Annotated in this window: 88 protein-coding genes, 1 other RNA gene, 1 pseudogene and 1 other annotated feature (1 of these 91 only partly in view); of the genes and pseudogenes, 50 read left to right on the top strand and 40 right to left on the bottom strand. The window is 47.1% G+C overall.

Annotated features, from left to right (window positions below):
- A protein-coding gene (fbp, locus tag HH682_RS06875) for a class 1 fructose-bisphosphatase (protein ID WP_214236852.1) crosses the window boundary here: on the bottom strand, positions 1 to 805 show its 5' portion. The gene continues 188 nt to the left of window position 1, outside the view; 805 of the gene's 993 nt are visible here — the first part of the coding sequence; it begins with the start codon at positions 803 to 805; its stop codon lies off the left edge, out of view.
- 144 nt (positions 806 to 949) lie between these two features.
- Here fbp and mpl point away from each other — a divergent pair, with 144 nt between their 5' ends.
- The gene (mpl, locus tag HH682_RS06880) at positions 950 to 2,317 is read left to right on the top strand and encodes a UDP-N-acetylmuramate:L-alanyl-gamma-D-glutamyl-meso-diaminopimelate ligase (protein WP_214236853.1); all 1,368 of its coding nucleotides are present in this window, start codon (positions 950 to 952) and stop codon (positions 2,315 to 2,317) included.
- 44 nt (positions 2,318 to 2,361) lie between these two features.
- Here the strand turns inward: mpl and yjgA are convergent, their stop codons facing one another.
- Complete coding sequence (gene yjgA / locus HH682_RS06885; RefSeq protein WP_214236854.1) at positions 2,362 to 2,904, bottom strand: ribosome biogenesis factor YjgA; 543 nt, start codon at positions 2,902 to 2,904, stop codon at positions 2,362 to 2,364.
- A gap of 114 nt (positions 2,905 to 3,018) precedes the next feature.
- Here yjgA and pmbA point away from each other — a divergent pair, with 114 nt between their 5' ends.
- Positions 3,019 to 4,359 (top strand): metalloprotease PmbA, encoded by a 1,341-nt coding sequence (pmbA, locus tag HH682_RS06890; protein ID WP_214236855.1) that lies wholly within the window; start codon positions 3,019 to 3,021, stop codon positions 4,357 to 4,359.
- A 16-nt stretch (positions 4,360 to 4,375) separates the two neighbouring features.
- Complete coding sequence (locus HH682_RS06895) at positions 4,376 to 4,768, top strand: cytochrome b562 (protein ID WP_214236856.1); 393 nt, start codon at positions 4,376 to 4,378, stop codon at positions 4,766 to 4,768.
- Positions 4,769 to 4,781: 13 nt separating this feature from the next.
- Here the strand turns inward: HH682_RS06895 and HH682_RS06900 are convergent, their stop codons facing one another.
- Positions 4,782 to 5,084: a helix-turn-helix domain-containing protein gene (locus tag HH682_RS06900; RefSeq protein ID WP_214236857.1), complete on the bottom strand. Its 303-nt coding sequence runs from the start codon at positions 5,082 to 5,084 to the stop codon at positions 4,782 to 4,784.
- A gap of 174 nt (positions 5,085 to 5,258) precedes the next feature.
- On the opposite strand from HH682_RS06900, the gene HH682_RS06905 reads away from it, so the two are divergent.
- A complete protein-coding gene (locus HH682_RS06905; RefSeq protein WP_214236858.1) occupies positions 5,259 to 5,801 on the top strand; it encodes a type IV secretion protein Rhs in 543 nt (180 codons plus the stop codon).
- A gap of 2 nt (positions 5,802 to 5,803) precedes the next feature.
- Complete coding sequence (locus HH682_RS06910) at positions 5,804 to 6,163, top strand: putative T6SS immunity periplasmic lipoprotein (RefSeq protein ID WP_214236859.1); 360 nt, start codon at positions 5,804 to 5,806, stop codon at positions 6,161 to 6,163.
- Between the two features lie 914 nt (positions 6,164 to 7,077).
- Here HH682_RS06910 and rnpB read toward each other — a convergent pair.
- An RNA gene (gene rnpB / locus HH682_RS06915) (RNase P RNA component class A) lies at positions 7,078 to 7,450 on the bottom strand.
- 50 nt (positions 7,451 to 7,500) lie between these two features.
- Positions 7,501 to 8,367, bottom strand: coding sequence for a 16S rRNA (cytidine(1402)-2'-O)-methyltransferase (rsmI, locus tag HH682_RS06920; protein WP_214236860.1), 867 nt, complete (start codon positions 8,365 to 8,367; stop codon positions 7,501 to 7,503).
- A gap of 61 nt (positions 8,368 to 8,428) precedes the next feature.
- On the opposite strand from rsmI, the gene HH682_RS06925 reads away from it, so the two are divergent.
- From HH682_RS06925 to HH682_RS06945, 5 genes are read left to right on the top strand one after another with little or no spacing between them, the layout of a single operon-like run.
- Positions 8,429 to 10,459 (top strand): penicillin-binding protein activator, encoded by a 2,031-nt coding sequence (locus HH682_RS06925; RefSeq protein WP_214236861.1) that lies wholly within the window; start codon positions 8,429 to 8,431, stop codon positions 10,457 to 10,459.
- On the top strand, positions 10,417 to 10,803 hold the full coding sequence (locus HH682_RS06930) for a YraN family protein (protein WP_214236862.1): 387 nt from the start codon (positions 10,417 to 10,419) through the stop codon (positions 10,801 to 10,803). Before HH682_RS06925 ends, HH682_RS06930 begins: the two co-directional genes overlap by 43 nt.
- A gap of 23 nt (positions 10,804 to 10,826) precedes the next feature.
- A complete protein-coding gene (gene diaA / locus HH682_RS06935; protein WP_092671840.1) occupies positions 10,827 to 11,417 on the top strand; it encodes a DnaA initiator-associating protein DiaA in 591 nt (196 codons plus the stop codon).
- Positions 11,418 to 11,428: 11 nt separating this feature from the next.
- A complete protein-coding gene (gene dolP, locus HH682_RS06940) occupies positions 11,429 to 12,001 on the top strand; it encodes a division/outer membrane stress-associated lipid-binding lipoprotein (protein WP_214236863.1) in 573 nt (190 codons plus the stop codon).
- Positions 12,002 to 12,005: 4 nt separating this feature from the next.
- Positions 12,006 to 12,914 (top strand): LysR family transcriptional regulator, encoded by a 909-nt coding sequence (locus HH682_RS06945; protein WP_214236864.1) that lies wholly within the window; start codon positions 12,006 to 12,008, stop codon positions 12,912 to 12,914.
- A 19-nt stretch (positions 12,915 to 12,933) separates the two neighbouring features.
- Here HH682_RS06945 and HH682_RS06950 read toward each other — a convergent pair whose 3' ends face one another.
- The 7 genes from HH682_RS06950 to HH682_RS06980 all read right to left on the bottom strand — a co-directional run bounded on the left by HH682_RS06950 (position 12,934) and on the right by HH682_RS06980 (position 17,792).
- Complete coding sequence (locus HH682_RS06950) at positions 12,934 to 13,215, bottom strand: YqjK-like family protein (RefSeq protein WP_214236865.1); 282 nt, start codon at positions 13,213 to 13,215, stop codon at positions 12,934 to 12,936.
- A complete protein-coding gene (locus HH682_RS06955) occupies positions 13,212 to 13,610 on the bottom strand; it encodes a phage holin family protein (protein ID WP_214236866.1) in 399 nt (132 codons plus the stop codon). The genes HH682_RS06950 and HH682_RS06955 overlap by 4 nt, the downstream gene beginning before the upstream one ends.
- A 1-nt stretch (position 13,611) precedes the next feature.
- On the bottom strand, positions 13,612 to 13,917 hold the full coding sequence (locus HH682_RS06960) for an ElaB/YgaM/YqjD family protein (RefSeq protein WP_214236867.1): 306 nt from the start codon (positions 13,915 to 13,917) through the stop codon (positions 13,612 to 13,614).
- A 145-nt stretch (positions 13,918 to 14,062) separates the two neighbouring features.
- On the bottom strand, positions 14,063 to 14,386 hold the full coding sequence (gene mzrA, locus HH682_RS06965) for an EnvZ/OmpR regulon moderator MzrA (RefSeq protein WP_214236868.1): 324 nt from the start codon (positions 14,384 to 14,386) through the stop codon (positions 14,063 to 14,065).
- Positions 14,386 to 15,057, bottom strand: a complete 672-nt coding sequence (locus HH682_RS06970) for a DedA family protein (RefSeq protein WP_214236869.1) — start codon at positions 15,055 to 15,057, stop codon at positions 14,386 to 14,388. The genes mzrA and HH682_RS06970 overlap by 1 nt, the downstream gene beginning before the upstream one ends.
- A gap of 310 nt (positions 15,058 to 15,367) precedes the next feature.
- Positions 15,368 to 16,597, bottom strand: a complete 1,230-nt coding sequence (sstT, locus tag HH682_RS06975; protein ID WP_214236933.1) for a serine/threonine transporter SstT — start codon at positions 16,595 to 16,597, stop codon at positions 15,368 to 15,370.
- A gap of 241 nt (positions 16,598 to 16,838) precedes the next feature.
- Positions 16,839 to 17,792 (bottom strand): TerC family protein, encoded by a 954-nt coding sequence (locus HH682_RS06980; RefSeq protein ID WP_214236870.1) that lies wholly within the window; start codon positions 17,790 to 17,792, stop codon positions 16,839 to 16,841.
- A 331-nt stretch (positions 17,793 to 18,123) separates the two neighbouring features.
- On the opposite strand from HH682_RS06980, the gene HH682_RS06985 reads away from it, so the two are divergent.
- From HH682_RS06985 to HH682_RS06995, 3 genes are all read left to right on the top strand, one after another.
- Positions 18,124 to 19,812, top strand: a complete 1,689-nt coding sequence (locus HH682_RS06985; RefSeq protein ID WP_338049318.1) for a chloride channel protein — start codon at positions 18,124 to 18,126, stop codon at positions 19,810 to 19,812.
- Positions 19,813 to 19,902: 90 nt separating this feature from the next.
- Positions 19,903 to 21,018: a 23S rRNA (guanine(1835)-N(2))-methyltransferase RlmG gene (rlmG, locus tag HH682_RS06990; RefSeq protein WP_214236871.1), complete on the top strand. Its 1,116-nt coding sequence runs from the start codon at positions 19,903 to 19,905 to the stop codon at positions 21,016 to 21,018.
- Between the two features lie 28 nt (positions 21,019 to 21,046).
- On the top strand, positions 21,047 to 21,856 hold the full coding sequence (locus tag HH682_RS06995) for a 5'-nucleotidase, lipoprotein e(P4) family (protein ID WP_214236872.1): 810 nt from the start codon (positions 21,047 to 21,049) through the stop codon (positions 21,854 to 21,856).
- Between the two features lie 237 nt (positions 21,857 to 22,093).
- Here HH682_RS06995 and ddlA read toward each other — a convergent pair whose 3' ends face one another.
- From ddlA to betI, 6 genes are all read right to left on the bottom strand, one after another.
- Positions 22,094 to 23,185, bottom strand: a complete 1,092-nt coding sequence (gene ddlA, locus HH682_RS07000) for a D-alanine--D-alanine ligase (RefSeq protein WP_214236873.1) — start codon at positions 23,183 to 23,185, stop codon at positions 22,094 to 22,096.
- 102 nt (positions 23,186 to 23,287) lie between these two features.
- Positions 23,288 to 23,962: a Fe2+-dependent dioxygenase gene (locus HH682_RS07005; protein WP_214236874.1), complete on the bottom strand. Its 675-nt coding sequence runs from the start codon at positions 23,960 to 23,962 to the stop codon at positions 23,288 to 23,290.
- Between the two features lie 57 nt (positions 23,963 to 24,019).
- On the bottom strand, positions 24,020 to 26,344 hold the full coding sequence (locus tag HH682_RS07010) for a catecholate siderophore receptor Fiu (RefSeq protein WP_420826189.1): 2,325 nt from the start codon (positions 26,342 to 26,344) through the stop codon (positions 24,020 to 24,022).
- Positions 26,345 to 26,583: 239 nt separating this feature from the next.
- The gene (betA, locus tag HH682_RS07015; RefSeq protein WP_214236876.1) at positions 26,584 to 28,269 is read right to left on the bottom strand and encodes a choline dehydrogenase; all 1,686 of its coding nucleotides are present in this window, start codon (positions 28,267 to 28,269) and stop codon (positions 26,584 to 26,586) included.
- Between the two features lie 23 nt (positions 28,270 to 28,292).
- Positions 28,293 to 29,765 (bottom strand): betaine-aldehyde dehydrogenase, encoded by a 1,473-nt coding sequence (gene betB / locus HH682_RS07020; RefSeq protein ID WP_214236877.1) that lies wholly within the window; start codon positions 29,763 to 29,765, stop codon positions 28,293 to 28,295.
- 15 nt (positions 29,766 to 29,780) lie between these two features.
- Positions 29,781 to 30,374 carry a transcriptional regulator BetI gene (gene betI / locus HH682_RS07025; protein ID WP_214236935.1) on the bottom strand — a complete coding sequence of 198 codons (594 nt, stop codon included), beginning with the start codon at positions 30,372 to 30,374 and terminating at the stop codon, positions 29,781 to 29,783.
- Between the two features lie 199 nt (positions 30,375 to 30,573).
- Here betI and HH682_RS07030 point away from each other — a divergent pair, with 199 nt between their 5' ends.
- The 3 genes from HH682_RS07030 (at position 30,574) to HH682_RS07040 (ending at position 35,494) form a co-directional block, all read left to right on the top strand.
- Positions 30,574 to 32,604, top strand: coding sequence for a choline transporter (locus HH682_RS07030; protein ID WP_214236878.1), 2,031 nt, complete (start codon positions 30,574 to 30,576; stop codon positions 32,602 to 32,604).
- Positions 32,605 to 32,689: 85 nt separating this feature from the next.
- Positions 32,690 to 34,000, top strand: a complete 1,311-nt coding sequence (locus HH682_RS07035) for an MFS transporter (protein WP_214236879.1) — start codon at positions 32,690 to 32,692, stop codon at positions 33,998 to 34,000.
- A gap of 120 nt (positions 34,001 to 34,120) precedes the next feature.
- On the top strand, positions 34,121 to 35,494 hold the full coding sequence (locus HH682_RS07040) for an aldehyde dehydrogenase family protein (RefSeq protein WP_214236880.1): 1,374 nt from the start codon (positions 34,121 to 34,123) through the stop codon (positions 35,492 to 35,494).
- Between the two features lie 46 nt (positions 35,495 to 35,540).
- Here the strand turns inward: HH682_RS07040 and pdxR are convergent, their stop codons facing one another.
- The gene (gene pdxR / locus HH682_RS07045) at positions 35,541 to 37,028 is read right to left on the bottom strand and encodes a MocR-like pyridoxine biosynthesis transcription factor PdxR (protein ID WP_214236881.1); all 1,488 of its coding nucleotides are present in this window, start codon (positions 37,026 to 37,028) and stop codon (positions 35,541 to 35,543) included.
- Between the two features lie 99 nt (positions 37,029 to 37,127).
- Between pdxR and gabT the strand changes: the two genes are divergently transcribed.
- The 4 genes and pseudogenes from gabT to HH682_RS07065 all read left to right on the top strand — a co-directional run bounded on the left by gabT (position 37,128) and on the right by HH682_RS07065 (position 42,150).
- On the top strand, positions 37,128 to 38,384 hold the full coding sequence (gene gabT, locus HH682_RS07050) for a 4-aminobutyrate--2-oxoglutarate transaminase (protein ID WP_214236882.1): 1,257 nt from the start codon (positions 37,128 to 37,130) through the stop codon (positions 38,382 to 38,384).
- A gap of 86 nt (positions 38,385 to 38,470) precedes the next feature.
- A complete protein-coding gene (gabP, locus tag HH682_RS07055) occupies positions 38,471 to 39,871 on the top strand; it encodes a GABA permease (RefSeq protein WP_214236883.1) in 1,401 nt (466 codons plus the stop codon).
- Positions 39,872 to 40,316: 445 nt separating this feature from the next.
- Positions 40,317 to 40,538: pseudogene (locus HH682_RS16025) on the top strand (RcnB family protein); the annotation flags it as partial.
- A 391-nt stretch (positions 40,539 to 40,929) separates the two neighbouring features.
- Complete coding sequence (locus HH682_RS07065; protein ID WP_214236885.1) at positions 40,930 to 42,150, top strand: MFS transporter; 1,221 nt, start codon at positions 40,930 to 40,932, stop codon at positions 42,148 to 42,150.
- Positions 42,151 to 42,152: 2 nt separating this feature from the next.
- Here HH682_RS07065 and HH682_RS07070 read toward each other — a convergent pair whose 3' ends face one another.
- Positions 42,153 to 42,611, bottom strand: coding sequence for a YbaK/EbsC family protein (locus HH682_RS07070; RefSeq protein WP_214236886.1), 459 nt, complete (start codon positions 42,609 to 42,611; stop codon positions 42,153 to 42,155).
- 186 nt (positions 42,612 to 42,797) lie between these two features.
- Positions 42,798 to 43,823: a 16S rRNA (guanine(1207)-N(2))-methyltransferase RsmC gene (rsmC, locus tag HH682_RS07075; RefSeq protein ID WP_214236887.1), complete on the bottom strand. Its 1,026-nt coding sequence runs from the start codon at positions 43,821 to 43,823 to the stop codon at positions 42,798 to 42,800.
- A gap of 102 nt (positions 43,824 to 43,925) precedes the next feature.
- Here rsmC and HH682_RS07080 point away from each other — a divergent pair, with 102 nt between their 5' ends.
- From HH682_RS07080 to yjjG, 3 genes are read left to right on the top strand one after another with little or no spacing between them, the layout of a single operon-like run.
- Positions 43,926 to 44,324 carry a DNA polymerase III subunit psi gene (locus HH682_RS07080; protein WP_214236888.1) on the top strand — a complete coding sequence of 133 codons (399 nt, stop codon included), beginning with the start codon at positions 43,926 to 43,928 and terminating at the stop codon, positions 44,322 to 44,324.
- The gene (rimI, locus tag HH682_RS07085) at positions 44,308 to 44,748 is read left to right on the top strand and encodes a ribosomal protein S18-alanine N-acetyltransferase (protein ID WP_214236936.1); all 441 of its coding nucleotides are present in this window, start codon (positions 44,308 to 44,310) and stop codon (positions 44,746 to 44,748) included. Before HH682_RS07080 ends, rimI begins: the two co-directional genes overlap by 17 nt.
- Before the next feature lie 22 nt (positions 44,749 to 44,770).
- Positions 44,771 to 45,448, top strand: a complete 678-nt coding sequence (yjjG, locus tag HH682_RS07090; protein ID WP_214236937.1) for a pyrimidine 5'-nucleotidase — start codon at positions 44,771 to 44,773, stop codon at positions 45,446 to 45,448.
- 8 nt (positions 45,449 to 45,456) lie between these two features.
- On the opposite strand, the gene HH682_RS07095 is transcribed toward yjjG, so the two are convergent.
- Complete coding sequence (locus tag HH682_RS07095; protein WP_214236889.1) at positions 45,457 to 46,104, bottom strand: YtjB family periplasmic protein; 648 nt, start codon at positions 46,102 to 46,104, stop codon at positions 45,457 to 45,459.
- 118 nt (positions 46,105 to 46,222) lie between these two features.
- On the opposite strand from HH682_RS07095, the gene serB reads away from it, so the two are divergent.
- The 4 genes from serB to HH682_RS07115 all read left to right on the top strand — a co-directional run bounded on the left by serB (position 46,223) and on the right by HH682_RS07115 (position 50,270).
- Positions 46,223 to 47,200 carry a phosphoserine phosphatase gene (serB, locus tag HH682_RS07100; protein ID WP_214236890.1) on the top strand — a complete coding sequence of 326 codons (978 nt, stop codon included), beginning with the start codon at positions 46,223 to 46,225 and terminating at the stop codon, positions 47,198 to 47,200.
- A gap of 13 nt (positions 47,201 to 47,213) precedes the next feature.
- Entirely contained in the window at positions 47,214 to 48,599 is a 1,386-nt protein-coding gene (gene radA, locus HH682_RS07105; protein ID WP_214236891.1) for a DNA repair protein RadA, read from the top strand.
- A 43-nt stretch (positions 48,600 to 48,642) separates the two neighbouring features.
- Positions 48,643 to 49,908 carry a multifunctional transcriptional regulator/nicotinamide-nucleotide adenylyltransferase/ribosylnicotinamide kinase NadR gene (gene nadR, locus HH682_RS07110; RefSeq protein WP_214236892.1) on the top strand — a complete coding sequence of 422 codons (1,266 nt, stop codon included), beginning with the start codon at positions 48,643 to 48,645 and terminating at the stop codon, positions 49,906 to 49,908.
- Between the two features lie 77 nt (positions 49,909 to 49,985).
- Positions 49,986 to 50,270 (top strand): hypothetical protein, encoded by a 285-nt coding sequence (locus HH682_RS07115; RefSeq protein ID WP_214236893.1) that lies wholly within the window; start codon positions 49,986 to 49,988, stop codon positions 50,268 to 50,270.
- A gap of 41 nt (positions 50,271 to 50,311) precedes the next feature.
- Here the strand turns inward: HH682_RS07115 and ettA are convergent, their stop codons facing one another.
- The gene (gene ettA, locus HH682_RS07120) at positions 50,312 to 51,979 is read right to left on the bottom strand and encodes an energy-dependent translational throttle protein EttA (RefSeq protein WP_214236894.1); all 1,668 of its coding nucleotides are present in this window, start codon (positions 51,977 to 51,979) and stop codon (positions 50,312 to 50,314) included.
- A 189-nt stretch (positions 51,980 to 52,168) separates the two neighbouring features.
- Here ettA and sltY point away from each other — a divergent pair, with 189 nt between their 5' ends.
- Both sltY and trpR read left to right on the top strand, forming a co-directional pair.
- Entirely contained in the window at positions 52,169 to 54,088 is a 1,920-nt protein-coding gene (gene sltY / locus HH682_RS07125; protein ID WP_214236895.1) for a murein transglycosylase, read from the top strand.
- Positions 54,089 to 54,128: 40 nt separating this feature from the next.
- Positions 54,129 to 54,461 (top strand): trp operon repressor, encoded by a 333-nt coding sequence (gene trpR / locus HH682_RS07130; RefSeq protein ID WP_250318604.1) that lies wholly within the window; start codon positions 54,129 to 54,131, stop codon positions 54,459 to 54,461.
- On the opposite strand, the gene yjjX is transcribed toward trpR, so the two are convergent.
- A complete protein-coding gene (gene yjjX, locus HH682_RS07135; protein ID WP_214236896.1) occupies positions 54,418 to 54,945 on the bottom strand; it encodes an inosine/xanthosine triphosphatase in 528 nt (175 codons plus the stop codon). The two genes, trpR and yjjX, sit on opposite strands and share 44 nt — an antisense overlap.
- Positions 54,946 to 54,997: 52 nt before the next feature.
- Between yjjX and gpmB the strand changes: the two genes are divergently transcribed.
- The gene (gpmB, locus tag HH682_RS07140; protein ID WP_214236897.1) at positions 54,998 to 55,645 is read left to right on the top strand and encodes a 2,3-diphosphoglycerate-dependent phosphoglycerate mutase GpmB; all 648 of its coding nucleotides are present in this window, start codon (positions 54,998 to 55,000) and stop codon (positions 55,643 to 55,645) included.
- 33 nt (positions 55,646 to 55,678) lie between these two features.
- Here gpmB and robA read toward each other — a convergent pair whose 3' ends face one another.
- Positions 55,679 to 56,545 (bottom strand): MDR efflux pump AcrAB transcriptional activator RobA, encoded by an 867-nt coding sequence (gene robA, locus HH682_RS07145; RefSeq protein ID WP_214236898.1) that lies wholly within the window; start codon positions 56,543 to 56,545, stop codon positions 55,679 to 55,681.
- 205 nt (positions 56,546 to 56,750) lie between these two features.
- Here robA and creA point away from each other — a divergent pair, with 205 nt between their 5' ends.
- Entirely contained in the window at positions 56,751 to 57,248 is a 498-nt protein-coding gene (gene creA, locus HH682_RS07150; RefSeq protein WP_214236899.1) for a protein CreA, read from the top strand.
- A 42-nt stretch (positions 57,249 to 57,290) separates the two neighbouring features.
- Here the strand turns inward: creA and arcA are convergent, their stop codons facing one another.
- Positions 57,291 to 58,007, bottom strand: coding sequence for a two-component system response regulator ArcA (gene arcA, locus HH682_RS07155; protein ID WP_214236900.1), 717 nt, complete (start codon positions 58,005 to 58,007; stop codon positions 57,291 to 57,293).
- 553 nt (positions 58,008 to 58,560) lie between these two features.
- On the opposite strand from arcA, the gene HH682_RS07160 reads away from it, so the two are divergent.
- The 4 genes from HH682_RS07160 (at position 58,561) to thrC (ending at position 64,303) form a co-directional block, all read left to right on the top strand.
- Positions 58,561 to 59,247, top strand: coding sequence for a tRNA/rRNA methyltransferase (locus HH682_RS07160; protein WP_214236901.1), 687 nt, complete (start codon positions 58,561 to 58,563; stop codon positions 59,245 to 59,247).
- 211 nt (positions 59,248 to 59,458) lie between these two features.
- Positions 59,459 to 59,580: a sequence feature (Thr leader region), on the top strand.
- A gap of 26 nt (positions 59,581 to 59,606) precedes the next feature.
- Positions 59,607 to 62,069, top strand: a complete 2,463-nt coding sequence (gene thrA, locus HH682_RS07165) for a bifunctional aspartate kinase/homoserine dehydrogenase I (protein ID WP_214236902.1) — start codon at positions 59,607 to 59,609, stop codon at positions 62,067 to 62,069.
- A gap of 2 nt (positions 62,070 to 62,071) precedes the next feature.
- On the top strand, positions 62,072 to 63,001 hold the full coding sequence (thrB, locus tag HH682_RS07170) for a homoserine kinase (RefSeq protein WP_214236903.1): 930 nt from the start codon (positions 62,072 to 62,074) through the stop codon (positions 62,999 to 63,001).
- Between the two features lie 3 nt (positions 63,002 to 63,004).
- Positions 63,005 to 64,303, top strand: a complete 1,299-nt coding sequence (gene thrC / locus HH682_RS07175) for a threonine synthase (protein WP_214236939.1) — start codon at positions 63,005 to 63,007, stop codon at positions 64,301 to 64,303.
- A gap of 32 nt (positions 64,304 to 64,335) precedes the next feature.
- Here thrC and yaaA read toward each other — a convergent pair whose 3' ends face one another.
- Positions 64,336 to 65,109 carry a peroxide stress protein YaaA gene (gene yaaA, locus HH682_RS07180; protein ID WP_214236904.1) on the bottom strand — a complete coding sequence of 258 codons (774 nt, stop codon included), beginning with the start codon at positions 65,107 to 65,109 and terminating at the stop codon, positions 64,336 to 64,338.
- A gap of 263 nt (positions 65,110 to 65,372) precedes the next feature.
- Here yaaA and tal point away from each other — a divergent pair, with 263 nt between their 5' ends.
- The 5 genes from tal (at position 65,373) to dnaJ (ending at position 71,668) form a co-directional block, all read left to right on the top strand.
- Entirely contained in the window at positions 65,373 to 66,326 is a 954-nt protein-coding gene (gene tal / locus HH682_RS07185) for a transaldolase (RefSeq protein WP_214236905.1), read from the top strand.
- 54 nt (positions 66,327 to 66,380) lie between these two features.
- The gene (gene mog, locus HH682_RS07190; RefSeq protein ID WP_214236906.1) at positions 66,381 to 66,968 is read left to right on the top strand and encodes a molybdopterin adenylyltransferase; all 588 of its coding nucleotides are present in this window, start codon (positions 66,381 to 66,383) and stop codon (positions 66,966 to 66,968) included.
- Positions 66,969 to 67,056: 88 nt separating this feature from the next.
- Positions 67,057 to 68,349, top strand: a complete 1,293-nt coding sequence (locus tag HH682_RS07195; RefSeq protein WP_214236907.1) for an MFS transporter — start codon at positions 67,057 to 67,059, stop codon at positions 68,347 to 68,349.
- Between the two features lie 166 nt (positions 68,350 to 68,515).
- Positions 68,516 to 70,423, top strand: a complete 1,908-nt coding sequence (gene dnaK / locus HH682_RS07200) for a molecular chaperone DnaK (protein ID WP_214236908.1) — start codon at positions 68,516 to 68,518, stop codon at positions 70,421 to 70,423.
- A gap of 99 nt (positions 70,424 to 70,522) precedes the next feature.
- The gene (dnaJ, locus tag HH682_RS07205; RefSeq protein WP_214236909.1) at positions 70,523 to 71,668 is read left to right on the top strand and encodes a molecular chaperone DnaJ; all 1,146 of its coding nucleotides are present in this window, start codon (positions 70,523 to 70,525) and stop codon (positions 71,666 to 71,668) included.
- Positions 71,669 to 72,306: 638 nt separating this feature from the next.
- Here the strand turns inward: dnaJ and rpsT are convergent.
- Positions 72,307 to 72,570, bottom strand: a complete 264-nt coding sequence (gene rpsT / locus HH682_RS07210; protein ID WP_048911476.1) for a 30S ribosomal protein S20 — start codon at positions 72,568 to 72,570, stop codon at positions 72,307 to 72,309.
- 318 nt (positions 72,571 to 72,888) lie between these two features.
- Here rpsT and ribF point away from each other — a divergent pair, with 318 nt between their 5' ends.
- The 9 genes from ribF to folA all read left to right on the top strand — a co-directional run bounded on the left by ribF (position 72,889) and on the right by folA (position 84,989).
- Positions 72,889 to 73,827, top strand: a complete 939-nt coding sequence (ribF, locus tag HH682_RS07215) for a bifunctional riboflavin kinase/FAD synthetase (RefSeq protein WP_214236940.1) — start codon at positions 72,889 to 72,891, stop codon at positions 73,825 to 73,827.
- Positions 73,828 to 73,852: 25 nt separating this feature from the next.
- On the top strand, positions 73,853 to 76,669 hold the full coding sequence (gene ileS, locus HH682_RS07220) for an isoleucine--tRNA ligase (RefSeq protein WP_214236910.1): 2,817 nt from the start codon (positions 73,853 to 73,855) through the stop codon (positions 76,667 to 76,669).
- Positions 76,669 to 77,178 carry a signal peptidase II gene (lspA, locus tag HH682_RS07225; protein ID WP_214236911.1) on the top strand — a complete coding sequence of 170 codons (510 nt, stop codon included), beginning with the start codon at positions 76,669 to 76,671 and terminating at the stop codon, positions 77,176 to 77,178. Before ileS ends, lspA begins: the two co-directional genes overlap by 1 nt.
- The gene (fkpB, locus tag HH682_RS07230) at positions 77,175 to 77,648 is read left to right on the top strand and encodes an FKBP-type peptidyl-prolyl cis-trans isomerase (RefSeq protein ID WP_214236912.1); all 474 of its coding nucleotides are present in this window, start codon (positions 77,175 to 77,177) and stop codon (positions 77,646 to 77,648) included. The genes lspA and fkpB overlap by 4 nt, the downstream gene beginning before the upstream one ends.
- Complete coding sequence (gene ispH / locus HH682_RS07235) at positions 77,629 to 78,582, top strand: 4-hydroxy-3-methylbut-2-enyl diphosphate reductase (protein WP_214236913.1); 954 nt, start codon at positions 77,629 to 77,631, stop codon at positions 78,580 to 78,582. The genes fkpB and ispH overlap by 20 nt, the downstream gene beginning before the upstream one ends.
- 147 nt (positions 78,583 to 78,729) lie before the next feature.
- Complete coding sequence (gene dapB / locus HH682_RS07240) at positions 78,730 to 79,536, top strand: 4-hydroxy-tetrahydrodipicolinate reductase (protein ID WP_214236914.1); 807 nt, start codon at positions 78,730 to 78,732, stop codon at positions 79,534 to 79,536.
- A gap of 452 nt (positions 79,537 to 79,988) precedes the next feature.
- Positions 79,989 to 81,137 carry a glutamine-hydrolyzing carbamoyl-phosphate synthase small subunit gene (carA, locus tag HH682_RS07245; RefSeq protein WP_214236915.1) on the top strand — a complete coding sequence of 383 codons (1,149 nt, stop codon included), beginning with the start codon at positions 79,989 to 79,991 and terminating at the stop codon, positions 81,135 to 81,137.
- Positions 81,138 to 81,151: 14 nt separating this feature from the next.
- Complete coding sequence (carB, locus tag HH682_RS07250) at positions 81,152 to 84,376, top strand: carbamoyl-phosphate synthase large subunit (RefSeq protein WP_214236916.1); 3,225 nt, start codon at positions 81,152 to 81,154, stop codon at positions 84,374 to 84,376.
- Between the two features lie 127 nt (positions 84,377 to 84,503).
- Positions 84,504 to 84,989: a type 3 dihydrofolate reductase gene (gene folA, locus HH682_RS07255; protein WP_214236917.1), complete on the top strand. Its 486-nt coding sequence runs from the start codon at positions 84,504 to 84,506 to the stop codon at positions 84,987 to 84,989.
- 36 nt (positions 84,990 to 85,025) lie between these two features.
- On the opposite strand, the gene apaH is transcribed toward folA, so the two are convergent.
- The 6 genes from apaH to lptD are packed head-to-tail and all read right to left on the bottom strand — an operon-like array spanning position 85,026 to position 91,769.
- Positions 85,026 to 85,853 (bottom strand): bis(5'-nucleosyl)-tetraphosphatase (symmetrical) ApaH, encoded by an 828-nt coding sequence (gene apaH, locus HH682_RS07260; protein WP_214236918.1) that lies wholly within the window; start codon positions 85,851 to 85,853, stop codon positions 85,026 to 85,028.
- 26 nt (positions 85,854 to 85,879) lie between these two features.
- Positions 85,880 to 86,257 carry a Co2+/Mg2+ efflux protein ApaG gene (gene apaG, locus HH682_RS07265; RefSeq protein ID WP_214236919.1) on the bottom strand — a complete coding sequence of 126 codons (378 nt, stop codon included), beginning with the start codon at positions 86,255 to 86,257 and terminating at the stop codon, positions 85,880 to 85,882.
- Entirely contained in the window at positions 86,257 to 87,084 is an 828-nt protein-coding gene (rsmA, locus tag HH682_RS07270; RefSeq protein ID WP_214236920.1) for a 16S rRNA (adenine(1518)-N(6)/adenine(1519)-N(6))-dimethyltransferase RsmA, read from the bottom strand. The genes apaG and rsmA overlap by 1 nt, the downstream gene beginning before the upstream one ends.
- The gene (gene pdxA / locus HH682_RS07275) at positions 87,077 to 88,069 is read right to left on the bottom strand and encodes a 4-hydroxythreonine-4-phosphate dehydrogenase PdxA (RefSeq protein WP_214236921.1); all 993 of its coding nucleotides are present in this window, start codon (positions 88,067 to 88,069) and stop codon (positions 87,077 to 87,079) included. The genes rsmA and pdxA overlap by 8 nt, the downstream gene beginning before the upstream one ends.
- Complete coding sequence (gene surA, locus HH682_RS07280) at positions 88,062 to 89,357, bottom strand: peptidylprolyl isomerase SurA (protein ID WP_214236922.1); 1,296 nt, start codon at positions 89,355 to 89,357, stop codon at positions 88,062 to 88,064. The genes pdxA and surA overlap by 8 nt, the downstream gene beginning before the upstream one ends.
- Before the next feature lie 54 nt (positions 89,358 to 89,411).
- Entirely contained in the window at positions 89,412 to 91,769 is a 2,358-nt protein-coding gene (lptD, locus tag HH682_RS07285) for an LPS assembly protein LptD (protein WP_214236923.1), read from the bottom strand.
- 181 nt (positions 91,770 to 91,950) lie between these two features.
- Between lptD and djlA the strand changes: the two genes are divergently transcribed.
- Complete coding sequence (gene djlA / locus HH682_RS07290) at positions 91,951 to 92,763, top strand: co-chaperone DjlA (RefSeq protein ID WP_214236924.1); 813 nt, start codon at positions 91,951 to 91,953, stop codon at positions 92,761 to 92,763.
- Positions 92,764 to 92,790: 27 nt separating this feature from the next.
- On the opposite strand, the gene rluA is transcribed toward djlA, so the two are convergent.
- The 6 genes from rluA to HH682_RS07320 all read right to left on the bottom strand — a co-directional run bounded on the left by rluA (position 92,791) and on the right by HH682_RS07320 (position 100,587).
- Entirely contained in the window at positions 92,791 to 93,441 is a 651-nt protein-coding gene (gene rluA, locus HH682_RS07295; RefSeq protein WP_214236925.1) for a bifunctional tRNA pseudouridine(32) synthase/23S rRNA pseudouridine(746) synthase RluA, read from the bottom strand.
- A gap of 36 nt (positions 93,442 to 93,477) precedes the next feature.
- Positions 93,478 to 96,384, bottom strand: a complete 2,907-nt coding sequence (gene rapA, locus HH682_RS07300; RefSeq protein ID WP_214236926.1) for an RNA polymerase-associated protein RapA — start codon at positions 96,382 to 96,384, stop codon at positions 93,478 to 93,480.
- A 143-nt stretch (positions 96,385 to 96,527) separates the two neighbouring features.
- Positions 96,528 to 98,873: a DNA polymerase II gene (locus tag HH682_RS07305; RefSeq protein WP_214236927.1), complete on the bottom strand. Its 2,346-nt coding sequence runs from the start codon at positions 98,871 to 98,873 to the stop codon at positions 96,528 to 96,530.
- A gap of 139 nt (positions 98,874 to 99,012) precedes the next feature.
- A complete protein-coding gene (locus HH682_RS07310; RefSeq protein ID WP_214236928.1) occupies positions 99,013 to 99,444 on the bottom strand; it encodes a hypothetical protein in 432 nt (143 codons plus the stop codon).
- On the bottom strand, positions 99,438 to 99,626 hold the full coding sequence (locus tag HH682_RS07315) for a hypothetical protein (RefSeq protein WP_338049319.1): 189 nt from the start codon (positions 99,624 to 99,626) through the stop codon (positions 99,438 to 99,440). The genes HH682_RS07310 and HH682_RS07315 overlap by 7 nt, the downstream gene beginning before the upstream one ends.
- A 76-nt stretch (positions 99,627 to 99,702) precedes the next feature.
- Positions 99,703 to 100,587 (bottom strand): LysR family transcriptional regulator, encoded by an 885-nt coding sequence (locus tag HH682_RS07320; protein ID WP_338049320.1) that lies wholly within the window; start codon positions 100,585 to 100,587, stop codon positions 99,703 to 99,705.
- Between the last annotated feature and the right edge of the window lie 98 nt (positions 100,588 to 100,685).

Consider the following 100,685-nt stretch of genomic DNA (forward strand, 5'->3'; position numbering starts at 1 on the left):
TTCCTTTTGGATGGCTCGCGGTTTGTGGGTAGAGGTAAATTCCGCCTTTGAGCAGGTTACGGTGGAAGTCAGCCACTAAAGAACCGATATAGCGGGAGGTATAAGGGCGGTACGTGGCCTCATCTTCTTCCTGGCAGAATTTTATATACTTTTTCACGCCGATTGGGAAATGCACATAGTAGCCTTCGTTGATGGAGTACATCTTGCCCGTAGGTGGGTAGGTGAGACGTTCTTGGTTTAAGCAGAACACCCCTAATGAAGGATCATAGGTGAAAGCGTTAACACCATTACCCGTGGTATACACTAGCATGGTAGAAGAGCCATAGACGACGTACCCTGCCGCCACTTGTTGGCTACCTGGTTGCATAAAATCTTCTTCAGTAATCGGCGTGCCTACTGGTGTCACACGGTGATAAATAGAGAAAATAGTGCCTACCGAGACGTTAACATCGATGTTTGATGAACCGTCCAGCGGATCCATCAATACTACATAACGCCCATCCTCGAAGCCTTCAAAGATAACGAACTCATCCTCTTCTTCAGAGGCAATCCCGGCAACAATCCCACGGGCTTTTAAAGCAGATTTCAGTTTTTCATTAGCGTATAAGTCGAGCTTCATTTGTTGCTCGCCTTGCACATTTTCAACCCCGTTCGCGCCGAGGATATCTAATAAGCCAGCTTTATTGATATCACGATGAATGATTTTCGCGCCAAGTTTGATTGCTGAAAGAAGGGCGGTGAGCTCACCAGTGGCATGGGGGAAGTCTGCTTGTTTTTCAACAATAAATTCGCCTAAGGTCTTCATTGCGTATCCTGATTGTAAATTGGTTTACTTTTCATTAACAGTATAGTCAAGCTACACTGCGGACCGGATCAAATCAATCCTCTCAGTTGCTCCTAAATGCGATATAGGTAAACTGTACAAAAAACTTAGTGGTAGATCTCTATTATGCGAATTCATATTCTTGGTATCTGTGGAACATTTATGGGTGGCTTAGCCATTCTCGCGCGCGCTTTGGGACATGAGGTAACAGGGTCTGATGCGAATGTGTATCCACCGATGAGTACTTTATTGGAACAACAAGGGATTAGTCTGACCCAAGGCTACGACCCGCAGCAACTCGATCCTGCGCCAGATTTAGTGATTATCGGTAATGCGATGTCACGGGGTAACCCTTGCGTTGAAGCCGTGTTGGAAAATAATATTCCCTACGTTTCCGGTCCACAATGGCTACATGATTTCATTCTGCGTGATCGCTGGGTGATTGCCGTAGCCGGCACGCACGGTAAAACGACGACCTCCGGTATGGTCGCTTGGATCCTCGAATCCTGTGGTATGGCGCCGGGGTTTGTGATTGGCGGCGTACCAGGAAACTTTGATGTCTCCGCACGCTTAGGCGATAGCCCTTTCTTCGTGATAGAGGCGGATGAATATGACAGTGCTTTCTTCGATAAACGCTCGAAGTTCGTTCACTATTGTCCACGTACACTGGTACTCAATAACCTTGAATTTGACCATGCCGATATCTTTGATGATTTAAATGCCGTGAAAAAGCAGTTCCATCATTTGCTGCGCATTGTGCCGGGTAAAGGGAAGGTGATTTGGCCGGAGCAAGACCACAACCTGCGTCAGGTGGTGGGTATGGGCTGCTGGAGCGAACAAGAGACAACGGGTCCACAAGGGCAATGGCACGCACAAAAAATACGTCCAGATGCGTCCAGTTGGACGGTGAAGCTTAATAACCAAGTGGTCGCCGAAGTGGAGTGGGGCCTGGTGGGTGAACATAATATGCATAACGGTTTGATGGCGATAGCCGCTGCCCGTCATGTAGGTATTACCCCACCCGATGCGGCAAAAGCATTGAATGACTTCGTGAATGCCAGACGCCGTCTCGAACTACGCGGTACGGTGAATGGGATAGAGGTCTATGATGATTTTGCTCACCATCCTACAGCTATTCTCGCCACGCTCTCTGCCCTACGCAGTAAGGTCGGTGGTACGCGACGTATTCTTGCGGTACTGGAACCTCGCTCCAATACCATGAAGCTTGGTGTGAGCAAGAATGAGCTTGCCCCCTCATTAGCACGAGCAGATGAAGTTTTTCTCTTTCAGCCGAGTCATATTCCTTGGCAGGTTTCAGATGTGGCAGAAGCTTGTATTCAACCTGTTCAGTGGAGCGCCGATATCAATAATTTGGTCGCGATGATCACGAAATCAGTCAAACCGGGCGATGTGATTTTGGTGATGAGTAATGGCGGTTTTGAGGGAATCCATCAAAAACTGTTGGACAGTCTTAGCACGTTAAGCGCAATGTAATAAAGCAATGCCGCGCAGTGTTGGCGCTGGGCGGCAGTTGACAGTTAAGCTTCGGCGAGCTCACGCAAGTATTGGAAAATCTGGCGTGATGATTTCGGAGGCTTATTGGTGGCTTTCTCTTTTTGCGCATTGCGGATCAAGCTGCGAAGCTGTTGGCGATCAGCCGTAGGATACAGTCCAATGACTTCATCCATCGCGCTATCACCCTGTTCAATCAGACGGTCACGCAGGACTTCCAGTTTATGGAACAGCGCGACTTGCTGATTATGTCTGTTTTTCAGTTTGTCGAGTGCTAAGCGGATCGGCTGTTCATCACGCGAACGCAGCATCTTTCCAATTAACTGAATTTGGCGACGACGCCCTTCTTTTTTAATACGTTGAGCTAATTCAATGGCTTGACGTAATTCTTCATCCAGCGGGAGTCGATCGAGTTCGTTCTTGCTTAACTCCATCATCTCCATGCCGAGACGCTTGAGTTCTTCTGCATCACGTTTTATTTCGCTTTTACTGACCCAAATAATCTCTTCGTCTTCTTCATCTTGAGGGTCAGGCTGGTGGTCGAGCCACTCATCGGGCGGGTTAATCATGGTAGGGCTCCTAAATAAAGTGGCTTATGCTATCAGGTTACAGCCAGACTGCGAAATTGTTCGCTGACTCTGTTAAACTTATTCTACCTTCAGATAACAGCAGATGGCAGTGCAATGAGTGAATCTCTTCAAGTTTCAGAACAACAAAAGGTTCTTGAACAAGCAGTCGAACATGCCTTAACCTTCGCAAAAAGCCGCACAGATGGCGCAGAAGTCGCGGTAAATAAAACTACTGGACTGAGCGTAAGCACTCGCTATGGTGAAGTAGAAAACGTTGAATTTAATAGCGATGGTGCATTAGGCATTACCGTTTATTTGGGGCAGCGTAAGGGAAGTGCCTCGTCGACGGATTTAAGTCCTGCGGCGATCGAACGTGCGGTACAAGCGGCAACCGATATTGCTCGCTATACCTCAGAAGACCCTTTCTCGGCTGTTGCCGAGGCTTCTCTGCTCGCATGGGATGCGCCGGATTTAGATCTTTATCACCCTTTAGCCATTACACCCGATCAAGCGATTGATTATGCGGCGGCGGCTGAGCAAGCAGCATTAGAATGCGACACCCGTATCGTGAATAGCGAAGGGGGGAGTTTCAGTAGCCATGCTGGGATCCGTGTCTTCGGGAATAGTCACGGTTTCTTGAAAAGTTATTGTTCCACCCGTCACTCCATGTTCAGTTCAGTGATTGCCGAGCAAAAGGGTCAGATGGAACGGGATTACGCTTATACTTCTGGACGTGACTTTGCCGACCTGAAAAGCGCTGAGTGGGTAGGTCAAGAATGTGCACGGCGCACGCTAGCGCGGCTCTCTCCACAAAAACTTTCCACACGCAAAGCGCCAGTACTTTTTGCTCCCGAAATCGCGAGCGGGTTAATCGGGCATCTTGTCGGGGCGATCAGCGGGAGCAGCGTCTATCGTAAATCGACGTTTTTACTCGACAGCCTTGGAAAACAAATTTTCCCTGAGTGGTTATCGATTACCGAACAGCCACATCTTCTTAAGGGTACCGCGTCATCTCCTTTTGATAGCGAGGGCGTACGTACACAGCAACGTACCATTATCGACCAAGGCGTACTACAAACCTGGTTAATGACCAGCTATTCTGCCCGCAAACTGGGCTTACACAGCACCGGTCATGCAGGTGGGATCCATAATTGGCGTTTAGCCGGTCAAGGCCAAAGCTTTGAGCAGCTATTGAAAAGAATGGGCACCGGATTACTGGTCACAGAGTTAATGGGGCAGGGCGTTAGCGCAATGACCGGTGACTATTCCCGAGGGGCTGCAGGTTTTTGGGTGGAGAATGGTGAAATTCAATATCCAGTAAGCGAAATTACTATCGCGAGCAACCTGCAAGATATGTGGCGTACAATGGTGACAGTCGGCGACGATATCGATGAGCGTGGAAATATTCAGTGCGGTTCGATTCTTTTAGAACAAATGAGTATTGCAGGTCAATAACCCGAGGGAATGCGTTATGCGGCAAATAAATTTCGTCGTACTGAGTATCGCACTGTTTTGTTCATCATTAACCCTTCCCGTACGGGCAGCGGATTTAGAAGGGGATATGCTGAGCTTATCCGCAGGTCTGAGCACGGTATTAAGCAGTGATCAGGCCAGTGAAATGCAGCAAGCGTTGACTCAAATGCGTGATGCAGCGAAAGACGCGAAAACAGCGACTCCACCATCGTTGGCGGGGAGTTCGCCGCAAAGTCCTGCTATGCAGGGCTGGCGTGATGCGTTTGATCAGTTGATCGCTAAAGTTAACCAAGCCGAGCAACAAGTTAAGCTTGGTAAGCTGGCTGAGGCCAAGCAGACCGCGCAACAGATTGCAGCCTTACGTAATCAAAATCACCGTAAATACCGCTAACCTGGCAGTGACGCTAGGCATTGATACCTTGTCGATATTGGCCAGGGGTTATGCCTAGCGCTTTCTTAAACATGGTGATAAATGCGGTGACCGATTCATAGCCGAGCTCATGGGCGATAATCTCGACACGCTCACCCTCTACAAGTCGATTGATGGCGAGGATTAGCTGTAACTGCTGTCGCCATGGACGAAAACTCAATCCGGTCTCACTGACCATTAACCTCGCCAAACTTCGTTCACTTAACGCCAATTTCTTTGCCCAATAGGCGGCAGAGTGTTTCGCCTGACCGGGTTGTCGGATTTCCTCGACAAGCAATTAGATTTTAGGGTGGCTTGAGACGGGGAGTTGCAATTTTCCTGTAGGTTGCTTAACAATCTGTTTTAACCTACCGATCACGGCACTAAATGGCTTTTTTTGTACAAAATCTGTTAATTGCGCATTTTATGCTCTCTGGATAACCTGAGATAAACTATACAAGGAGGACAGTTTATGAGCGCACAGGCAGAGGAAGGAACATTACGCCGGATGACGTTAGGTGAGATTGCAATGGCCCGAAGGGTGTTCGGTGATTCGTTAGTGTATAGCCGTATCTGGATTCATTGCGACAGCTATTTACCCTTCGGACTACAGAAACAAAACTATGCTATGACTCCCAATGGGGAGCTATGGTACAGAAAACCGATGTACAGGGGAGACTTTTCCGCAAACTCTGTTTTCATCGAAGATAAATATGTATTCATCCATGAACTGGCGCATGTGTGGCAACATCAACACGGGCAATGGGTGAGAATGCGGGGAGCTTTTAGCTGGGCTGCTGAATATACCTATAGACTGGATAAAGATAAGCTCACTGATTATTCTCTTGAACAGCAGGCCTCTATTTTAGCTGATTACTGGTTAATACTGGTTTATGGGATGAGTAAATGGTCTTACTATCAGAGACCTGGGCGTATGGGGATGTACAGGGGCGTAGATATGTTGCAGGATGTCCCTTCGCTTTACCAGAAATTAGTAACAGGGAAGAAGCGTTAATCATGAAAAATAGAATGTTGCTGGCTGTCGTATTTCTTTTAACGGGATGCCCTGGGTCTAGTGATCGAATGGTAGAGCGAGAATCTACAGCGGTATTAATCAAAGATAATCAAGTTTGCGTGGTGTCACCGCTGGAGCCACAGGAACGGATCACTGCTATTCAAATCAACAGCGATAATAGCGACGACTCCCTTCACAAGATTTTTGATGACAAGCCTGTTTATATACCGAAGGGTGAGTGTCTTCCTGTATTCGGATTAAGGTTTAAATCTGGAAAGCGGTATAACTTCGCGTATGACGTTCAATCTGATAAATTAGAGTCACATTTAGTCACTGCTGAATTTTCTTATCCCAAAGAATAAGCGGGCAAACTGCCCCCTCTGCTTCAACGCCTGCGTGTAAATGCACACCGTAGCAGCACATCAGATAAAGCTGGTGATCGACCTTTCTTCCTTTTTCACTCTTCTAAATCCTCAGTGTTGAATGTTTTCGTATAGGGGGATTTCCCCTTAGTTACGTAAGTGAACAGGTAGATGCAGTTCTGATAGAGAACAGCCCTTGGCACAGTTTCAGATAACCCTTAGCAGTTTTCGTGGACACAAGGTCTCCTTTGGGAACTTCATCCAGATCTAAACACTCTCGAACCGTCACCTTGTTATATGGCTTCTTGTTCTGACGGGGTAGACCCTCTACCACTTAGAGCAAATGTTTGATATCGCGGCGAGCGATTTGGTTTATCTGAAATATCAGCACGCTGAACCAGAGACTCAAGAAAATAAGATTCAGTCGGAGATGCTTCGCTACTGAGCGAGTTGATCCTCATAGGACTCTTGAAAAAACTGTGCAAACGTCTGACCTAAATCAGCTGTTAACGGAGGCGTTACAGCTCCCCTAATTTTTCACTGACGAGTGTCGGCGGGGATATTCTTAACGTAGCCATCAATCTTTGCATGTTGTGCGACTACAAAGCATCAATCTCATTCTGGGAGAGTTTTTTCATCATTCGTATGCTCCTCTGTAACGGAGCGCGGTGGATAGTCCCAGATCGCAAAAGAGTGAAGAATGGCGTTAATTGGGAGATCAGAAACTGGTATCTGCGCAGACTATCCGTACCAGGCGAGCAACGGAAAAATGGATGATCCAACACTCTGCGGTAGGTGTAAAACACCGTTAAACTAAAGCGTATGAGGCAGGTAACAATCGTTGATGTATCCCATTCAGTATCTCATTTATGCTTTTAAGCACCTGAGATACACCAACGTATTGTTTTTTAAAAAGGTGAAGCTGACCGATAAGCCGGGTTCTGTCGTGGACAGTCATTCCTCTAGGCCAGCAATCGCTCACTGGCTCAAGCAGCCTACCCGGGTTCAGTACGGGCCGTACCATGTGAACCCCTATTTGGCCTTGCTCCGGGTGGAGTTTACCGTGCCACGGACTGTTGCCAGCCGCGCGGTGCGCTCTTACCGCACCCTTTCACCCTTACCTGATCCCTTACGGGCCATCGGCGGTTTGCTCTCTGTTGCACTGGTCGTGGGCTTGCGCCCCCCAGGCGTTACCTGGCACCCTGCCCTATGGAGCCCGGACTTTCCTCCCCTCCGCCCGTCTCCCTTTCGGGACGACGACGAAGCGGCGACTGTCTGGTCAGCTTCGGCGGCGGATGATAGGGGAAATTACTGCCATTGTCACGTTTTTCTATCGTTTAATTGGCTTGTTGCTGCGCTAATCCATGCTTATATAGCGCATTTTTCTTCACGCCGTGGATCTCGGCCGCTAACGCCGCTGCTTTTTTCAGAGGCAGTTCAGCCTGCAGAAGTGCTAGCGTGCGCAAGGCTTCGACCGGGAGATCATCCTGTTGTGAATGATAGCCAGCCACGATAAGCACCATTTCACCTTTTCGGCGATTCTCATCGGCCTGTACCCAAGCTAACAATTCGCCCACTGGCGCACCGTGGATTGATTCCCAAGTCTTAGTAATTTCCCGCGCGAGCACAACATGGCGATGTTCCCCTAATTCGCTAACCATATCGGCCAGACAATCAAGTAAACGATGGGTGGATTCATAGAATATTAAGGTACGAGGCTCTTCCACTAATGCTCGTAAGGTATCGCGACGGCCTTTACTTTTGGCAGGGAGAAATCCCTCGTAACAAAAACGATCGGAAGGGAGCCCCGAAGCACTTAACGCGGTGATTGCTGCGCACGCGCCGGGAAGGGGAACCACTTTGAGCCCCGCTTGGCGACAGCGGGTCACGAGGTGATAGCCTGGATCGTTAATCAGGGGGGTACCTGCATCAGAAACTAAGGCTATACTTTCACCTTGTTGTAATTTACTTATCAGTACATCGGCTTTTTGTTGTTCATTGTGATCATGTAATGAGAATAAGCGCGCATTGATGGCGAAATGTTGTAGGAGTAGACCGGTATGGCGTGTATCTTCTGCTGCAACCAGATCGACCTTTGCTAATACTGTCAGTGCGCGTTGGGTAATGTCGGCCAAGTTACCAATAGGGGTAGGAACAATATATAATATTCCTACAGAAATCTCTGACTGATCGTGTTGTTTCATTGTTTCATCCGAATTGCCGCTTTACTATAGGGCGTTCTGAGAAAAACATAATGGGTACTCTATGCTTTCTTCATTTGTGAATCGTCGTAACGCAGGGCGTTTTGTTCCTGTTGTGTTGGCCGGATTTATTTTGGCCGCCTGTGGTGTTAATCAAGAAAATCAGACGCCATCGGCTACTCTCCAACCCACTGCGAATCAAGGTTCTGCTTATTATCTGCAACAGATGCAGCGCAGCCAAGATGATAGCAGGAGTCACTGGCAATTACTCGCAATACGCGCATTACTCGATGAGGGTAAGGTGACACAAGCTGGACAGCAACTGCAACAATTGCCGAGTCAACTGGCCGCCGAACAACAGGTTGAGAGTCATTTATTAAAGGCACAGTACGCGATTAGCCAAAAACAATTTCGCGAGACGGCTCAGCAGCTTAGTGCACTGTCAGTGCAAGGGCTAAGTGATACGCAGCGTCAGCGTTATTATCACCTTATGATCGACAGCGCACCCGGGGAAGCCTCGGTGGACGTTTTACGTGCCTACATTGCTTTACAACCAAACTTAGCAGGCAGCGCGCAGCAAAAAAACCTTGATGCCACATGGCAGACGTTGGTCACTATCCCTCAGAACCAAGTCGGTAATATCACCATCAATGCTAATGAAAATATCTTGCAGGGCTGGTTAGACTTACTGGGTGTGTACTATCAAAACCGTGGTGATCAAGATAACCTAAAGCACGCGGTAAAAGATTGGCAGACACGTTATCCTGATAATCCTGCCTCGAAAACCTTACCTGCTGGTTTGGCACAGGTCATGAATCTCTCTGTCGCCTCTACTAATACGATAGCGCTGCTTCTCCCATTAACCGGTCCGGGTGCGGTCTTCTCTAAAGCGATTGAACAAGGCTTTGAAGATGCTCGTAATGGCCACTTAGCCGCTAGCGCGCCAGCGAGTGCTGAGGCTAATACCGTGATCCGTGCGCCACAAACCACGGCTAATGCTACAGGTGATGCGGCAGTAAGCACTTCAGCAGTGGCGAGCACAGCGTCGTCTGATAGCACCTCAACAACTCCTGAAACCGGTAATCAAGCGGCGAATATTCCAGGAACGGCTTCAGCGAACACTACTGCACAGATCAAAGTCTACGACACTAACGGTCACGCAATTGACCAGTTATTACAGCAAGCTCAGCAAGAGGGCGCCACATTAGTTGTCGGTCCCTTATTGAAAGATGATGTCACCAAAGCGGTCACTACCCAGACCTCGCTGAATATTCTGGCGTTGAACGAACCGTCTGATTTACAAAATCATCCCAACGTGTGTTATTTTGCGCTATCCCCTGAGAACGAAGCACGCGATGCCGCAGAGCATATGTGGGCGCAAGGGAAACGCTCTCCGGTGCTCTTATTGCCAAGTAATTCGTTAGGCGATCGTATGGCTACAGCCTTTACCCGTCAGTGGCAAACCTTAGGTGGGTCAACGGTTTTACGGCAACCCCTTGGTTCAGAAAGCGATTTAAGAAATAAAATTAATAGTAACGCAGGCATTGCCTTATCTGGCACACCGGTGACTGCTGCACCCAGCGTAGATAACGCTGCTGTGACGGTTGCCGGAATGACGTTTGATGCGCCGACAGCCCAGCCAGTGGCCTCAAGCGGGAATGTGGATTCTGTCTATATTGTCGCGAATCAAGCATCGTTAGACTTAATTAAGCCGTTGATCACCATGAAAATTGGTTCACAAAGCCATGTGGCATTTTATGCGAACTCACTGAGTTCTCAAGCGGGCGCAGGGCCGGATTTCCGGTTTGAAATGGAAGGATTACAGTTCAGTGATATTCCACTGTTATCGGGGGCAAACCCTAGTTTAAAACAGCAAGTGACCGCTCAATTTAATCAAGACTATACCTTGACACGGTTATACGCGATGGGCGTGGATGCGTGGACGTTAGCGAACCATTTTACTCCGCTTCGCCAGCAAGCAGGTTACCAACTTCAAGGGAATACTGGGCTACTGAAAGCAACACAAAATTGTGTGATTAACAGGACGTTATCATGGAATCAATATACCCACGGAGAGATTGTTCCAGTCAATTAACTCGACGGCAGCAAGGCGAGCAAATGGAAAGGATCGCTTGCCGTTATTTATGTCAAGCTGGGTTACGCTGGATCGCTAGCAATGTCTTATATCGACAAGGAGAGCTTGATCTGATCATGCTAGATGAGCAGACTTACGTCTTTATCGAAGTTCGCTATCGTAAAAATAGTGTATACGGTGAAGCGGCAGCGACGATAAATTGGCGGAAACAGCAGAAAATTAAGACAGCGGCGGCTTATTGGTTAGCTAGCCAAAATAAGTGTTTATCAACCGCAGATTGCCGGTTTGATGTGGTTGCGGTGACGGGGTCTCGCGTGAACTGGATCAAAAACGCTTTTTACTAAGATCAACAAAGTTAGGTGATGCAGTGCAGGATAGAATTAAAGCGTGTTTTACTGAAAGTATACAAACACAAATCGCCGCGGCTGAGGCGCTACCCGACGCTATTTCACGCGCAACCATGGTGATCGTTCAGTGTCTACTCAACGGCAATAAAGTGCTTAGTTGTGGTAACGGTGCATCAGCCGCGAATGCACAGCATTTTACCGCCACGATGATTAATCAATTTGAGAACGAACGACCGAGCCTTCCTGCATTTTGTTTAAGCGCGGATAACATTATGCTGACTGCAATTGGTAACGAACGCCAGCATGATGAAATTTATGCTAAGCAAGTACGGGCGCTGGGTCAGGCGGGTGATATCTTGTTGGCGATCTCGACACGAGGAAATAGCCCAGATATTGTGAAGGCCGTAGAGGCTGCCGTGACCCGTGATATGACAATCGTGGCATTAACTGGCTTTGATGGTGGGGTATTAGCGGGATTACTTGGGCCACAAGATGTTGAAATTAGGATACCGTCGCACCGCAATGCCCGTATTCAGGAAATGCATATGCTGACCGTTAATTGTTTAAGTGAGTTGATTGATAACTCGCTCTTTCCTCATCAGGAAGGTTAAGGAGAAATACAATGAGATACCCCTTTTTGGTCGTCTTAATCTGTAGCACATTCGCCCTGCAGGGCTGTGCCGCGGTACTGATTGGATCGGCAGGCGTTGCGACCAAGTCAGCCACTGATGCTCGTACCGTAGGGACACAGGTTGATGATGGTACGCTAGAACTCCGCGTGGCAAATGCCTTGGCAACAAACAAAGAGATCAAAACGACGACTCATATCAATGAGACTGCGTATCAAGGGAAAGTCCTGTTGACCGGACAAGCACCGAGCCAAGCCCTGGCAGATGCCGCGCGTGAAATAGCGGCTAAAACTGACGGCACAGTCGAAGTTTATAATGAAATCCGTATCGGTAATAATGCCAGCTTAGGAACCTCTTCATCGGATACCTGGATCACAACCAAAATTCGCTCGCAACTGCTGGCGAGCGATCAAGTGAAGTCTTCGAGTATCAAAGTTACCACCGAGAACGGCGAGGTCTTTTTAATGGGCCTAGTTACTGCAGCAGAAGGCCAAGCTGCGGCTGATCTCGCCAGCCGGGTGAATGGCGTAAAACACGTCACCACCGTTTATACCTTTTTAAAGTGATCTTATGCCTAAAGAGCGCGCATTAACTTTAGACGCTTTACGTGTAATGGATGCGATAGAACGCCGTGGCAGCTTTGCCGCGGCGGCCGAGGAGTTGGGTAAAGTCCCCTCGGCGCTAAGCTACACCATGCAGAAATTAGAAGACGAGCTTGATGTTGTGCTTTTTGATCGCTCAGGCCACCGTACAAAATTTACTAATGTGGGACGACTGCTTTTAGAACGAGGGCGCTTCCTACTTGATGCCGCGGATAAGCTAGCAGGGGATGCCGAAGCACTGGCTAGAGGCTGGGAGCCGCAACTCACCATAGTGTGTGAAGCCTTGGTGAGTTGTGAATATCTTTATCCGTTAGTGAATAAACTCGAGGAAAAGAGCCACACGCAGCTGAATCTGCTCACCGAAGTGCTGGCAGGGGCATGGGAAAGTCTGGAAGAGGGTCGTGCTGACATTGTGATTGCTCCGACGCTCCATTTTCGTACCTCAACTGAAATCAATAGCCGTAAGCTTTACAGTATGAAAAGCCTGTATGTGGCAAGTGCTGACCATCCTATCCTTAAAGAACCTGACCCTGATGCAGAGTCCGTGCGACTCAAATATCGTGGTATCGCGGTAGCCGACTCGGCTCGTAAGCGCCCGACAATCACCGTTCAAGTCCTTGATCGGCAGAGTCGACTTACGGTTAGTAATCTGGAAAATAAATATCGAGCCATTGTCGCGGGATTAGGGGTAGGGACCTTACCTTATCCGATGATTGAAGAGGACTTACGCCAAGGGCGTTTAAAAGTTATTTCTGATACCTATCAACGTGATATTGACGTCATTATGGCTTGGCGGCGAGATAGTATGGGAGAAGCGAAGTCATGGGCACTTCGTGAAATACCTAAAATTTTCTCGAAAAAATTCCCGCAAACTTAGCGGGAATCTCGAAAGGTGATCAGCGTGGAATCATCTTTTTAATCATCCGCCAACTGCTCCACAGTCCAAACCCTCTTTTGACAAGGCGGCCTAAGGTTTTGGGTTTTCTTGCTACCCATAACGCCAAGACCCCCCCGCCCATCGCGAAGTAGCGACGTGCAGCGTAGGCAGCAGACCACAGCTGGTCATAACGTGAAGTGGCGACGAGCCATTGTTGCTGACAAGAGATAAGATCCATACGCTGAGTCTGAATCGTGGTTAATAATTCTTGCTTGCGTGCTTCACGTTCACGACGACTCATGCCTGTTTCTCCTCAAGTTGTTTACGGTCTGTATCCAACTCCTTGCGAGTATGTTTTAGCAGGGTAGAACGGCGAGATTTCACCAGTGCCCATATGCCGAAAATAATCGCTAATGCGAAGAGAACCGCCGTAGTGATAACGATGGCATAAAGTCTCGCGCTAGGAGGTACTGCAAGAATGACAAGGATCATTAAGCTCATCAAACCGAATGCAGTGAATATCATCGTTAAACCAACCATTAACAGCATCTGTAGTAAGTTGGCTTTCTCTTCCTCTAGCTCGACAATCACTAAGCGAATACGTGTTTCAGCAATGCTTACTAAGCTGGTCAAAATACGTTGACCCACACCCAGAATGCCTTCTCCTGGCGCTGAACCAGGTCTTGAGCTACTCATCTTAGCGCCGTGAAATAAGAATGCCGACAACTAAGCCAATTGCTGCACCCAGTCCAACACCGTGCCAAGGCTTATCATGGACATAAGTATCGGCCTTCTGTGCCGCATCGCGAGTAGATTGTGCGATACGCTCACCGGAATCACCCAAGCGATCACGAGAATTTTGTAAAGCATCCTGTGCTTTCTGATGTAAGCGAGAAAGTTCGGTACGAGATTTGCTACTACCTTGATTTAACACTTCTTCGAGAGTGTCTGCTAATGAAGCTAATTCTGCGCGTAAATCATTGGATGCATTATTCTTCGACATCAGAGACTCCTTTTGGGGGGATTAAGTCCAGTTTGATTTAGTCATGAATGCCTAGTCTAAGTAGGTCATCGTTAAATAAGTACTTATTTAAGTATAGATGGGCTTTTTGAAAGTTCAAAGAGAGGGGCGTAATAAATTTTTAACATTATTCGATACGATAACCGCTATCGAGAATTTCCTTTAAAACCTTTTCAGCAGCATGGCTATCGTCAACGGAGTTGAAGCTAATGATGAGAGAATCGCTTCCAGAAGTAATACTTTTTACGGTTATTCCCTCGGCACTGAGATGCTGATAGAGGAAAAATCCATCGGGTAGCGACACGCCATGGTTGGTCACATTGATTTTCACAATCGCTTCGGGGGATTGCCAAGAATGTTGGTAAGCGAAAACACTGACGGCGATCGCAATCAGAAAGAGTATCGCCGCAATAATGATTTGTCGCGGATACTGAATGAATAATGAACGCATTAATGTTGAGGCCTTGATGCCGATTTACGCTTACGCCAAAGCAAGATTAATGACCCAATTAAACCGCCTACCAATAAGATTGCAGGAAGTAACATTAAGCAAAACATCAGTTTATCTTCGTACTTTTGAAATAGGGCAGTTTTACCTAGTGCATAGCCTGCACAGGTTAAAATCATCACCCACAAAAAGCCGCTTAACCAGTTGAAGATTTGAAAACGCGCACTGCGTAAGCCTGAAACGCCTGCTAAAGTGGGGAGTAAAGTACGCACAAAAGCAATAAAGCGCGCAATCAGGAGCGCGGCAAGGCCGTGTCGTTCGAACAGCGTATGGGTACGTTCGTGATATTTTTGTGGGATATGCGATAGCCACTTCTTTACCAGTGGCGTATTACCCAGCCACCGACCTTGAATGTAGCTAAACCAACAGCCCAAGCTGGCTGCTGTAGTAAGAATAAATAAGGTCAATGGGAAGCTCATGGTTCCCTTCGCAATCAGTACACCGACGAGGATCAATAAGCTATCACCAGGAAGAAATGCCGCAGGCAAAAGTCCATTTTCAAGACTGATGATGATAAACAGGATACCGTAAAGCATCCACACCAATGATGGGTTGGCGAGCGTGTTAAAATCCTGATGCCAAAGTGCGGTGAGCAGGGCCTGCAAAGTATCCATTTAACATTCCTAATGAATAAGGTAACTGGCACCAGTGCCAATGTCTGACACATTAATGCGGTCATTATGCTCTATGAAAACGATATGAGAAGTAAACGCTTTTCAACTTCCTTGCTAGCATAATCACGTTAAGTGTAACAAAATTTTAGGGTGATAAACATTATAATTGTCCCTAGAGCGGGAGTTTTACGCAGGTTAGCTAAGAATCCCAACCCTTTTTACACAGGCTGACATTTTTGTTTTTTTGTTGACTGTAGGGAGACCACAAGAAGGACGAGAGCCTCAGGAATACTGAGGCTCTGAAATGAGATTAAGATTGTTGTTCGCCAGGGTTAGATGCTTGGCAGACAGCGGCAGTGAATAAAAGATCGGTCGACGAGTTTAATGCTGTCTCCGCCGAGTCTTGTAGCACGCTAATCAGAAAACCAATTGCTACCACCTGCATTGCCACCTCGTTAGGAATACCAAACATATTACAGGCGACAGGTATGAGCAGTAAGGATCCACCTGCTACACCTGAAGCACCACAAGCACAGAGTGATGCTACGATGCTTAGCATAATTGCCGTTGGCAGATCGATACTAATATGTAGAGTATTGACGGCAGCAAGGGTTAAGACCGTGATAGTGATGGAGGCACCCGCCATGCTGATATTTGCCCCTAATGGAATCGATACTGAATAAGTATCTTCATCAAGTCCTAAGCGTTCAGCTATCGCCATATTGACGGGGATATTTGCAGCGGAACTTCGAGTGAAAAAGGCGGTTACACCACTTTCTTTCAAACAGAGGAACACTAAAGGGTAGGGGTTACGTCTAATTTTCCAGAATACCAGCAGTGGATTCACCACTAATGCCATAGTCAACATACAGGCGATGAGGAGAAAGAGCAGATTGATGTAGCTGGAAAGTGCGCTAAAACCATTAGTCCCTAATACGGAGGCGACTAAACCAAAAATACCGATAGGCGCACAACGAATAACTTTTCCGACTAGCCAGGTAATGGCTGAAGAGAAATCATTTAGCAAGTTACGCGTCGCGGTCGAGCTATGCCTAAAGGCCAGTCCTAGGGCGATCGCCCAAACTAAAATACCAATATAGTTAGCATGTATTAACGCGTCGACAGGGTTGACGACCATGCTGAGTAAAATACCCTGTGCAATGGCTAAGATACCTTTGGGGGCTTCACTACCCGAGTGGGCATCCGTCAAAATAAGTGTTTGCGGGAAATGGTAGCTGGCGACCACTGCGATAACGGCAGCAAAAAAAGTACTCAGTAGATAGAGCGTCACAATCGGACGAATATTAACTTTTTGCCCCTGTTGGTGATTAGCAATAGAGGCGGTTACTAAAAGTAGAACTAGAATCGGGGCAACGGCTTTGAGTGCATGAACAAAAAGCTCGCCGAGGAGAGAAACGCTTTGTGCTGCGGGTTTAGAGATTAGCGCCAGTACAATCCCTGCAATGAGCGCAATAATAATTTGAGTGATTAGGTTCCCCGAACGTATCCAGTTTACTAATCCAGTAGATTTTGAAGTCATCATTCTTTCTTGTTCATTGTTTTTATAAAAGGGCTTCGCGCGATAGCTCGTCGTTGAAGCGTGTTTGCAGCGGCAGTATAAGAAAACGAGATTTAAGATAAAGCGAATCTTACTGCGATGATGATTTTATCTCGAATTAAAATATTGCAATATGAACAAAAAATAGAGGGTATATCTGCCAGGTTACTGGATGATGGGTATACCGCAAGGTAATTGGTTTACCTTGCGGCATTTTATAGTGTTATGATTTTTTTCTGATATTTAACCAATGATTAAGGCCTAGCGTTACAATCAAGATTGTCGCGATAACGCTCAATGAGATAGCGGTAGGAATATGCCACACATCGATCAGCAACATTTTCACGCCAATAAACGTCAAGATAACGGCTAATCCATACTGCAGTAAGCTGAATTTTTCAGCCACACCCGCTAACAAGAAGTACATTGCACGCAGACCTAAAATTGCAAATAGATTCGACGTTAATACGATAAAGGGGTCGGTGGTGACGGCAAAAATAGCGGGGATGCTGTCTACCGCAAAAATAACATCGCTTAATTCTACCATGATCAGCACGAGAGGCAGGGGCGTCGCATAGCGTACACCTTGGCGGATCACGAAAAATTTTTCGCCTTCAAGCCGATCCGTAACGCGCATACGTTTTTTCAGCCATCGCAGCATGCGACTCTCTTCTTGATTTCCCTCATCAGATTTCGAAAGAAACATCTTTATACCGGTGATAATCAAAAACGCGCCGAAAATATAGAGGATCCAACTGAATTCGTTTACCAGCCAACTGCCCGCGAAAATCATCACGGTTCTCAGTACGATGGCACCTAATACGCCATAAACCAGAACACGTTGTTGAAGCGCGGGAGGAACAGCGAATGCACTGAATAGCATTAACCAGACAAAAACATTATCTACGGCCAAGGCTTTCTCTAGCAAATAGCCGGTTAGGAAGTTTAATGTTTGTTCCGATGCGACGGCATTTCCAGAAAGATGCTGTAAATAAAACCACAGACCTGCGGCAAATCCGAGAGAGAGGCCTACCCAAACCAGTGACCACAAGGCAGCGTGCTTAACACTCATACTGCCTGAACGGCCTGAGCTTTGTAGCCGTAAGTCGATGATGAGCATGATGGTGACGATAACCGAGAAGATTCCCCACATCAGTGGAGTGCCGACAGTCTGCATTAGACAATTCCTTATTAATGAAAAAACAAAAAGGGTGATGTCGGCAGTCAAAGCGGAACTATTGCAAACCTCACCCAGTGGCAAGGTCTCACTTACAATACTTATCGTACTGCCTGACGACCGGTGTTTTCACACGTAATGACGATCCGCCAGCGTTGAAGTTACTCCCCTTTGCTGTTATCAGCATAGGAAATTTAAGGGGTATAAACAATCATTGGTTGTAATATTTTTAAATACTTTACGTAAAGTAATGAAAGTGGGCTTACCCGTAATAACAATTGTTCAATGGGGCAACAGCCTTTACACTGCCCAAAGAGGCGGGGAGGGCTAGGTGAAAATACACAACAGTTCGCTGAGTTGGCACGGATTATTTTTGGCAATTCCTGTGGGGATTGTGGGGGCCTGCGTCACACTTCTTTTTCGAATGGTGATTACACTGTTTAACTTAGCGGTTTTTGGTCGAAGTGATGATATCACCCAAGCTATGCAAGTTTGGCCGTGGTATTGCTGGCCGTTAATTGTCGGCATCGGTGGTGGAATTGCCGGAGTGTTATTACATTTTGCAGTAAAACTCGAAAAACAAACCGCCATAAAATCTGATTATCTTGATGTAATTAATGCTCGTCTCAATGCGGTGCCAACGGGATCATCAGTGTTACGTGCTTGCTCTTCCATGATGAGTATCAGCAGTGGAGCATCGATTGGTAAAGAGGGGCCCATGGTACAGCTGGCCGCACTGTGCGGCAGCTTGTTGGCCCGTTTTGTTCCCAAGAAATTTGCCTTAGCGAATAGTGATATGGTGGCAATGGCGGCGGCGGCTGGTTTGGCCTCGGTATATCATGCGCCATTGGCCTCAACCCTCTTTGTGGCAGAAATCGCATTTGGTATCTCTGCGCTACAACGGACCATTCCCATTATGCTATCCGCAGTAACGGCGGTTCTCACTATGTGGGTATTAGGCTTCCGCTCGCCGTTATATCCCCTGATGAATGCACAGTTCATAATACAAACGGGACCGTTGATAATTACCCTTATCCTTGCAGTACTCAGTGGGCTAATCGGATTTGGATTTATCACCTTAACGCAAAAAAGCCGTCAAGTATTCAACCGCATCCCTTCATTACCTTTTCGCCTCGCATGCGGTGGAGTTGCCATGGGGGGGCTTGCTATAATTTCACCGGCGATATTGGGTAATGGCTATGAGGTGATTGTTAATCTCTTTGCTGGCCATTATCTTCTGCCGATGCTAGTCACGCTACTGGTCCTGAAAGTCATCGCAACAAGCTGTTCAGTCGGCTCAGGGGCTGTTGGAGGCATGTTTACGCCAGCATTAATGATCGGTGCGACTTTGGGCGGGATTTGCGGCGTCCTCAGCCAACAATTAGGCATTACGCTAGCCAGTCCTTGGCTCTTTGCGGCAATCGGTATGGCAGCCGTGTTGTCTGCGATTTCACAAGCACCGCTAATGGCGATTTTAATGGTGTTGGAGATGACACTTAACAGTAGCTTATTATTTCCATTAATGATTGCCTGTGGGGTGGCCACGATGGTGGCTTACCAATGTCACTCTCCTACCACTTATCCGTTGATTGGTACGCACTTGTCGCGAGCGAATGCGAAGTTTACTTTCGATCAAACGCGTATTAGCGAAGTGATTATCCCAGGCGCCTGTCTCTCACCTTTAGACTCGGTCCAGCAAGCTCTAAGCGTGAGTGGGCATAAACGCGAGCGCTATGTGTATATCATTGATGCAGAGCAACGGTTCCTTGGCGTCGTATCTATCCATAAAATTGTTGAGAAGGTGTTGGCCGAGGACATCACATTACATTCTCCAGTCGGAAAAGTGATGGAGACAGATTTTCCTTATGTCTTCCAAGATCAAACTTTAAAAGAGGGATGGGAAGCGTTTAGTCGAGTGACGCTCGAAAGGCTGCCTGTCTTAAATAATCCTCAGCAACGACAATTTGTGGGTGCCTTAACCAAAACAAGTTTGATTCAGCAGGCGGAAAGTTTCTTGTAGTACGAAGACCTGAGCATTGTTGGGTTTAGCACAGAAACTGCGTATACTTCGCCACGTTAATGATTATCCGAATTTACAGAGAAGAACTTGATGAATGAACTGCAAGTAAGTGGGCAATCGCTTACCCTTAATCGATTCCCGGCCAATGCGGCAGATCCGAGCTTACAAGCGTGGGATTCCGCAGACGAATATTTACTACAGCAGCCATTACCAGACGGCCCTGTTCTTGTATTGAATGATAATTTCGGGGCTTTAGCCTGTGGACTTCAACCTCGCGAAGTGTGGCAAGTTAGTGATTCGTGGATCAGTCAGCAAGCCACTCTGCATAATTTAACGACTAATGAGTTATCAGTGAGTAACGTTAGATTTCTGGATAGCTTAGCCGCGTTACCTGAGGGGATGGCGGCGGTCTTGATAAAAATCCCCAAAACTCTGGCGTTGCTCGAACACCAATTGCAAGCGTTACGTCAAGTTATCACTGCGGATACGCTAATCATCGCTGCAGCGAAAACCAAAGATATTCATCGTTCAACCCTAGAGATTTTTGAAAAATGGGTGGGGGAGACGCATACTTCGCTGGCGTGGAAAAAATCGCGTCTCGTATTTGCAAAACTTACCGCTGAACAACCTACTGCCAGCAGTGGTATTTTAAGTTGGCCGTTGGACGGTACGCCTTACACCTTGCATAATCACGCGAATGTTTTTGCGCGTCAGTCATTAGATATTGGGGCGCGCTTATTCTTACAACATTTACCGACTCAACTCGAAGGAACTATTGTCGATTTAGGCTGTGGGAATGGGGTGGTTGGACTGTTAGCATTAGAACAGAATCCGGAAGCAAAGGTTCATTTCGTTGATGAGTCGTGGATGGCGGTTGCCTCAAGCCAGCTCAACGTTGAGAAAAATTTGCCCACCGATATCTCGCGTTGTGAATTCACGGTCAATAATAGTTTAAGCGGTTTCACCGGCGGTAGTCTGCAAGCCGTACTATGTAACCCTCCTTTTCATCAGCAAAGCGCGATTACTGATCATATTGCTTGGCAAATGTTTAGAGATGCAAAAAGATGTTTAAGCTATGGCGGTGAATTGCGTGTTATCGGAAACCGTCATCTTGATTATCATCGAAAGCTAAAGAAATTATTCGGTAATTGCCAATTAATTGCTTCCGATGCGCGCTTTGTTGTTTTACGCTCTGTAAAACTCTAATAATCCTTATGCTACTTGGGTAACTGCTATGACAAATGCGATTAAATTCATGTTCTGCGTTACACTGTTCAGCTCTCTTTGTGCCTGTACCTCTAGGGAACAACAAGCCGATCAACGTCTAGCGGATCAATCCATTCTGGCAGTTAACTGGATGCAGCAATCAGCTGAATACCAAGCGATTGCGCTACAAACCTTTAAATTCGCGACTTCTGCTTTTCAGCAAGCGGCCTCAAAGGAGGGGCATTCACCGGCGGTGATTGTCGACCTTGATGAAACGATGATTGATAATAGTGCCTACCAAGCCTGGGCGGCACAGCAACAGCTCCCCTTTACTGATGCAACGTGGTCGCAGTGGACGCAGGCGAAACAAGCGTTAGCGATTCCCGGTGCAGTCGATTTTGCACGCTATGTCGAGAGTCACGGTGGGACGATTTTTTATGTCTCAAATCGTGCTGAACACGATCGTCAGGCCACTGCAGAAAATCTTCTTGCGCTTGGTTTCCCCGGAATTTCTGCACAAACCCTTCTACTGAATACTTCTAGCAGTAATAAACAAGCGCGATTCGATAGCATCCGTGCTAAGGGCTATCAGGTGGTGGTCTATGTTGGGGATAATTTGAATGATTTCGGCCAAGCAACGTGGCATAAAGATAATAGTCAGCGCCGTAATTTCGTTACGCAGAATAGTGAGAAATTCGGTACAGAATATTTCATATTGCCGAATCCTAGCTATGGCGATTGGGAGTCCGGATTACGTCGTGATTACTCCAAAATGACGCCATCAGCCAAGCTCCAAGCAAGAGAACAAGCACTACGCGTTTGGAAAAGAACACCCTAAATCCTTTTTATGAGGCATAGTTTGCTTTACCCATTTATCAAAACTAGGGGTAAATGGCCACCAGTCGGATTATTGTACATATATGGCCCGACGTTACCCGCTTAAAAAAGATATGCGTTCGGATTGACTCATCTGGAAAAGGTAAGCTAGTCAGTAAGGCCGCTAGGCGACTCTATCTCTCTAAAGCTGAAGGACGACATTTGACTACCCCCGATGACTCCGAGGGTAGCCAAGCGATTAGTGATCAAACGCAGACATGACTTTATTCTGTTGTTGATGACGCTCTACCGCCAGCTCAATCAGTTTGGTGATCAGGTCTTGATAGCCTAAGCCGCTTGCTTGCCACAGCTTTGGATACATACTGATATTGGTGAATCCAGGTAATGTATTGATTTCATTGATGATAACTTCATTACTCGGTGTGAGGAATACGTCAACCCGTGCTAGACCAAAACATTCGACCGCTTGGTAAGCCTTGAGCGCGATTTCCCGAATGGTGTTTTCGGTCGCTTCATCAATGTCAGCAGGGACTTTCACTTGAGCCCCTTGCTCGTTGATATATTTGGTTTCATAAGAATAGAATTGGTCAGAGAGGACGATCTCTCCACAGCGGCTCGCTTTTGGGTGTTCGTTACCCAATACCGCACATTCGACTTCTCGACCTACAATTGCCTTTTCAATTAATATTTTGCGATCAAAACGAAATGCTTCTTGGATCGCTGGACCTAGCTGAGCTTGCGTCTCGACCTTACTGACACCCACCGACGAACCTTGGTTGGCAGGCTTGACGAATAAAGGTAAACCCAGTTGTTTCACGACTTCATCCAGATTAGTGGACTCAGCATTGCTCGGGGTAAGAGTAATGAAGGGGGCGATATTCAAGCCTGCATCGCGCAATAGACGTTTGGTCACATCTTTATCCATACTGATCGCTGAACCGAGAACGTCAGACCCTACGAAGGGTAAATTTAGTATGCGTAACAATCCCTGCAACGTGCCATCTTCGCCCAGCGTGCCGTGAACGATAGGGAAAATGATATCAATCTGAGAAAGGTCGATCGCAGAAGAAGAGCTAATCGCTTGCTGTTGGCCGGGTTGCAGTTGTAGTGTCCCTTCGGCCTGAGCAAGTCCTATATGTTTAGGATCGGTCGGATTCTCAAGGAAATGATCAACATGATAGCTGCACCATTGTCCTTGCTTCGTTATCCCCAACAGAACAACATCAAATTTTGTTTTATCAATCGCTTCTAAAATATTCCGTGCTGATTGTAACGAAACCTGGTGTTCTGCTGATTTCCCGCCAAAAATGATACCGACCCGCTGTTTCATAAACTCTTTATCCGTAACTTAACTGTATGATGACAACATAACAGGTCGTGGTGAGAGTGACAATGCTCGGCATTAGCGATAAGAGGGGTTAATGTCTAACGCCTAAATTTCGCTCCATTCGCGTAACAGGTTGTGGTACAGGTTTAATAAATTCATTCGCGTTTCACTGGCACCCTCAAGCCCTGCCAGCTGTTGGATATCACTGTCGAGCTGCCCCAGCATCGCGCGCTTTTTCTCGTCACGCACCATCGATTGTATCCACATAAAAGAAGCAACACGCTGTCCGGCAACGACCGGCGTCACGCAGTGCAAGCTGCTGGATGGATAGATCACCATATCGCCAGCCGGAAGTTTCACCTTATGTTGTCCAAAAGTATCTTGGATGACCAGTTCGCCGCCTTGATAGCTCTCTGGATCATTTAGGAAAAGTGTGGCGGAGATATCAGTACGTAACCAGCGGTTTTCTTCACGACGTACTGCGCCATCAACGTGGAAGCCATAAGCCCCGCCGCCTTGGTAGCGATTAAATAAGGGAGACGAGATATTGACTGGCAGTGTGGTGCTAAAAAATTGTGGGTGTTGGTTAATGGCCTGCAGCACGAACTGCTGTAGTTCATCATATAGCGCAGAGTGAGTGTTCATTTGCTCGTTGCTTTTGACCGCCGCACCTTGTTGGCCGGTTGTCACTCTGCCGTCAACCCATTCCGCTTGTGCTAGGTATTGGGTGAGGGTGGATAGCTGCTCGGCATTTAGTACGTTTTTAATGTGATGCATCATAGTCTGCGGACTCAATAACAACATGCTGTGGCAAGATGCCACAGCATTAGCTGAAGATTAAAAGTGCACATTCGCCGTTAGCATCCAGCTACGTTCTGCGCCGGGGTGATAACGATAGCCACTTTTGTTGATAGATTGCACATAGTGCTTATCAAACAAATTATACACGTTTAGTTGAAGATCGAGGTTACGATTAACTTGGTAACCTGCCATCGCATCGGCGACCCAATAGTTATCGATAGTCTCCGGCGTTCCGACAGCACCATCTTTGCCGCGATGCATACTGCCGACATAGCGAGCACCCGCTCCAGCGACCAAGGCAGGCGTGATTTGATAGGTGGTCCACGCCGTAAAGGCATGACGAGGGGTATAACTGAGGTAAGTAGACCCGTCATTATTAACCGCTTTACCTTCGGAAACGGTAGCGTTCTGAAGAGTATAGCCCGCTAGCGCATGCCAGTTCTCGGTGATATCGCCACTGATCGTCAGCTCGTAACCTTCAACGCGCTTACGTCCAACTTGTGAATAGTCCTTAGTGCTAGCATCTTGCTCAACTTCATTTTTTATGTCGGTGCGGAACAGGGCAGCTGTCAGCAATAAGCGACTGTCCATTAAGTTCCACTTCGTTCCAATTTCGGCGGTTGCCGCTTTTTGTGGTTGGAAGTTAGTACTGTTGGCATTTTTCGAGGTGGTTGAGCTAGCCGTCAGTTGGAAGTTGTTCCCCCCTGGCGGTTGTTGCGAAACACCATAGTTCGCGTAAACGTTGCCTTCTTCTGTTAGATGGTACAGCGCGCCCGCTTTCCAGTTAAACAGGTTACCGCTTTTACTGGTATCAACGGTTCTCACCGGCGTACCTTTTGCTATGCCAGCGCTACAGGCCACTGCACCACGGCCCGAGCCACCGCAAGCGGTTGCTGACTTATAGTCGGTGTGATAGCTGTCTAATCGTGCTCCACCATTAATCTCGAATTTTTCAGTCAGTTGTAGCGTATCGAAAGCGTAAACACCGAAAGTATCTGTCGTGCCATGGGCATCTGCGCCATTACGTGACAGACTGCCGACTGAGATCGAACTGTCGGGATGGTAGATATTCACGGCTGGCGGGGAGATTGAATTCAGCCCACGGATCGTTTGGCTTTCATGGGTAAACTCTACTCCGGTACTCACGTCGTGCTTAACGCTGCCAGTATTAAACTTGGTGGTTAAGTTTGTTTGGTTGGTCAGGATTTTATTAACGGAATCACGAGTGTTGGCTAAACGACTCCAAGTCCAATCGTCGATATTGCTAGATTTATGGGTTTGAATATTTGATGCGCCACCCATGACTGCTGTCATCAGATATTTTTGGCTGGTTTGTGCCCAACGAGTGGTATTTCTCAGGGTCGTCACGTCAGAAAAATCATGCTCGAAACGCATTGTCGCGCTATCAGTGCTTGATTTATCGTAGTCCGAGTCCGTGCCATAAAAGTTATGTCGATTGACCTTTCCAGCGCTGTTGAGCGCTGAATAGCCGCTAGGTGCACTATAACCCGGTAGGCCGATAGTTGGGATACCCCCGTCTGGAGTATTGTTCTGGTGAACATGGACATAATCAAGATATAGGCGAGTATCCGTATCTAAACCAAAAGCGATCGAGGGAGCAAAGCCGTACTTTTCGTGGCTGACTTTATTGCGGGTTTTATCGTGACCGTTATCCCCCATCATATTAAGTCTAAAGGCAGTATTATCATTGATCAGTTGATTGTAATCGACGGTTGCACGGCGATTGGACGCACTGCCATAACTTAATGAACCATCGACGCTAGTCGTTAATTCAGGCTTCTTAGTGATCATATTGATCGAGCCTGATGGAGCGCTACGGCCGTAGTCTGAACCCGAAGGACCTTTTAGCACTTCTACGCTGCTAATATTAAAAGTATCACGGCTTACCGCAGCAATATCGCGAATACCATCGACATAGATGCTATTTGAGGTATCGACGCCACGCATGTAAATCGCATCACCGGTCGTTGAACTGCCATTTTCTCCAGCAAAGAACGCACCAGCGCCCGCAATGTTTTTCATTGCATCGGTTAAGGTGGTTGCGTGCTGTTCTTGAATCACTTTTTCAGGCACTACGGTTACGGTGCGTGTGGTGTCGGCGAGAGGACGCGTAAATTTAGGGTCCGATAATGATTTCGGGACGTACAGTGAAGGGAGAGTGGCCTTAATGATAATAGTGTCATCACTCTTTTTGCTATCACTAGACTTATTAGTTTGTTTAGAGGTGTTACTTGCTGTGTCAGCCATGGCCGGCGCACTTAAGCCGACACACAATCCTGCAAAGACGCCCAATTTGGTCAATTCTTTAAATGAAGGCGCAATATTTTTATTTTTTTTCACGGGGTTACCTTGTAAATACCAATGAGAATGGTTATCAGGAGCGTTCTCATTATTCACATTTTTAAATAAAAGGTAAAGAGTTGTCAGCATTACTTTATGATATTTTCAGATTTCCATAAGTAAATATTTCAAACTATGAATTTTCCCTAATTGCGTGAGGCGATAGGGAGGAAGAGGGGGATTTAGGCAAAAAAAAAGGGTGATACGCTAAGTATCACCCTTGAACTCTCGTCAGGAAGTTATGCTTCTTTTCTCATCGGTTCTTTACGAGCCGGCGCATCACCTGCCACATAGTAACTTGCCGTACTGCGTGGTAGAGCGGCTTTACCACGGATCATATCAGCGATTTTTTCACCAATCATGATGGTAGTTGCGTTCAAGTTACCCGTAATAATCTCAGGCATGATTGAGGCGTCAACCACCCGAAGCCCTTGCATTCCATGTACTCGACCTTCGTTATCTACCACAGCCATCGGGTCGGTACCCATTTTACACGTTCCGCATGGGTGGTAAGCGGTTTCGCCATGATCACGGACGAATTCATCCAGCTGCTCATCGGTTTGACAGTCAAGACCAGGACTGATTTCACGCCCACGATACTTATCCAATGCGGGTTGATTGATGATCTCGCGAGTCAGACGAATACAGTCACGGAATTCCTGCCAGTCCTGTTCGTGAGACATATAATTGAACAGGATTGCGGGATGTTCGTAAGGGTCGTTAGACTTAATACGGACATGGCCACGGCTTGGGGAACGCATCGATCCTACGTGACATTGGAAGCCATGTTCGTCGACAGCATTAGTCCCGTTATAATTGATGGCAACAGGTAAGAAGTGGTACTGAATATTTGGCCATTCAAATTCTTCACGGCTACGGATAAATCCACCCGCTTCAAACTGGTTGCTCGCGCCGATTCCTTTACCTTGGAATAGCCATTGCGCCCCAATTTTAGGCTGATTGTGCATTTGCAGCGCCGGATATAACGAGACAGGCTCTTTACACTCGTACTGTAAGTACAGCTCTAAGTGGTCCATAAGGTTCTCGCCAACACCCGGCAGGTCGTGTACCACCGGAATATTGAATTTATTCAATAATTCAGCAGAGCCAACACCTGAACGTTGCAATATCTGTGGTGAAGCAATTGCTCCTGCACAGAGTAATACTTCACGGCGAGCATCGGCGTGTTGTGTCGTTTTACTGCTGCCGGTGAGGTAATCGACACCGCTCGCACGTTTACCATTAAACACGATTTTATCGGTGGTAGCATGCGTGACAATCGTCAAGTTGCTACGGCTTTTCGCTTGATCAAGATAGCCTCTACCAGTACTCGCACGACGTCCATTTGGCGTGACGGTACGATCCATTGGACCAAAACCTTCTTGCTGATAACCGTTGAGATCATCAGTGCGTGGATAGCCTGCTTGGACACCCGCTTCAATCATGGCAGCAAACAGAGGGTTGTTACCCGTTTTTGGCGTCGCGACGCTAACCGGGCCTTCGCCACCGTGATAGTCATTAGCACCAATATCGCGAGTTTCTGCTTTACGATAGTAAGGTAGGCAGTCTAAGTAGCTCCAGTTCTCCAAGCCCGGACGTTTCGCCCAGCCATCGAGATCCATCGCGTTACCACGGATATAACACATCCCATTAATTAAGGACGAACCGCCTAAGCCTTTACCACGTCCACATTCCATGCGACGGTTATTCATATACGGTTCTGGCTCAGTTTCATATGCCCAGTTATAGCGGCGGCCTTGGAGGGGAAAGGCTAACGCTGCAGGCATTTGCGTACGGAAGTCCAAGCGATAATCTGGGCCTCCCGCTTCAAGCAGGAGAACTGTTGTATCTTTATCTTCAGTAAGGCGTGTAGCCAGTACGTTACCGGCAGAACCTGCACCAATAATGATATAATCGTATTCCATTATTTATCCCTTAATTCTGTGGATTAAAATACTGACTGGAAACGTTCCAGTTCAACTTGTACCGATTTGATCTGGGTGTAGTGTTCTAAGGTCACTAATCCATTCTCACGGCCAACGCCAGAGTGTTTATAGCCGCCGACAGGCATTTCTGCTGCCGATTCACCCCAAGTATTAATCCAGCAAATACCAGCTTCCAGTTGGTGAATAATACGGTGTGCACGATTCAGTTCTTGTGTAACGACACCTGCTGCGAGGCCGAAGTTAGTATCGTTTGCGCGACGAATAACTTCCGCTTCATCTTCATAGCTAAGAATGGACATTACCGGTCCAAAAATTTCTTCCTGTACGATTTCCATATCGTCACGGCAATCGGTAAACACAGTAGGTTCGACCCAAGCACCGTTATCGAAATCTTTACCCGTCATACGTTTGCCACCGGCCAGAAGAGTTGCTCCTCCTTTGATACCGGATTCAATGAAGCGCATCACGTTGTCGCGGTGGGCAAAGCTCACTAATGGCCCGAAGTTAGTCTCAGCATCGTTGACGTCACCGGCACGGATATTCTTAACACGTGCGAGGATTTTTTGTTCAAATTCAGCTTTATGTTGCGCTGGAATAAACACACGGGTGCCATTGGTACAAACTTGGCCTGAGCTGTAGAAATTCGCCATCATGGCGATATCGGCAGCGAGGTCGAGGTCGGCATCTTCACAGATGATTAACGGTGATTTGCCGCCAAGCTCCATGGTGACATCTTTCAGGGTTGATCCTGCTGCATTAGCCATCACTTTACGGCCACTGATCACACCGCCGGTAAAGGAAACTTTATCAATACCTGGGTGCTCGGTGAGTGCCTGCCCGGTTTCCGCACCTAAGCCAGGTAATACGTTAAAGACACCGTTTGGTACGCCTGCTTCGGTATAAATTTCAGCCAGTTTAAGGGCTGTCAGCGGGGTCACTTCGCTCGGTTTGAAAATCATCGCATTCCCTGCGGCTAAAGCAGGAGCGGATTTCCATAACGCGATTTGAATAGGGTAGTTCCACGCACCAATCCCAGCGACAACGCCTAAGGGTTCACGACGTGTGTAGACAAAAGAGGTATCACGCAGGGGAATTTGTTGACCCTCAATGGCAGGGATTAATCCAGCGTAGTATTCCAAGACATCGGCACCGGTCACGATATCCACGGCAGAGGTCTCACTGAAAGGTTTACCCGTATCGAGGGTCTCCAATGCGGCCAGTTCATCATTACGTTCGCGTAGAATATCGACGGCTTTGCGTAAAATGCGAGAGCGCTCCATCGCGGTTTTTGCGGCCCAAATTTTTTGACCTTTACGCGCGGCGGTTACCGCTTTATCCACATCGGCTTTACCCGCGGCGTGAACCTTGGCTAACACATTACCGTTTGCAGGGTTAACCGTCTCAAACGTGGAACCGCTCTGTGCTGGGACGTAGGCACCATCGATATACAGTAACTGTTCAGCGAATTGGGACATCGTTGTTCTCCGTCTTTAAGAGTGAGTATTCGCCAATTGTTGGCGAATAAATTGTCGAGTAATGGGTTTAATCATTTGCGGATCAAAGGGATCTCCGCTGAGCGCCGCACGTAACCATAGTCCGTCAATCAGTGCCGCTAACCCGTATCCCGCAACACGTGCGGGTTCTTTTTCTAATACTTTATGAAACTCAGCCGTAAGCGTTGAGAATAACCGACGGCTACTAATTTTTTGTAATCGGTGCAATCCAGGTTGGTGCAGGCTGCTAGCCCAAAAATCTAACCAAGCTTTAGCAACGGCGGGATGGACTTGCGTTTCGTCGAAGTTCGCATCAACGATGGCGCTTAGTCGCTCTTCAGCCGAGGCATGTGTTAATGTTTTTAACCTTCCCAAGATGGCTAGTTGAAGTTTAGACGTAATATCGCGCATCGTGGCTTCAAGCAGTCCATTTTTATCACCGAAGTAGTGACTAATGATGCCAGTTGAGACCCCAGCCCGTTTTGCAATCTGCGAAATCGTGGCGTAATGCAGCCCCACTTCATTAATTGTTGCAAGGGTGGCATCAATCAATTGCCGCTGCCGAATGGGTTGCATACCTACTTTAGGCATCACCGTTACTCCTGAATTATCAAATCCCCTTTATTAAAACTTTTTTTGATTGATTGTTCAATATAAAAAAATAAATTGTTATGCTGGGGAAGATAAAAAAGAAGTAGGCCTTTCAAAAATGCTAATCGATGCAATACTTACTCGGTTAAGCATCGGCCTAATGATTTTACTTACCCTGGAAAGAGGATTGAGGTAAAGAATGACAACACCACCTGCTACCGGAAATAATAAAATTAATCCGGTTGTTTTTTATACATCAGCCGGACTGATTTTATTATTTGCGTTGACCACTATTCTTTATAGTGACCTCTCTGCGGCCTGGATACTGAAAACAGTGAACTGGGTATCAGCGACTTTCGGCTGGTACTACATGCTGGCGGCAGTGCTGTATATGGTCTTCGTACTCTATATCGCAGCCTCCCGCTATGGTTCAATCAAATTGGGGCCCGAACAATCTAAACCTGAGTTTAGTCTCTCCAGTTGGGCGGCAATGCTCTTCGCCGCTGGTATCGGCATCGACTTAATGTTCTTCTCGGTTGCCGAGCCCGTGACACAATATATGCAGCCACCACAAGGCGCAGGCGAAACTATTGAAGCTGCGCGTCAGTCGATGGTCTGGACGCTCTTCCACTATGGTATTACTGGCTGGTCGATGTATGCCTTGATGGGGATAGCACTAGGTTACTTTAGCTATCGGTATAATCTGCCTCTCACCATCCGCTCTGCGTTATACCCGATTTTTGGTAAACGAGTGAACGGGGCGATTGGCCACACCGTCGACATTGCTGCGGTAATCGGGACAATTTTCGGTATTGCGACCACTCTCGGTATTGGCGTAGTACAGCTAAACTACGGATTAAGCGTTCTGTTCCATGTGCCAGATAGCTTAGCGGCTAAAGCGGCGCTGATTGTGCTCTCGGTTGTGATTGCGACCATCTCTGTAACCTCAGGAGTGGACAAAGGGATTCGACTGCTCTCTGAGCTAAATGTCTTGCTCGCGCTGGGATTGATTATTTTCGTCTTATGTGTCGGCGATACCAGCTTCCTGCTCAATGCTATCGTGCTGAACATCGGTGACTACGTTAACCGTTTTATGGGTATGGCGCTTGATACCTTTGCCTTTGATCGCCCGACTCAATGGATGAACAACTGGACGCTCTTTTTCTGGGCATGGTGGGTCGCTTGGTCACCGTTTGTTGGACTATTTTTGGCGCGTATTAGCCGTGGACGGACGATTCGTGAGTTCGTATTAGGTACTCTGATTATTCCATTTACCTTCACATTATTGTGGTTATCAGTATTTGGTAATGCCTCTCTTTATGAAATCATTCATGGTGATCATGCCTTTGCTCAAGAGGTGCTCGCTCACCCTGAACGCGGTTTCTATAGTCTATTAGCGCACTACCCCGGCTTTACCTTTAGTGCCTCAGTTGCCACCATTACCGGTTTACTGTTTTACGTGACCTCTGCGGACTCTGGCTCGTTAGTGTTAGGGAACTTTACCACTCGTTTGAAGGATATCAACTCCGATTCGCCTAACTGGGTGCGTATTTTCTGGTCAGTCACTATTGGTGTCTTAACCTTAGGGATGTTGATGACCAACGGTATTTCTGCCCTGCAAAATACGACGGTGATCATGGGACTGCCGTTTAGTTTCGTCATATTCTTTGTGATGGCAGGATTATTCAAATCATTACGCGTTGAAGACTTCCGCCGCGCCAGTGCAAATAGAGATACTGCCCCGTACTTGGCCAATGCTAATGATCGTCTTTCATGGAAGAAACGTCTGACGCGGTTAATGACCTATCCAGGAAGTCGTTATACTGAACAGATGATGGACACGGTATGTTATCCGGCTATGCAAGATGTCGCGAAAGAGCTGGAGGTGAGAGGGGCGAATGTCGAACTGCAACGTTTGCCACCAGAAGAAGAAGGGGGCTTGGGCCATCTTTCTCTCATGGTAAACCTCGGGGAGGAACAGAACTTCTTATACGAAATTTGGCCGCAGAAATATGCGATACCGGGCTTTACCTATCGTGCACGAAGCGGTAAATCGACCTACTATCGTTTAGAAACCTTCTTGGTCGAAGGTAGCCAAGGCAATGATTTAATCGGCTACAGTAAGGAGCAGGTGATTATCGACATGCTGGATCAGTATGAAAGACACCTGAACTTTATCCACCTTAATCGTGAAGCACCGGGGAATCATATTAACTTCCCTAATCTATAAAGTCGCAACAAGGGCTGGAGTTTCTCCAGCCTTTTTTGTCCTTAACCGTGTCAGCACCATCGTAATCACTCTTTGGACTACTGCTATGCACAAAATTATTAATACCTTTCTGCCTTTATATTTTGCAACGCTTCTTTTACTGCTCGGTTCAGGATTACTCACGACCTGGGTTTCCCTGCGCTTGAGTCTGCAACACGTTTCCGGCGCAATGATCGGCGCCATTACTGCCGCAAACTATATTGGCTTGGTCATTGGCGGCAAAGTTGGTCATAACTTAATTGCCCGTGTCGGACACATTCGTGCTTACGTCGCCTGTGCCGGAATCATCACCGCTTCGGTGATAGGTCATGGTATGACGGATTGGGTGCCAGTATGGATCGCCCTACGATTTATTATCGGCTTAGCCATGATGTGCCAATATATGGTGCTAGAGAGTTGGTTAAACGATCAGGCTGAACCTCAGCAACGCGGCGTGATTTTTGGTCTCTATATGGTGGCTACCTATTTAGGGCTCTCAGCAGGGCAAGTGATCTTAACGCTGCATTTCAGTAATCAACTTTTCCCCTTATTAATCGTGGGACTCTGTTTCTCGCTCTGTTTGGTACCGATCGCCTTAACGACGCGGCTCAAGGTTCAGCCGATGTCGCCAGCCCCTTTAGAGCTCGGTTACTTCTTTAAAAATATCCCGCGTTTATTGGCCATCACCTTAGTGACGGGGATGATTATTGGCGCCTTTTATGGGATGGCCCCCGTGTATGCCAGTACCTTGTCGTTCAATACTTCACAGGTTGGCCTATTTATGGCATTAACGATTTTTGCCGGATTGGTGACTCAGTTTCCCCTAAGTTGGCTCTCTGATCGTTATGAGCGACAAAGGCTATTGTTAGCCACCTCTTCACTGTATGTCTTAGCCTCAATACCTCTAGTTTTTTTGGTGCATATCTCTTTTGTAGTACTGATGTCGATCGCTTTTTTAGCAAGCATGGTGCAGTTTGCGCTTTATCCTTTGGCGGTCGCCATTGCCAATGATCGAATCACTCCTGAACGCCGTGTCTCCCTAACGGCTTGTCTACTGATGTCTTACGGGATTGGTGCCAGTATTGGCCCGTTATTCACCGGGGTACTGATGGAATCCTTTGGGGGAAATATGCTTTATCTCTTCTTTGTATTATGCGGTGGAACGATTTTCGCTTTGAGCTGGAAAACCTTGCCAGTGCCTAAGCGTTTGCAAGAAGAGTCTGTTGCGCACGTCCCTCTTACCGATGGTTTGGTCAGTTCCCCCTTAACGGCTGCGTTAAATCCGGTGATTGATGAAGTGGATATTATCAATACGATGGTCAACACTGGCGAAGACGAGGGCGTAATGAAGGGTGACAACGGGACCGAGGCACCGTAATCCAGCTATTACTAGTTATTCTCAAAAAGAGAATAACTTTGTTTTAATTATTCATTTTTATTGGTTTAAAAAAGTAATTAAGGTTGTCGTCAACATTAATTAATTTATTATGAGGTCGCTATGTCACAACCACATTCTCGTAATCCGGCCAATGGTCACATGATTAAAGATTATCCTTTTATCAGTCAAAGTGAGTGTGAGGCGATTGTCCGCCGCACTGCCGCTGCCCAAAAAAACTGGCGTGAAGTCTCGTTAGAAGACCGCCGTAACGTGCTATTACAGCTTGCGACGGCATTGCGTGAACGTAACGAAGAGTTAGCCGCGATGGCAACGCGCGAAATGGGTAAACCGATTAGCCAATCTCGTGCCGAAGTGAATAAATGTGCTCAAGTCTGTGAATGGTATGCCGAGCATGGCCCTGCAGTATTAGCACCACAGCCAACACAAGTTGAAGATAGCAAAGCGTGGCAGGAATTCAGACCTCTCGGAACAATTCTTGCGGTAATGCCGTGGAATTTCCCTTACTGGCAAATTCTACGTGGGGCAGCGGGTATGCTATTGGCTGGCAATACCTATCTGCTTAAGCATGCGCCGAATGTGATGGGCTGCGCCTATTTGATGAAGGATATCTTCGACAAGCTTGATGCGCCTGCAGGTCTTTTCGATGTGGTCAATATTGACAACGAAGGGGTATCTTCACTGATTGCCGATTCAAGAATTGCCGCCGTCGCTGTCACAGGTAGCGTGCGCGCAGGATCGGCCATTGCGGCCCAAGCTGGGGCAGCATTGAAGAAAACGGTACTTGAATTAGGCGGGTCGGATCCCTTTATTGTCTTAGCTGACGCGGATCTTGATGAGGCAGTCAAAGCAGCGGTGATTGGTCGCTACCAGAATACCGGGCAAGTGTGTATGGCGGCCAAGCGATTTATTATTGAAGAGAGTATTGCTCAAAAATTTGAGCAGAAATTTACGCAGGCAGTGGCTGAGCTCTCAATGGGCGATCCGACACTCGACAATACCTATCTGGGGCCCATGGCGCGCTACGATCTCCGTGATGAGCTGCACCAACAGGTAGAAAAAACCTTAGCTGAAGGGGCACGTCTGGTCTGTGGTGGCGAAAAAGTGGCGGGTGAAGGAAACTACTATGCCCCAACTATTTTAGCTGATGTCAGCGAAACGATGACCGCATTTCGTGAAGAGGTGTTTGGTCCCGTTGCTACGTTAAGTGTGGCACGCGATGCACAACATGCCCTTGAGCTAGCAAATAATAGCGACTTTGGCTTGGCCGCTACGGTATGGACGGCTAACACAGAAGTCGCCGATATGCTGACACGTCATCTGGAGACCGGTGCGGTGTTTGTGAATGGCTATGGTGCTTCTGACCCAAGGGTCACTATCGGTGGGGTGAAAAAGAGTGGTTATGGGCGTGAATTGAACCATTTTGGTCTACATGAGTTCTGTAATATCCAGACCGTGTGGCGGGATCGCCGCTAATTTTAAAGCCGGGCAGCGGGTACAAGGCTGCCCGGCTTTCATTCTGTTACTGCTCAATAATACCTTCCTGACATAAACAGTGTCGCAATGCGGTAAAGGCCGAAAAGAGTGCGGGCTCATCTACACAGGCATATCCCAGCAAAAGCCCTCTTTCCTGTTGTGGCGTCAAATAATATTGAGACAACGCACGGGCAATCACTCCCTGATGTAATGCACGGTTGGCGATAGCCACGTCGTCACAGCCGTCTGGTAGCGACAAAACCAGATGAAGGCCAGCATCATGGCTATATCGGGGCAAAAAATCGTTGCCCAAATATCGCGAGATCAATCCTAAAAGAAACTGTCGGCGTTGATGATAAAGCAGTCGCATTCGACGTATATGGGCGGCGAAATGCCCCTCTCGAATAAATTCAGCAATGGCGCGCTGTTTAATTAAGTGGCCACCACGATAGAGTTCTGCTGCGGCCGTACGCAGTGGATGACTTAAGCTCTTCGGCACTACCAAATAGCCCATTCTCAACGCGGGATAGAGCGTTTTACTAAAGGTCCCCATATAAATGACGGGGGCATTTTCCTCAAGTCCCTGTAACGCAGGATGTGGCGGGTTGGAGAAACGGAATTCGCTATCGTAATCATCCTCGATAATCCAAAATCGCTGGCGGCGCGCCATGTCGAGTAACTGTTGGCGTCGTACCAACGACATCAGTCCACCGAGTGGGTATTGGTGTGAAGGCGTTACGAAGACCATTTTCGGGATCGGTGCGCTATGGGTATTGGGGATTATGCCGTCAGCATCGACGGGGAGGGCATGAAGCTGCAGGCCATTACACCTAAGGATATTGCGAGTTCCCCAGTATCCAGGATCCTCCACCCAGACCGGATCGTTAACATCTGCGAGTACCCTAGAGATAAGGTCAACAGTTTGGTGAATACCTTCCGTGATAATAATTTGCTCTGCTTCGGCCTTTACGGAGCGAGTAACGCGTAAATATTCACTCAGTGCTTGTCGAAGCTGCGGGCAGCCTCCGCCATTACTGTAAATGAGTTGATCGATCTGCGGAGCCTTTTGCAGGCGATTCTCAATTTTACGTAATAGCTGATGAGGGAAGGCTGTGACATCTGGCGCACCAGGGACAAAGGCTCCCCATTGGTAGGGGGAAGCATTCGCATAGCCGAGTAGTTCAGAACCACGAGTGGAAAGGCTATGCGCAGGTAGCACCCGCTGATTTTCCAGCGATTGTGGTTGCACCGGTTCCGGTGAAAATTCCGGCAGCATTTTTGCCACCCAGGTACCACTCCCCGTACGGGCCGTGACATAGCCTTCAGATAACAGTGATTCGTAAGCATTGAGCACCGTATTTCGTGAAACATTCAGCTCTTTGGCGAGATCCCGGCTTGCAGGCAAACGTGTTTCCGGCGGAAAAATACCTTCCGTGATTGCTAGTTGCAATACCTGTAATAAACGGTGGTGCAATTTTCCATTAGGATATTTTTGTAACCTAGCCAGTAAGTGATCGGCATACAGGGATCGCAATTGGTACCTTCTTTTTAATAGTAAATGGCTCTCGCTATCGATCTGTATCAAGGATAAATAATTAAGTCTAATGATTTTAATGGTGAGTGGAAGAAACAGATGAGCGGAACTAACGAAAGTCTCAATCAACGTAAAGCACAGGCTTTGCCCCGTGGTAGTGCAGTAATGTGTGAGTGGTACGTCGATCGTGCAGAAAATGCCACAATTTGGAGCACAGATGGTCGAGAGTTCATCGACTTCGCCGGAGGGATAGCCGTATTAAATACTGGTCATCGACATCCTAAAATTACGGAGGCGGTCACGGAACAACTTCAGAAATTTACGCATACTGCGTTTCAGATCGTTCCTTACGAAAGTTATATCACTTTAGCCGAACGTATCAATCAACGTGTTCCTGTGCAGGGGCCGGCCAAGACGGCGTTCTTCTCGACGGGAGCGGAAGCATTAGAAAACGCAGTAAAAATTGCACGCAGTGCAACCGGTCGTCATGGGGTGATCACTTTTACCGGTTCCTTTCATGGCCGGACAATGATGACGATGGCGATGACCGGTAAGGTTGCACCTTACAAGCAGGACTTCGGTCCAATGGTTCCCTCTGTGTTCCATGCTCGTTTCCCTGATGGGAAAAAGGTCAGCAGTGAGCAAGCATTGGAAAGTTTGCACGATATTTTTAGCTGCGATATCGCCCCGCATAACGTTGCGGCGCTGGTCATTGAACCGATTCAGGGCGAGGGGGGATTCCGCGTTGTGCCGCAAGAGTTTATGCAAGCACTGCGTGATATTGCTGATCAATATGGCATTTTATTGATAGCAGATGAAGTGCAAAGTGGTTTCGCCAGAACTGGCAAGCTTTTTGCAATGGAACACTTCACTGCCAAGGCTGACATCATCACTATGGCAAAGAGTTTAGCAGGAGGGTATCCCTTGTCAGCAGTAAGCGGTCGCGCTGAAATCATGGATGCGCCGAATCCAGGTGGACTGGGGGGAACCTATGCGGGCAACCCCTTAGCGATTGCCGCGGCAAACACAGTACTTGAGATTATCGAAGAAGAAGATCTCTGTGCGAAAGCGAACAAGTTGGGCAATGAACTGGTCGAGACTCTGACGGAGTTATCCCAACATTGTTCGGCGATTGAGCAAGTCAGAGGGTTAGGCTCAATGATTGCGGTAGAACTTAAGGATGCACACATAGCCAAGGCTATTCAAGACACCGCGATGTCACAAGGCTTACTGCTGTTAACCTGTGGTCAGAAAGGTAATGTTATACGTTTTCTTTATCCGTTAACTATCCCAACTGACCAATTCCGCAAAGGCGTTAAGATTTTAAGCGGAGCGCTAACACAGCATGCCACTTAATTCACCGGGCTATCGACAGGGTAGCCTTGAACATTAGTCAGTAAGTGATGGGGTAGTTTATCGCTATCCCGTCTCGGGGAATAAGTATGAATGAATTACCAGCGAGTAGCGATACCCTCTCTCAAGGACTTAAGTCCCGTCATATTCGTATGCTATCAATCGGCGGTGTGATTGGTGCAGGATTATTTGTAGGATCTGGGCATGCCATTGCAGCTGCGGGTCCTGCGGTGCTGTTTGCTTATATTATTGCCGGCGCATTGGTCGTCTTTATTATGCGTATGCTGGCTGAGATGGCCGTCAATACGCCGGATTCTGGATCGTTTTCCACCTATGCATCACAAGCTTTAGGACGTTGGGCAGGGTTCACCATCGGTTGGCTTTATTGGTGGTTTTGGGTGTTAGTCATCCCGCTAGAAGCGAATGCTGCGGCCACCATTCTCAATGCATGGGTCCCAAGCGTCGCAATCTGGCAATTTACCTTATTTATTACCCTGATTTTGACCGTCACCAACTTATTCAGCGTTAAAAATTACGGCGAATTCGAATTCTGGTTAGCCCTAATTAAAGTCTGTGCGATTGTTGCTTTCCTCGCCTTGGGCGCAGCGGCGATCTTTGGTCTTCTACCAAGTAGCCAAGTCAGTGGTATTAGCCACCTTTACGACAGCGGTGGATTTATGCCTCGCGGAATTGGCGCAGTGCTTTCTGCCATATTAACTACCATGTTCTCCTTTATGGGCACAGAAATTGTCACCATTGCGGCGGCAGAATCACGTAATCCTGGCAAGGAGATCTCACGCGCAACCAACTCGGTCATTTGGCGAATTGCATTATTTTATTTATTGTCGATTTTCTTCATCGTCGCGTTAGTGCCTTGGAATTCTCCAGATTTGGCAGCAAATGGATCCTATCAAACTGTTCTTGAAATGATCGGGATACCTCACGCGCGCTTAATCGTCGATGTTATTGTGTTGACTGCGGTGTGTAGTTGCCTCAATTCGGCACTTTATACCTCATCACGGATGTTGTTCTCCTTAGCCAAGCGTAAAGATGCGCCAGCGGCCATTGCGAAAACCAACGCTAAAGGCACTCCTTATATGGCGGTGATCTTTTCAACGGCAGTGGCTTTCTTAGCGGTTATCGCTAATTATCTTGCCCCCGCGGCGGTGTTTGATTTCTTATTGGCCAGCTCCGGGGCAATAGCGCTACTGGTGTACTTAGTGATTGCGTTCTCACAATTAGTCATGCGTAAGCGGTGTGAGCAAAAAGGTAAAGTATTGGATTACAAAATGTGGCTCTTCCCCGGTCTGACGTATGCCATTATCGCAGTGATTATCGGTATTCTTGGTAGCATGCTATTTATTCCGGGACACCAGTCAGAGGTTATCTCAACCGGTATCTTGACGCTGTTAGTGGTCGCTGCGGGCTGTATCGTCCATCGTCGCCAAACGCGCAAGCTTTCATCATCGGTACTGGCGCGAAATAATTAGTCTCGACGCGGTTAAATGATAAGAGCGCGCAAGTCGCGCTCTTTTTTATGGGGCGAATAAGTCATCATTGGATTGTATAGCGCTGCCACAGACGCTATTTTTCTCCCCTTAATCTGGGCAGGATCTTTCAGCAATAACTGATCGTCAAATCCTTAACTAATGCTATGATGTAGCCCTTAGTCATCACGTCCGTTGTTGTACGGTTTTCAGGTCATCAGGAGTCAGTATGTTTAATTCATTATCTTCCACTGCTAAGGCGTTAGTGGTGGGGCTAACCGTTTCATTCCTAACCGTGAGTTGTGCTGATCATCATGATACGGATGACAGTGAAACCACCGTTAATCAGCCCACTACAGTACCTGATGTACAACAACCTGCGGTTGAGCAACCCGCTCCTGCAGCACCTAGCGAACCTGAGGCGAAAAAATTCAACGATCCTTTAGAATTGGCCAGCTTCACTGGTGACTTCAAACAATATCAAGCAGGCGACACGGTTCCTGCTATGTATCGCACCGCGCAGTACACCATCAGTAAATGGCAGTTGCGTAAACTCCCGGCACCGAGTGCGGGTAGCCACTGGACTTACTTTGGCGGCAGTTATGTGCTGATTACTGATGTAGAAGGTAAAATTTTACGGATGTTTTCAGGCGAGATCATTTACCGCTAATTATATTGAGGGGCGTCATCTATGATGCTCCTCAACAGATCCCCCTCTTCCTTGTCCATTCCTTAAACACTCCCTTATTTTTCACTTCGCTTGGCTTTTACCCACCAAATTTACTTCTGCTGTCTGGGAGGATTTCATCTTAATGATGAACGATGTCGCTAACCTACCCTTAGCTAACTATTTAATTATTCTAATGATGTTATTACCGATAGTGGCAAGTTCTAATGTGCTGAAAGCTGCTGGTTAATTGTTACATTTGATTTTTTGTGATGTAACGGCCGCTTTTTCTGCTAGTAAAAGATGCTATAAAGGTTAAACAAAATTATAAGGTTTTCCCGCCGTATCGCGTGTAGCGGTGGGGTATTTTTCTTTTACTGGCTAGGATAGAACTATGTTTGGTTGGACATCAACGCAGCGTAATGTTGCAACAGCAAGCTTTTTAAGTTGGATGCTTGATGCATTCGATTTTTTTATTTTAGTTTTTGTACTGAGTGATTTAGCGGATTATTTCAAGACGTCAGTGACAGATATCTCAGTTGCTATCATGTTAACGCTGGCCGTCCGCCCCATCGGTGCATTGATTTTTGGGCGTTTAGCAGAGAAATATGGTCGACGGCCCATCTTAATGTTTAACGTCGCGCTATTTTCAGTTTTTGAATTATTGTCAGCTTGGTCTCCCACTTTTACCGTGTTTTTGCTACTACGTGTGATCTACGGTGTGGCGATGGGTGGAATATGGGGCGTTGCCTCATCATTAGCCATGGAGACCATCCCTGATCGCTCTCGCGGACTTATGTCGGGGATCTTTCAAGCCGGTTATCCTTGTGGCTACCTGTTAGCATCCATTATTTTTGGTCTGTTTTATGGGTATGTGGGCTGGCGTGGGATGTTTTTACTTGGTGCATTCCCTGTCTTATTGCTGCCGTTTATCTACTTTAATGTACCGGAATCACCGGTTTGGCTCGCCTCAAAAGCCCGTAAAGAGAGCCACGCATTACTACCGATTATCAAAAATAATCTTCGGGTATGCGGCTACCTCGTGCTGTTAATGGCTTGCTTCAATTTTTTCAGTCACGGAACTCAAGATCTCTATCCAACCTTCTTAAAAGTTCAGCATCAATTTGATGCTCACACAGTGAGTATTATCGCGATTTGCTACAATATCGCTGCGATGTTGGGCGGTGTATTTTTTGGCGTGTTATCTGAAAAAATTGGTCGCAAAAAAGCGATCATGATAGCAACGTTTCTCGCGTTACCCGTTCTACCGCTATGGGCTTTCGCCAGTGGTTCGGTCATGATTGGCGTTGGCGCATTCCTAATGCAATTTATGGTCCAAGGCGCATGGGGCGTTATCCCAAGCTGGCTAACCGAGTTAGTTCCCGCCAATGCCCGTGCCGTACTCCCGGGGTTCGTTTACCAATTAGGTAATTTAATTGCTTCGGTTAACGCCACATTGCAGTCGAAGATTGCTGCGCTGAATAGCGGCAATTATGGCATAGGGATGGCCATTGTTGCCGGAACGGTTGCGGTACTGATTTTTATCTTGGCAGCGTTTGGACGTGAAACCCGAGGAATGGAAATTTCTGGCGCAAAAGGGGTAGAGCGCCAGTAGGGTTATTGGCAGACGTCAATCCATTTGGCGTCTGTTAACTCAGCCATACGCTGGGGAGAAAGACGGACAGCGCTATGAACAGCCCCTGCAGCCGGTAACACTTCATCGAAATCTTCCAAACTGCGATCACAATAAATTTGTAACGGATTTTCGAGTCCAAAAGGACAAACGCCGCCAACCGGATGGCCTGTAGCAATAATGACTTCGTCAACGGTTAACATGCGAGCTTTTGCGCCGAAAGTCTCTTTTAACTTTTTATTGTCTAGCCGCGCATCGCCGCGCATCACGATTAACACGATATTGTGTTTAATTTTAAGTGATAAGGTCTTAGCGATTTGTCCAGGTGCAACGCCATGCGCACGTGCGGCCATATCGACAGTCGCAGTGCTTTGATTCATCTCAATCACTTCAATATCGGGGGCATGCTCCGAAAAAAAATCTCGGACGGACTGCAGGCTCATCGTTTTTCTCCCTTGTCATGCAGATGCCTAACTTCACTATTAGGTGGCAAAGTATAAACGAATTTAACTAAATGTATTGAAGAAATAAAGCGGGGCTAAAGCAGGACAGGAGGTCTGATCTCAACCGGACGAGGAAATAAATTCTCTTCGCTTTCACGAAGAGAATGTAAGAAAAGCGTAAAGTGATTAACGCTTATTTCTTCCCCACACACTGCGGTACACCCGAAATTTACCGGTTTGTGCCAGAATTTCGTAATGGCCGAAAGTCTCTTCTAATACTTGTGGATAGGGTAAAAAGGCATTCGCCACAATCCGTAGTTCCCCGCCACTACTCAGGTGATTCGCTGCACCCCTGATTAACGCATGCGCCGCATCTAGGCTAGTTTGTAGTCCTTCATGAAACGGAGGGTTTGAAAGAATCATATCAAACCGTCCTTGGACATTAGAGAAGACATTACTGGCGAACACTTCACCTTCTATATCGTTAACAGCTAATGTCGCTTGGCTGGCGGCAATGGCAGCAGCGTTCACATCGGTTAACCATAAACGGACTTTAGGAGAGTGCTGCTTCAAACTTGCGGCCAGTACCCCCGCACCACAACCTAGGTCTAATACCTTTCCTTTGGTATGAGGAGTCAGTGTCGACAGTAAGAGCGCACTGCCATTATCCAGTCCATCACGACTGAAGACACCGGGAAGGGTTTTAATGGTGAGATGATCGAGCTGATAGGCATCATAGTAGTTATCGATATTGAATTCTGCTTGGTGATCAAGTCGTCCATGGTATAAGCCACAACGTCTAGCACTATCAATTTTCTCAAGCGTACTATATTGTTCGATTACGTTTTCCGCGCTACGCACGCCGCTGCGGTTTTCACCTACCACAAAAATATCGCTACCCACTGGTAATAGAGCCAGTAGATTGGCGAGTTGAAAAGCCGCTTCAGGTTTATTTTTAGGCCAGTAATAAATTAGGGTATCACAGCCTGCTAAGTGTTCAGCGGTAGCATAAAGCCCAAATTGCGCACGTTCTTCTAATTGCTGGCTTAACGCTTGCCAGTGGTGGAACTGCTGTGTAAAAACACGGGTAGAGGCCGTGGTTAATTGTGCAGGTAACATATCCTGCAGGTCACCGGCAAAAATAATATGGCGATGTTCGAACTCTTCCTCGTGGCGCAACAGCACTTCGCTGGCCGGCATATAAGCAGACATGGTAACTCCTCTTTCATAAGTGGGGCGATTATAGAGGTTTATTGGCGTGGGTTCGATGGTTTTGCTAGCATAGCAGCGTAAGCATTTGTTGAGTGGATAAAAATGACAGAGAGACGAGACTGGTTATTAGCGCAAATGGGGATAGACCAGTACCGTTTACGGCGCCCCGAAGTCTTACACGGCGAAGTGGCAATTGCCATCAGACCGACAACGAAACTCGTGATTGTCGGTTTACAGCGTGATGAGATTCACCACCCTTTCATTAATGATGTGCTTCGCAGTCTAGCGTTTGAATCGGCCTATGTGCTCTATCTCACGGTGGAGCAACTCCCTTTGCTCCCTCAGTCGTTATCCTGTTTACTCTGGTTTGTTGGCCACGATCCTCAACATCGTTATGCGGAGCAGCAACTCTACTCTCCGTCTTTTACTACCTTAGTCAATACCGCTGAGGCTAAACGTATCTTATGGCAGCAATTTTGTGACTATGATAACAATCTCTGAACTTCAGCCCGTGGAGTGGGAACACGCTTTCACTATTGAAACCCAGTGCCATTCACATCCTTGGAGTGCGGCTACCTTTCAAGCAAACCAAGGTGAGCGTTTTATTAACTTACGTGCTGATCAAGAGGGAGAACTGGCGGGTTTCGCGATTTGCCAAGTGGTACTTGATGAGGCCTCACTGTTTAATATTGCCGTCTCACCGGCCTTTCAACGTCGGGGGATCGCTCGTCAACTGATCATGGCATTAAGCGAACGATTAGTAGAGCGCGAGGTCATGATGCTATGGCTAGAAGTCCGCGCCTCAAACTTACCGGCCATTGGACTCTATGAGTCACTCGACTTCAATGAAGTGTCACGACGTCTTAATTATTATCCAAGCGCCACTGGGCGTGAGGATGCGCTGATCATGGCGTTAACACTCTAATCCATTTTTCCGAGGCACTATGCTGATAAAACAATTCGACTGCATTCTTTTTGATGCCGATGAGACACTGTTTGAATTCGATGCCTATAAAGGGCTGAACAAGATGTTCGCGCAGCACGGGGTGACGTTCAGCCAAGAAGATTACCAAGAGTACCAAGCGTTGAATCTGCCATTGTGGACAGCTTACCAACAGCATGAAATTGATGCGGAGCAACTGAAGACCCGACGCTTTGACCCTTGGGCGAAAGTACTTAATCTGCCTGCTAGCACGCTCAATCAACAATTTTTAGCGTCGATGGCTGAGATCTGTCAGCCTCTTCCCGGCGCTAAGGCTCTATTAGACGCGATTGCACCCCACGTCCGTCTTGGGATCATTACCAATGGTTTTACTGACTTACTGCATGCGCGTTTAGCCAGTACCGGACTGGGCCACTATTTCCAAGTCCTGACTATTTCAGAGCAGTTTGGTCTGGCTAAGCCTGCTCCTGAGATTTTCCAGCATACCTTGGAACAACTGGAAGGTTGCCAAGCCGGGCGTACGCTAATGGTCGGTGATACACCGGAGTCTGATATCGCGGGTGGAATTAACGCGGGAATGAAAACCTGTTGGTTAGATCATGGCGACAAAACACTTCCAGAGACCATTAGGCCTGACTGGCAAGTTCCCACTCTTAGCGCGTTACAGGCATTATTAGTGTAGTGCATCGGTTACTGACCGTGCTTATCTTTATCATGCCGTTGGGTGATCGGGCGATGTGCGGTAAGTAAATAGGGCGACTGTTGCCAATGCGTACGTTGGTCTCGTAATAGTGTCCTGGCCAAAATAATACCGATGGCGAGAGACAGTAATAACATCAAGCGGAGCAAGTTAGTGGTGTTATCCACATGACGCGCTTCGCTGGCTAATGTATGGGTATCCAAGGTGAGCCTTAAATACCCTTGAGGACCTTCACGGGTTTGTAGAGGGACCACAAGTTGGCGGGTGGAATAGCTTCCTGTCCGATCTCCCGTTAAGCCTAATCGATTCCGAACACTCATCGATTGGCCGCTGTGTGCCAGTCGAGAACCATCGATATCATAGAGAGACACATCGATAACCCGCGGTTGTTGCGCCAAGTGGTTGAGTATTCCGGTTAACGCAGGGAGGTCAACCTCATCCTGTGTGAAATAAGGCAGTAAACTGTAAGCCACTTGATTCGCTAATCCCTGAGAGAGCTCTGCAGCTTGTGACGTTTCGATTTTCTGGCGGCTAGAACTGAACCATGATGCGCCCTGCATCAATAGCACCATTAAGGCTAAACAGGCTAAAACAATAACTGTTCTATGAAGTTGAATTTTTATTTTTGGCCTTTGCATGTGAATAGCATCTCATTTTTTTTCATAAATCATCGGCTCAGATGTGGGTTTATGTTGCCATGGCTGGGCCGATCGGGGTAGCCTTTTGCCGGGTTTTAATGTTTGTTCAGGAGCACCAATGCCAAACCGATTAAGTTGGTCTGATTTACCTACGGATGTTACAGCATGGCCAGGATTGCCGCTTTCGTTAAATGGGGATGAAGTGATGCCCCTCGATTACCGTGCAGGCCGTAGCGGCTGGCTACTCTTTGGTCGCTCTCTGGATAAACAGTGTTTGACTGATTACCAGCAGCAGCTAGACGGTGCTTTAGTGTTAGTCAGTGCTTGGACCGTCGGCGATTATACGGTATTGAGGTTGGCCGGGTCACTCACCGCTGAAGCCCGTAAAGTAGCTTATCAGTTCCAACTTGACGTTGCGGCCCTAGGTCAACTCCCTGAATTACAACAACCTGGTTTGCTGGTGATGGATATGGATTCTACGGCAATTGAGATTGAGTGTATTGATGAAATTGCCATTTTAGCAGGTTGCGGGGAAAAAGTGGCAGAGGTCACTGAAAAGGCGATGCGCGGTGAGCTTGATTTTCAACAAAGCTTACGTGAACGTGTTGCACAGCTAGCAGGTGCTGATGAGGCGATTTTACAACAGGTTCTTGATCGCTTGCCACTGATGCCAGGCCTTGAATTACTGGTGAACACCTTACACTCGCGCGGGTGGCAAGTTGCCATTGCTTCCGGTGGTTTTACCTTCTTTGCTGACTATTTAAAACAAAAATTAAAACTCAGCGCAGTAGCTGCTAATCAGCTCGAGATCGTTAACGGAAAACTCACGGGTGAGGTACTAGGGGATATTGTCGACGCAAAATACAAAGCGACCTTCCTCGAAAAATTAGCGGCTCGCTATGAGCTCCCTCGGTCACAAACTGTCGCGATTGGCGACGGTGCGAATGATTTAGTGATGATTCAAGCTGCGGGATTAGGTATTGCTTATCATGCTAAGCCGAAAGTGAACGAGAAAAGTGAAGTTGCTATTCGTTTTGCTGATTTGACTGGGGTGTTGTGTATCCTCACCGGTAGCCTTAACCATGAATCACGCTAATTAAGGAGTCATTTTGGCTAAAGCAGCAAAACGTGCCTTTGTCTGTAACGAGTGTGGCGCAGACTATCCTCGTTGGCAGGGACAGTGTAGTGCCTGCCATGCGTGGAATACTATTACTGAAGTACGGCTGGCCGCTTCGCCGACTGTGGCAAGAAATGAGCGTTTATCTGGGTATGCGGGTAGCACGGGTAAGAGCAAGGTACAAAAACTCTCTGAGATAAGCCTTGAAGCGTTACCGCGTTTTTCCACCGGCTTCAAAGAGTTTGACCGCGTACTGGGCGGCGGTGTCGTGCCTGGCAGTGCCATTCTGATTGGTGGAAGCCCTGGTGCCGGTAAATCAACGTTATTGCTGCAGACGCTCTGTAAACTGTCCGAGCAGATGAAAACACTCTACGTGACCGGTGAAGAGTCATTGCAACAAGTTGCGATGCGTGCGCACCGTCTTGGCTTACCGACGACACACCTGAATATGCTTTCAGAAACTAGCATCGAAGAGATCTGCCAAATTGCCGAGACAGAAACGCCACAATTAATGGTTATCGACTCGATCCAAGTGATGCATATGGCGGATGTACAATCTTCTCCAGGAAGTGTTGCGCAAGTCCGCGAAACGGCTGCTTACTTAACTCGTTTTGCCAAGACCCGTAATGTCGCCATCGTGATGGTCGGCCACGTGACCAAAGATGGTTCGTTGGCCGGTCCCAAAGTGCTGGAACACTGTATCGACTGTTCTGTATTACTGGATGGAGATACGGACTCCCGTTTTCGTACCTTACGCAGTCACAAAAACCGTTTTGGTGCGGTGAACGAACTGGGTGTCTTCGCGATGACCGAGCAGGGGATGCGAGAAGTGAGTAACCCTTCAGCGATCTTCTTGTCACGGGGCGATGAGGTGACACCGGGAAGTTCTGTCATGGTGGTATGGGAAGGTACACGTCCTCTGCTGGTGGAAATTCAGGCATTAGTAGACCATTCGTTAATGGGGAATCCTCGTCGTGTTGCGGTGGGGCTCGAACAGAATCGATTAGCGATTCTGTTGGCAGTGCTGCATCGTCATGGTGGATTGCAGATGGCCGATCAAGATGTGTTTGTTAATGTGGTAGGCGGGGTAAAAGTCACTGAGACCAGCGCCGATTTGGCGTTACTGTTAGCAATGGTCTCCAGCTTACGTGACCGGGCTTTACCGCAAGATTTGGTCATATTTGGTGAAGTCGGGCTTGCAGGAGAAATCCGCCCTGTACCGAGTGGCCAAGAACGTATCTCCGAGGCGAGTAAACATGGCTTTACTCGGGCTATCGTGCCAGCAGCTAATGCACCTAAAAATCTACCCAGCGGTATGAAAGTTTATCCAGTCAAAAAATTAGCGGATGCGTTAGCGATATTTGATGAATTAACCTAACGTTTTACTTAGTCAGGGCATTAAGCACTCAGGAACTGGCGTGATGCAAAATTATGATTATCTGAAACTCGCGATACAGCAAAAAGGCATCACTCTGCAGCAGGTTGCCGAGGCTTGTGAAATGACTAAGGGCTACCTCAGTCAGTTATTAAATCAGAAAATAAAAAACCCGAGTGCCTCGAAACTGGAGGCGCTGCATCATTTTCTGGGGCTGGACTATCCTTACCGGCAAAAAGTTGTTGGGGTTGTTTTCGGTAAGTTTTACCCTTTACACACTGGGCATATTTACCTTATTCAGCGGGCGAGCAGTCAGGTTGATGAACTGCATATTATTATGGGACATGATGAACCTCGTGATCGGCAACTCTTTGAAGAGAGTGCTATGTCCGAACAACCGACGACGGCTGATCGGTTGCGTTGGTTACTCCAGACCTTTAAATACCAAAAAAATATTCGTATTCACTCCTTTAATGAGGAGGGCGTCGAACCCTACCCCCATGGTTGGGATATCTGGAGCCAAGAGATCAGCGCCTTTATGGCGGAAAAACAGATCCATGCCCAGCGTATTTACACCAGCGAACAAGATGATGCTGAGATGTTTGAACGCTACCTTAGGATTGAAACGATCGTTGTCGATGCGCAGCGATCGTTTATCAATATTAGCGGTCGTCAGATACGTCAAGATCCTTTCCGGTATTGGGACTATATCCCGACAGAAGTGAAGCCATTTTTTGTCCGTAAGGTGGCACTACTGGGTGGTGAATCGAGCGGTAAGTCAACGCTCGTGAATAAACTTGCGAATATCTTTAATACCACGAGTGCGTGGGAGTATGGACGTGACTATGTCTTCTCTCAGTTGGGTGGGGATGAGATGGCGCTTCAATATTCTGACTACGATAAAATTGCACTAGGGCAGGCGCAATACATCGATTTTGCAGTAAAATATGCCAATAAAGTCGCCTTTATTGATACCGACTTTGTGACGACTCAAGCGTTTTGTTTAAAGTATGAAGGAAAGGCTCACCCTTTTGTGCAGGCGCTCATTGCGGAATATCGGTTCGATCTGGTGATCCTGTTAGAAAATAATGTGCCTTGGGTGGCGGATGGGCTGCGAAGCCTAGGCAGTTCTGTCGATCGTAAAGAGTTTCAATTATTACTGAGTGACCTGCTAGAGCAGAACGGTATTCCCTTTGTACAGGTGAAAGAAAACGATTATGACAGTCGCTTTCTACGTTGTATTGAGCTTGTCGAGCAGGTGTTACTTAAATCGGCGTCTCCATTTCATCACGACCAGCTCAACCCGATATAATAAAGGCAATACTCGATTTAGATAGAATTTAATCACTCGGGGTTAAAGTAGGACTTTGACTCCATGGAGGAAAGTAGATGGGTTATCAACGGATTATTTTGGTGGTGTTAACGGTAGCCATAGTCAGTGGGTGTACACCTAAGATTACTCCGCTATCGGAAGATACTTACTTAGTTAAGTGTCAGCAAATGTTCGGGAAAATGGCGGACTGTGTGGCTTTAGCAAAAAAACAGTGTCCAATGGGATATGATGTGATCAGCGCCAAGGATGAAACGTCATTCGGGACCAGTTTGGATAAAAATAATAGTGTGCCCTACGTCGGGGGGGTAAAGCGTTCAATGTTAGTTAAATGTTGGCGGTGAATGGCAAAGAGAGCCGACCCGCGGCTCTCTTAATATGAACGTTATTTGCTCATTTTCTTGTATTTCATACGCTTTGGTTCAAGCGCTTCATGGCCTAATGTGCGTTTACGGTAGTCTTCGTACTCGCTAAAGTTTCCTTCAAAGAACGTCACATTACCTTCATCTTGATAATCAAGAATATGGGTCGCGATTCTGTCGAGGAACCAACGGTCGTGCGAGATAACCATGGCACAACCTGGGAACTCTAATAGGGCATTTTCCAAGGCGCGCAGGGTTTCAATATCCAAATCGTTGGTAGGCTCATCAAGTAGTAATAAGTTACCGCCAACTTGTAATAATTTAGCTAAATGTAAACGGCCTCGTTCGCCTCCGGAGAGCTCACCGACGCGTTTTCCTTGATCGGTCCCTTTAAAGTTAAAGCGTCCGACGTAAGCGCGGCTTGGCATCTCGAAGTTACCGATACGCATAATATCTTGGCCGCCAGAAACTTCTTCCCACACGGTTTTACTATTATCCATCGCATCACGGAACTGATCGACCGAAGCCAGTTTCACCGTTTCACCTAGCATGATCTCACCGGAGTCAGGTTGTTCTTGACCCGATAGCATACGGAATAGAGTTGATTTACCCGCACCATTGGCACCGATGATACCGACAATCGCCCCTTTCGGAATCGAAAAAGAGAGATTATCAATAAGAACGCGATCACCGTAAGATTTGGTTAGGTTATTCACCTCAACGACTTTATCGCCCAAACGCGCTCCAGGTGGGATAAAGAGTTCGCTGGTTTCATTACGTTTTTGGTACTCGACGCTATTGAGTTCGTCAAAGCGGGCAAGACGTGCTTTACCTTTTGATTGACGACCTTTAGTTCCTTGACGTACCCATTCCAGCTCTTTTTCAATCGATTTACGGCGTGCCGCTTCAGCGGAAGCTTCTTGTGCTAAGCGTTGATCTTTTTGCTCTAACCAAGAAGAGTAGTTGCCTTCCCATGGGATCCCTTCGCCACGGTCAAGTTCTAAGATCCAGCCTGCGACATTATCAAGGAAGTAACGGTCGTGCGTGATCGCCACAACGGTACCTTCAAAGTCGTGCAGGAAGCGTTCAAGCCAGGCAACAGATTCTGCATCAAGGTGGTTAGTTGGCTCATCAAGCAGCAACATATCCGGTTTTTCAAGCAGCAGTCGACAGAGTGCCACACGACGACGCTCACCCCCAGAAAGATTGGCGACTTTAGCGTCCCATTCTGGTAAACGTAGTGCATCGGCTGCACGCTCTAATTGCGTGTTAAGATTGTGACCATCATGGGTTTGAATGATTTCTTCCAAACGACCTTGTTCAGCGGCTAATTTATCGAAATCGGCCTCAGGTTCAGCGTAAAGTGCATAAACTTCATCAAGGCGTTTTAGCGCACCGACAACCTCAGAAAGTGCCTCTTCGATCGACTCTCGTACGGTATGCTCTGGGTTAAGTTGAGGCTCTTGAGGCAGGTAGCCGATTTTTATACCGGGTTGCGGTCTTGCTTCGCCCTCGATATCTTTATCGATGCCGGCCATAATGCGTAATAGCGTAGATTTTCCTGCGCCGTTAAGACCAAGTACGCCAATTTTTGCCCCTGGGAAGAAGCTAAGAGAAATATTTTTTAAAATATGTCGTTTGGGAGGAACAACTTTCCCCACACGGTGCATACTGTATACGAATTGCGCCACGAGATAGGCCTCTTAGTAGTCGTTAAACGTGTTATTTGCGGAGAAGTGTATCTGTTTTCACGGCATATTCACAGCAACAGCTAAGAGGAAAGGACTATAATCGAAAGGGCTAACAGGAAAGCTGAACGAAGTATTGGAAACATGTTAGCGTAATGAACTCTTCACTATGGCGACGATAAGGGGTAAAACGTGGCAGATTGGAAGCATTGGGTGGTAGGAGTATGTCTTACCACAGTGAGTTGCGTGGCATTTGCGGACTCATTACAGGAGCAGCGCCAGCGTTATAGCCAAATACGTCAAGCGTGGGATGCTAAGCAAATGGATGTGGTGGCACAGTTAATGCCAACGCTACAAGAGTACCCACTTTATCCCTATCTTGAATACCGCCAACTTTCCCAAGATCTTAGTCAAGATACGGCGCTGGGAATCAATAACTTTGTGAATCGTTATCCTACTCTACCTGCTGGTAAAAGCCTGAAAAATCAATTTGTCAGTGAGCTTGCACGCCGTGATGATTGGCAAGGCTTACTCAGTTTTAGTCCGCAAGAGCCCCCTACGACTCAAGCCAAATGTAACTGGTATTACGCGAATTATGCCACAGGACATCAGCGTCTTGCTTGGCAAGGGGCTAAATCCATCTGGATGACTGGACGCTCATTACCCGGTGGTTGTGATCGGCTCTTTACAGCATGGCAGAATAGCGGCGATTTTAGTGCCGACCAGATACTGACTCGTCTTTTGCTTTCATTTAAAGCAGGGAACGACCGCCTGACGAATCAACTTATTGCTCAGTTACCTTCTGACTACGATACGCTGAGTACCGCGCTAAGAGCCTTGCAGAATTCTTCGCAGGGGGTACTCACCTTTGCTCAAAGTGTTTCACCGACCGACTTTAGCCGTAAAATTACCGTCCTTGCCTTCAATCGTTTAGCGCGTGATAACACTGATCAAGCACAGTCGATGATCCCGCAGTTGGCCTCGGCACAAAAGATGGACGAATCAGACACGCAAGCGTTAAAAGAGGCTGTGGCTTGGCAATTAATGTCGACCGAGACGACTTCAACACAGCAAAACTGGCGTGATGAAGTAGTGATGGACAGTGAGTCCGAAACGTTACTCGAAAGACGTATCCGTCTAGCCTTGAGCCAAAGCGATCGTCGCGGCTTGAACACGTGGATCGCTCGCTTACCGGTTGAAGCAAAGCAGAAAGATGAATGGCAATATTGGCAGGCCGATCTACTGCTCGAAAGAGGGCGTAAATCGGAAGCTGATGAGATATTGCACCAACTTATGCGCCAGCGCGGTTTTTATGCCATGGTCGCTGCACAGCGCCTAGGCGAAGACTATTCATTGCAAGTGGATAAAGCCCCCGAGGCGGATAGCTCAGTGACTGAGGGGCCTGAAATAGCAAGGATCCGCGAGCTAATGTATTGGAATCTTGATAACTTAGCGCGTAGCGAGTGGGCGAGTTTAATTCGTAGCAAAAGTGTGAGCCAACAGCAGATGTTAGCGAGCTATGCCAACTCACAAGATTGGTGGGATCTAAGCGTACAGGCTACTATTACCGCGAAAATGTGGAATAGTCTTAAAGAGCGCTTCCCGATTGCTTGGCAGACTTATTTCAAGCGGTATGCTTCCGGCAAAGCGATTCCGACCACCTTCGCGATGGCAATTTCCCGACAAGAGAGTGCGTGGAATCCTAAAATTCAGTCGCCAGTGGGGGCCACAGGCTTAATGCAGATTATGCCGGGAACGGCTACCCATACGGTTAAAATGTATGAGATCTCGGACTATAGTAATAGTAGCCAACTGCTTGATCCTGAGATGAATATTCAGATTGGTATGCAATATTTGGATTATGTCTACCGTCAATTTGATAATAACCGGATTCTGGCGGCAGGCGCCTATAATGCTGGACCAGGCAGGATTAATCGCTGGTTATCTGCCAGTCAGGGACGATTGGACCCAGTAGCCTTTATCGAAACGATCCCTTTCTCTGAAACAAGAAATTACGTTAAAAATGTCCTCTCTTATGACGCTTATTATCGTTATTTAATGGGATCGCCCGATAAAATCTTCGCAGACAGTGAGTGGAATCGACGTTACTGAGTATGCTATGCTTCCGTACTCGTTAATGAGTACGGAAGCCATGCTGATGACTATTCACCAAGAAACCCCGCTTGCAGAGCTAGACTGGACTCGCTTTATCGAATTATTGGCGAAAGCCTTCTCTTCAGGTCAGGGCGAGGCGTTATTGAATCTGATGCTCACTTCAGATGAGCGCCAAGCTTATGCAACGCGTCTATGTATTATCGAAGAGCTACTTCGTAGTCAGTTGAGCCAACGGCAGCTCAAAGAGCAGTTAGGCGTCGGGATTGCGACAATCACTCGAGGATCGAACGGCTTAAAATCGGCCTCTCCCGAACTTCGCCACTGGCTTACTGAGCAGCTTCTGCATAAAAAGGATGGATCAGAGGGCTAAGTGCCAAAATAATCGCTTGTTGATAGACCGACGATCGCGTTAACAGGCCTGAAGTAATTGCCCCAATCGCTCCTCCTTTATGTTTGATATTCTCAATACCGGTCAGCGTCGACATGAGTGGGCCAAGTTCGGCGCCTTCTTGTAACGCAGTAACCAGGGAGTCGGGTAACATAAAGCTGGCGGAACGAGATTCGCTACGTTGATTTTTGGTTTCAGCAATGATCCAAGCAAAAGCCTGATTTTTATCGATACCCGCTTCAATTGCTATCCATAACGTTGCGTCAGGATAATATTTTCGAGCCGAAGATAAACGATGATTAGCACCTTGCCAGGTTTCGCTATCGGTAAGGGGTTGTGGGGAAACACCGCTCTCAACATCGACGCCTTCTACTTCAATATGTTTATCGTGAAAGACGGCTTTACACGCTTCGGTAACGGCTAAAATTTTAGCTGGGTTGCGGGTTGCCACAACAACATGATACATAATGGTAGCTCGAAGGTAATAGAATTGTTTTGATCATATAATGGAAAGGGTTATGCAACAAGTTTTGCTGGTTCGCCATGGAGAAACGTTGTGGAATACAGAGCAACGAATTCAAGGACAAAGTGACAGCGCGCTCACTGAACAGGGGATACTACAAGCGAGGCAAACGGGATTACGGCTACAACATTTGGGCATAACCCATATTATCTCAAGTGATCTGGGACGTACGCAACAAACTGCGGCAATTATTGCTGACTATTGCGATTGTCCTGTACTGACCGATTCGCGATTACGCGAAATCAATATGGGAACGTTGGAAGGAAGAGTCTTAACCAGCTTAAGTCAGGATGAAGAGCAATGGCGTAAATCGTTACTCAATGGCGATCCTGCTGGAAGAATTCCGCAAGGTGAAAGTATGGAAGAGCTCGCCCAACGACTGCGTGAAGCACTTGAAGCAACGCGTGCTCTTCCAGCTGGTAGTAAACCAGTGTTGATCAGCCACGGTATTGCGCTGGGATGTTTGCTTGGTACGCTACTGGGTTTACCTGCATGGGCAGAAAGGCGTCTACGACTGAGAAACTGTTCAGTTTCACGGGTCGACTACCAATCGAGTTCTTGGCTGGCAGAAGGCTGGATTGTGGAGAGTACTGGAGATATTGCGCATCTCTCAGTCCCAGCATTAGATGAACTTAAAGCGTAGAGCTTCTCCCGGTATTGGCCGGGAGAGTATCTATTAGGCGCTTTTTCTAATCGGGATCAGGTAATCACAGCGAATATCAGGAGTGGTTAAGCCCTGTGAGGTGTAAAAGCGTTCAATATCCTGCCCAGAACGACGAGTTAAATTTAAGGTTGGCATACAAGTGCTATAGAGTACTAGGATGAAATCCTGCAGTCCTTCTTTTAGCCCTTCGTAGCTAAACTGTACGTAGTCCCCGCCTTCAAATGTAATCTCCTCGACTGAATCGAGTGTTTTGGCGAAATGTCCATCGGCAATAGCAGTGGTGTAGAGAATTTCTTGTTCATCTTCTTTTTCTGTACTGCTACGCACTTGATGTAGCCCGTAGACCCTTTCAGGAAGAGTGTCTTTGGTGTTACGTAAAAACTGTTGCCAGAAATGTTTACGCATTTCTGCCCGAAAACTTGAGATCTGTTCGAGCGTGCAGGTATAACTTTGTGTATGACCGTACAGGGTCGTTTCCGGTACAGTGACCATCGTAGGTTGCGGCATAGAAAACGCGCCCATACGAATGGGAGGACGCAGTCCGAATGAGGACCAATCTAATGCTCTGCGATAGCTTGCAGGTGTCTGGTTAAATTGCTTTTTAAACGCGCGCGTAAAAGTCTGTTGGGAATCAAAACGATACTGCAAGGCAATATCCAATATAGGTCTACCCGTCAACCTTAATGCCACCGCGGCTTTTGAAAGACGGCGTGAACGAATATAAGCCCCGATTGCATGACCCGTAATATTTTTGAACATCCGCTGTAAGTGCCATTTTGAATAGCCAGCTTTGTGGGCAACATTATCAAGTGATAGAGGCTGGTCCAAATGACTTTCTAACCACACCAATAAATCTCTGATAATTCCAGCTTGGTCCATAATAAATCCCCTTATCCATTGGCAGGTTAAGCCTTTTAGGCAGACTATTATACGCTAGATTTCAATTTTCTGAATCTATTGCCACTGATTATTGGACCTATTAATATCGATATTTACATAGAATATTTTTAGCTTATAAAAATAACTTTAGGGTATTATCACTTCAAGTTACTTAATTTAACGCATCATGAGGGTTTTTAGTTTTATGAAAATTCAGTATTCCGCTTCTTTTTTTAAACGTCTTTTAGCATTTTCAATTCTATTCACCGCCGCTTTACCACAGCTAGCGCAGAGTGAGGAAATTGGCTCAGTTGATACAAAGTTTAAAATAATTGGGGCTAACCATAAAATCGTTATTGAAGCTTTCGACGATCCTGAAATCAGTAACGTCACTTGTTACTTAAGTCGTGCTAAAACTGGAGGGATTAAGGGAAGCCTCGGATTAGCGGAAGATACAGCAGATGCGGCTATTTCCTGCCATCAAGTAGGGCCAATTGAGGTTCCTGATAATATCAAAGCAGGCAAAACAGATGGCGAAACGGTCTTCAAACAAAGAACATCGCTAATTTTTAAGAAATTACAGGTTAATCGTTTTTACGATAAGAAAAGAAATGCGCTGGTGTACCTCGCTTATTCCGACAAAGTGGTCGAGGGGTCGCCTAAAAATGCATTAAGTGCAGTACCAATTATGCCTTGGCATTAAAGAAAAAAGCCCAGAAATTCTGGGCTACTTTATTGCAGGTATTTACTCTTCGATATCACCGCAAAAGCGATATCCTTCACCGTGAATAGTCGCGATGATTTCAGGCGTACCTGGGGTTGACTCGAAATGTTTACGAATACGACGAATCGTGACATCAACGGTACGGTCATGAGGCTTAAGATCACGTCCTGTCATCTTTTTCAGTAACTCAGCTCGTGGCTGAATTTTTCCAGGGTTTTCACAGAAATGGAGCATCGCTCTGAATTCACTGCGTGGCAATTTATATTGCTCGCCCTGTGGATTGATCAGAGAACGACTATTGATATCAAGTACCCAGCCATTGAAGCGATAGTTTTCAACGTGCTTTTGTTCTTCTTGGCTCGGGGCGAGATTCATTGTACGAGATAACAGGTTACGTGCACGGATAGTAAGTTCACGAGGGTTAAATGGCTTAGTGATGTAATCATCTGCACCGATTTCTAGCCCCAGAATTTTATCGACTTCGTTATCGCGCCCAGTCAGGAACATCAGTGCAACGCTTTGTTGTTCACGAAGTTCCCGAGCGAGAAGTAGACCATTTTTGCCCGGTAGGTTGATATCCATAATCACTAAGTTAACAGTGTGCTCGGTCAAAGCGTGATGCATTTCTGCACCATCTGTTGCTTCGTAAACGGTATAACCCTCTGCCTCAAAAATACTCTTGAGCGTGTTGCGGGTAACTAACTCATCTTCGACGATAAGAATTTGTGGGATCTGCATGTTTTGCTACCTAAAATTTGCCAACGAAATTGATACAAGGCCACAGCGCTGATGTTGCGTAGAGTAAGTTAAATCAATTAATGCTGGGCGATGACGTACTGGGTTCGATATTTTGATTTTTAGCACGGACGATTACATTAATAAGCTAATAACTGGGATTTTTGAGTTTATACCCAGTCAGTCAATAGGTTACAAACCTATCCTAACGCCTTTAACACTCAGCTAACAGCATGAATAACATTCAGGAAGCAAATAAATGTGCTTCGTTGACTTATATCAAAGCTAAGTGTAGCACGTTAACAGTTGTATGAAAAATGACTATTTGGTTTTATTTTACTATTAAAATCAGTCACTTCTGTTGAGAGTTATTAAAAAAATTCTCACATTTCTCGATATTGCTCATATGGTACCGATTCCTGCCGCTTTCGGTTAACGCGCACTGTTTGAGAAAAAAATTAACATTCTCCTCACTCTGTTTGAGACAACATCGTGGCTAGCCAAGATAAATACGGCAGTCTATGATAGCGGCTCGCTTAGAATCGAAGGTGTATGCATGTTTTTTCCGATTATTTTAGTGGCGCCTGCGCGTGCAGAGAACGTAGGTGCTGCGGCCCGCGCCATGAAAACCATGGGGTTCACGCAGTTGAGAATAGTGAATAGCCAAGTCCACCGTGAGGCAGCGGCTCACTGGACAGCTCATGGTGCTACCGAGATCTTGGATAACGTTGAAACGTTTACAACGCTGCAAGAAGCGTTAGAAGATATTGATTTTTCAATCGCAACTACCGCACGTAGTCGCGCTAAATTCCGCTACTACGCAACCCCGACTGAGGTATTAGAGCAGTTACGTGAAAAGCGTCAATGGATGAGCCGTTTTGCTTTAGTTTTTGGTTGTGAAGAGAATGGGCTGAGTAATGCAGATCTTGAGTGCGTCGATTTGCTTACAGGGATCCCTATGGCCGTCGATTATCCTTCTCTTAACTTGGGGCAAGCGGTAATGGTATTTTGCTACCAGCTTTCTGTGCTAAACCTGGACCCTCAAGTCGACGTACCAGAAGAGTCGTCGCAACAGCTAATAGCATTACGTGAAAGAGTGACTCAATTATTGGACAACATTGAGGTCAGCGATGACCAAAAATTAGTGAACTGGATTGAGCAACGCTTAGGGTTTGCACAATGGCGAGATACCGCCATGTTACACCGATTAGTTCAAGATATTGAAAAAAAGCTCGCAAAATAAAATCCTGTCTGTAGGTAAGATGGCAGGGACAGATCTTGTCATAACCCTCTGTTGCCATGTATCAGGTAAATCGTCTTCAATTTTGAAGGATCTCTGCTTAAACGTGGGGTGGTATCTTAAGAATAAATTCGTTGACTTGGGGGGCTGTTTGCTTTAATTCTGTTAGCGACAGATTTTAAAGACAGACAGATTAATAGAGAAAAAATGCGTACAACCAGCCTGAATATCACCATTATTACAATTACCACCATTACAACAGGTAATGGTGCGGGCTGACGCATAACAGGAAAGATAGAAAAGCCCGCACCCTATTCAGGTGTGGGCTTTTTTTTTGAACTATATTCAGGAGCTAGAGACCCATGCGTGTACTGAAATTTGGTGGAACCTCAGTTGCTAATGCTGAACGTTTTCTTCGTGTAGCTGAGATAATTGAGAGTAATGGACAACACGAGCAGGTTGCGACCGTCCTATCTGCCCCAGCAAAAATTACCAATCACTTAGTTGCCCTCATTGAAAAAACAATTGTTGGTCAAGAGACCCGTGAAAACCTAGCGGATGCACGCCGTATCTTTGATGAATTATTAAATGGACTCGTAGCAATCGAACCTTCTTTCGATTTAGCGGCAATGCAGTTTGTTGTGCAACAAGAGTTCGCACAACTTGAACAAATTTTGTTAGGTATTAGTTTACTACAACAGTGTCCAGACAGTATTAATGCTGGGGTCATTTGTCGTGGAGAGAAACTCTCTATCGCAATTATGCAGGCGCTACTGGTCGCGCGCGGTCACGCTGTCAGCGTTATCAATCCTGTTGAGAATCTTCTCGCGCAGGGACATTATTTAGAATCCACCGTTGATATCGCAGAATCCACTCGTCGTATTGCAGCACGTGAAATTCCTCATTCTCATTATATCCTGATGGCCGGGTTTACCGCAGGTAATGAAGCGGGTGAGCTCGTGGTGCTTGGTCGCAATGGCTCTGACTATTCGGCGGCAGTACTCGCGGCGTGTTTACGTGCTCATTGTTGCGAAATTTGGACTGATGTAGATGGTGTTTATACCTGTGATCCTCGCCAGGTCCCCGATGCTCGACTTTTAAAATCTATGTCTTATCAAGAGGCGATGGAGCTCAGCTATTTCGGTGCGAAAGTGTTACACCCACGTACCATTTCACCGATTGCACAATTTCAAATTCCTTGCGTTATCAAGAACACCGCTAATCCCCAAGCCCCTGGTACACGTATTTCAGCCCAAGGTGGCGAAGATAAAACCCCGGTTAAGGGGATTACCAACCTCAATAACATGGCGATGTTCAGTGTGTCTGGGCCGGGGATGAAAGGCATGGTAGGGATGGCGGCTCGCGTTTTTGCGGTGATGTCGCGTAAATTTATCTCTGTGGTATTAATCACTCAATCTTCCTCAGAATACAGTATCAGTTTTTGCGTGCCACAAGCTGAGATGTTGCATGCTCGTCGAGCATTAGAAGAAGAGTTTGTGCTGGAGCTCAAAGAAGGGCTACTTGACCCTATCGATGTCACCGAAAAATTAGCGATTATCTCGGTCGTTGGTGATGGCATGCGTACACTGCGCGGGATCTCTGCAAAATTCTTTTCAGCCCTCGCTCGAGCCAACATCAATATTGTCGCGATTGCGCAAGGCTCTTCTGAGCGCTCAATCTCCGCAGTGGTCAGTAATGATAGTGCGACCACTGGCGTGCGAGCTGTCCACCAAATGTTATTTGCTACCGACCAAGTACTCGAAGTATTTGTGATTGGCGTAGGTGGCGTGGGGACTGCGTTATTAGAACAATTAGAGCGTCAACAAAGTTGGTTGAAGAAAAAGCACATTGATCTACGGGTCTGTGGTATCGCTAATTCCAGCAAGATGTTAACCAAAGTGAACGGTATTGATCTCACCACTTGGCAAACAGACTTACCCGATGCCGAACATCGCTTTTCTCTAGAGTACCTTACACAGCTGGCTAAAGATTACTACTTACTTAACCCTGTGATTATTGACTGTACTTCAAGTCAGACGATGGCCGACCTTTATGCTGATTTCTTGAAACAAGGTTTCCATGTTGTGACGCCGAATAAAAAGGCGAATACTTCCAGCTGGCGTTATTATCAAGAATTACGGGCTGCTGCCGAGAAGTCACGTCGTAAATTTCTTTACGACACCAACGTCGGAGCGGGATTACCCGTTATTGAGAATTTACAAAATTTATTGAATGCTGGTGACGAACTGGTGGAGTTCAACGGTATTCTGTCCGGCTCGCTCTCCTTTATTTTTGGAAAACTGGATGAAGGCATGAGCCTCTCAGAAGCGACGGGGCTGGCACGTGAGTTAGGTTACACTGAACCCGATCCTCGCGATGATCTTTCTGGCATGGATGTGGCGCGTAAGCTACTTATCCTTGCCCGCGAAGCTGGATTGTCCTTAGAGCTAGCTGATATTGAGATCGACCCAGTATTACCGCAGCGTTTTCTGGATCTACCGGATGCAGAGAGTTTTATGCAACATTTACCGGAACTGGATGAGCACTTCAATACGCTATTTACGCAAGCGCAGGCTGGTGGCAGAGTCTTACGTTTTATCGGATCAATTGATGAATCAGGTAAATGTCGTGTCGCACTGAGCGAGGTTGATGCCAATGATCCGCTTTACAAGGTGAAAAATGGTGAAAATGCCTTAGCATTTTATACACGTTACTATCAGCCAATTCCATTAGTACTACGTGGATACGGCGCAGGAAACGATGTCACAGCAGCCGGTGTCTTTGCTGATTTATTGAGAACGCTATCATGGAAGTTGGGAGTATGAGCATGGTAAAAATCTATGCACCGGCCTCAATTGGCAATGTGAGTGTAGGCTTTGATGTGTTAGGGGCGGCAGTGTCACCGATTGATGGCTCTCTACTCGGCGATTGTGTCAGTGTCGAAGAAGCAGAGACCTTTTCTCTGACGACATTAGGACGCTTTGTTAGCAAGCTTCCCAGCGACCCTGAACAAAATATCGTTTACCAGTGTTGGGAATTATTCTGCGAAACCGTCGGGAGAACGATCCCGGTTGCGATGACGTTGGAAAAAAATATGCCTGTGGGTTCTGGTTTAGGTTCGAGTGCCTGTTCTGTCGTCGCCGCACTGGTAGCCATGAATGAATTTGCCGGGCATCCCCTTACCGAGCATCAATTACTGCTGCTAATGGGTGAGCTAGAAGGACGTATTTCCGGTAGTGTGCATTATGACAATGTTGCACCTTGTTACTTAGGTGGTCTACAACTCATGCTGGAAGAGCAGGGGATTATCTCGCAATCCGTGCCGGCATTTGACGAGTGGTACTGGGTCATGGCGTACCCTGGCATTAAAGTTTCTACCGCGGAAGCTCGAGCTATTCTTCCGGCACATTATGCGAAAGCCGATATTGTTCGTCACGGACGTTTGCTTGGTGGCTTCATTCATGCGTGTCACTCTCGACAAGCTAAATTGGCTATTGCCATGATGCAAGATATCGTTGCTGAACCTTACAGAACCCAATTGCTGCCCGGATTTGCGCAGGCACGAGAGCGTTCCTTAGCAGCCGGGGCATTGGCTTGTGGTATTTCAGGTTCTGGCCCAACACTTTTTGCTATCTGTGATACCTTATCTGCAGCCGAGCAAGTCAAAGAACAACTCGTTAACCATTATCTGCAAAATGATGAAGGTTTTGTCCATATTTGCCGACTGGATACTACTGGCGCACGTAAACTGGGATAAATGATGAAACTCTATAATCTAAAAGATCACAATGAGCAGGTTAGTTTCACTCAGGCAGTCAAACAGGGATTAGGATCGCAGCAGGGGCTCTTTTTTCCTCACGAATTACCTGAAATCGAATCAACTGTTATCGAAGAGTGGTTATCACTCGACTTCGTTACGCGTAGCAGTAAAATTTTATCCGCGTTAATCGGAGATGAAATCCCAGAAGAGGAACTGTTTCAACGTGTCCGCGACGCCTTTGCGTTTCCTGCACCGGTTAAAGCTGTTTCTGATAACGTAGCCAGCCTAGAATTGTTCCACGGTCCAACCTTAGCGTTTAAAGATTTCGGCGGTCGCTTTATGGCGCAAATCTTAGCACTGACTAAAAAGCCAGAGGAGAAAATTACCATTCTCACTGCGACTTCTGGTGATACCGGTGCTGCAGTCGCCCATGCTTTTTACGATATGGAAAATATCAATGTCGTTATTCTTTACCCGGAAGGTAAGATTAGTTCTCTGCAAGAGAAACTTTTTTGTACGCTAGGCGGTAATATTACTACTTTGGCAATTGCGGACGATTTCGATGCCTGTCAAAGTTTAGTGAAAAAAGCTTTTGATGATGTGGAGTTGAAAAACGCTATTGGCCTTAATTCGGCTAACTCAATCAATATAAGTCGTCTGCTTGCGCAAGTTTGCTATTACTTCGAAGCTGTCGCGCAGCTGCCACAAGAAAAACGTAACCAGTTAGTGATCTCTGTGCCGAGTGGTAACTTTGGTGATTTAACGGCGGGATTAATCGCCAAAGCGATGGGCTTGCCGATCAAACGTTTTATTGCCGCAACAAACGCTAATGACACGGTGCCACGTTTCTTAGCATCGGGACAGTGGACACCCAATAAAACGGTTGCCACCTTATCCAATGCGATGGATGTTAGCCAACCCAACAACTGGCCACGAGTTGAAGAGCTATTCCGCCGTAAAAATTGGCAGCTGAGTTCTCTCGGTTATGGTGCACTGAATGATGAGCAAACTCGTGCTGCCGTTCGTTCACTTGCCAGCCAAGGTTATGTCTCAGAACCCCACGCGGCTATCGCTTGGCAAGTGCTGACTGAACAACTTCAAGAGGGTGAATACGGTTTATTCCTCGGTACGGCCCATCCCGCGAAATTTAAAGAAAGCGTTGAAGATATTTTAGGAGAAACCTTGCCGCTGCCGGAACCCTTAGCAGAACGCGCAGATTTACCCCTATTGTCCACAACCATTGGGGCTGATTTCTCTGAGCTGAGACGCATTCTGCTAGATAGCGTCAGTAAAGCATAATTGGCTAAGGCGGACACGAGTCCGCCTTATTATTAGGTTTCGTGACGACAAAAGACTATTTCATTTTCAGTACTGCGTTGTGCGTCGTAAAAATATCCTTCCATATCAAATTCAGTTAATTTTTCTGGTTGGGTAATTTTATTATCGATAATAAATCGACACATCATGCCACGCGCTTTTTTTGCGTAAAAACTGATCACCTTAAACTTACCATTTTTCTCATCGAGAAAAACGGGCTTAATCAGTTTTCCTTTTAATTTCGCAGGGTTAACAGCTTTAAAATATTCATCTGAAGCTAAGTTGATCACCCACTTCTCATTTTGCTCTGCGATTGTTTGATTAAGCTGCTGAGTGATGGTTTCACCCCAAAATCCGTAAAGATCTTTACCCACTGGATTGGCTAATTTTATGCCCATTTCCAACCGGTAGGGTTGCATTAAATCTAATGGGCGTAAAACACCATAAAGGCCCGATAACATCCGTAGATGTTGCTGAGCAAATTGAATCGAGTCTAGTGAGAGCTGATCAGCTTGTAGACCAGTATAGACATCGCCTTTAAAAGCGAACAAGGCTTGGCGTGCATTATCGGGGGAAAAGGGGGTTGACCATTGATTGAATCGGTCGGCATTTAAATGCGAAAGTTTATCGCTGATTTTCATCAGTGACGCAATCTCTGCAGGGGAGAGTTTTTTCGCAATATTGATTAACTGCTGTGAATAGTGGAGCAGCTCTGGCTGAGTGTAGTCGGAGACCGGAACCGTTGATTCGTAGTCCAGGGTTTTCGCTGGAGAAATAAGCATTAGCATGTTGAGATCCTCAGTCTGTATCGGCGTCGCATGACAATATTCTGCAAGTGTAACAAATAAGTTGCACAAATCGACAAATGGCTCTGATACGAACAGGCTATGGTAAGGCCAATCAGCACTATTTTATCTCAGAAAAGTAGCATTATTGTTTATTCCTGCGGATAACCAGACATACTTTCTCCCCACGCTTGCGTGAATGAGCGCGCGTGATATTATCGAAACAGGCTTTTAACACTTACTGTCAAACAGAAGAGAAGCAAAATATGACCGACAAACTCACATCACTGCGTAAGTTGACAACCGTTGTAGCCGATACTGGCGATATTGAAGCGATGAAGCTTTACAAGCCTCAAGATGCAACGACTAACCCTTCATTGATTCTGAACGCAGCGAAAATTCCTGAGTACCGCCGCCTGATTGACGAAGCCATCGAGTGGGCTCGTAAACAGAGTAATGATCGCGAAGAGCAAATTGCTCTGACCTCAGACCGTTTAAACGTGAATATCGGTCTTGAGATCCTGAAATTAGTGCCAGGTCGTATTTCAACTGAAGTTGATGCTCGTTTATCTTACGATACTGACGCGAGCTTGGCGAAAGCTCGTAGTTTGATTAAGTTATACAATGACGCAGGTATCAGTAACGATCGCGTCCTAATCAAACTGGCTTCAACGTGGCAAGGTATTCGCGCGGCCGAGCAGTTAGAAAAAGAAGGCATCAACTGTAACCTGACACTGTTATTCTCCTTCGCGCAAGCACGTGCTTGTGCTGAAGCAGGTGCTTACCTGATCTCGCCATTTGTGGGACGTATCCTTGATTGGTACAAAGCGAATACTGATAAGAAAGAGTACGCGCCACAAGAAGATCCAGGTGTCGTTTCGGTAACTGAAATCTACAACTATTACAAGCAACACGGTTATGAAACCGTTGTAATGGGTGCAAGTTTCCGTAACGTTGGCGAAATCATTGAGCTGGCGGGTTGTGACCGTTTAACTATTTCACCTGCATTGCTCAAAGAGCTGCATGAGTCTGAAGGTGAGTTAGAGCGTAAACTGAGCTACAGCGGTGAGACCAAAGCGCGTCCTGAAAAAATGACTGAAGCTGAGTTCTATTGGGAACATAACCAAGACCCAATGGCCGTTGCTAAACTTGCTGAAGGCATCCGTAACTTCGCGGTTGACCAAGGCAAATTAGAAAAAATGATTGAAGAACTGCTGTAATGTTCCTCCTCCGCGGCTGATCAGCCGCGGTTTTCCTCCTATTAAAGAATAGCTATGACGTCACTACGTATTGGAATTGTCTCTATCTCCGATCGCGCTTCGCAAGGCATTTACCCGGATAAAGGCTTACCTGCCTTGGCCGAATGGTTAGCCCAAGCGATCGTCACGCCCTATCATCTTGAGCAACGCCTCATTGGCGACGAGCAAAGGGTCATTGAACAGACGCTATGCGAACTCGTCGATCAGCAAGGCTGTCACCTAGTGTTGACCACTGGCGGGACCGGCCCGGCATTGCGTGATGTCACACCGGAGGCAACCTTAGCCGTTGCACACAGGGTAATGCCTGGATTTGGTGAACAGATGCGTCAAATTAGCTTACATTATGTACCCACCGCGATACTTTCTCGACAAGTGGGAGTAATTCGTGGGCAATCACTGATTCTTAATCTTCCTGGCCAACCTAAATCGATTAAGGAAACCTTAGAAGGGGTTAGGGATGAACAGGGTAATATTCGTGTAACAGGAATATTTGCTAGTGTTGCTTACTGCCTACAGCTGTTGGATAACCCATGGTTGGAAACGGATAAAGCAGTGGTTAACTCTTTTCGACCCAAAAGCGCACAACCTCCCTCTGAGCCTTGAGGATATTGATTTTATAATGGTTAATTCTATTAATGAGTATATCCAGATATAGTCGAAGCTTAACCCTAGTCATGGAGAGGCTTCGTCTATGCAGCAACCCGCAACTCCCTTGCGACCCCTAACTCGACACGATATCAAAACCCTAGGCTTATCTGCCGTAGGGGGGGCTTTAGAGTTTTACGATTTCGTGATATTCGCCTTTTTCGCATTAGTGATTGGTGAACGTTTTTTCCCTGCCGACCTTCCAGATTGGCTGCGCCAACTTCAAACCTTTGCTCTCTTTGCTGCAGGCTATCTTGCCCGTCCACTTGGGGGCGTCATACTGGCGCATTACGGCGATAAACTAGGTCGTAAGAAAACCTTTACATTAAGTATTCTAATGATGGCTCTGCCCACCACAGCGATGGGACTGCTGCCAGATTACCAATCAATAGGTATCGCAGCGCCGATAATTATGTTGATGTTACGAGTACTCCAAGGGGCGGCAATCGGTGGAGAAGTCCCAGGTGCGTGGGTATTTGTATCTGAACATGTGCCAAGCTCACGGATAGGGATGGCCTGCGGCCTACTGACTAGTGGGCTTACCCTCGGTATTATTCTAGGGTCACTGATTACTCAAGGTCTGAATGATATCCTGCCGCCTGCACAACTGGCCGATATAGGTTGGCGGATTGCTTTTCTTATCGGTGGCGGATTTGGCTTAATAGGGATGTTTCTTCGTCGTTGGTTACACGAGACACTGGTTTTTCTCGCCATGCAACAGCAGCGTAGTCAGACACATCTCCCGATTAAAACGCTATTACTCTCTTATCGTCCTGCACTCTATTTTTCAATCATCGTGACGTGGTTATTGGCTGCCGCAATGATTGTTTTGATCCTCATGGCACCCGTTCTGTTCCAAAAATGGTTTGCTATCTCGGTAACACAGAGCCTACAGGCCAACACCTTAGCGGCTTGCATGCTAATGGTGGGCTGTATTGGCTGGGGCATGACCGCAGATAGGTGGGGGATGAGAAGAAGCCTTATAATGGGTTGTTTACTCCTCGCTGCGGCAGTAGTGGCGCTCTTTTTCTGCCTGACCTTTGCACCTTCCCGGCTCTTTTGGGCTTATGGCGCGGTGGGGCTTACGCTGGGAGTGCTGGGGATAATCCCCGCGATGATGGTAACCGCCTTCCCGCCGCAGGTACGGTTTACGGGGTTAGCCACGGCTTATAACATCGGTTATGCCTTGTTTGGTGGACTCACACCGCTATTTATCACGTTACTGATGCCTTATTCCAGACAACTTCCGGCACTCTATATATTCGTGCTCTCTGCGGGTGTCATAGTGAGTTGCCTTATTTTTAGAAGCGGGCAGAGAACTTTTTCGAAAAAAAAGTAAATTTTTTTTAGTTTATCCCTTGATGCGCGATAAACCGCCCCCATCTGGTAACTATCGAAAGTTATCAATGAAAAAAAACTGAGATCGACGTCTTGAAATTCACTCAATTGACCGCATCTATAGTTTATAACCGAATAAAACAGAATTTACGTGGGAGATGTTTATAATGGGTAAGATTATTGGTATTGACCTGGGTACAACCAACTCATGTGTTGCCATCATGGATGGCGGTAAAGCGCGCGTATTAGAAAACGCTGAGGGTGATCGTACCACTCCATCAATTATTGCTTATGCGCAAGACGGTGAAACCTTAGTCGGTCAACCTGCTAAGCGCCAAGCAGTCACCAACCCGCAAAATACCTTATTTGCTATCAAACGCTTAATTGGTCGTCGTTTCCAAGACGAAGAAGTTCAGCGTGACCTGAAAATCATGCCCTACCAAATCGTGTCGGCTGACAATGGCGATGCATGGTTAGACGTGAAAGGCCAAAAAATGGCACCACCACAAATCTCTGCTGAAGTTCTGAAAAAGATGAAGAAAACAGCTGAAGATTATCTGGGTGAGCCAGTAACCGAAGCGGTAATCACCGTACCGGCATACTTCAATGATGCACAACGTCAAGCAACGAAAGATGCTGGTCGTATCGCAGGTCTAGAAGTTAAGCGTATTATCAACGAACCTACCGCAGCAGCGCTGGCCTATGGCCTAGACAAAGGTCAAGGTAACCGTACTATCGCGGTTTATGACTTAGGTGGTGGTACTTTTGATATTTCAATCATTGAGATTGACGAAGTTGATGGCGAAAAAACCTTTGAAGTCTTAGCGACCAACGGTGACACCCATTTAGGTGGTGAAGATTTCGATAGCCGCATGATCAACTACTTAGTGGCTGAATTTAAGAAAGAGCAAGGCATCGATCTGCACAGCGATCCCTTAGCGATGCAACGCCTGAAAGAAGCGGCTGAGAAAGCAAAAATTGAGCTTTCTTCTGCGCAACAAACTGACGTTAACCTGCCATACATCACCGCTGATGCGACAGGTCCTAAGCACTTAAACTTAAAAGTGACTCGTGCGAAATTAGAGTCACTGGTTGAAGATCTGGTTGCTCGCTCAATCGAGCCGTTGAAGATTGCTCTACAAGATGCGGGTCTGTCTGTGTCAGACATTAACGACGTGATCTTGGTGGGTGGTCAAACACGTATGCCACTGGTTCAAAGCAAAGTGAAAGATTTCTTTGGTAAAGAACCACGTAAAGACGTGAACCCGGACGAAGCCGTTGCAGTGGGTGCAGCAGTACAAGGTGGTGTATTAGCCGGCGACGTTAAAGATGTGTTATTACTTGACGTAACACCACTATCTCTGGGTATCGAGACTATGGGTGGCGTAATGACCTCACTGATTAGCAAAAACACTACGATCCCAACGAAGCACAGCCAAGTGTTCTCAACTGCAGAAGATAACCAATCTGCCGTGACCATCCATGTGCTGCAAGGTGAGCGTAAACGTTCTAGTGATAACAAGTCACTCGGACAGTTCAACTTAGATGGTATCCAAGCTGCACCACGTGGTATGCCACAAATTGAAGTCACCTTTGACATTGATGCGGATGGTATCCTGCACGTTTCAGCTAAAGACAAAAATAGCGGGAAAGAGCAAAAGATCACCATCAAGGCCTCTTCTGGTCTGAACGATGAAGAAGTGGAAAAAATGGTACGTGATGCAGAAGCGAATGCTGAATCTGATCGTAAGTTCGAGGAGCTGGTTCAGACTCGTAACCAAGGTGACCAGATTGTTCACAGTACGCGTAAGCAACTTGAAGACGCTGGTGATAAGCTGTCCGCAGACGACAAAGCGCCTATCGACACTGCCCTGACTGAGTTAGAAACAGCACTGCGCGGTGAAGATAAAGCCGATATCGAAGCGAAGATCCAAGCGTTAGGTGAAGTATCAGGCAAACTGATGGAACTGGCTCAGCAACAACAGCAAGCTCAATCAGGCCAAGCTGAAGGCGCTACTCAGCAAGACAACGATGCCGTTGACGCTGAGTTCGAAGAAGTCAAAGATAAAAAATAATTGCCCATGACCGGGCTCAATACGGCAAGTCTGTATTGCTAACCAGCACGGGCGTAGGAGTTTCTCCACGCCCGTGCTCTCATGTTAAGGGCAAGATCGATGGCAAAAAGTGATTACTATGAGATTTTAGGCGTATCCAAATCAGCGGATGAGCGTGAAATCAAAAAAGCGTACAAGCGCTTAGCGATGAAGTTTCACCCGGATAGAAATCCAGGGAACGCAGAAGCTGAAGCAAAATTTAAAGAAGTAAAAGAAGCCTATGAAATCCTAACCGATGAGCAGAAACGCGCTGCCTATGACCAATATGGTCATGCTGCCTTTGAACAAGGTGGAATGGGCGGTGGCGGTTTCGGCGGCGGCGGCTTTGGTGGCGGCGGTGCCGATTTCGGTGATATCTTCGGTGATGTTTTCGGTGACATTTTCGGTGGCGGTCGTCGTCAGCGCGCAGCGCGTGGCTCCGATTTACGCTACACCATGGAGCTGACTCTTGAAGAGGCAGTGCGTGGCGTCACCAAAGAGATCCGTATCCCTACTTTGCAAGAGTGTGAAAAATGCGACGGTAGCGGTGCGAAGGCAGGATCAAAACCACACACCTGTTCGACCTGTCAGGGTGCGGGCCAAGTACAAATGCGCCAAGGTTTCTTCGCGGTGCAACAGCCTTGTCCGACCTGTCAAGGGCGTGGAACGGTGATCAAAGATCCTTGTAATGCTTGCCACGGACATGGTCGCGTTGAGAAATCTAAAACGCTGTCAGTGAAAATCCCCGCGGGTGTTGACACGGGTGATCGTATTCGCCTGAGTGGCGAGGGCGAAGCGGGTGAACAAGGTGCGCCTTCTGGTGATCTTTACGTTCAGGTTTCCGTTAAAAAGCACGCAATCTTTGAACGCGAAGAGAGTAACCTTTACTGTGAAGTACCGGTTAATTTTGCCATGGCAGCGTTGGGGGGAGAAATCGAAGTCCCAACACTCGATGGCCGCGTCAAACTTAAAATTCCTGCTGAGACACAAACCGGTAAATTGTTCCGTATGCGTGGTAAGGGCGTTAAATCGGTTCGTGGCGGCGCAGTGGGTGACTTACTCTGCCGTGTGGTCGTAGAGACGCCTGTGAAGCTCAATGAGAAGCAGAAACAGCTACTGCAAGAATTAGGTGAGTCTTTAGGTGGGCCAGCAGGTGATACGAATAGTCCTCGTTCTAAAAGCTTCTTCGATGGTGTGAAAAAGTTTTTTGATGATCTGACTCGCTAGTCACCTCTCACTCTCCGGTGTTAATTAACGACACCCCATAAGTTGGTATCCGACTTATGGGGTGTTTTTTTATGGCGAAGTGCTTATTGGCACCCGAACGGATGCCCTAGTCAACTCACCACCGGCTTATTCTGACATCGCCTTATCGAGAGATTAAGGGATACTACGCGGCCGATAATAGGGCTTTCATATCGATTCCTACCTGGTTAACAGAAACGAAAAAGCACATTATGCAACAGGGTAGTGTGCTGTGTAGGGATAGCAAAGTCGTTAGTTAACTTTTATATTGGCAGTTCACAGGCCACTCTTTCGAGCGAGCTTTTTCAGTATCTCTGTTGGATAGTGGAAAAATAATCGTAAAAACGGGTCACAGACCGATTATGCGATAGGATTCAGCTTTGCGCGATGGGGTATTTTGTAAGGTTTCTCGCTACGCTAAAGCGACCGATTGAAGTGGCATGGCGGCACGATTCTTCCAGTTCTTTACGGGTCTACTCTTTAGATAAAGTGATTATTACGCAAAAGGAAGTTTGGGGAGAGAGCGCAGCCTCAGTTTGAGGAAGTTAGGAAAAGGGCTCGAAACAAAACAAAAAAACCGACCAGAGGTCGGCTTTTTATAGAACATCAACGCGTAGCGATTAAGCCATTTTGTTGATTTGTGCAGTCAAGTTAGCTTTATGACGTGCAGCTTTGTTCTTGTGGATCAGGCCTTTAGCAGCTTGACGGTCCACGATTGGTTGCATTTCGTTAAATGCGTTTTGTGCAGCTTGCTTGTCGCCAGTCGCGATTGCAGCGTAAACTTTCTTAAGGAAAGTACGCATCATAGAGCGACGGCTAGCATTGTGTTTGCGACGCTTTTCAGATGTTACCGCGCGCTTCTTAGCTGATTTGATATTAGCCAAGGTCCAACTCCCAAATTAGTTCTTTATGGACAAATCAAAGGTCGAGGACTATGCCTTTTGTCCCTTTGTTTGTCAATGGATTTGTGCAAATAAGCGTCGCTTACATCACGGCGCTCGGTTACGTAATTGATGGCGCAGGATTCTAACAGTTTCCCTGCCTTGAATACAGTCTTTCGCAATAAAATTGTGCGGAATTTACACCCATAGAGTATTAACAGGATAAAAACGACAAAACTAGTGCGTAAAGCCGACATCAACGGGTTAATTTTGAACGCTGAACAAGGTATAATCGGGCATTTTCAGCAAATCGAGTTTGCCATGAAGTTTATCCGTGGGCTACATAATCTCACACAGCATCAACAAGGTTGCGTTTTAACGATTGGAAACTTTGATGGCGTACATCGGGGGCACCAAGCTTTGCTGCGTCATTTACGGCAAGCCGGCTCGCACCGACACTTACCGGTTGTTGTGATGGTCTTCGAGCCTCAGCCATTAGAGCTTTTCCAACCAGAAGTGGCCCCGGCGAGGCTAACGCGCCTGCGTGAGAAACTAGAGAATTTAGAGAAATTTGGTGTAGACGAAGTGGTCTGTATTAATTTTGACCAAGATTTTGCGAAACTCACCGCAGAGAACTTCATCAGTGAACTGTTGGTGCAAAGGCTTAACGTAAAATTACTCGCGATTGGTGATGATTTCAGATTTGGCGCTGGTCGCCGCGGCGATTTCCTGTTATTACAACAGGCAGCAAAACAATATGGCTTCGATGTTGTGAGTACCGAAACCTATATTGAACAAGGTAAACGTATCAGTAGCACCGCAGTGCGTCAGGCATTAGCCAATAGCGACTTCCAACAGGCAGAAATTTTACTCGGCCGCCCGTGGTCGATCACTGGGCGGGTAGTGCATGGTGATGCGCTGGGGAGAACACTAGGCTTTCCGACAGCAAATGTACCGTTAAAACGGCGCGTGACGCCCGTAAAAGGGGTTTTTGCCGTAGAAGTCTATGGCGTTAGCGACAAACCCATTGAAGGGGTCGCCAATATTGGTACCCGCCCGACGATTAAAGGCATTCGTCAACAGCTTGAGGTTCATCTACTGGATACACAGAGGGATCTTTACGGAAAACGAATCCAAGTAGTGATTAAACATAAAATACGTGATGAGCAACGATTTGCATCCCTAGACGCGTTGACGCAACAAATTGCGCAGGATGTGGAAACGGCCAGAAATTATTTCGTTCAACGAACAACGGTGTAATCCCGAAACCTGGAACTAAAATCTAATGAGTGACTATAAATCAACCCTGAATCTTCCTGAAACAGGTTTTCCAATGCGTGGTGATTTAGCAAAAAGAGAACCAGACATGCTCAAGCGCTGGTACGCAGATGATCTTTACGCGACGATTCGTGCAGCGAAGAAAGGGAAAAAAACATTTATTCTGCATGACGGCCCTCCGTATGCGAATGGTAATATTCATATTGGTCACTCAGTAAATAAAATTCTTAAAGACATTATCGTTAAGTCCCGTGGTATGGCGGGCTTTGACGCGCCTTACGTTCCAGGCTGGGATTGTCATGGTTTACCGATCGAGCACAAAGTTGAACAAATGATCGGGAAACCGGGTGAGAAAGTCACCCCTGCGGAGTTCCGTCAGGCTTGTCGCGACTATGCAGCCGAACAAGTTGAAGGACAAAAGAAAGATTTTATCCGCCTTGGCGTGCTAGGAGATTGGGATCGTCCTTATCTGACCATGGACTTCAAAACTGAAGCCAATATCATTCGTGCGTTAGCCAAAATTATTGGCAATGGCCACCTTCATAAAGGGGCTAAACCCGTTCAATGGTGTCTAGATTGCCGTTCAGCTCTAGCGGAAGCTGAAGTTGAGTATTACGACAAAACTTCACCGTCTATCGATGTACTGTTCAATGCCGTTGAGGCTGATGCGGTTGCTGCGAAATTTGGTGTTCCAGCGGATGGCCAAGCGATTTCACTCGTCATCTGGACCACCACTCCGTGGACCTTACCCTCTAACCGTGCCATTTCGTTAAATGCTGAGTTTACCTATCAGCTGCTTGAGGTTAACGGCCAGCGCATCATTTTAGCGAAAGATTTAGTCGAAGTCGTAATGACTAAAATCGGTGCCGAAGCATGGCAAGTCTTAGGCGAATGCCAAGGTGAAGTCTTAGAGAACCAACGCTTCCAACATCCATTTTTAGCGTTAGATGTACCGGTATTGTTAGGCGATCACGTTACATTAGATGCTGGTACTGGGGCAGTACATACCGCACCTGGTCATGGTCCAGAAGACTACGTGGTTGGCCAAAAATATGGGATTGAAACGGCTAATCCCGTTGGCGGCGACGGTTGCTACCTACCTGGCACTTATCCAGGCCTTGATGGGATTAATGTGTTTAAAGCTAATCCATTGGTGATCGAGATCCTACGTGAAAAAGGCGCATTACTGCATCTTGAGAATCTTCACCATAGCTACCCACATTGCTGGCGTCATAAAACACCGGTCATTTTCCGCGCGACGCCACAGTGGTTTATCAGCATGGATCAGAAAGGGTTACGTGCGCAATCACTGAAAGAGATTAAAGGCGTGCAGTGGATCCCTGATTGGGGCCAAGCGCGTATTGAATCCATGGTAGAAAATCGTCCTGATTGGTGTATCTCGCGCCAAAGAACTTGGGGGGTACCAATGTCGCTGTTTATTCATAAGCAGACAGGCGCTATCCACCCTGAGACATTAGCGTTAATGGAAAAAGTGGCGCAGCGTGTTGAACAAGACGGTATTCAAGCGTGGTGGGATCTTGATAGCGCGGAACTCCTAGGTAGCGATGCTGATGACTACGAAAAAGTCCCTGATACCTTGGATGTGTGGTTCGATTCGGGATCGACCAGCTGCAGTGTTGTCGATGTTCGTCCTGAATTTACGGGACACAGCGCAGACATCTACCTTGAAGGTTCAGATCAGCATCGAGGCTGGTTTATGTCATCGCTGATGATCTCTACCGCGATCAAATCGAAAGCACCTTATCGTCAAGTATTAACCCATGGTTTCACCGTTGATGGACAAGGCAGAAAAATGTCTAAATCTATCGGCAACACGGTAAGCCCTCAAGATGTTATGGATAAGCTCGGCGCTGATATTCTACGTTTATGGGTCGCCTCGACCGACTATTCGGGTGAGATGGCCGTTTCTGATGAGATCCTGAAACGCTCAGCCGATGCTTATCGTCGTATCCGTAATACGGCGCGTTTCTTACTGGCGAACTTAACCGGCTTTAATCCAGAAACCGATCAAGTGGCTCCTGAAGAGATGGTCGTGGCTGACCGTTGGGCTGTCGGACGAGCGTTGGCGGCACAGCAAGATATCATCGCCTCTTATGAGAAATATGACTTCCATGAAGTGGTGCAACGTTTGATGCATTTCTGTTCGGTTGAGATGGGGTCGTTTTATCTCGATATCATCAAAGATCGTCAATATACCGCGAAAGCTGATGGTCTAGCTCGTCGTAGCTGTCAAACCGCGTTATGGCATATTGTTGAAGCACTCGTTCGCTGGATGGCACCCATTCTCTCGTTTACAGCTGATGAGATTTGGGGACACTTGGCCGGTCAGCGTGAAAAATACGTCTTTACCGGGGAGTGGTACCAAGGTCTGTTTGGTTTAGCGAATGATGAGCCGATGAACGACGACTATTGGGATCAACTGCTGAAAGTGCGTAGCGAAGTCAACAAGGTGATTGAGCAGGCGCGGGCAGATAAAAAAATCGGCGGTGCCTTAGAAGCCTCTATCACGCTTTATGCAGAAGCTGAACTTGCCAAGCGTCTACAAGCTTTGGGGAATGAACTCCGTTTTGTTCTTTTAACCTCTGAAGCGCAAGTGGTTGATATTTCTGCCGCGCCTAATGAAGCCGTACAGAGCGAGCACTTAAAAGGATTGAGTATCCTGCTCGGTAAAGCTCAGGGCGAGAAATGTCCGCGTTGCTGGCACTTCAGCAATGATATTGGAGCTAATCCTGAACAGGCGCAGATTTGTGGCCGCTGTTACAGCAATGTGGCAGGAAACGGTGAAGAGCGTAAGTTTGCCTAATGAAAAAATCATTATGTTCTAGCGGCTTACGTTGGTTATGGGTGATGGTAGTTGTTATTGTCGTTGATTTATCGAGTAAATACTGGGTAATGACGTCGATGCAACTCCATGAGTCGCGTGCCCTAATACCTTTCTTTAACCTTTTTTATGCGCATAATTATGGTGCGGCGTTTAGCTTCCTTGCTGATAAAGGTGGCTGGCAGCGTTGGATGTTTGCTGCTATCGCTATCGCGATTGCACTTTGCTTGCTGTTTATGATGTATCGCAGCCGGGCTGAGCAAAAGCTGACTAATATTGCTTATGCAATGATTATCGGTGGGGCATTAGGCAACCTCTTTGACCGTGCATGGCACGGTTTTGTTGTCGACTTCATTGATTTCTATGTGGGGGATTGGCACTTTGCGACCTTCAATATTGCAGACTGTGGTATTTGTGTTGGCGCTGCGCTGATTGTGTTAGAAGGTTTCTTGCCTAAGCCGCACGCTGATTCTGTGGAGGACAAATCATGAGTGAACTCACCGTAACGGCGGATAGCCGTATAGTGGTTCAATTAGTTCTCACACTGTCTGACGGATCAGTCGCCGAATCGACTAAAGCGAACAATAAGCCAGCTCTACTCACATTGGGCGACCAATCGCTTTCTCCGAAGCTTGAGGCTCAATTGTTAGGGCTAACTGTCGGTAGTCAGCATAAGTTCAGCTTAGCGGCGGAAGATGCATTCGGAGCCAGTAATCCCGATCTGGTGCAATACTTTTCTCGCCAAGCTTTTCTCGAAGCAGGGGAACCTGAAGTCGGGACTATAATGCTCTTTAGCGCGATTGATGGCAGTGAAATGCCGGGCATTGTGCGTGAGATCTCGGGTGATTCCGTCACCGTTGATTTCAATCATCCGCTAGCAGGTCAAGACATTACGTTTGAGATCGAAATCATCGACATCAATCCGGTGTTGGAGGAGCAGAATGAAAATCTTACTGGCTAATCCGCGTGGATTTTGTGCAGGTGTCGATAGGGCTATCAGTATTGTTGAACGCGCCCTAGAGATGTATGGCGCGCCAATCTACGTGCGCCATGAAGTCGTGCATAATCGCTATGTAGTGGAAGGGTTACGTGAACGAGGCGCAGTCTTTATCGAGGAGATTAGTGAGGTGCCGGATGGGGCCATCCTTATTTTCTCTGCGCACGGTGTCTCGCAAGCGGTACGCGCCGAAGCGAAAGCTCGGCAACTCACTATGCTCTTTGACGCCACTTGCCCATTAGTCACCAAAGTCCACATGGAAGTTGCCAGAGCAAGCCGTAAGGGCACCGAAGCTATCTTGATTGGTCATGCTGGACATCCCGAGGTGGAAGGCACGATGGGGCAATACAGCAATCCTCAAGGGGGGATGTATTTAGTTGAGTCGCCTGATGACGTATGGAAACTGACGGTTAAAAACGAAGCCAACCTCTGCTTCATGACACAAACGACCTTGTCGGTGGATGATACGTCTGATGTTATCGACGCCTTACGCCAACGCTTTCCGTTAATTATTGGTCCACGTAAAGACGATATCTGTTATGCCACGACCAATCGTCAAGAGGCTGTCCGACAACTAGCTGATGAAGCGGATGTCGTGCTGGTTGTTGGGTCCAAAAACTCATCGAACTCCAATCGGTTAGCGGAATTAGCCCAACGCGCGGGAAGACTTGCGAGACTTATTGATAGCGCTGAAGATATTAATCCGCAATGGCTGGAGAACATCAGTTGCGTAGGCGTGACCGCCGGTGCCTCGGCTCCTGATATTTTGGTTCAACAGGTTATTGCTCGATTAATGGAGCATGGCGGCGAGCCGGCAATCGAACTCTCTGGTAGAGAAGAAAATATTTTCTTTGAAGTGCCGAAAGAACTCCGTGTTCCGGTTAAAGAGATTAATTAAGGCTAACCTTTAATGACCTAAACCAGCTCCCCTAAGAGCTGGTTTTTTTTCGTCATAAATGAATTAATGCATTGTAATTTGCGCTGGAGTTAGTCCTACTTGCCCGTTATGCTGACTAACGAAAATACTACAGATAGGGTTTTTGTTATGGCTGCAACACGTATTGCTATCATCGGCGCATCTGGCCGTATGGGAAAACAATTAATCGAAGCGGTTCACGTCGATGATTCCGTTGAACTGGGTGCTGTGATTGTGCGCCAAGGCTCGTCACTGAAGGGATGCGATGCAGGAGAGTTGGTCGGTATTGGCTCACTGGGTGTCGCTATTGTTGATGATATTCAGCAAGTCATCGACGACTTTGATATCTTGATCGATTTTACCCGCCCAGAATTTACCCTCGACCTGCTCAAACTCTGTCGTCAGCACCACAAATCGATCGTTATCGGTACAACAGGTTTTGATGAAGCGGGTAAACAACAAATTGCCGAAGCAGCTCAACATGTCCCGGTTGTATTTGCGGCTAACTTTAGCGTTGGGGTTAATCTTATGCTGAACCTCCTCGATCAGGCGGCCAAAGTGATGGGCGACTATACCGATATTGAAATCGTCGAAGCACATCACCGACACAAAGTTGATGCCCCTTCAGGCACCGCATTAGCCATGGGTGAAGCGATTGCCACCGCAATGGACTGGTCGCTGGATGAGCATGCTGTTTATGCCAGAGAAGGGATCACTGGTGAGAGAAAGGCCGGTACTATTGGTTTTTCGACGATTCGGGCGGGTGATATCGTTGGGGAACACACTGCGATTTTTGCAGATATCGGAGAAAGAATAGAGATAACCCACAAGGCCTCTAGCCGAATGACCTTTGCAAAAGGGGCAGTTAAGGCATCATGCTGGCTGAAAGGAAAGGAATCTAGTCTTTACTCGATGAAAGATGTACTTGGTTTCTAGTTTTATTGTTATATAAATTTTGTAATATATTGATATATCGGTATTTATTGTTGTAATATCGATATTATCAATGATTTTGTTTATTTTTTATTTTTTTATCTTATTTTTGGTATTTTTTAATTTAAATTTTACCAAATGGTCTACTTTTTTATTAAAATTGATTATTTTATAGACTATAAGTTGGTTCTCCTGTTTTTTTTCGGTGATTATTTCTTAGCAAACGTTTTTCTAGACGAGATAAGATGTACTTTTATGATGATATGAGAGAAAGCTTGCTGAAAGCTGTAAAAAAAATAAATTAATTTCGCTTCAGTATAGACATCAGCCCCAGGGATCATTAGAATGCCGCCAATTTGCCAAAATCCAGATAGGCAGGCATTTTTGCATTGATTTGATCGTACTGATTGAATTAATATGCATGAACAGTGACTATTTATTCCCTGGAGGAAGTTTTGATTAAGTCAGCAATTTTGGTTCTGGAAGACGGAACCGAGTTTCACGGCCGGGCGATCGGCGCATTGGGATCGGCAGTCGGAGAGGTCGTTTTCAATACATCAATGACCGGTTATCAAGAAATCCTTACTGATCCTTCCTACTCCCGCCAAATCGTCACTCTCACTTATCCCCATATTGGTAATGTCGGTACTAATCCCGCCGATGAAGAATCTTCTTCAGTCCATGCTCAAGGTCTTGTTATTCGTGACCTGCCACTCATTGCCAGTAACTATCGCAGCACCAGCGACTTATCATCCTATTTAAAACACCATAACATTGTGGCGATTGCGGATATTGATACCCGTAAGCTGACACGTCTTCTTCGCGAGAAAGGCGCCCAAAACGGCTGCATCGTGGCTGGGGATAATCCAGATGTTGCGGTAGCCTTAGAAAAAGCGAAGGCTTTCCCAGGGTTAAAGGGGATGGACCTAGCAAAAGAAGTCACAACTTCTGAAAGTTATAGCTGGAAGCAGGGTAGTTGGACACTGGAAAATGAATTACCTGATGCGCGTGACGAGGCGGATCTGCCTTGGCATGTTGTGGCCTATGACTTCGGGGCTAAACACAATATCTTACGTATGCTGGTGGACCGTGGATGTAAGCTGACAGTGGTGCCTGCGCAAACCTCCGCAGAAGACGTATTAGCCCTTAATCCAGATGGAATTTTCCTATCAAATGGTCCAGGAGATCCTGAACCTTGTGACTATGCGATTTCCGCTATTCAAGCGTTCCTCAACACAGAGATTCCTGTCTTCGGAATCTGTTTAGGACATCAACTGCTAGCGTTAGCGAGCGGAGCAAAAACCGTTAAAATGAAGTTGGGCCATCATGGTGGTAACCATCCGGTTAAAGACTTCGATAATAACGTGGTAATGATAACAGCACAAAACCATGGATTCGCGGTGGATGATCAGCAACTTCCTGAGTGCCTGCGTGTCACGCACCGTTCTCTTTTCGACCATACCGTACAAGGTATCCATCGTACTGATAAGCCAGCCTTCAGTTTCCAAGGTCACCCTGAAGCCAGCCCTGGCCCGCATGATGCGGCACCATTATTTGACCACTTTATTGAACTTATTAATGCTTACCGCGGCGCACAAGCGTAATCAGGAGAGAAGCAATGCCAAAACGTACTGACCTCAAATCTATCCTGATCTTAGGTGCTGGCCCAATTGTAATTGGTCAAGCCTGTGAGTTTGACTATTCGGGTGCACAAGCCTGTAAAGCGTTACGTGAAGAAGGTTATCGGGTTATTTTGGTCAACTCTAACCCAGCAACCATTATGACCGACCCTGAGATGGCTGATGCGACCTATATTGAGCCTATCAACTGGCAAGTCGTCAGAAAAATTATTGAGAAAGAGCGCCCTGATGCGGTGCTACCAACCATGGGCGGCCAGACTGCACTGAACTGCGCGCTAGAGCTTGAGCGTCAAGGTGTACTTGAAGAGTTCGGCGTGACGATGATCGGCGCAACAGCAGATGCGATCGATAAAGCCGAAGATCGCCAGCGTTTTGATAAGGCGATGAAAAAAATCGGCTTAGATACCGCACGTTCTGGTATTGCTCACACCATGGAAGAAGCATTAGCCGTTGCCGAAGATGTCGGTTTCCCATGTATCATTCGTCCTTCTTTCACTATGGGTGGCACTGGCGGCGGGATCGCTTACAATCGCGAAGAGTTTGAAGAGATCTGTGAGCGTGGTTTAGATCTTTCACCGACCAATGAGCTACTGATTGATGAGTCGCTGATCGGTTGGAAAGAGTATGAAATGGAAGTGGTGCGGGATAAAAATGATAACTGCATCATCGTCTGTTCCATCGAAAACTTCGATGCCATGGGGATCCATACCGGTGACTCAATTACCGTCGCGCCTGCTCAGACCCTCACCGACAAAGAATATCAAATCATGCGTAACGCCTCGATGGCGGTATTGCGTGAGATTGGTGTTGAAACCGGTGGTTCAAACGTACAGTTCTCGGTTAATCCTGAAAATGGTCGTTTAATTATCATTGAGATGAACCCACGTGTTTCTCGTTCTTCTGCACTGGCATCTAAAGCGACAGGCTTTCCGATTGCAAAAATTGCCGCAAAACTGGCGGTAGGTTATACCTTAGATGAGTTGATGAATGATATTACAGGTGGGCAGACCCCTGCATCGTTCGAACCGTCTATCGACTACGTTGTGACCAAAATTCCTCGCTTTAACTTCGAGAAATTTGCGGGAGCTAATGACCGTCTGACCACGCAAATGAAGTCTGTTGGGGAAGTCATGGCCATTGGTCGTACCCTACAAGAATCGATGCAAAAAGCGTTACGTGGACTTGAAGTGGGTGCTACAGGCTTCGACCCGAAAGTGGATGCCGACGATGTTGAAGCATTAACTAAGATTCGTCGTGAGCTGAAAGACGCGGGTGCAGACCGTATCTGGTATATCGCTGATGCGTTCCGCCATGGGATGTCTGTAGAGGGTGTGTTTAACCTGACCAATGTCGACCGCTGGTTCTTAGTACAAATTGAAGAGCTGGTTCGCCTTGAAGCACAAGTAACTCGCGGTGGCGTTCAGGTACTTACCGCTGACTTCCTCCGTCAACTTAAGCGTAAAGGCTTTGCTGATGCGCGCCTAGCCACCTTAACCGGTGTTGCGGAAGCTGAAATCCGTAAGCTACGTCAACAGTACAACCTCTACCCTGTTTATAAGCGTGTTGACACCTGTGCAGCGGAGTTTGCTACTGATACCGCGTACATGTATTCCACTTACGAAGAAGAGTGTGAAGCGCAGCCAGACAGTGATCGTGAAAAAATCATGATCCTCGGCGGTGGTCCGAACCGTATCGGTCAAGGTATCGAATTTGATTACTGCTGTGTCCATGCGGCCTTAGCTCTGCGTGAAGATGGTTATCAAACCATTATGGTTAACTGTAACCCTGAGACCGTCTCAACAGACTATGACACCTCTGACCGACTTTATTTTGAACCTGTAACTTTCGAAGATGTACTGGAGATCGTACGCATCGAAAAACCGAAAGGGGTTATCGTGCAGTATGGTGGCCAGACGCCGCTGAAATTAGCACGTGCCTTAGAAGCGGCCGGAGTACCCGTCATTGGAACCAGTCCTGATGCGATTGACCGAGCGGAAGACCGAGAGCGCTTCCAACAAGCGGTTGACCGTCTAGCATTAAAACAACCGGCTAATGCCACGGTGACGGCACTTGAGCAAGCCGTCGAGCGCGCCGCGAGCCTAGGCTATCCATTAGTCGTTCGTCCTTCTTATGTATTGGGCGGACGAGCAATGGAAATCGTGTATGACGAGCAAGATTTGAAACGTTATTTCCAAACGGCGGTTTCTGTTTCGAACGATGCCCCTGTCTTATTAGACCGCTTCTTAGATGATGCAGTTGAAGTGGACGTCGACGCGATTTGCGATGGCGAACGAGTGTTTATTGGCGGCATTATGGAGCATATCGAACAAGCCGGTGTTCACTCAGGTGACTCAGCCTGTTCTCTGCCAGCCTATACGCTTAGCAAAGAGATTCAAGACGTGATGCGTAAGCAAGTTGAGCAATTGGCATTCGAACTTAATGTTCGAGGCCTAATGAATGTTCAATTTGCGGTCAAGAATAATGAAGTTTATCTGATTGAGGTAAACCCTCGCGCCGCCCGTACAGTACCTTTTGTCTCGAAAGCGACTGGGGTACCGTTGGCGAAAGTAGCCGCACGAGTGATGGCAGGTAAAACCTTGGCAGAGCAGGGTGTGACCGAAGAAGTGATTCCTCCTTACTACTCGGTTAAAGAAGTGGTGCTTCCCTTCAACAAATTCCAAGGCGTTGACCCGATTCTGGGGCCAGAAATGCGCTCAACGGGTGAAGTCATGGGTGTTGGACGCACCTTCGCAGAAGCTTTCTCAAAAGCGATGCTCGGTGCCCAAGCAACCATGAAGAAACAAGGTCGTGCGTTACTTTCGGTACGCGAAGGCGATAAAAAACGCGTCGTCGATTTAGCCACGAAGTTACTAAAATTCGGCTTTGAATTGGATGCGACTCACGGTACCGCAGTGGTATTAGGCGAAGCGGGCATTAACCCTCGTTTAGTCAATAAGGTGCATGAAGGCCGCCCACATATCCAAGACCGTCTAAAAAATGGTGAGTACGCTTATATTGTTAACACCACGGCAGGACGTCAGGCTATCGAAGATTCACGGCTAATTCGTCGCAGTGCTCTGCAGTATAAAGTGCATTACGACACCACAATGAACGGTGGATTTGCGACAGCGATGGCGTTAAATGCTGACCCAACAGAGCGCGTTATCTCTGTCCAAGAAATGCATGCTGAGCTGAAAGCTTAAGCCCGAAGACAACGGCCTCTGAATGAGGCCGTTATTTTTTTCAAATCCTTTTTTTCCCATTAATGCCTCTCGACTAACGTCACGCCTTCTCGTATGATTGCGCGTCTTTTATGCAGAGAGTGCGACTATGTTAAGCTTAATTGCCGCGATGGCAACCGACCGTATCATCGGTAATGAAAATCAAATGCCTTGGCATCTACCCGCCGACTTCGCGTGGTTTAAACAGCAAACTCTGGGTAAACCTATTATTATGGGGCGCAAAACGTTTGAGTCCATCGGGCGTCCGCTGCCGGGTCGCAAAAATATCGTGATCAGCCGTCAGTCTCAACCTGCCCAAGAAAATGTTATTTGGGTAACCTCAGTCGACGACGCACTCGCTAGTGCCGCTGGCGCTGAAGAAATAATGGTTATTGGTGGGGGAAATCTCTATCAGCAACTGCTGCCTCAGGCACAAAGACTGTATTTGACGCATGTCGATGCCGAGATCGAAGGGGATACCCAATTCCCAGAATATGACCCCGATCAGTGGGAGCCTACCTACAGTGAATTTCGGGATGCTGATGAGGCGAACAGCTATGGCCTCTGTTTTGAAATATTGGAACGCCGCGCCTAGTTGCCAGGATGTCTACTACTAGGCATCCTGTCCTATTTATTCATCGGCTTTCTGCAGCGTAGAGGGCTGATGAAAATAGCGACCATCTTCCCAATGTAATAGCGTTAATGCTCCGCCCCAACAACAGCCAGTATCAAGTCCAATTACATTGCTTGGCGTGCCTTTACCCTCTAACGATGCCCAGTGACCAAATACTACGGTAAAGGCTTCGGGTAATTGTCGGGGAATATCAAACCACGGTTGTAATGGCGGGGTCGCCTCTTCGGGTTTTTCTTTACAGATCATATCTAACTGCCCCCCCGGAAAACAGTAACGCATCCGGGTCAACGCATTGGTACTGAACCGCAGACGCGCCAATCCAGTGAGGTTTTCGGACCAATTATTGGGCATATCGCCGTACATGGCATCTAACAGCAGTGGGTAGCTATCGCTTGCTAACACTGCCTCAATATCGCTTGCGCAGCGCTGCGCAGTTTCTAAATCCCACTGTGGCGTAATGCCAGCATGGGCCATAATGAGCTGTTTTTGTTGATCGATTTGCAGTAAGGGTTGGCGGCGTAACCAATTGATTAACTCGTCACAATCCTCGGCATCAAGCAGTGGTTGCAAACGATCCTTCGATTTATTTTTACTGACACCGGCGTACACGGCCAGTAAGTGAAGGTCGTGATTACCTAGAACGATTCGTGCCGAATCACCGAGTGATTTCACTTTTCTCAACACCTTCAGCGAATCTGGCCCACGAGCGACCAAATCACCGGTTAGCCACAATTGGTCCTGGGCAGGATCAAAGGCAACCTGATCCAGCAATTGGCAGAGTTCTTGATAGCAGCCATGAATATCGCCGATTAAATAGGTACTCATTATCACCCTTTCAGAGAAAATTACGCTTAGTGCAGGGCACCTTCAACAGCTAATAGAAAAAGTGGAATGGGGGCCTTAAACTCGCTTCCATCCTCATTTCGCATCAGGTAATGGCCTTGCATAGTACCGACTGGGGTTTCAAGCATTGCGCCGCTGGTGTATTGGAAGCGCTCGCCAACCTTAAGTTTAGGTTGCTTACCGATTACTCCTTCCCCTTCAACCTCAGTGACTTTTTCATTACCGTCAGTGATCAGCCAGTAACGCTCAAGCAACTGCATCGGCTGGTCACCCTGGTTCTCTAAGGTAATAGTATAGGCGAATTGGTACTGATCGGCATCCGGCGCCGAGTGCGCCGGAAGATAATGAGTTGTTACGCTAATAATTAAGGCGGTTGTTTCCGACATTATTCCTCGCGAGTTTGCTGGGGAGGGTGCGCTGTCAACCATTGAGCAAGCTGACAATATTGAGCGACAGTGACATTTTCTGCACGAATTGAACCATTAATACCTAATTGCTCTAATACTTCGGTACTGAACAGATGACCTAAGCTATTACGCAATGTTTTACGGCGCTTACCAAAAGCCTCTAAGGTAATGCGACCGAGTACGCGCACATCCACCTCGGGGTAAGGCGATTGTTGATGTGGCACTAAACGAACCACGGCCGAATCAACTTTTGGTGGTGGAGTAAATGAATGAGGAGGGACTTCAAGCACCGGGATCACTTGGCAATAATACTGCGCCATCACGGTTAAGCGGCCATAAGCTTTACTATCTGGACCCGCTACTAAGCGGTTAACGACCTCTTTTTGCAGCATAAAATGCATATCTTTAATGGCTTTGGTGAAGCTAAAAAGATGGAACATCAGAGGCGTTGAGATGTTATAGGGCAAGTTACCGAATACCCGTAAAGGTTGACCTTTTTGTTCAGCGAGTTCGCCAAAGTTAAAGGTCATCGCATCTTGTTGAAAGATGGTAAGTTTAGGGCCTAAAAATGGGTGTGTTTGTAAGCGAGCGGCAAGATCACGGTCTAATTCGACAACGGTGAGCGTATCAAGACGCTCGCCAACAGGTTCGGTGAGGGCACCTAATCCCGGTCCAATCTCGACCATCGCATCCTGTTTGGTCGGATGGATAGCCGCAACAATGCTCTCAATAACATAGCTGTCATTCAGAAAGTTTTGTCCAAAACGTTTGCGGGCAAAGTGCCCCTGATGTACGCGATTATTCATTACTACTCTTAATCATAGTGATAGCAAGGCGAAGTGCAGTGATAAAGCTGCCTGTGTCCGCCTGGTGTGTACCGGCTAAGTCGAGGGCCGTACCATGGTCGACTGAAGTCCGGATAAAAGGTAAGCCGAGAGTGATATTCACAGCGCGACCAAAACCTTGGTATTTTAATACTGGGAGGCCTTGGTCGTGATACATGGCTAACACCGCATCTGCCTGCTGCAAATATTTCGGTTGAAACAAGGTGTCAGCAGGAAGAGGCCCGCTGAGTCGGTAGCCGTGCTGTCGCAGTTCAGCCAATACCGGTTCAATCACCTCAATCTCTTCACGTCCCATGTGCCCATTTTCTCCGGCATGCGGATTCAGACCACTGACTAAAATATGGGGCTCAGTAAGTCCGAATTTACGGCACAAGTCGGAATGTAAAATGGTGATCACTTCGCGCAAGCTCTGCTGAGTGATTGCGGCTGAGACATCTTTTAACGGGAGATGTGTCGTGGCGAGCGCAACGCGCAATGCTTCTGTCGCCAGCATCATCACCACACGTGGCGTTGATGAGCGTTCAGCGAAGAATTCAGTGTGGCCGGTAAAAGGGATGCCAGCATCATTGATGACGCCTTTATGAACAGGCCCTGTGACTAAGGCATCGAATTCACCACTCAAATTTCCATCACATGCCCGAGCAAGAGACGCTAATACATACTGACTGTTAGCGGGATTCAGCACACCGGGTAAAGTCGCCGCAGGCAGCGGAATAGGGCAAAGCGTTAAGCTCCCTGCTGCTTGAGGCTGCGCAGGCACTTGCGGTTGATAAGGGTGCAGTGTAAGAGGTAAACCTAGCATTTCAGCACGCTGAAGGAGTAGCGCGCGATCGGCACAGACAACAAGCTCGGCGGGCCAAGCCTGTTGTGCCAGTCGCACAATCAAGTCAGGGCCAATCCCGGCGGGGTCGCCGGGAGTGATAGCGATACGAGGAGTATTAGCCATTAGAGTCTAAGATTTTTACATAAGCTGAAGCGCGTTCTTCTTGCATCCAAGTTTGCGCTTCTTCGGCAAACTTACGGTTGAAGAGAATACGGTAAGCTCTATCTTTTTCGGCTTCGTCGGTTTTATCGACTTGGCGTGTCCCTAATAGTTCAATCAGGTGCCAACCAAAGGAAGAGTGAACGGGTTGACTGAGTTTATTCGGTGATAAGTGCATTAATGCATCACGGAAAGCAGGATCATAGATAGTTGGAGAAGCCCAACCTAAATCGCCGCCTTGGTTAGCAGAACCTGGGTCATCAGAGTTTTGGCGCGCAGCGTTAGCAAAAGTCGTTTTACCACTGCGGATATCTGCAGCAATTTGCTCGATTTTGGCACGTGCTTGGTCATTACTCATGATTGGCGATGTTTTAACCAAAATGTGACGAGCATGGACTTCGGTCACCGAGACGTTTTTACTTTCGCCACGCACGTCGTTTACTCTCAGGATGTGGAAGCCAACACCTGAGCGGATCGGGCCAATGATATCGCCTTTTTGTGCAGTGCTTAAAGTTTGGCTAAACAGAGAAGGGAGTTCTTCAATTTTACCCCAACCCATATTACCGCCTTTGAGCGCTTCAGGTGAGGCAGAATAGGTCACTGCCATTTTACCGAAGTTCGCGCCACCGCGCAGTTCACCCACTAACTTCTTGGCTAAATCTTCTTCATCATCGACCTGTTGTTGCGTCGGATTCTCGGGAAGAGGGAGCAGGATCATGCTCAGGTTCATCTCGGTACCCGGGACGTTTTGGGCAGCAACTTGCTTGGCTAACGTATCAACTTCTTGAGGAAGAATAGTGATACGGCTACGAACTTCGTTATTTCTGACCGAAGCAATCGTCATTTCATGACGGATTTGTGTACGATAAGTAGCGTAATTCATGCCATCGTAAGCTAAACGACTCCGTAATTGATCAAGCGTCATGTGGTTTTGAGTGGCGATATTCTTGATTGCCTCATCGACCTCTTGATCGCTGATCGTGACGCCTGCGCGCTGACCTTGTTGCATGATGATGCTATCCATGATCTGACGCTCTAAAATCTGATGGCGCAGCGTGGCATCGTCGGGCAACTGTTGACCGGCCTGATGAGCTTGACTCTTGACGGAAGCCATCATGCTATCAATATCACTTTCTAGGACTACGCCATTGTTGACAACGGCTGCAACTTTATCAATGACTTGAGGCGCTGCGAAAGCATGACTTGCATTCGCCATTAAAGCACCCAGCATCAGGAGTTTCCAATTCTTCATACATTTTCCATCGTTAAGACCGCAATGCGGAAATTACCGGTTATCGACTAATGACTAAAACGCTGGCTGATAAGGGATAATTCCCTGAGTCCGCATTTCTGCGGTACCTAGACCGTAGTTAGCCCCTAATCCTCGGAACTCAATATTAAATGAGATCTGATTATCGTACTCACTGGTATTGTTTTGCCAGCCATTGATCTTACGTTCATAACCCAAGCGTACCGCGTAGCAACATGAGCTATACTGCACGCCAAGTAGCTGCTCAGCAGGCTTACTATTACGTGTATCATAATAGTAGGCGCCGACAACAGACCAAGCATCAGCAATTGGCCAACTGGCGGTAGCACCCACTTGCGATATCCCATTCTTATAGATTGGGCTAGTGGTGTAAATTGAGTTATTCATCGCGCGAGCAATGTATTCAGGGCTACTGTAGCGATAGTTCAGTTGTATCACACGGTCATTATCTTGGCGGTATTCAATACCGGCATTACCTTGCGCCACGTTGTTTAAGTGGGTGTCATACTGTAAGCCACCCCGTAAACCCCATTGGTCAGTCATACGCCAGTAGGTATCACCAGCCCAAATAATACTTCCCGTATCATTATCATCCGACGGATCACCCGTACGTGAGCGAGTAAACGCGTAGATTTGACCTACGGAGGCATTAAAACGTTCAACTAAATTTTCATCATAGATACGGGTGGTGATTCCCGTTGCGACTTGGTTAGTCGACGCAATACGATCTAAACCACTATAAGTCCGATCACGGAATAACCCCGTGTAATCGGTTTGCAATAAGGTCGAATCGTAAGGGTAGATATTATTTTGATTGCGATAAGGCGTGTAAAGGTACTGAACACGGGGTTCTAGCGTTTGGGTATAGCCTTGTGCCCAATCCATATCACGGTCAAACACTAACTTACCATCAACCTTGAATTGTGGCAGTGTCCGGTTCACCGAGCTTTTCAGATTATAATCCCCACCATTTGGTAGGTCGTTGGCATTTTGCAAATGCTCTTGCTGGTAGTGCGTAGCAAGTAATTTTGCTTCGGTATTTAAGCTCGCCCAGCCATTGGAAAGAGGTAAATCAATGGTCGGTTCAATATGAAGCCGTGTTGCACGGGGTAACCGCGAGTTGGTATTGGTAAAGCGTGCAAACTGACCGTAAACGTGGGTATCGAATGGCCCGACATCATTTTGATAAAGATTGACATCTAACTGCGGTAATGTGCGATAGATACTGGTATTTAACTTATTGAAAGTTTGGAAATCACGCGTCGAGAGTGTAGCGTCCCAGTTTCTAGCGGCGTAACCAAAACTAAATTTCTGATCGGCATAGCCATCAGTGGAGCTGTAGTATTTCGAGTCGAGGTCGTTAAAATAGTAACGGTCGCTAACTTTGGTGTAGTTAGCGTTAAAGCGCCAGTGCTGATCATAGACCCCACTGTGATTCCAATAGAATAACCAACGCTTCGAGCTATCGCCCTCAGAGATCCCTCGAGCGCTTTGTTGCTTATCGTACTGGTTATCAGAACCCAAGTAGTCGAACTCCATTAACCCCGCGCCTAATACGGATAGATAACGGAATTCATTTTGCAACTGCATACCCCGTTTGCTCATGTAGTGCGGAGTAATGGTGGCATCCATTTGTGGCGCGATATTCCAGTAATAAGGCAACATAAATTCGACGCCATTTTTACTGCCATACTTCGCGTTAGGAATCAGGAAACCTGAACGACGGCGATCGCCGATCGGCATCTGTAGATAAGGGCTATAAAAAACAGGTACTGACCCGATTTTAAATCTCGCATTCCAAATTTCAGCCACTTCTTCTTGGCGGTCTTCAATGATTTCTGACCCAACGACACTCCAGCTGTTGGCGTTAGGTAAACAGGTAGTGAAGCTACCATTTTCTAGAATGGTGTAGCGATTATTACCGCGTTGCTTCATTTGAGAACCCGTACCACGTCCTTGGCGGCCAACCATTTGGTAGTTACCGTCCCAAACATTAGTATCTTTGGTAGTTAAATTGGACCAGGCTTTAGGGCCTTTTAATATGACTTGGTTATCGTCGTAGTGGACGTTACCGAGTGCATCCACCGTGCGGGTGGGGGTGGTTTGCCCCGCTTGTTGGCGTTGATGCAGTTGCACTTGGTCAGCAAGAAGTCGACTATTCCCTTGATTAACATCTACTTTACCGTCGAATACCGCATCGTCAGGGTAATTACCTTTAACACTATCTGAATGAATAGTGACTGGCTGAGTATTCGGATCACTATTGACCAGCGGACGATTATAAGAAGGTACGCCCAGCATACATTGCGACATCAGATCGTCAGCAAGCGAATACTGGCTGTATAGGGCTGATCCAATCATAGTGGCCAGCAATGTAGGTAGTCTTTTATTCATACGCGGTATCTAAGATTCCGTTAGTTCTGGCAAGGGGCCAGCAGTCCGATAAAGAGTAACTTACCGAAAGTATCAGCGCCAGCGATAATCGTGATTAAGCTGGTTTAGCGATAGGCGGTTTAGTAAATGACGGGTATGATAATCGAAAATGAAAACATTAGCATGACGAATTGAGGAGTTTATGCGCTACCGAGGCAAAGTTATTGGTTTTTTATTGGGGCTCTTTTCAGGGGTAGGGTTTTGGGGCATCGTCGGCGGCGTACTCCTCGGGCATCTCGTCGATACTGTAATGTCCAATTTTGCTGGAAATTTTAAGGGTACAGCTCACTCGAGACAGAACTTGTTTTTCATTACGACTTTTCAAGTTATGGGGCATTTAACCAAATCAAAAGGTCGAGTCACTGAGGCGGATATCCAGCTGGCCTCAACTATTATGGATCGCATGCAGTTACAAGGTGCGTCGCGACAACTCGCGCAACAAGCGTTCCGTGAAGGGAAAGAGACTGACTTTCCGCTGCGCCAAAAATTACGTGAATTTAGACAGGCGTGCGTGGGGCGAGTTGATCTGATAAAGATTTTTCTGGAAATCCAAATTCAAGCTGCACTTGCCGACGGTGAGTTACATCCAAATGAACAGCAAGTCTTATATATTATTGCGGAAGAACTTGGCATTTCGCGTCAGCAGTTCGAACTATTCATTCGAATGATGGCGGGGGGAAGCCATTTTGGACAGCAAGGTTACTCGCAACAACAAGGGGGATTTCGCCAAGCGCCTCAGGGACCAACATTGCAAGATGCCTGCTCCGTATTAGGCGTATCCCCCGAAGATGATGCATTAACCATCAAACGCGCCTATCGGAAGTTAATGAGTGAGCACCACCCGGATAAGCTGGTAGCAAAGGGCTTACCGCCAGAGATGATGACCTTAGCAAAAGAGAAGACGCAAAAAATTCAATCAGCTTACGAACTGATCCGCACACAGAAAGGCTTTTAACCTCAAGGTGTGCGCAGCCTGCAGAGATTAGAAATCTGCAGGCTGTTTAAATGTCATACTGTTACCGAAAACTGGATGAGTGATGGTAAGACGCTCGGCATGGAGTAATAACCGAGTGGATAATGCTTTCGCTTCCGGTGAGGCATAAAAGTTGTCCCCCAAGATGGGATGCCCCATTGCTAACATGTGCACACGTAACTGGTGGGAGCGCCCGGTAATAGGTTTGAGCTGGACACGACAACTCACGGCATCTCGTTCGAGTACTTCCCACTCTGTTTGTGCTGCTTTACCGGTTTCAAAGCAAACTTTCTGTTTAGGGCGATTTGGCCAATCGCAAATTAATGGCAAATCGACTAATCCCTCATCGGGCAATAGCTGCCCCCATACCTGAGCAATATAGGTTTTAGACGGCTCTCGCTCACGGAACTGGCGTTTTAATTCGCGCTCAGCAGCCTTGGTCAAGGCCACCACCATCACGCCGCTAGTTGCCATATCAAGGCGATGCACCGACTCGGCACTAGGAAAGTCACGCTGGATACGCGTCATAATACTGTCATTATGTTCCGGCAGACGTCCAGGTACCGATAATAGGCCACTCGGCTTATTGACCACGATAATATGCTCATCCTGATACAGAATATGCAGCCAAGGTTCAAGGGGTGGGTGGTAAGCTTCCATTTTCTATCCTAGAGGGGGTAGCCCCCCTCATAACTTTTACTGATGGGTAACGACGATCAGGCGTAACGCGTCTAATCGCCAATTCGCTTGCGATAAGCTTTCAAGAACTTCTTGACGATTATCACGTAGCGCATCAATTTCATCTTCACGAATGTTAGGGTTAACGCTTTGCAGCGCTTCCAAACGTGCCAGTTCTGCAGTGAGCTGTTTCTCAGCCGTTTGCTGTGCTTCTGCAATCACCGCTTGCGCGCTCGCACTAACCAGTTGCTCGCCATTGGTAAGAATTTGGTGGACTTCTTGCTGCACCGCATTCACCAGCTTGCTCCCGGTGTGACGATTGACCGCGTTAAGTTGGCGATTGAAACTTTCGAACTCCACCTTATCGGCCAGATTATTCCCTTTCGTATCGACTAGTAGACGTAACGGCGTTGGTGGCAGGAAGCGTGTCAGTTGTAGCTGTTTCGGTGCTTGTGCTTCGACAACGTAGATCAGTTCCAGTAATAGAGTGCCGACCGGTAAGGCTTTATTTTTCAATAAAGAGAGGGCGCAACTTCCGGTGTCGCCAGATAAAATCAGGTCAAGGCCATTACGAATTAACGGATGTTCCCAAGTAATGAACTGGGTATCTTCACGGGATAAGGCTTGGTTACGGTTAAAGGTAATGGTGCAACCATCTTCCGGTAATCCTGGAAAATCAGGAACTAGCATATGGTCGGATGGGGTTAACACAATCAAGTTATCGCTACGGTCTTCTTGATTAATTCCGACAATATCGAACAGATTTAGGGCAAAGTTGACCAACGCGGTATCGTTATCTTGTGCAGCTATCTCATCGGCGAGACGTTCGGCTTTTTCTCCGCCATGAGAATGCAGCTCTAATAAGCGGTCACGGCCCGATTCAAGCTGAGATTTTAGATCGTCATGTTGCGCTCGACAGTGCTGAATAAAGTCTTCCAAGCCTTCATCCTTTTCTGGCGTAACCAAGAATTCTAATAGCTGTGGGTGCACACTATCGTAAATGGTACGGCCGGTCGGACAGGTACTTTCGAACGCGTCTAGCCCTTCATGGAACCAACGTAATAACACCGCTTGCGCCGTGTTTTCTAACCATGGCACCATGATTTCGATATCATGTAACTGACCGATACGATCTAGGCGGCCAATACGTTGTTCTAAGAGATCCGGGTTGAAGGGAAGATCGAACATCACCATACGGCTGGCGAATTGGAAGTTACGTCCTTCTGAGCCAATCTCTGAGCAGAGCAAGACCTGTGCACCGTCTTCTTGCGAAGCAAAGAAGGCCGCCGCTTTATCGCGTTCAATAATCGACAGTCCTTCATGGAATACGGCTGCGCGGATCCCCTCGCGCTCACGCAATACTTGCTCTAACTGAAGCGCAGTCGCGGCTTTTGCACAGATAACGAGGACTTTCTCTTTACGGTGTTCCAGCAGGTAGTTAATCAACCACTCCACACGAGGATCAAAAGCCCACCAGGTTCCGTTATCCCCTTCGAACTCTTGGTAAATTTGCTCAGGATAGAGCAAGTCGCGAGCACGTTCATCTTTGCTCTTACGTCCCGACATAATACCAGAGACTTTGATCGCCGTCTGGTATTGGCTTGGTAGCGGTAAACGAACGGCATGTAACGCGCGTTTCGGGAAGCCTTGTACCCCTTGACGGGTATTACGGAACAGTACGCGGCTGGTACCATGGCGATCGGTTAACATCTCGACCAGTTGCTGACGGGCGACCAAGCGCTCGTCGCTGTCACTGTTCGCTTGCAGGATCAGCGGACGAATATCTTGCTCTTTAATCAAGCCGTTAATCACGGCGATTTGTTGATCGGCTAGTGGCTCTTCCGCTAAGAGGTTGGCAACGGCATCCGCAACGGGTTGGAAGTGACGCTGTTCTTCTACAAACGCATCGAAATCATGGAAGCGGTCGGCATCGAGTAGACGTAAACGGGCAAAGTGGCTTTCCATGCCTAATTGTTCTGGCGTGGCGGTTAATAGCAATACGCCGGGGACCACATCGGCAAGTTTTTCAATCACTTGGTATTCACGACCTGGCTTACCCTCGGACCAAGAGAGGTGATGGGCTTCATCGACCACCATCAAGTCCCAATCGGCTTCCAGCATATCTTCTAAACGTTGCTTATTTTTGCACACAAAATCCAATGAGCAGATCACCAACTGTTCGGTGAAAAAGGGATTGGTGCTGTCAAAGCGTGCTTCATTATAACGTTCATCGTCGAACAGCGCGAAGTGGAGGGTAAAGCGGCGCAGCATTTCTACCAGCCACTGATGTTGCAGTGTCTCAGGGACAATAATCAAGACTCGTTCAGCGCGTCCAGCAAGCAGTTGCTGTTGGATAATCATGCCGGCTTCAATGGTTTTACCCAGTCCGACTTCGTCAGCGAGTAAGACGCGTGGTGCATGACGACGACCCACATCTTGCGCGATGTGTAGCTGGTGAGGGATCAGATTAGTACGCATCCCGCGCATGCCACTGGTGGGTAAACGGTATTGCTCACTTTGGTATTTTCTTGCACGGTAGCGTAACGCGAACCGGTCCATCCGGTCCAATTGTCCGGCGAACAGGCGATCCTGTGGCTTACTAAAGATAAGTTTACTGTCTAACATCACCTCGCGTAACACCACATTGGCTTCCTGTGTGTCGCTTCGCGTACCGATATAAGCAATGAGACCATTTTCATCGCGTACCTCGTCAACGACCAGTTGCCAACCTTCGTGGCTGGTAATGGTATCGCCTGGATTAAACATGACACGAGTGATAGGAGAATCATTACGGGCATAAAGTCGGTTTTCGCCGGTGGCTGGGAAAAGTAAGGTCACCATGCGTGCATCGATTGCAACGACAGTTCCCAGTCCAAGTTCACTTTCTGTATCACTAATCCAGCGCTGACCAAGTGTAAAAGGCATAAATTTTGCTCGATTCTCTTAATTATAGGGATGTATTGATTCACGGATAACGGGCCGAACATCGTTTCCACCCAGGTGGTGGGTAAAGGCCAGGTTATTTTGAAGGGCGCTATGGTACTGGAAGGCGGAGGATTCGTCACCTATCAAAATAGACCAAGTTGCCCAGTCATCACATTTTCAAAATTGCCGCCGACAAAACCGAGAATACCTTCTGCGACGGGCTGCAATTGCTTGGTTAAGTAATGAGTATAGTCGAGGGGAGCGGTCATTGCTGTAATGGGCTCTGGCCCTGCGAGGGTGATAACATAACGAATTGAGCTACCGCGACGAAAAGTCGACTTGTGCCCTTGTGCCATGGCGGCCTTTTCCGCAAGGCGAGCTGCACGCACATGAGGGGGAATGTTTTTTTCGTAATCGGCGAGTGGACGACGTAAGCGTTTTTTATAGACAAGCTGATCGTCCAACTTCCCCGCCAGCAGTTGTTGAACGGTATGTTGCATATAGTCTTCCCAAGGCTGATCACGGAAAATAAGGCCATAAAGCGTTTGTTGAAATTGTTGGGCGAGCGGCGTCCAGTCGGTGCGCACTGTCTCAAGACCTTTAAAGACTAAATTCTCCTCGCCGTTATTCATCACTAAGCCGGCGTAACGTTTCTTACTGCCTTGTTCTGCGCCACGGATGGTGGGCATCAGAAAACGACTAAAATGGCGCTCATACTCAATCTCCAAGGCACTATTTAACCCTAGTTCTTGCTGTAACGTCTCGTGCCACCATTGGTTAATTACTGTCACCAACTGCTGGCCAATCGCGTCAGCTTTCTGTTGATCACACTGTGCACCGAGCGAAATAAAGGTTGAGTCGGTATCACCGTAAATGACGGTGTAACCCTGTTGTTCAATAAGTTGTCGAGTTTGTTGCATGATTTCGTGGCCGCGCAGCGTAATCGAGGAGGCAAGGCGAGGATCGAAAAAACGACAAGAGGGTGTACCGAGCACACCGTAAAAAGCATTCATAATAATTTTTAGCGCCTGCGACAGTGGGGCATTCTTTTCACGCTTCGCTTTTTCTCGTCCTTGCCAAATTTGTTCGACAATAGCAGGTAGACAATGCACCGTTCGTGAAAACTGCGCAGAGAGGAATCCAGGTACTGCATGTTCGGGATTGGCTAAACCGACAATTAAGCCAACGGGATCGATTAAGAATGTACGAATGATCGAGGGATACAGACTTTTATAATCCAGCACAATCACCGACCGGTAGAGACCGGGCTGTGAATCCATGACAAATCCCCCCGGGCTTGGTTGCGGGGCGATATCGCCGAGATTAGGGGCGACAAATCCTAAACGATGCATACGCGGCAGGTAGAGATGCGTGAAAGCAGCTATCGATCCCCCGTGACGATCGGCAGGTAGCCCATTAGTGCTGGCGCGCTCAAGAAGAAATGCCATTAATTCGGTTTTTTGAAAGATACGTGTGACCAGCTCGCAGTCCTTCAAGTTATAGCGAGCAAGCGCGACTTTATCTTGGCGAAAGCGTTGGTTAATTTCTGCCATTCGATCGTGTGGCGTTGCGCTATCTTTACCCTCTCCGAGTAGAGTTTGAGACACATTCTCCAAACTAAAAGAGGGGAAATCCCAGAAAGCCGATTTTAACGCATCAATACCATCGATAATCCAGCGTCCTGCAGCTTGCGCGCTAAATACGCCAGGCTTGAAGCCATGTTCTTGCCAGACTAACAGCCCGCCGCCGCGACCGAGTTTTAGTGGCAGGCCAAAACGTTCAGCCTCGCGATGCAAGATACGCAGATCGAATTGAATGACATTCCACCCGATAAGGACATCTGGATCGTGGGTTGCCATCCACTGATTAAGAGCATGGATCAGATCGCGTGGGTGGGAGACATAGGTCAGGATAAAATCAGGGTGTTCCTCACTCGGTGTCGGCGGGCCGAGCATATAGACCTGTCGCTGTCCGCAGCCTTCTAAGCCAATACAGTAGAGTTCGCCACGCTCGTTAGTTTCGATATCTAAGGAGACCCATTTAAGCCTCGGGCGATAGTCAGGATGGGGTTTTAGCCGAGTCGGCTCGGCCGTTGAGCTTTTTCCTATCCAGACCGGCGCGGTAATGAACCGCTCCATCATATAACGATCGGTGGGGCGAATATCCGCTTCGTAAAGAGGAATATTGGCCTCAGCGAATTGTTGTGTAATGGCTTTGAGCGACCGTTGTTGCCTAAGGTAGAGTGTTGTTTGCCGGCGATGAGAAAAATCGTTTAACGCTGAATCTTGCAGGGTAACCCCCTGATGTTCGGCCAGAAGGTTTTCCACTTCGCTACGATATTCCGTCGGGAAGAATGCCGTTGCACGCTGCAAGGGAACCGAGATAGAGAGCGGGCCTTGGTCAGTCGCAAGCCAAAAAGAGACTTCAATCCCCCTAGGGGTATCGCGCCAATGACGAGTTAAGATAAAACCGGCCGTAATATTTTCCACATCGCTTCCTTATCATTAAGGGGTTCTACGCCGGAAGCCGCCAAAATTTACTTCACTGTTGCTCAGTCAAATCTTGAAGAATTTAGAAAATAAAGTACTTCGGTTGAGACGTACTTTAAATTATAACAATCTGGTTTTTTTATTCTGAATTGGATCCATCCTCAGAAGTGTATGTACCCTCAAAAGGATCTGCCCACTTATAATCATTATAAAATAATGTTGCTACATCACCAGTATCCCACAGTAGTGTTCCTCCTCCGCTGGAGGAAATCTTCCACTTACCACGAGTATTGTTGCTAAATTCAATGATTCCCTTAGCATAACAAGGGGAGTAACGTTCATGGACATTGAAATTTAAAGGCACAGGATATGCTTTAGAAAAGAATTCTCTCACATCTTTCTCTGTGATTTTAAACACACGGCAACCATCCATCACATTTTTCGACTCATCGTCACTTTTTCCTGTTTCATTAATTTTAACTTCTACTATTGTCCTGGGTGCAATGTGGTCTGCAAAAGCCACATTTATGGTAAAAATCACACCCAATATAGAAAATATTTTTTTTACCATCGGGCTGTGCCTGCTTCTGTCATAACTTTATATGATACTTCAGGGTGTCTAAATATTTCAGTCATTGATACTTTCAATGTGTCAGTAAGTTCTGCTACAAGCCATCTTAAAGAGCTATTTTGTGCATCATTTACTTTTTCATAAACAGCATTTCTCCCTTCGCCTGAAGTGGGTTTTCCCACAATTTCTATCCCCAGAGAGTCAAAGTTAGCAGGGTATCTTTCCGGGTATGGCTTCTTCTGTTCTATAGTCGCTAAGTTATTTTTTTAATGGTAAAGCCTCTTGTAAGGCTTCTAGCATAAAATTAACTCTTGCGGAGCTGTATTTTTTGCGTAGGTAAAGCGCATTGAGCTTCCTTGCCGGTAATGGATAGTTTTCTAAAATGGGGACGAGTAACCCAGTATTGATAGCGTCCTCTAAAAACATTTTAGCTTGGATGATAATCCCCATTCCTGAAATAGCGCCTTGTTTAATCACTTCACTAGAGTCACTGGTCAGTCGGCTATTTTTAATATTCTCTTTGAAAGACGTAGTTTGCCATTGGTCTAAGATACTGCCATTTAGAGAGATACATTGGTGCTTGAATAAATCTTCAGGTTTTTCAGGGGTGCCAAATTGCTCGAGATAGCTTGCGCTTGCACAAGCGACGAGTTCGTAGTCTGTGAGGGGCCTTGCAATGATATCCGTACTATCTGGTGGCTCGCCAATTCTTATCGCAATATCAATGTCCTCTCGCATGATATCGACGAGTCTATCTGTTAAAGAGAGATGTATATGTGTAGCGGGAAATCGATCCATGTAGTTTAAAGAAAATGGCAAAATTCTTTTTTTACCTAATATCTCAGGGCAAGAAATAGTCAGTTGACCAGAGGGAATTAGTTGATCATTTCTTAACCTCTCTTCACCTTCATCGACTAACTCTAAAACCTTTTTACAATGATGATAATATTCTCCCCCGGACGCGGTAAGGGAAATTCGACGAGTAGTGCGATTTAATAATTGAGTTTTTAAGTTGTTTTCCAATAACTTCAAGTGCTTACCTACCATTGTTGGCGATAATCTTAATTTTTCAGCAGCGCGATTAAGGCTGCCCAGTTCTACGGTAATCCCCCCATTTTTAACGGAGGTAATAAGTAGAATCAGTTAACACGTTGAATATGCTGCATCGGTGTAAAACCATTCAGTGCCATATTCGGTCGTTCATGATTATAAATCCATTGCCATTTTGTCGCATATTCCTG

Source organism: Rosenbergiella gaditana (assembly GCF_018494065.1).
GTDB lineage: Bacteria > Pseudomonadota > Gammaproteobacteria > Enterobacterales > Enterobacteriaceae > Rosenbergiella > Rosenbergiella gaditana.

Excerpts from the sequence above, each read along its gene's own strand:
- mpl (WP_214236853.1), top strand. The coding sequence starts at position 950 with ATGCGAATTCATATTCTTGGTATCTGTGGAACATTTATGGGTGGCTTA.
- yjgA (WP_214236854.1), bottom strand. The coding sequence starts at position 2,904 with ATGATTAACCCGCCCGATGAGTGGCTCGACCACCAGCCTGACCCTCAA.
- pmbA (WP_214236855.1), top strand. The coding sequence starts at position 3,019 with ATGAGTGAATCTCTTCAAGTTTCAGAACAACAAAAGGTTCTTGAACAA.
- HH682_RS06895 (WP_214236856.1), top strand. The coding sequence starts at position 4,376 with ATGCGGCAAATAAATTTCGTCGTACTGAGTATCGCACTGTTTTGTTCA.
- HH682_RS06905 (WP_214236858.1), top strand. The coding sequence starts at position 5,259 with ATGAGCGCACAGGCAGAGGAAGGAACATTACGCCGGATGACGTTAGGT.
- HH682_RS06910 (WP_214236859.1), top strand. The coding sequence starts at position 5,804 with ATGAAAAATAGAATGTTGCTGGCTGTCGTATTTCTTTTAACGGGATGC.
- rsmI (WP_214236860.1), bottom strand. The coding sequence starts at position 8,367 with ATGAAACAACACGATCAGTCAGAGATTTCTGTAGGAATATTATATATT.
- HH682_RS06925 (WP_214236861.1), top strand. The coding sequence starts at position 8,429 with ATGCTTTCTTCATTTGTGAATCGTCGTAACGCAGGGCGTTTTGTTCCT.
- HH682_RS06930 (WP_214236862.1), top strand. The coding sequence starts at position 10,417 with ATGGAATCAATATACCCACGGAGAGATTGTTCCAGTCAATTAACTCGA.
- dolP (WP_214236863.1), top strand. The coding sequence starts at position 11,429 with ATGAGATACCCCTTTTTGGTCGTCTTAATCTGTAGCACATTCGCCCTG.
- HH682_RS06945 (WP_214236864.1), top strand. The coding sequence starts at position 12,006 with ATGCCTAAAGAGCGCGCATTAACTTTAGACGCTTTACGTGTAATGGAT.
- HH682_RS06950 (WP_214236865.1), bottom strand. The coding sequence starts at position 13,215 with ATGAGTCGTCGTGAACGTGAAGCACGCAAGCAAGAATTATTAACCACG.
- HH682_RS06955 (WP_214236866.1), bottom strand. The coding sequence starts at position 13,610 with ATGAGTAGCTCAAGACCTGGTTCAGCGCCAGGAGAAGGCATTCTGGGT.
- HH682_RS06960 (WP_214236867.1), bottom strand. The coding sequence starts at position 13,917 with ATGTCGAAGAATAATGCATCCAATGATTTACGCGCAGAATTAGCTTCA.
- mzrA (WP_214236868.1), bottom strand. The coding sequence starts at position 14,386 with ATGCGTTCATTATTCATTCAGTATCCGCGACAAATCATTATTGCGGCG.
- HH682_RS06970 (WP_214236869.1), bottom strand. The coding sequence starts at position 15,057 with ATGGATACTTTGCAGGCCCTGCTCACCGCACTTTGGCATCAGGATTTT.
- sstT (WP_214236933.1), bottom strand. The coding sequence starts at position 16,597 with ATGACTTCAAAATCTACTGGATTAGTAAACTGGATACGTTCGGGGAAC.
- HH682_RS06980 (WP_214236870.1), bottom strand. The coding sequence starts at position 17,792 with ATGCAGACTGTCGGCACTCCACTGATGTGGGGAATCTTCTCGGTTATC.
- rlmG (WP_214236871.1), top strand. The coding sequence starts at position 19,903 with ATGAATGAACTGCAAGTAAGTGGGCAATCGCTTACCCTTAATCGATTC.
- HH682_RS06995 (WP_214236872.1), top strand. The coding sequence starts at position 21,047 with ATGACAAATGCGATTAAATTCATGTTCTGCGTTACACTGTTCAGCTCT.
- ddlA (WP_214236873.1), bottom strand. The coding sequence starts at position 23,185 with ATGAAACAGCGGGTCGGTATCATTTTTGGCGGGAAATCAGCAGAACAC.
- HH682_RS07005 (WP_214236874.1), bottom strand. The coding sequence starts at position 23,962 with ATGATGCATCACATTAAAAACGTACTAAATGCCGAGCAGCTATCCACC.
- betA (WP_214236876.1), bottom strand. The coding sequence starts at position 28,269 with ATGGAATACGATTATATCATTATTGGTGCAGGTTCTGCCGGTAACGTA.
- betB (WP_214236877.1), bottom strand. The coding sequence starts at position 29,765 with ATGTCCCAATTCGCTGAACAGTTACTGTATATCGATGGTGCCTACGTC.
- betI (WP_214236935.1), bottom strand. The coding sequence starts at position 30,374 with ATGCCTAAAGTAGGTATGCAACCCATTCGGCAGCGGCAATTGATTGAT.
- HH682_RS07030 (WP_214236878.1), top strand. The coding sequence starts at position 30,574 with ATGACAACACCACCTGCTACCGGAAATAATAAAATTAATCCGGTTGTT.
- HH682_RS07035 (WP_214236879.1), top strand. The coding sequence starts at position 32,690 with ATGCACAAAATTATTAATACCTTTCTGCCTTTATATTTTGCAACGCTT.
- HH682_RS07040 (WP_214236880.1), top strand. The coding sequence starts at position 34,121 with ATGTCACAACCACATTCTCGTAATCCGGCCAATGGTCACATGATTAAA.
- gabT (WP_214236882.1), top strand. The coding sequence starts at position 37,128 with ATGAGCGGAACTAACGAAAGTCTCAATCAACGTAAAGCACAGGCTTTG.
- gabP (WP_214236883.1), top strand. The coding sequence starts at position 38,471 with ATGAATGAATTACCAGCGAGTAGCGATACCCTCTCTCAAGGACTTAAG.
- HH682_RS07065 (WP_214236885.1), top strand. The coding sequence starts at position 40,930 with ATGTTTGGTTGGACATCAACGCAGCGTAATGTTGCAACAGCAAGCTTT.
- HH682_RS07070 (WP_214236886.1), bottom strand. The coding sequence starts at position 42,611 with ATGAGCCTGCAGTCCGTCCGAGATTTTTTTTCGGAGCATGCCCCCGAT.
- rsmC (WP_214236887.1), bottom strand. The coding sequence starts at position 43,823 with ATGTCTGCTTATATGCCGGCCAGCGAAGTGCTGTTGCGCCACGAGGAA.
- HH682_RS07080 (WP_214236888.1), top strand. The coding sequence starts at position 43,926 with ATGACAGAGAGACGAGACTGGTTATTAGCGCAAATGGGGATAGACCAG.
- rimI (WP_214236936.1), top strand. The coding sequence starts at position 44,308 with ATGATAACAATCTCTGAACTTCAGCCCGTGGAGTGGGAACACGCTTTC.
- HH682_RS07095 (WP_214236889.1), bottom strand. The coding sequence starts at position 46,104 with ATGCAAAGGCCAAAAATAAAAATTCAACTTCATAGAACAGTTATTGTT.
- serB (WP_214236890.1), top strand. The coding sequence starts at position 46,223 with ATGCCAAACCGATTAAGTTGGTCTGATTTACCTACGGATGTTACAGCA.
- nadR (WP_214236892.1), top strand. The coding sequence starts at position 48,643 with ATGCAAAATTATGATTATCTGAAACTCGCGATACAGCAAAAAGGCATC.
- HH682_RS07115 (WP_214236893.1), top strand. The coding sequence starts at position 49,986 with ATGGGTTATCAACGGATTATTTTGGTGGTGTTAACGGTAGCCATAGTC.
- trpR (WP_250318604.1), top strand. The coding sequence starts at position 54,129 with ATGCTGATGACTATTCACCAAGAAACCCCGCTTGCAGAGCTAGACTGG.
- yjjX (WP_214236896.1), bottom strand. The coding sequence starts at position 54,945 with ATGTATCATGTTGTTGTGGCAACCCGCAACCCAGCTAAAATTTTAGCC.
- gpmB (WP_214236897.1), top strand. The coding sequence starts at position 54,998 with ATGCAACAAGTTTTGCTGGTTCGCCATGGAGAAACGTTGTGGAATACA.
- robA (WP_214236898.1), bottom strand. The coding sequence starts at position 56,545 with ATGGACCAAGCTGGAATTATCAGAGATTTATTGGTGTGGTTAGAAAGT.
- creA (WP_214236899.1), top strand. The coding sequence starts at position 56,751 with ATGAAAATTCAGTATTCCGCTTCTTTTTTTAAACGTCTTTTAGCATTT.
- arcA (WP_214236900.1), bottom strand. The coding sequence starts at position 58,007 with ATGCAGATCCCACAAATTCTTATCGTCGAAGATGAGTTAGTTACCCGC.
- HH682_RS07160 (WP_214236901.1), top strand. The coding sequence starts at position 58,561 with ATGTTTTTTCCGATTATTTTAGTGGCGCCTGCGCGTGCAGAGAACGTA.
- thrA (WP_214236902.1), top strand. The coding sequence starts at position 59,607 with ATGCGTGTACTGAAATTTGGTGGAACCTCAGTTGCTAATGCTGAACGT.
- thrB (WP_214236903.1), top strand. The coding sequence starts at position 62,072 with ATGGTAAAAATCTATGCACCGGCCTCAATTGGCAATGTGAGTGTAGGC.
- thrC (WP_214236939.1), top strand. The coding sequence starts at position 63,005 with ATGAAACTCTATAATCTAAAAGATCACAATGAGCAGGTTAGTTTCACT.
- yaaA (WP_214236904.1), bottom strand. The coding sequence starts at position 65,109 with ATGCTAATGCTTATTTCTCCAGCGAAAACCCTGGACTACGAATCAACG.
- tal (WP_214236905.1), top strand. The coding sequence starts at position 65,373 with ATGACCGACAAACTCACATCACTGCGTAAGTTGACAACCGTTGTAGCC.
- mog (WP_214236906.1), top strand. The coding sequence starts at position 66,381 with ATGACGTCACTACGTATTGGAATTGTCTCTATCTCCGATCGCGCTTCG.
- HH682_RS07195 (WP_214236907.1), top strand. The coding sequence starts at position 67,057 with ATGCAGCAACCCGCAACTCCCTTGCGACCCCTAACTCGACACGATATC.
- dnaK (WP_214236908.1), top strand. The coding sequence starts at position 68,516 with ATGGGTAAGATTATTGGTATTGACCTGGGTACAACCAACTCATGTGTT.
- dnaJ (WP_214236909.1), top strand. The coding sequence starts at position 70,523 with ATGGCAAAAAGTGATTACTATGAGATTTTAGGCGTATCCAAATCAGCG.
- ribF (WP_214236940.1), top strand. The coding sequence starts at position 72,889 with ATGAAGTTTATCCGTGGGCTACATAATCTCACACAGCATCAACAAGGT.
- ileS (WP_214236910.1), top strand. The coding sequence starts at position 73,853 with ATGAGTGACTATAAATCAACCCTGAATCTTCCTGAAACAGGTTTTCCA.
- lspA (WP_214236911.1), top strand. The coding sequence starts at position 76,669 with ATGAAAAAATCATTATGTTCTAGCGGCTTACGTTGGTTATGGGTGATG.
- fkpB (WP_214236912.1), top strand. The coding sequence starts at position 77,175 with ATGAGTGAACTCACCGTAACGGCGGATAGCCGTATAGTGGTTCAATTA.
- ispH (WP_214236913.1), top strand. The coding sequence starts at position 77,629 with ATGAAAATCTTACTGGCTAATCCGCGTGGATTTTGTGCAGGTGTCGAT.
- dapB (WP_214236914.1), top strand. The coding sequence starts at position 78,730 with ATGGCTGCAACACGTATTGCTATCATCGGCGCATCTGGCCGTATGGGA.
- carB (WP_214236916.1), top strand. The coding sequence starts at position 81,152 with ATGCCAAAACGTACTGACCTCAAATCTATCCTGATCTTAGGTGCTGGC.
- folA (WP_214236917.1), top strand. The coding sequence starts at position 84,504 with ATGTTAAGCTTAATTGCCGCGATGGCAACCGACCGTATCATCGGTAAT.
- apaH (WP_214236918.1), bottom strand. The coding sequence starts at position 85,853 with ATGAGTACCTATTTAATCGGCGATATTCATGGCTGCTATCAAGAACTC.
- apaG (WP_214236919.1), bottom strand. The coding sequence starts at position 86,257 with ATGTCGGAAACAACCGCCTTAATTATTAGCGTAACAACTCATTATCTT.
- rsmA (WP_214236920.1), bottom strand. The coding sequence starts at position 87,084 with ATGAATAATCGCGTACATCAGGGGCACTTTGCCCGCAAACGTTTTGGA.
- pdxA (WP_214236921.1), bottom strand. The coding sequence starts at position 88,069 with ATGGCTAATACTCCTCGTATCGCTATCACTCCCGGCGACCCCGCCGGG.
- surA (WP_214236922.1), bottom strand. The coding sequence starts at position 89,357 with ATGAAGAATTGGAAACTCCTGATGCTGGGTGCTTTAATGGCGAATGCA.
- lptD (WP_214236923.1), bottom strand. The coding sequence starts at position 91,769 with ATGAATAAAAGACTACCTACATTGCTGGCCACTATGATTGGATCAGCC.
- djlA (WP_214236924.1), top strand. The coding sequence starts at position 91,951 with ATGCGCTACCGAGGCAAAGTTATTGGTTTTTTATTGGGGCTCTTTTCA.
- rluA (WP_214236925.1), bottom strand. The coding sequence starts at position 93,441 with ATGGAAGCTTACCACCCACCCCTTGAACCTTGGCTGCATATTCTGTAT.
- rapA (WP_214236926.1), bottom strand. The coding sequence starts at position 96,384 with ATGCCTTTTACACTTGGTCAGCGCTGGATTAGTGATACAGAAAGTGAA.
- HH682_RS07310 (WP_214236928.1), bottom strand. The coding sequence starts at position 99,444 with ATGGTAAAAAAAATATTTTCTATATTGGGTGTGATTTTTACCATAAAT.